General features: G+C 73.9%; 114 protein-coding genes (2 of these 114 running past the window's edge). 59 read left to right on the forward strand and 55 right to left on the reverse strand.

Annotated elements, in window-relative coordinates; genetic code table 11:
• From ACQZOG_RS12110 to ACQZOG_RS12120, 3 genes are all read left to right on the forward strand, one after another.
• Nucleotides 1-600, forward strand: partial view of a DNA alkylation repair protein gene (locus ACQZOG_RS12110; protein ID WP_359597570.1) — the 3' portion only. Its footprint begins 129 nt before the window's first position; the window shows 600 of its 729 coding nt (coding positions 130-729); its start codon lies beyond the left edge, outside the window; its stop codon occupies nucleotides 598-600.
• Between the two features lie 326 nt (nucleotides 601-926).
• A complete protein-coding gene (tuf, locus tag ACQZOG_RS12115; protein WP_037638438.1) occupies nucleotides 927-2,096 on the forward strand; it encodes an elongation factor Tu in 1,170 nt (389 codons plus the stop codon).
• A 52-nt stretch (nucleotides 2,097-2,148) separates the two neighbouring features.
• A complete protein-coding gene (locus tag ACQZOG_RS12120; protein ID WP_033276922.1) occupies nucleotides 2,149-2,994 on the forward strand; it encodes a spermidine synthase in 846 nt (281 codons plus the stop codon).
• Nucleotides 2,995-3,308: 314 nt separating this feature from the next.
• Here ACQZOG_RS12120 and ACQZOG_RS12125 read toward each other — a convergent pair whose 3' ends face one another.
• From ACQZOG_RS12125 to ACQZOG_RS12135, 3 genes are all read right to left on the reverse strand, one after another.
• Complete coding sequence (locus ACQZOG_RS12125; RefSeq protein ID WP_033276924.1) at nucleotides 3,309-4,595, reverse strand: MFS transporter; 1,287 nt, start codon at nucleotides 4,593-4,595, stop codon at nucleotides 3,309-3,311.
• A gap of 73 nt (nucleotides 4,596-4,668) precedes the next feature.
• A complete protein-coding gene (locus ACQZOG_RS12130; protein WP_430741493.1) occupies nucleotides 4,669-5,703 on the reverse strand; it encodes a hypothetical protein in 1,035 nt (344 codons plus the stop codon).
• Between the two features lie 159 nt (nucleotides 5,704-5,862).
• Complete coding sequence (locus tag ACQZOG_RS12135; protein WP_033276926.1) at nucleotides 5,863-6,327, reverse strand: cyclic nucleotide-binding domain-containing protein; 465 nt, start codon at nucleotides 6,325-6,327, stop codon at nucleotides 5,863-5,865.
• A gap of 229 nt (nucleotides 6,328-6,556) precedes the next feature.
• Here ACQZOG_RS12135 and ACQZOG_RS12140 point away from each other — a divergent pair, with 229 nt between their 5' ends.
• Entirely contained in the window at nucleotides 6,557-7,204 is a 648-nt protein-coding gene (locus tag ACQZOG_RS12140) for a DedA family protein (protein ID WP_033276927.1), read from the forward strand.
• Between the two features lie 405 nt (nucleotides 7,205-7,609).
• Here ACQZOG_RS12140 and ACQZOG_RS12145 read toward each other — a convergent pair whose 3' ends face one another.
• The gene (locus ACQZOG_RS12145; RefSeq protein WP_193456310.1) at nucleotides 7,610-8,140 is read right to left on the reverse strand and encodes a gamma carbonic anhydrase family protein; all 531 of its coding nucleotides are present in this window, start codon (nucleotides 8,138-8,140) and stop codon (nucleotides 7,610-7,612) included.
• A gap of 106 nt (nucleotides 8,141-8,246) precedes the next feature.
• On the opposite strand from ACQZOG_RS12145, the gene ACQZOG_RS12150 reads away from it, so the two are divergent.
• From ACQZOG_RS12150 to ACQZOG_RS12160, 3 genes are all read left to right on the forward strand, one after another.
• Nucleotides 8,247-9,059, forward strand: coding sequence for an acyltransferase (locus tag ACQZOG_RS12150; RefSeq protein ID WP_193456311.1), 813 nt, complete (start codon nucleotides 8,247-8,249; stop codon nucleotides 9,057-9,059).
• A gap of 85 nt (nucleotides 9,060-9,144) precedes the next feature.
• Complete coding sequence (locus ACQZOG_RS12155; protein ID WP_230227253.1) at nucleotides 9,145-9,717, forward strand: helix-turn-helix domain-containing protein; 573 nt, start codon at nucleotides 9,145-9,147, stop codon at nucleotides 9,715-9,717.
• A gap of 43 nt (nucleotides 9,718-9,760) precedes the next feature.
• Nucleotides 9,761-10,324, forward strand: a complete 564-nt coding sequence (locus tag ACQZOG_RS12160; RefSeq protein ID WP_033276931.1) for a YbaK/EbsC family protein — start codon at nucleotides 9,761-9,763, stop codon at nucleotides 10,322-10,324.
• A 26-nt stretch (nucleotides 10,325-10,350) separates the two neighbouring features.
• Here ACQZOG_RS12160 and ACQZOG_RS12165 read toward each other — a convergent pair whose 3' ends face one another.
• Nucleotides 10,351-11,571 (reverse strand): 4-hydroxybenzoate 3-monooxygenase, encoded by a 1,221-nt coding sequence (locus tag ACQZOG_RS12165; protein WP_337662893.1) that lies wholly within the window; start codon nucleotides 11,569-11,571, stop codon nucleotides 10,351-10,353.
• 49 nt (nucleotides 11,572-11,620) lie between these two features.
• A complete protein-coding gene (locus tag ACQZOG_RS12170; protein WP_193467315.1) occupies nucleotides 11,621-12,028 on the reverse strand; it encodes a CoA-binding protein in 408 nt (135 codons plus the stop codon).
• 142 nt (nucleotides 12,029-12,170) lie between these two features.
• Here ACQZOG_RS12170 and ACQZOG_RS12175 point away from each other — a divergent pair, with 142 nt between their 5' ends.
• Together ACQZOG_RS12175 and ACQZOG_RS12180 are read left to right on the forward strand one after the other, a co-directional pair.
• Nucleotides 12,171-12,893, forward strand: coding sequence for a hypothetical protein (locus tag ACQZOG_RS12175; RefSeq protein WP_261674701.1), 723 nt, complete (start codon nucleotides 12,171-12,173; stop codon nucleotides 12,891-12,893).
• A complete protein-coding gene (locus tag ACQZOG_RS12180) occupies nucleotides 12,890-13,429 on the forward strand; it encodes a SixA phosphatase family protein (RefSeq protein WP_230227251.1) in 540 nt (179 codons plus the stop codon). The genes ACQZOG_RS12175 and ACQZOG_RS12180 overlap by 4 nt, the downstream gene beginning before the upstream one ends.
• A 40-nt stretch (nucleotides 13,430-13,469) precedes the next feature.
• On the opposite strand, the gene ACQZOG_RS12185 is transcribed toward ACQZOG_RS12180, so the two are convergent.
• Nucleotides 13,470-13,781 carry a hypothetical protein gene (locus tag ACQZOG_RS12185; protein ID WP_037638419.1) on the reverse strand — a complete coding sequence of 104 codons (312 nt, stop codon included), beginning with the start codon at nucleotides 13,779-13,781 and terminating at the stop codon, nucleotides 13,470-13,472.
• A gap of 141 nt (nucleotides 13,782-13,922) precedes the next feature.
• On the opposite strand from ACQZOG_RS12185, the gene ACQZOG_RS12190 reads away from it, so the two are divergent.
• The 3 genes from ACQZOG_RS12190 (at nucleotide 13,923) to ACQZOG_RS12200 (ending at nucleotide 18,818) form a co-directional block, all read left to right on the forward strand.
• Nucleotides 13,923-14,549, forward strand: a complete 627-nt coding sequence (locus ACQZOG_RS12190; protein WP_037638418.1) for a YigZ family protein — start codon at nucleotides 13,923-13,925, stop codon at nucleotides 14,547-14,549.
• A gap of 118 nt (nucleotides 14,550-14,667) precedes the next feature.
• A complete protein-coding gene (locus ACQZOG_RS12195; RefSeq protein ID WP_261674699.1) occupies nucleotides 14,668-15,831 on the forward strand; it encodes an exonuclease SbcCD subunit D in 1,164 nt (387 codons plus the stop codon).
• Nucleotides 15,828-18,818, forward strand: a complete 2,991-nt coding sequence (locus ACQZOG_RS12200; protein ID WP_033276938.1) for an AAA family ATPase — start codon at nucleotides 15,828-15,830, stop codon at nucleotides 18,816-18,818. Before ACQZOG_RS12195 ends, ACQZOG_RS12200 begins: the two co-directional genes overlap by 4 nt.
• A gap of 12 nt (nucleotides 18,819-18,830) precedes the next feature.
• Here ACQZOG_RS12200 and ACQZOG_RS12205 read toward each other — a convergent pair whose 3' ends face one another.
• Complete coding sequence (locus ACQZOG_RS12205; RefSeq protein ID WP_006135268.1) at nucleotides 18,831-19,277, reverse strand: Lrp/AsnC family transcriptional regulator; 447 nt, start codon at nucleotides 19,275-19,277, stop codon at nucleotides 18,831-18,833.
• A 94-nt stretch (nucleotides 19,278-19,371) separates the two neighbouring features.
• Here ACQZOG_RS12205 and ACQZOG_RS12210 point away from each other — a divergent pair, with 94 nt between their 5' ends.
• From ACQZOG_RS12210 to ACQZOG_RS12220, 3 genes are read left to right on the forward strand one after another with little or no spacing between them, the layout of a single operon-like run.
• Nucleotides 19,372-19,848, forward strand: coding sequence for a rhodanese-like domain-containing protein (locus ACQZOG_RS12210; protein WP_033276939.1), 477 nt, complete (start codon nucleotides 19,372-19,374; stop codon nucleotides 19,846-19,848).
• Nucleotides 19,849-19,893: 45 nt separating this feature from the next.
• Nucleotides 19,894-20,406: an immunity 21 family protein gene (locus ACQZOG_RS12215; RefSeq protein WP_430741494.1), complete on the forward strand. Its 513-nt coding sequence runs from the start codon at nucleotides 19,894-19,896 to the stop codon at nucleotides 20,404-20,406.
• A 55-nt stretch (nucleotides 20,407-20,461) separates the two neighbouring features.
• Nucleotides 20,462-21,307, forward strand: a complete 846-nt coding sequence (locus ACQZOG_RS12220; RefSeq protein ID WP_191879643.1) for an SDR family oxidoreductase — start codon at nucleotides 20,462-20,464, stop codon at nucleotides 21,305-21,307.
• A gap of 15 nt (nucleotides 21,308-21,322) precedes the next feature.
• Here the strand turns inward: ACQZOG_RS12220 and ACQZOG_RS12225 are convergent, their stop codons facing one another.
• On the reverse strand, nucleotides 21,323-23,011 hold the full coding sequence (locus tag ACQZOG_RS12225) for a DUF885 domain-containing protein (RefSeq protein ID WP_033276941.1): 1,689 nt from the start codon (nucleotides 23,009-23,011) through the stop codon (nucleotides 21,323-21,325).
• A 32-nt stretch (nucleotides 23,012-23,043) separates the two neighbouring features.
• Nucleotides 23,044-23,535, reverse strand: a complete 492-nt coding sequence (locus ACQZOG_RS12230; protein WP_033276942.1) for an Lrp/AsnC family transcriptional regulator — start codon at nucleotides 23,533-23,535, stop codon at nucleotides 23,044-23,046.
• Between the two features lie 60 nt (nucleotides 23,536-23,595).
• On the opposite strand from ACQZOG_RS12230, the gene ACQZOG_RS12235 reads away from it, so the two are divergent.
• Complete coding sequence (locus tag ACQZOG_RS12235; RefSeq protein ID WP_401454067.1) at nucleotides 23,596-24,783, forward strand: trans-sulfuration enzyme family protein; 1,188 nt, start codon at nucleotides 23,596-23,598, stop codon at nucleotides 24,781-24,783.
• A gap of 80 nt (nucleotides 24,784-24,863) precedes the next feature.
• On the opposite strand, the gene ACQZOG_RS12240 is transcribed toward ACQZOG_RS12235, so the two are convergent.
• The 3 genes from ACQZOG_RS12240 to ACQZOG_RS12250 form a co-directional block, all read right to left on the reverse strand.
• Nucleotides 24,864-26,123: a GNAT family N-acetyltransferase gene (locus ACQZOG_RS12240; RefSeq protein WP_193456319.1), complete on the reverse strand. Its 1,260-nt coding sequence runs from the start codon at nucleotides 26,121-26,123 to the stop codon at nucleotides 24,864-24,866.
• Between the two features lie 97 nt (nucleotides 26,124-26,220).
• A complete protein-coding gene (locus tag ACQZOG_RS12245; RefSeq protein ID WP_401454070.1) occupies nucleotides 26,221-27,786 on the reverse strand; it encodes an alkaline phosphatase D family protein in 1,566 nt (521 codons plus the stop codon).
• A 137-nt stretch (nucleotides 27,787-27,923) separates the two neighbouring features.
• The gene (locus ACQZOG_RS12250) at nucleotides 27,924-28,754 is read right to left on the reverse strand and encodes an alpha/beta fold hydrolase (RefSeq protein WP_193467307.1); all 831 of its coding nucleotides are present in this window, start codon (nucleotides 28,752-28,754) and stop codon (nucleotides 27,924-27,926) included.
• A gap of 147 nt (nucleotides 28,755-28,901) precedes the next feature.
• Here ACQZOG_RS12250 and ACQZOG_RS12255 point away from each other — a divergent pair, with 147 nt between their 5' ends.
• Together ACQZOG_RS12255 and ACQZOG_RS12260 are read left to right on the forward strand one after the other, a co-directional pair.
• Nucleotides 28,902-29,789, forward strand: coding sequence for an RNA polymerase sigma-70 factor (locus ACQZOG_RS12255; RefSeq protein ID WP_193467306.1), 888 nt, complete (start codon nucleotides 28,902-28,904; stop codon nucleotides 29,787-29,789).
• A 179-nt stretch (nucleotides 29,790-29,968) separates the two neighbouring features.
• On the forward strand, nucleotides 29,969-30,730 hold the full coding sequence (locus ACQZOG_RS12260) for a GntR family transcriptional regulator (RefSeq protein ID WP_033276946.1): 762 nt from the start codon (nucleotides 29,969-29,971) through the stop codon (nucleotides 30,728-30,730).
• A gap of 60 nt (nucleotides 30,731-30,790) precedes the next feature.
• On the opposite strand, the gene ACQZOG_RS12265 is transcribed toward ACQZOG_RS12260, so the two are convergent.
• The 3 genes from ACQZOG_RS12265 to ACQZOG_RS12275 all read right to left on the reverse strand — a co-directional run bounded on the left by ACQZOG_RS12265 (nucleotide 30,791) and on the right by ACQZOG_RS12275 (nucleotide 33,888).
• Entirely contained in the window at nucleotides 30,791-31,948 is a 1,158-nt protein-coding gene (locus tag ACQZOG_RS12265; RefSeq protein ID WP_033276947.1) for an ROK family transcriptional regulator, read from the reverse strand.
• Nucleotides 31,949-32,056: 108 nt separating this feature from the next.
• On the reverse strand, nucleotides 32,057-32,719 hold the full coding sequence (locus ACQZOG_RS12270; RefSeq protein ID WP_033276948.1) for a response regulator transcription factor: 663 nt from the start codon (nucleotides 32,717-32,719) through the stop codon (nucleotides 32,057-32,059).
• A 14-nt stretch (nucleotides 32,720-32,733) separates the two neighbouring features.
• Entirely contained in the window at nucleotides 32,734-33,888 is a 1,155-nt protein-coding gene (locus ACQZOG_RS12275) for a sensor histidine kinase (RefSeq protein WP_033276949.1), read from the reverse strand.
• Nucleotides 33,889-33,995: 107 nt separating this feature from the next.
• On the opposite strand from ACQZOG_RS12275, the gene ACQZOG_RS12280 reads away from it, so the two are divergent.
• From ACQZOG_RS12280 to ACQZOG_RS12290, 3 genes are read left to right on the forward strand one after another with little or no spacing between them, the layout of a single operon-like run.
• Nucleotides 33,996-34,916: an ATP-binding cassette domain-containing protein gene (locus ACQZOG_RS12280; RefSeq protein WP_058915661.1), complete on the forward strand. Its 921-nt coding sequence runs from the start codon at nucleotides 33,996-33,998 to the stop codon at nucleotides 34,914-34,916.
• 2 nt (nucleotides 34,917-34,918) lie between these two features.
• Entirely contained in the window at nucleotides 34,919-35,644 is a 726-nt protein-coding gene (locus ACQZOG_RS12285) for an ABC transporter permease (RefSeq protein ID WP_261674691.1), read from the forward strand.
• 55 nt (nucleotides 35,645-35,699) lie between these two features.
• On the forward strand, nucleotides 35,700-36,137 hold the full coding sequence (locus ACQZOG_RS12290) for a hypothetical protein (RefSeq protein WP_387759738.1): 438 nt from the start codon (nucleotides 35,700-35,702) through the stop codon (nucleotides 36,135-36,137).
• A gap of 24 nt (nucleotides 36,138-36,161) precedes the next feature.
• Here ACQZOG_RS12290 and mug read toward each other — a convergent pair whose 3' ends face one another.
• The 7 genes from mug to ACQZOG_RS12325 all read right to left on the reverse strand — a co-directional run bounded on the left by mug (nucleotide 36,162) and on the right by ACQZOG_RS12325 (nucleotide 43,049).
• Nucleotides 36,162-36,662 (reverse strand): G/U mismatch-specific DNA glycosylase, encoded by a 501-nt coding sequence (mug, locus tag ACQZOG_RS12295; RefSeq protein WP_261674689.1) that lies wholly within the window; start codon nucleotides 36,660-36,662, stop codon nucleotides 36,162-36,164.
• A 44-nt stretch (nucleotides 36,663-36,706) separates the two neighbouring features.
• Nucleotides 36,707-38,149, reverse strand: coding sequence for an adenylosuccinate lyase (gene purB / locus ACQZOG_RS12300; RefSeq protein WP_230227228.1), 1,443 nt, complete (start codon nucleotides 38,147-38,149; stop codon nucleotides 36,707-36,709).
• 73 nt (nucleotides 38,150-38,222) lie between these two features.
• Complete coding sequence (locus tag ACQZOG_RS12305; RefSeq protein ID WP_033276955.1) at nucleotides 38,223-39,014, reverse strand: SGNH/GDSL hydrolase family protein; 792 nt, start codon at nucleotides 39,012-39,014, stop codon at nucleotides 38,223-38,225.
• Between the two features lie 70 nt (nucleotides 39,015-39,084).
• Nucleotides 39,085-40,098: a hemolysin family protein gene (locus ACQZOG_RS12310; protein WP_033276956.1), complete on the reverse strand. Its 1,014-nt coding sequence runs from the start codon at nucleotides 40,096-40,098 to the stop codon at nucleotides 39,085-39,087.
• Nucleotides 40,095-41,468, reverse strand: coding sequence for a hemolysin family protein (locus tag ACQZOG_RS12315; protein ID WP_033276957.1), 1,374 nt, complete (start codon nucleotides 41,466-41,468; stop codon nucleotides 40,095-40,097). Before ACQZOG_RS12315 ends, ACQZOG_RS12310 begins: the two co-directional genes overlap by 4 nt.
• A 157-nt stretch (nucleotides 41,469-41,625) precedes the next feature.
• Complete coding sequence (locus ACQZOG_RS12320; RefSeq protein WP_058915660.1) at nucleotides 41,626-42,063, reverse strand: GNAT family N-acetyltransferase; 438 nt, start codon at nucleotides 42,061-42,063, stop codon at nucleotides 41,626-41,628.
• Between the two features lie 167 nt (nucleotides 42,064-42,230).
• A complete protein-coding gene (locus ACQZOG_RS12325) occupies nucleotides 42,231-43,049 on the reverse strand; it encodes an ABC transporter ATP-binding protein (protein WP_230227221.1) in 819 nt (272 codons plus the stop codon).
• A gap of 174 nt (nucleotides 43,050-43,223) precedes the next feature.
• Between ACQZOG_RS12325 and ACQZOG_RS12330 the strand changes: the two genes are divergently transcribed.
• Both ACQZOG_RS12330 and ACQZOG_RS12335 read left to right on the forward strand, forming a co-directional pair.
• Complete coding sequence (locus ACQZOG_RS12330; protein ID WP_033276959.1) at nucleotides 43,224-43,463, forward strand: hypothetical protein; 240 nt, start codon at nucleotides 43,224-43,226, stop codon at nucleotides 43,461-43,463.
• Nucleotides 43,464-43,466: 3 nt separating this feature from the next.
• Complete coding sequence (locus ACQZOG_RS12335; RefSeq protein ID WP_163088078.1) at nucleotides 43,467-43,841, forward strand: fic family toxin-antitoxin system, toxin component; 375 nt, start codon at nucleotides 43,467-43,469, stop codon at nucleotides 43,839-43,841.
• Here the strand turns inward: ACQZOG_RS12335 and ACQZOG_RS12340 are convergent, their stop codons facing one another.
• From ACQZOG_RS12340 to bioB, 4 genes are read right to left on the reverse strand one after another with little or no spacing between them, the layout of a single operon-like run.
• Nucleotides 43,842-44,540: a class I SAM-dependent methyltransferase gene (locus tag ACQZOG_RS12340; protein ID WP_037638390.1), complete on the reverse strand. Its 699-nt coding sequence runs from the start codon at nucleotides 44,538-44,540 to the stop codon at nucleotides 43,842-43,844.
• A 56-nt stretch (nucleotides 44,541-44,596) separates the two neighbouring features.
• Nucleotides 44,597-45,325, reverse strand: a complete 729-nt coding sequence (gene bioD, locus ACQZOG_RS12345) for a dethiobiotin synthase (RefSeq protein ID WP_037638388.1) — start codon at nucleotides 45,323-45,325, stop codon at nucleotides 44,597-44,599.
• Between the two features lies 1 nt (nucleotide 45,326).
• Nucleotides 45,327-46,613 carry an adenosylmethionine--8-amino-7-oxononanoate transaminase gene (locus ACQZOG_RS12350; RefSeq protein ID WP_037638385.1) on the reverse strand — a complete coding sequence of 429 codons (1,287 nt, stop codon included), beginning with the start codon at nucleotides 46,611-46,613 and terminating at the stop codon, nucleotides 45,327-45,329.
• Nucleotides 46,606-47,841 (reverse strand): biotin synthase BioB, encoded by a 1,236-nt coding sequence (gene bioB / locus ACQZOG_RS12355; protein WP_037638384.1) that lies wholly within the window; start codon nucleotides 47,839-47,841, stop codon nucleotides 46,606-46,608. The genes ACQZOG_RS12350 and bioB overlap by 8 nt, the downstream gene beginning before the upstream one ends.
• 147 nt (nucleotides 47,842-47,988) lie before the next feature.
• Here bioB and ACQZOG_RS12360 point away from each other — a divergent pair, with 147 nt between their 5' ends.
• A complete protein-coding gene (locus ACQZOG_RS12360; protein WP_058915659.1) occupies nucleotides 47,989-49,116 on the forward strand; it encodes an 8-amino-7-oxononanoate synthase in 1,128 nt (375 codons plus the stop codon).
• Between the two features lie 88 nt (nucleotides 49,117-49,204).
• Here the strand turns inward: ACQZOG_RS12360 and ACQZOG_RS12365 are convergent, their stop codons facing one another.
• Complete coding sequence (locus ACQZOG_RS12365) at nucleotides 49,205-49,429, reverse strand: DUF397 domain-containing protein (RefSeq protein WP_058915658.1); 225 nt, start codon at nucleotides 49,427-49,429, stop codon at nucleotides 49,205-49,207.
• 9 nt (nucleotides 49,430-49,438) lie between these two features.
• Nucleotides 49,439-50,299, reverse strand: a complete 861-nt coding sequence (locus tag ACQZOG_RS12370; protein WP_058915657.1) for a helix-turn-helix domain-containing protein — start codon at nucleotides 50,297-50,299, stop codon at nucleotides 49,439-49,441.
• A gap of 212 nt (nucleotides 50,300-50,511) precedes the next feature.
• Here ACQZOG_RS12370 and ACQZOG_RS12375 point away from each other — a divergent pair, with 212 nt between their 5' ends.
• Entirely contained in the window at nucleotides 50,512-51,042 is a 531-nt protein-coding gene (locus ACQZOG_RS12375; RefSeq protein ID WP_078492757.1) for an ATP-binding protein, read from the forward strand.
• Between the two features lie 182 nt (nucleotides 51,043-51,224).
• On the opposite strand, the gene ACQZOG_RS12380 is transcribed toward ACQZOG_RS12375, so the two are convergent.
• The 3 genes from ACQZOG_RS12380 to ACQZOG_RS12390 form a co-directional block, all read right to left on the reverse strand.
• Entirely contained in the window at nucleotides 51,225-51,698 is a 474-nt protein-coding gene (locus ACQZOG_RS12380; protein WP_033276967.1) for a C40 family peptidase, read from the reverse strand.
• Between the two features lie 546 nt (nucleotides 51,699-52,244).
• Nucleotides 52,245-52,550 (reverse strand): hypothetical protein, encoded by a 306-nt coding sequence (locus ACQZOG_RS12385; protein ID WP_033276968.1) that lies wholly within the window; start codon nucleotides 52,548-52,550, stop codon nucleotides 52,245-52,247.
• Nucleotides 52,551-52,557: 7 nt separating this feature from the next.
• Nucleotides 52,558-53,163 carry an ATP-dependent Clp protease proteolytic subunit gene (locus tag ACQZOG_RS12390; protein WP_058915656.1) on the reverse strand — a complete coding sequence of 202 codons (606 nt, stop codon included), beginning with the start codon at nucleotides 53,161-53,163 and terminating at the stop codon, nucleotides 52,558-52,560.
• A gap of 64 nt (nucleotides 53,164-53,227) precedes the next feature.
• Here ACQZOG_RS12390 and ACQZOG_RS12395 point away from each other — a divergent pair, with 64 nt between their 5' ends.
• The gene (locus ACQZOG_RS12395; protein ID WP_033276970.1) at nucleotides 53,228-53,506 is read left to right on the forward strand and encodes a type II toxin-antitoxin system Phd/YefM family antitoxin; all 279 of its coding nucleotides are present in this window, start codon (nucleotides 53,228-53,230) and stop codon (nucleotides 53,504-53,506) included.
• 259 nt (nucleotides 53,507-53,765) lie between these two features.
• On the opposite strand, the gene ACQZOG_RS12400 is transcribed toward ACQZOG_RS12395, so the two are convergent.
• On the reverse strand, nucleotides 53,766-54,767 hold the full coding sequence (locus tag ACQZOG_RS12400; RefSeq protein ID WP_365164623.1) for an ABC transporter permease: 1,002 nt from the start codon (nucleotides 54,765-54,767) through the stop codon (nucleotides 53,766-53,768).
• Nucleotides 54,768-54,872: 105 nt separating this feature from the next.
• On the opposite strand from ACQZOG_RS12400, the gene ACQZOG_RS12405 reads away from it, so the two are divergent.
• From ACQZOG_RS12405 to ACQZOG_RS12440, 8 genes are all read left to right on the forward strand, one after another.
• A complete protein-coding gene (locus ACQZOG_RS12405; RefSeq protein ID WP_365164626.1) occupies nucleotides 54,873-55,493 on the forward strand; it encodes a TetR/AcrR family transcriptional regulator in 621 nt (206 codons plus the stop codon).
• Nucleotides 55,494-55,669: 176 nt separating this feature from the next.
• Complete coding sequence (locus ACQZOG_RS12410) at nucleotides 55,670-55,972, forward strand: urease subunit gamma (RefSeq protein ID WP_033276985.1); 303 nt, start codon at nucleotides 55,670-55,672, stop codon at nucleotides 55,970-55,972.
• 12 nt (nucleotides 55,973-55,984) lie between these two features.
• Complete coding sequence (locus tag ACQZOG_RS12415) at nucleotides 55,985-56,296, forward strand: urease subunit beta (RefSeq protein ID WP_033276973.1); 312 nt, start codon at nucleotides 55,985-55,987, stop codon at nucleotides 56,294-56,296.
• On the forward strand, nucleotides 56,289-58,010 hold the full coding sequence (locus ACQZOG_RS12420; protein WP_430741495.1) for an urease subunit alpha: 1,722 nt from the start codon (nucleotides 56,289-56,291) through the stop codon (nucleotides 58,008-58,010). Before ACQZOG_RS12415 ends, ACQZOG_RS12420 begins: the two co-directional genes overlap by 8 nt.
• Nucleotides 58,011-58,024: 14 nt before the next feature.
• On the forward strand, nucleotides 58,025-58,699 hold the full coding sequence (locus ACQZOG_RS12425; RefSeq protein ID WP_365164633.1) for an urease accessory protein UreF: 675 nt from the start codon (nucleotides 58,025-58,027) through the stop codon (nucleotides 58,697-58,699).
• 331 nt (nucleotides 58,700-59,030) lie between these two features.
• Entirely contained in the window at nucleotides 59,031-59,714 is a 684-nt protein-coding gene (gene ureG / locus ACQZOG_RS12430) for an urease accessory protein UreG (protein WP_037638365.1), read from the forward strand.
• Nucleotides 59,702-60,508 carry an urease accessory protein UreD gene (locus tag ACQZOG_RS12435; RefSeq protein WP_193456339.1) on the forward strand — a complete coding sequence of 269 codons (807 nt, stop codon included), beginning with the start codon at nucleotides 59,702-59,704 and terminating at the stop codon, nucleotides 60,506-60,508. The genes ureG and ACQZOG_RS12435 overlap by 13 nt, the downstream gene beginning before the upstream one ends.
• Before the next feature lie 121 nt (nucleotides 60,509-60,629).
• Entirely contained in the window at nucleotides 60,630-62,231 is a 1,602-nt protein-coding gene (locus tag ACQZOG_RS12440; protein ID WP_193467291.1) for an alpha/beta hydrolase, read from the forward strand.
• A 63-nt stretch (nucleotides 62,232-62,294) separates the two neighbouring features.
• On the opposite strand, the gene ACQZOG_RS12445 is transcribed toward ACQZOG_RS12440, so the two are convergent.
• Complete coding sequence (locus tag ACQZOG_RS12445; RefSeq protein ID WP_033277181.1) at nucleotides 62,295-63,020, reverse strand: lysophospholipid acyltransferase family protein; 726 nt, start codon at nucleotides 63,018-63,020, stop codon at nucleotides 62,295-62,297.
• A gap of 197 nt (nucleotides 63,021-63,217) precedes the next feature.
• On the opposite strand from ACQZOG_RS12445, the gene ACQZOG_RS12450 reads away from it, so the two are divergent.
• Complete coding sequence (locus tag ACQZOG_RS12450) at nucleotides 63,218-63,673, forward strand: RpiB/LacA/LacB family sugar-phosphate isomerase (RefSeq protein ID WP_033277182.1); 456 nt, start codon at nucleotides 63,218-63,220, stop codon at nucleotides 63,671-63,673.
• A gap of 133 nt (nucleotides 63,674-63,806) precedes the next feature.
• Here ACQZOG_RS12450 and ACQZOG_RS12455 read toward each other — a convergent pair whose 3' ends face one another.
• The 5 genes from ACQZOG_RS12455 to ACQZOG_RS12475 form a co-directional block, all read right to left on the reverse strand.
• The gene (locus ACQZOG_RS12455; protein WP_261674677.1) at nucleotides 63,807-65,036 is read right to left on the reverse strand and encodes a PP2C family protein-serine/threonine phosphatase; all 1,230 of its coding nucleotides are present in this window, start codon (nucleotides 65,034-65,036) and stop codon (nucleotides 63,807-63,809) included.
• A 9-nt stretch (nucleotides 65,037-65,045) separates the two neighbouring features.
• Complete coding sequence (locus ACQZOG_RS12460; protein ID WP_261674676.1) at nucleotides 65,046-67,517, reverse strand: SpoIIE family protein phosphatase; 2,472 nt, start codon at nucleotides 67,515-67,517, stop codon at nucleotides 65,046-65,048.
• A 188-nt stretch (nucleotides 67,518-67,705) separates the two neighbouring features.
• Nucleotides 67,706-68,932 (reverse strand): ornithine--oxo-acid transaminase, encoded by a 1,227-nt coding sequence (rocD, locus tag ACQZOG_RS12465; RefSeq protein WP_033277185.1) that lies wholly within the window; start codon nucleotides 68,930-68,932, stop codon nucleotides 67,706-67,708.
• Entirely contained in the window at nucleotides 68,929-69,741 is an 813-nt protein-coding gene (gene ddaH / locus ACQZOG_RS12470) for a dimethylargininase (RefSeq protein ID WP_033277186.1), read from the reverse strand. The genes rocD and ddaH overlap by 4 nt, the downstream gene beginning before the upstream one ends.
• Nucleotides 69,742-69,864: 123 nt before the next feature.
• Nucleotides 69,865-70,368, reverse strand: coding sequence for an Lrp/AsnC family transcriptional regulator (locus ACQZOG_RS12475; RefSeq protein ID WP_024884926.1), 504 nt, complete (start codon nucleotides 70,366-70,368; stop codon nucleotides 69,865-69,867).
• A gap of 134 nt (nucleotides 70,369-70,502) precedes the next feature.
• Here ACQZOG_RS12475 and ACQZOG_RS12480 point away from each other — a divergent pair, with 134 nt between their 5' ends.
• From ACQZOG_RS12480 to ACQZOG_RS12495, 4 genes are read left to right on the forward strand one after another with little or no spacing between them, the layout of a single operon-like run.
• The gene (locus tag ACQZOG_RS12480; RefSeq protein ID WP_033277187.1) at nucleotides 70,503-71,270 is read left to right on the forward strand and encodes a LytR/AlgR family response regulator transcription factor; all 768 of its coding nucleotides are present in this window, start codon (nucleotides 70,503-70,505) and stop codon (nucleotides 71,268-71,270) included.
• A gap of 18 nt (nucleotides 71,271-71,288) precedes the next feature.
• A complete protein-coding gene (locus tag ACQZOG_RS12485; protein WP_033277188.1) occupies nucleotides 71,289-71,648 on the forward strand; it encodes a hypothetical protein in 360 nt (119 codons plus the stop codon).
• A gap of 21 nt (nucleotides 71,649-71,669) precedes the next feature.
• Complete coding sequence (locus tag ACQZOG_RS12490; RefSeq protein ID WP_033277189.1) at nucleotides 71,670-73,382, forward strand: cation acetate symporter; 1,713 nt, start codon at nucleotides 71,670-71,672, stop codon at nucleotides 73,380-73,382.
• Nucleotides 73,379-74,584 (forward strand): sensor histidine kinase, encoded by a 1,206-nt coding sequence (locus ACQZOG_RS12495; RefSeq protein ID WP_033277190.1) that lies wholly within the window; start codon nucleotides 73,379-73,381, stop codon nucleotides 74,582-74,584. Before ACQZOG_RS12490 ends, ACQZOG_RS12495 begins: the two co-directional genes overlap by 4 nt.
• A gap of 18 nt (nucleotides 74,585-74,602) precedes the next feature.
• Here ACQZOG_RS12495 and ACQZOG_RS12500 read toward each other — a convergent pair whose 3' ends face one another.
• The 5 genes from ACQZOG_RS12500 to ACQZOG_RS12520 all read right to left on the reverse strand — a co-directional run bounded on the left by ACQZOG_RS12500 (nucleotide 74,603) and on the right by ACQZOG_RS12520 (nucleotide 79,163).
• Nucleotides 74,603-74,779 (reverse strand): hypothetical protein, encoded by a 177-nt coding sequence (locus tag ACQZOG_RS12500; RefSeq protein WP_033277191.1) that lies wholly within the window; start codon nucleotides 74,777-74,779, stop codon nucleotides 74,603-74,605.
• Nucleotides 74,780-74,863: 84 nt separating this feature from the next.
• On the reverse strand, nucleotides 74,864-75,817 hold the full coding sequence (locus ACQZOG_RS12505) for a cytochrome c oxidase assembly protein (RefSeq protein ID WP_203551222.1): 954 nt from the start codon (nucleotides 75,815-75,817) through the stop codon (nucleotides 74,864-74,866).
• Between the two features lie 129 nt (nucleotides 75,818-75,946).
• Nucleotides 75,947-76,972 (reverse strand): 6-phosphofructokinase, encoded by a 1,026-nt coding sequence (locus ACQZOG_RS12510; protein ID WP_033277193.1) that lies wholly within the window; start codon nucleotides 76,970-76,972, stop codon nucleotides 75,947-75,949.
• Between the two features lie 199 nt (nucleotides 76,973-77,171).
• Nucleotides 77,172-77,900, reverse strand: coding sequence for a type 1 glutamine amidotransferase (locus tag ACQZOG_RS12515; protein WP_033277194.1), 729 nt, complete (start codon nucleotides 77,898-77,900; stop codon nucleotides 77,172-77,174).
• 24 nt (nucleotides 77,901-77,924) lie between these two features.
• Nucleotides 77,925-79,163 (reverse strand): MurT ligase domain-containing protein, encoded by a 1,239-nt coding sequence (locus ACQZOG_RS12520; protein ID WP_430741496.1) that lies wholly within the window; start codon nucleotides 79,161-79,163, stop codon nucleotides 77,925-77,927.
• Nucleotides 79,164-79,310: 147 nt separating this feature from the next.
• Between ACQZOG_RS12520 and def the strand changes: the two genes are divergently transcribed.
• Nucleotides 79,311-79,856, forward strand: coding sequence for a peptide deformylase (def, locus tag ACQZOG_RS12525; RefSeq protein WP_191879692.1), 546 nt, complete (start codon nucleotides 79,311-79,313; stop codon nucleotides 79,854-79,856).
• Nucleotides 79,857-79,869: 13 nt separating this feature from the next.
• Here the strand turns inward: def and ACQZOG_RS12530 are convergent, their stop codons facing one another.
• Nucleotides 79,870-80,511 carry a TetR family transcriptional regulator gene (locus ACQZOG_RS12530; RefSeq protein ID WP_033277197.1) on the reverse strand — a complete coding sequence of 214 codons (642 nt, stop codon included), beginning with the start codon at nucleotides 80,509-80,511 and terminating at the stop codon, nucleotides 79,870-79,872.
• A 170-nt stretch (nucleotides 80,512-80,681) separates the two neighbouring features.
• Here ACQZOG_RS12530 and ACQZOG_RS12535 point away from each other — a divergent pair, with 170 nt between their 5' ends.
• Both ACQZOG_RS12535 and ACQZOG_RS12540 read left to right on the forward strand, forming a co-directional pair.
• Complete coding sequence (locus ACQZOG_RS12535) at nucleotides 80,682-81,908, forward strand: acyl-CoA dehydrogenase family protein (protein ID WP_033277198.1); 1,227 nt, start codon at nucleotides 80,682-80,684, stop codon at nucleotides 81,906-81,908.
• A gap of 90 nt (nucleotides 81,909-81,998) precedes the next feature.
• Nucleotides 81,999-82,661, forward strand: a complete 663-nt coding sequence (locus ACQZOG_RS12540) for a hypothetical protein (RefSeq protein ID WP_203551223.1) — start codon at nucleotides 81,999-82,001, stop codon at nucleotides 82,659-82,661.
• 10 nt (nucleotides 82,662-82,671) lie between these two features.
• On the opposite strand, the gene ACQZOG_RS12545 is transcribed toward ACQZOG_RS12540, so the two are convergent.
• From ACQZOG_RS12545 to ACQZOG_RS12565, 5 genes are all read right to left on the reverse strand, one after another.
• On the reverse strand, nucleotides 82,672-82,908 hold the full coding sequence (locus tag ACQZOG_RS12545; protein WP_026243794.1) for a DUF6213 family protein: 237 nt from the start codon (nucleotides 82,906-82,908) through the stop codon (nucleotides 82,672-82,674).
• A 25-nt stretch (nucleotides 82,909-82,933) separates the two neighbouring features.
• Nucleotides 82,934-84,319, reverse strand: coding sequence for an NADP-dependent succinic semialdehyde dehydrogenase (locus ACQZOG_RS12550; protein ID WP_033277199.1), 1,386 nt, complete (start codon nucleotides 84,317-84,319; stop codon nucleotides 82,934-82,936).
• Nucleotides 84,320-84,396: 77 nt separating this feature from the next.
• Complete coding sequence (locus ACQZOG_RS12555) at nucleotides 84,397-84,861, reverse strand: NUDIX domain-containing protein (protein WP_033277200.1); 465 nt, start codon at nucleotides 84,859-84,861, stop codon at nucleotides 84,397-84,399.
• Complete coding sequence (locus ACQZOG_RS12560; protein ID WP_387785999.1) at nucleotides 84,858-86,396, reverse strand: ATP-dependent DNA ligase; 1,539 nt, start codon at nucleotides 86,394-86,396, stop codon at nucleotides 84,858-84,860. The genes ACQZOG_RS12555 and ACQZOG_RS12560 overlap by 4 nt, the downstream gene beginning before the upstream one ends.
• 50 nt (nucleotides 86,397-86,446) lie before the next feature.
• Nucleotides 86,447-87,394 (reverse strand): NAD(P)/FAD-dependent oxidoreductase, encoded by a 948-nt coding sequence (locus ACQZOG_RS12565; RefSeq protein ID WP_387786001.1) that lies wholly within the window; start codon nucleotides 87,392-87,394, stop codon nucleotides 86,447-86,449.
• A gap of 78 nt (nucleotides 87,395-87,472) precedes the next feature.
• Between ACQZOG_RS12565 and ACQZOG_RS12570 the strand changes: the two genes are divergently transcribed.
• The 7 genes from ACQZOG_RS12570 (at nucleotide 87,473) to ACQZOG_RS12600 (ending at nucleotide 93,743) form a co-directional block, all read left to right on the forward strand.
• Complete coding sequence (locus ACQZOG_RS12570; RefSeq protein WP_387786004.1) at nucleotides 87,473-88,048, forward strand: helix-turn-helix domain-containing protein; 576 nt, start codon at nucleotides 87,473-87,475, stop codon at nucleotides 88,046-88,048.
• Between the two features lie 140 nt (nucleotides 88,049-88,188).
• Nucleotides 88,189-89,166 (forward strand): NADPH:quinone oxidoreductase family protein, encoded by a 978-nt coding sequence (locus tag ACQZOG_RS12575; RefSeq protein WP_191879697.1) that lies wholly within the window; start codon nucleotides 88,189-88,191, stop codon nucleotides 89,164-89,166.
• Nucleotides 89,163-90,344 carry an acyl-CoA dehydrogenase family protein gene (locus ACQZOG_RS12580; RefSeq protein WP_037638340.1) on the forward strand — a complete coding sequence of 394 codons (1,182 nt, stop codon included), beginning with the start codon at nucleotides 89,163-89,165 and terminating at the stop codon, nucleotides 90,342-90,344. The genes ACQZOG_RS12575 and ACQZOG_RS12580 overlap by 4 nt, the downstream gene beginning before the upstream one ends.
• On the forward strand, nucleotides 90,341-91,417 hold the full coding sequence (locus ACQZOG_RS12585; protein ID WP_037638338.1) for an acyl-CoA dehydrogenase family protein: 1,077 nt from the start codon (nucleotides 90,341-90,343) through the stop codon (nucleotides 91,415-91,417). Before ACQZOG_RS12580 ends, ACQZOG_RS12585 begins: the two co-directional genes overlap by 4 nt.
• Before the next feature lie 171 nt (nucleotides 91,418-91,588).
• Entirely contained in the window at nucleotides 91,589-92,452 is an 864-nt protein-coding gene (locus ACQZOG_RS12590; RefSeq protein WP_037638337.1) for a phosphatidylinositol-specific phospholipase C/glycerophosphodiester phosphodiesterase family protein, read from the forward strand.
• A gap of 102 nt (nucleotides 92,453-92,554) precedes the next feature.
• Nucleotides 92,555-92,749, forward strand: a complete 195-nt coding sequence (locus ACQZOG_RS12595) for a hypothetical protein (RefSeq protein WP_006135180.1) — start codon at nucleotides 92,555-92,557, stop codon at nucleotides 92,747-92,749.
• 187 nt (nucleotides 92,750-92,936) lie between these two features.
• Nucleotides 92,937-93,743 (forward strand): MBL fold metallo-hydrolase, encoded by an 807-nt coding sequence (locus ACQZOG_RS12600; RefSeq protein ID WP_037638335.1) that lies wholly within the window; start codon nucleotides 92,937-92,939, stop codon nucleotides 93,741-93,743.
• Nucleotides 93,744-93,770: 27 nt separating this feature from the next.
• Here ACQZOG_RS12600 and ACQZOG_RS12605 read toward each other — a convergent pair whose 3' ends face one another.
• Both ACQZOG_RS12605 and xylB read right to left on the reverse strand, forming a co-directional pair.
• Complete coding sequence (locus tag ACQZOG_RS12605; RefSeq protein WP_033277208.1) at nucleotides 93,771-94,979, reverse strand: ROK family transcriptional regulator; 1,209 nt, start codon at nucleotides 94,977-94,979, stop codon at nucleotides 93,771-93,773.
• 97 nt (nucleotides 94,980-95,076) lie between these two features.
• Complete coding sequence (xylB, locus tag ACQZOG_RS12610; RefSeq protein WP_037638334.1) at nucleotides 95,077-96,522, reverse strand: xylulokinase; 1,446 nt, start codon at nucleotides 96,520-96,522, stop codon at nucleotides 95,077-95,079.
• Between the two features lie 114 nt (nucleotides 96,523-96,636).
• Between xylB and xylA the strand changes: the two genes are divergently transcribed.
• From xylA to ACQZOG_RS12625, 3 genes are all read left to right on the forward strand, one after another.
• Nucleotides 96,637-97,803, forward strand: a complete 1,167-nt coding sequence (xylA, locus tag ACQZOG_RS12615) for a xylose isomerase (RefSeq protein ID WP_261674671.1) — start codon at nucleotides 96,637-96,639, stop codon at nucleotides 97,801-97,803.
• 711 nt (nucleotides 97,804-98,514) lie between these two features.
• Nucleotides 98,515-98,970, forward strand: a complete 456-nt coding sequence (locus ACQZOG_RS12620; protein WP_245657276.1) for a hypothetical protein — start codon at nucleotides 98,515-98,517, stop codon at nucleotides 98,968-98,970.
• A 188-nt stretch (nucleotides 98,971-99,158) separates the two neighbouring features.
• Nucleotides 99,159-99,341, forward strand: a complete 183-nt coding sequence (locus ACQZOG_RS12625; protein ID WP_037638333.1) for a hypothetical protein — start codon at nucleotides 99,159-99,161, stop codon at nucleotides 99,339-99,341.
• A 132-nt stretch (nucleotides 99,342-99,473) separates the two neighbouring features.
• On the opposite strand, the gene ACQZOG_RS12630 is transcribed toward ACQZOG_RS12625, so the two are convergent.
• Complete coding sequence (locus tag ACQZOG_RS12630) at nucleotides 99,474-100,313, reverse strand: hypothetical protein (RefSeq protein ID WP_033277212.1); 840 nt, start codon at nucleotides 100,311-100,313, stop codon at nucleotides 99,474-99,476.
• Nucleotides 100,314-100,491: 178 nt separating this feature from the next.
• Complete coding sequence (locus ACQZOG_RS12635; protein ID WP_365164670.1) at nucleotides 100,492-101,100, reverse strand: class I SAM-dependent methyltransferase; 609 nt, start codon at nucleotides 101,098-101,100, stop codon at nucleotides 100,492-100,494.
• Between the two features lie 140 nt (nucleotides 101,101-101,240).
• Between ACQZOG_RS12635 and ACQZOG_RS12640 the strand changes: the two genes are divergently transcribed.
• The 5 genes from ACQZOG_RS12640 (at nucleotide 101,241) to ACQZOG_RS12660 (ending at nucleotide 106,624) form a co-directional block, all read left to right on the forward strand.
• Nucleotides 101,241-102,014: an MHYT domain-containing protein gene (locus tag ACQZOG_RS12640; RefSeq protein ID WP_058915637.1), complete on the forward strand. Its 774-nt coding sequence runs from the start codon at nucleotides 101,241-101,243 to the stop codon at nucleotides 102,012-102,014.
• A 43-nt stretch (nucleotides 102,015-102,057) separates the two neighbouring features.
• Nucleotides 102,058-105,066, forward strand: coding sequence for a nitrate- and nitrite sensing domain-containing protein (locus ACQZOG_RS12645; RefSeq protein ID WP_430741497.1), 3,009 nt, complete (start codon nucleotides 102,058-102,060; stop codon nucleotides 105,064-105,066).
• The gene (locus ACQZOG_RS12650) at nucleotides 105,063-105,497 is read left to right on the forward strand and encodes a roadblock/LC7 domain-containing protein (RefSeq protein ID WP_230227183.1); all 435 of its coding nucleotides are present in this window, start codon (nucleotides 105,063-105,065) and stop codon (nucleotides 105,495-105,497) included. Before ACQZOG_RS12645 ends, ACQZOG_RS12650 begins: the two co-directional genes overlap by 4 nt.
• A gap of 22 nt (nucleotides 105,498-105,519) precedes the next feature.
• On the forward strand, nucleotides 105,520-105,933 hold the full coding sequence (locus ACQZOG_RS12655; protein ID WP_033277216.1) for a DUF742 domain-containing protein: 414 nt from the start codon (nucleotides 105,520-105,522) through the stop codon (nucleotides 105,931-105,933).
• An 85-nt stretch (nucleotides 105,934-106,018) separates the two neighbouring features.
• The gene (locus ACQZOG_RS12660) at nucleotides 106,019-106,624 is read left to right on the forward strand and encodes a GTP-binding protein (RefSeq protein WP_033277217.1); all 606 of its coding nucleotides are present in this window, start codon (nucleotides 106,019-106,021) and stop codon (nucleotides 106,622-106,624) included.
• Nucleotides 106,625-106,690: 66 nt separating this feature from the next.
• Here ACQZOG_RS12660 and ACQZOG_RS12665 read toward each other — a convergent pair whose 3' ends face one another.
• Nucleotides 106,691-107,119 (reverse strand): PPOX class F420-dependent oxidoreductase, encoded by a 429-nt coding sequence (locus ACQZOG_RS12665; RefSeq protein ID WP_033277218.1) that lies wholly within the window; start codon nucleotides 107,117-107,119, stop codon nucleotides 106,691-106,693.
• 114 nt (nucleotides 107,120-107,233) lie between these two features.
• Between ACQZOG_RS12665 and ACQZOG_RS12670 the strand changes: the two genes are divergently transcribed.
• Nucleotides 107,234-107,644, forward strand: coding sequence for a roadblock/LC7 domain-containing protein (locus ACQZOG_RS12670; RefSeq protein WP_033277219.1), 411 nt, complete (start codon nucleotides 107,234-107,236; stop codon nucleotides 107,642-107,644).
• A gap of 139 nt (nucleotides 107,645-107,783) precedes the next feature.
• Nucleotides 107,784-108,164 carry the 5' portion of a DUF6397 family protein gene (locus ACQZOG_RS12675; protein ID WP_058915632.1) on the forward strand. 642 nt of this gene lie beyond the right edge of the window, so 381 of the gene's 1,023 nt are visible here — the first part of the coding sequence; the start codon lies at nucleotides 107,784-107,786; its stop codon lies beyond the right edge, outside the window.

The raw sequence follows: 108,164 nt of genomic DNA on the forward strand, positions 1-108,164 counted from the left end.
GCGTACATGAAGGACGTCGCGCCCTTCCTGGGACTGAAGACTCCGGTGCGCCGCGCCCTGTCCCGCACCGTCGAGGCCGGACTGCCCCGCCCGTCCGAGGCCGACTGCGCCGCGATCGCGCTGCGCTGCTGGCAACTGCCCGAGCGCGAGTACCACTACTTCGCGGTCGACCACCTGCGCCGGCACGTGCGGCGGTGCTCCTCCGGCTTCCTGCCGGTGACCCGGTACCTCGTCACCACCGTGCCCTGGTGGGACACCGTCGACCTGCTCGCCGCGCACGTCGTCGGAGCACTCGTCGCCGCCGACCCCGCGCTCACCGCCGAGATGGACCGGTGGAGCGCCGACGACGACAAGTGGCTCGTCCGCACCGCCCTGCTCCACCAGCTCCGCCACAAGGAACGCACCGACGCCGAGCGGCTCTTCGGCTACTGCCTGCGCCAGTCGGGCCACCCCGACTTCTTCGTCCGCAAGGCCATCGGCTGGGCCCTGCGCGAGTACGCCAAGACCGACCCGGACGCGGTACGCGGCTTCGTCGCGCGCGAGGGCGACCGGTTCGCGCCGCTGTCGGTGCGGGAGGCGCTGAAGAACATCGGGGCGTGACCGGGGCGAGCCGCTGAAATGCAGGAGCGACTTCCGCTTCGCGGAAAAATGAGTCGACGCGGGGCGCGGCGTCGGCAAGGATCGACGTCATGTTCCGGTACGCCTTCCTCCTCGCAGCATCCGCCGTCGCGGATGCCCCGAAGGCTGCCGTCACCGTTCTCGTCGCCGCAGTCGACGGCGCCCGAAGCTGACCCTCCCCGGATCGCCCGGCGGACCCCGCAGGGGGAGGGTCGGGCAGGTACCCGGGGTCCCCGTCCCGGCCGCGCGCCGATCCGCCGCGCCCGGGGCCTGACGCGTCATCACCTGAGAGGCTTCCAGGTACCGCCATGTCCAAGACGGCGTACATCCGCACCAAACCGCACCTCAACATCGGCACGATGGGCCACGTCGACCACGGCAAGACCACCCTGACCGCCGCCATCACCAAGGTCCTCGCCGAGCGGGGCGCCGGCACCTTCGTGCCGTTCGACCGCATCGACCGGGCCCCGGAGGAGGCCGCCCGCGGCATCACCATCAACATCGCGCACGTCGAGTACGAGACCGGCACCCGGCACTACGCGCACGTCGACATGCCCGGCCACGCGGACTACGTGAAGAACATGGTCACCGGCGCCGCCCAGCTCGACGGGGCGATCCTCGTCGTCTCCGCGCTGGACGGGATCATGCCGCAGACCGCCGAGCACGTGCTGCTCGCCCGCCAGGTCGGCGTCGACCACATCGTCGTCGCCCTCAACAAGGCCGACGCGGGCGACGAGGAGCTGACCGACCTGGTCGAGCTGGAGGTCCGCGAGCTGCTCACCGCGCACGGCTACGGCGGTGACGCGGCGCCCGTCGTCCGGGTGTCCGGGCTCAAGGCGCTGGAGGGCGACCCGCGCTGGACCGCGTCGATCGAGGCGCTGCTCGACGCGGTCGACACCTATGTGCCCGTGCCGGAGCGGTATCTGGACGCGCCGTTCCTGCTGCCGGTGGAGAACGTCCTCACCATCACCGGGCGCGGCACCGTCGTCACCGGCGCGGTGGAGCGCGGCACGGTCCGGCTCGGCGACAAGGTGCAGGTCCTCGGCGCCGACACCGAGACCGTCGTGACCGGTCTGGAGACCTTCGGCAAGCCCATGGAGGAGGCGCAGGCCGGGGACAACGTGGCGCTGCTGCTGCGCGGGGTGCCGCGCGACGCGGTGCGGCGCGGGCACGTGGTGGCCGCGCCGGGCAGCGTGACGCCCAGCCGGCGGTTCACGGCGCGGCTGTACGTGCTGTCCGCCCGCGAGGGCGGCCGGACGACACCGCTGTCGACCGGCTACCGGCCGCAGTTCTACATCCGCACCGCGGACGTCGTCGGGAACGTCGACCTCGGCGAGGCGGCGGTGGCGCGGCCCGGGGACACGGTGACCGTCACCGTGGAGCTCGGGCGCGACGTGCCCCTCGAGCCGGGGCTCGGCTTCGCCGTCCGCGAGGGCGGGCGCACGGTCGGGGCCGGGACGGTGACGGAGGTCCTGTGAGCCTCTGACCCGGCCCGGCGGTGGCGCGGCGGCGCGGCGGCACAATGGGACGGTGAACGAGCCGATCCCCGTGTCCCGCGCCGTCGACCACGGCACCGCCAAGCTGATGCCCGACGTCGACCGGGAACGGGCCTGGCTGCTGACGGTCGACGGCGCCCCGCAGTCCTACGTCGACCTGGACGAGCCGACACACCTGGAGTTCGAGTACGCGCGGCGGCTGGGGCACGTGCTCGACGTGGCCGGCGAGCCCGGGGCTCCGCTGGACGCGGTGCATCTCGGGGGCGGGGCGATGACGTTGCCCCGGTACCTGGCCGCCACCCGGCCCGGGTCGCGTCAGGACGTGGTCGAGGCCGACGCGGGGCTGGCGGAGCTGGTCGCCGGGCATCTGCCGCTGCCGGCGGATGCCGATGTCGCCGTGCACACGGTCGACGCGCGTGCGTGGCTGGAGGCCGCCTCCGACGACAGCGCGGATGTTCTCGTCGCGGACGTCTACGGGGGGTCGCAGGTGCCGGCGCACCTGACCACCGTCGGGTACGTCGACGAGGTCGCGCGGGTGCTGCGGGGCGGCGGGGTGTACCTCGCCAATCTGGCGGACGCGGCGCCGTTCGCGTTCCTGCGGTCGCAGGTGGCGACGGTCGCCGTGCGGTTTGCGGAGGTGGTGCTGGTCGCCGAGCCGGCGGTGCTGCGGGGGCGGCGGTTCGGGAACGTGGTGGTCGCGGCGTCGGACCGTGCGCTGGACGTCGGGGCGTTGACCCGGGCGGTCGCGGGGGATCCGTTTCCGGCGCGGGTCGAACACGGGGCGGCTCTGCGTCGCTTCGTGGGCGACGCGGCTGTGGTCCACGACGGGACGGCGGTCCCGTCACCCTTGCCGCCTTCGGGGGCGTTCGCGATCGGTTGAGGGGCGGCTGCGGCGCCGTCGTGGTCGTTCGCGCAGTTCCCCGCGCCCCTTGGGGGTCGTGACCGGTGTGTGGTCGGCTGCGGCGCCGTCGTGGTCGTTCGCGCAGTTCCTCGCGCCCCTTGGGGGTGGCGGTGGTGCTGTGCCCTGGAGGGGCGCGGGGAACTGCGCGCTCGGCCCCCACTGGGCGGCAGTGTTGTCGACTGCGGGTCTGTCGTGGTTGCTCGCGCAGTTCCTCGCGCCCCTTGAGGGCGGTGGTGGTCCCGCGTCCTGCAGGGGCGCGGGGAACTGCGCGACCCGCCACCGCCGTGCCGCGGTCAGCCGACGGCCGTCCCGTCCCCGACCGCCTCCTGGGCGCCAGGCACCGCACCCGCAACCGCCTTCGTGCGGCGGCGCAGGTTCCGGACGTCCGGGACCGTCAGGACCGCCGCCGTCACGACGACGACCAACGCCGCGCACCCCCACAACGCCTCCGGCCGCCCGAACGCCGTCTCCGCCGGCCCCGCCAGGGCCATCGCCGCCGGGACGAGCGCGACCGACCCGAACCAGTCGTACGCGGACACCCGCGACAGCTTCTCCTCCGGTATCTCCTGGTGCAGCGCCGTCATCCAGGAGACGCCGAACACCTCCACCGACAGTCCCGTCACGAACATCACCGCGCACAGGACCACCACCGGCACGGGCACCGCGAGCGCCGCGGACGGCAGGGCCAGCGGGAACACGCACAGGGTGCCCACCAGCAGCAGACGGCGCGGCTGCCAGCGCGTCATCAGCAGCGCGCCCGCCACCGTGCCGCCGCCGAAGAACGCCAGCGCGACACCCCACGGGGCCGGCCCGCCCAGGTGGTCGCGGGCGACGAGCGGACCGTAGACCGCGTCGGCCGCGCCGACGACCGCGTTGGCGATGGAGAACTGCACGACGATGCCCCACAGCCACGGCCGGCCGGTGAACTCCCGCCAGCCGTCCCGCAGGTCGGCGAGCATCCCGCCGCCCGGCTCGCGCGGCGGGATGTGCTTCACGTCGAGGAACGCCCGCAGCACCGCCGCCACCGCGAAGGCCGCCGCGTCCACCGCCAGCACCCAGCCGGGCCCGATCACGGCGACCATCGCCCCGCCGAGCGCGGCGCCGCCCAGGGTCGCCCCGTGCATCGCCATGCGGAACACGGCGAACGCGCGGCCGGCCTGTTCGCCGTGCACGGAGGACAGCAGCATGCCCTCGGCGGCGGGGTTGAAGAACGCCTGCCCGGCGCCGCCCAGCCCGCTGAGCAGCATCATCTGCCACAGCCGCGGCTCACCCACGAGGACCAGTGCGGCGAACGCGGCCTGCGAGGCGCAGTTCAGGGCGTTGGCCGCGACCATCACCCGGTGCCGCGGCAGCCGGTCGGCGACGGCGCCGCCGATCAGCAGGAACAGCACGAGCGGCAGGGTGCGGGCGGCGGCGACCAGGCCCACGTCCCCGCCGTCGCCGCCCGCTTCCAGCACGGCGAAGGCGGCGGCGATCAGCGCGCCGTGGCTGCCCAGGTTGGTCACCACGGCGGAGGCGGTCAGCAGCGTGTAGTTGCGGCCGGCCCAGGCGGGGCGGCGGCGGACGGCGGAGGTCGGCACCCGGTGACTATCGCCGGGAGGGGGCCGACTTGCCAAATGGGTTCCGGACCCGCACACGCGCGGGTCCGGACCGTCACGACTCCGTCGGCGGTTCCTCGGTCAGCCGGACCGTGCTGAGGATCTTCCGCACGGTCGCCTCGGGGATCTCTTCCTTCACACCCGCCGCGCCGTACAGGTTCCAGGTGACGAAGTCGCCCGCGCCGTTCTTGAACCCGAACGTGATCGCCTTGCCCTCGCTGTCGCACTTGCCCTTCTGCGGCGTGCCCTCCGAGTGCGCCGTGGCCACGTGCCCGGTGATCCCGGACTTCGTGGTGTACGGCTTCGGCGCGTCGAACTTCACGCTCTTCTTGTCGGGCTGCGTGTACCCGCCGAAGATCCACCACGGCACGCGGGTCTCGGCCGCCTGCTTGGTGTCCTTCGCGCCGTTCTCCCCACGGGTGCCCGCGGTGGCGAGCGCGGTGTCCTCGGTGCGGCCGTCCTTGTTCTCGTCCTCGGTGCACCACTTGGACTTCAGGTAGGCGGGAGCGGTGACGGTGGTGCGGCCCATCTCACCGTCCTTCTCCTCCCATTCGAAGCCCACGGAGGTGCCCGGCGACTCGATCTCCCAGTCGCCCGGGACGTCGAACTTCGTGCCGAAGCGGGTGTTCACGACGACCTGCCAGCCGGGGATCGTCGCCTTCTCGCCCTCGCCGCCGCGCGGGTTGCCGCCCGACGTCGAGGGGGTCGGGTCGGCGGAGGGGTCCTCGGACGCGGTCGCGCTCGGCTTGGTCGGCTTCTTGCCGTCCGCCTCGTCGTCCTTGTCGCCGCCGAGCACCAGGAAACCGGTCACACCCGCGGCCACGACCACCGCCGTCGCCGCGATGATCGCCACCAGCTTCGTACGGTTCCCGCCACCGCCACCGCCACCGCCACCGCCACCGCCGCCGTCACCCGGCTGCGGCATGCCCACGGTGGACGGCTCGCCCCACTGCGGCTGCTGCTGGTACGGGTTCGGCTGCTGGTAGCCGGGTTGCTGGTACGGATTCGGCTGCTGGTACCCCGGCTGCTGGTACGGATTGTTCGACTGCGGGTTCTGCTCGCCCCCGGGCGGCTGCTGTCCTGGCCACATGGGCAGCCACCCTAGCCGCGCCCTGACACGATTCGGTCACTGCCCTTTGACGGGGACGTAGCAAGCGCGGGTCCACCTGCCGCGGGCCCGTACGGGAGGAAGGGGCTCACAGGTCCCACGGGCTGACCGGTGAGCCCCCTGCGGCGCGGGCGGCCTCCCTCACACGGCCGCGCCGGCGCCGTACGGGCCGAACAGGTCGAGCAGCCGGATGCGGGCCGCGTGCAGCCGGTGGGCCACCACCTCGCCGACCCAGCGGGTCACCTCACGGCCCAGCTCCGGGTCCTCGTCGCACAGGGCGAGGACGGACGCGGCGTCGAACTCGTACGCCCGCACCGGGGTGGCCGCCTCGGCGCCCAGCTGCCAGACGTGCGGACGGAACAGCCACGACCAGCCGACCAGTTCGTTGTGCCCGAGCCGCTCGATGACGACGGGACGGCGGCCCGGCACCCGCATGTCCAGCTCCACGGTGCCGGTCCTGATCACCCAGAACCGGTCCGCGCGGCCGCCCTCCTCCATCAGCCGGAGCCCTTGCGGGAAGGACACCTCGCGCGCGGTGGCCATGAGCCGCTCCCGGTGCCCCGCGGGCAGGGCGTGCGGCAGGCTGGGGGACGGGGGAGCGAACATGGCAGGCCTCCCGGGGCGAAGTGTGGGCCGTCGTCGGCATCTCCAGTGGCTGCTTCCAGGGTCCTCCCGTCCGCCGGTGCCCGCATGGGCCGACCGGCCCCGGTCGCACGGCATACGGCCCCGACCGGACGGCTTCGCCCGAACCGGTAGGCTTCCCGACCGTGCCCCCCTTGCCGGGCGGCACGCACACGCACGGACACACGGCATCGGCGGACCGGAGGAAGAGGCGTTGCACGTCCAGGAATGGCTCGAGACCGTACCCGCGGTCGCCGTGTACGCGCTGGTGGGGATCGTCATCGGGCTGGAGAGTCTGGGCATCCCGCTGCCCGGCGAGATCATCCTGGTCTCCTCGGCGCTGCTGGCCTCCCAGCACGGCGACATCGACCCGGTGATCCTCGGCGCCTGCGCCACCGCCGGCGCGATCATCGGCGACTCGATCGGCTACGCCATCGGCCGCAAGGGCGGGCGGCCGCTGCTGGCCTGGCTGGGCGGGAAGTTCCCCCGCCACTTCAGCGAGGCGCACATCGCGACCGCCGAGCGGTCCTTCCAGAAGTGGGGCATGTGGGCGGTCTTCTTCGGCCGCTTCGTCGCCCTCCTGCGGATCTTCGCGGGCCCGCTCGCGGGTGTGCTGCGCATGCCGTACTGGAAGTTCCTGACCGCCAACGTCCTCGGCGGCATCCTGTGGGCGGGCGGCACGACGGCGGTCATCTACTACGTGGGGATCGTCGCGGAGTCCTGGCTGAAGCGGTTCTCCTGGCTGGGGCTGGTGGCGGCCGTGCTGATCGGGGTGACGTCGATGCTGGTGCTGAAGCGCAAGGCGAAGAAGACGGCGTCCGCGGCGGAAGCCACGCCCACTCCGGCGCCGGTCGGCGACTGACCCACCCGGGCGGTGCGGGCCGGTGGGGGTTTGGCGCGCAGTTCCCCGCGCCCCTGAGGGTGTCTGTCACCTGGGTGGCCTTGAGTGCGCCGGTTCAGCTCACGCTCCGGGTGCGGGTCTGTGGGGGTTTGGCGCGCAGTTCCCCGCGCCCCTGGGGGTGTCCGTCGCCTAGGTGGCTTTGAGGGTGCCGGTGAGGGCAGCCGACCCAGGGGCGCGGGGAACTGCGCGAGCGGCCACGACAAGCCCGCGGGTGCTCGTTCACCTCACGCCACGGGTGCGGGCCGGTGGGGGCTGTTCGCGCAGTTCCCCGCGCCCCTATGTGTACTGCCCGACCGGCACCCTCAGGGGCGCGGGGAACTGCGCGAGGAACCCGCACCGGCCCGCATGCCGCAATGCGACCGCGTCTCAGCCCCCGTGCTGATCCCGATGCGTCTTCGCCAGCTCCGCGTACATCGTCCCGTTGAGGGTCAGCCCCTCCCGTTCCTCCCGCGTCAGCTCCCGCCGCACCTTCGCCGGGACGCCCGCGACCAGGGAACCCGGCGGCACCCGCATCCCCTGCGGCACCAGCGCCTGCGCGGCGACCAGCGACCCCGCGCCGATCACCGCGCCGTTGAGGACCGTCGCGCCCATGCCGACGAGGCAGTCGTCCTCCACCGTCGCCCCGTGGACCACCGCGTTGTGCCCGACGGACACCCGCTCGCCCACGCGCACCGGGAACCCCGGGTCGGCGTGCAGCGTGCAGTTGTCCTGCACGTTGCTGCTCGCGCCCACGGTGATCGACTCCACGTCGCCGCGCAGCACCGCGCCGTACCAGACGCTCGCCCCCGCGTGCAGCGTCACGTCGCCGATCACGCTCGCCGTGGGCGCCACGAACGCCTCCTCGTCGATCCGCGGCTCCCTGCCGCCAATGCCGGTGATCAGAGCCTGGTGCGTCATCGTCGCCTCCTAGTCGAACGTCGGGGGAACGGTACGCCACCCGGTGGGGTGAAGATCACAGGGGCGTCGGCCCGTACCCGTCGCGCCCGCGGACTACGGTGAGCGGGTGCCGATGCGCAAGAACACGTTCTCGTCCTGGCCGCGCCGCCTCGCCCAGCGCGCGGTCCACGCGGGCTGGGCCTGGGTGCAGCGCACGGGCTCGGTGACCGCCGAACACCCCGGCCGCTTCCGCTTCGGCGCGATGGGAACAGGTACCAGACTCGCCTTCCCGCTCGGCACCGTCTTCGGCGAGCCCTGGATCCGCATCGGCTCCCACTGCATCGTCGGCGAGCAGGTCACCCTCACCGCGGGACTGATGCCCGGCCTCGACCTCGGCCCCGAGCCGATCCTGCGCATCGGCGACGGCGTCGTCCTCGGCCGCGGCAGCCACGTCATCGCCGACACCACCGTGACCATCGGCAGCGACTGCTACTTCGGCCCGTACGTCTACGTCACCTCCACCAACCACTCCTACGACGACCCGCACGAGCCCATCGGCAAGCAGTGGCCGCGGATGGAGCCGGTGGAGATCGGCCCCGGCTGCTGGATCGGCACCGGCGCGGTGATCCTGCCGGGCGCCCGCGTCGGACGGAACGTGGTGGTGGCCGCGGGCGCGGTCGTCCGGGGCGAGGTGCCGGACCACTGCGTGGTCGCGGGCGCGCCCGCCCGGGTCGTACGCCGCTGGACACCCGACGAGGGCTGGCAGCCGCCGCTGCGCACCCCGCCGCCCGTGCCGCTCCCCGACGACGTCACGCCGGACCAGCTCCGGGCGCTGTCACGGCTCGACGAGGAGAGCGTGGCCCGCCTCGCGGAGCTGGACGAGGCGGAACCGCACGCCCGCGGTGCCGCGCGGCTGGCCGAGATGGAGCCCGGCGCCTGACGGCCACGCCGTACCCGCACCGGCCTCGCAGTACAGTGCGGTGCACCACCGGGTGCATCATCCGGACAGTCGAAACGGACGGAACGTGGCGGACCTCGACCTGCTGACCCGGTCCCTGGCGCGCAACGTCAAGCGCTGGCGCACCGAGCGCGGCTTCACCCTGGACATGCTCGCGGCCCGTGCGGGCGTCAGCCGCGGCATGCTCATCCAGATCGAGCAGGCCCGCACCAACCCCAGCATCGGCACGATCGTCAAGATCGGCGACGCACTCGGCGTCAGCGTCCCCACGCTGCTCGACTACGAGCGGGGCCCGAACGTCCGCGTCGTCCCCGCCGACCGCACGGTCCGCCTGTGGCGCACCGAACGCGGCAGCTACAGCCGGCTGCTGACCGGCACCGAGGCGCTCGGCCCGCTGGAGATGTGGGAGTGGCGGCTGATGCCGGGGGAGAGCAGCGACTCCGACCCGCACCCCGAGGGCACGGTCGAACTCGTCCACGTCACCGCCGGGGAGCTGACCCTCACCGTCGACGGGGAGGAGCACCGGGTACCGGCCGGCGCCAGCGCCTCCTTCGAGGCCAACGCGCCCCACGCGTACGGCAACGCGGGCGACGAGCCGGTCCGGATGATCATGACGGTGTCGGTGCCGCCCGCGCAGTGAGACGCGCTCCTGGCACCGCCCCGCCCGCTGTTACGGTGCCGCCATGCGCGCACCCATCGGAAACTTCGACCAGGCCGTTCCCGCACCCGACTGCCTCGACGAGCTGACCGCCCCCGTCGCCGCCGCGGTCCGCGCCTGGAGCGGCAGCGTCCCCGCCGACCAGATCCTCTACGTCGAGACCGACCCGCGGTGGGCCGACACCGCCGTCTTCGTCGAGCACTACGGCAGCGACCTGCTGGAACGGTCGGCGAACTGCGTGGTGGTGGCGGGCAGGCGCGGCGGTGAGTCCACGCTCGCCGCGTGCGTCGTGCTGTCCACCACGCGGGCCGACGTGAACGGGGTGGTGCGCCGCCACCTCGGCGTCCGCAAGGCGTCGTTCGCGCCGATGGACACGGCGACGGGGGAGACCGGCATGGAGTACGGCGGCATCACGCCCGTCGGGCTGCCCGAGTCCTGGCCCGTGCTGGTGGACGCGGCCGTCGTCGACCTGCCGTACGTGCTGGTCGGCAGCGGGCGGCGGCGCGGGAAGCTGCTGGTGCCGGGCAAGGCGTTCGCGGAACTGCCGGGCGCGGTCGTCCTGGAGGGGCTGGGCAGGCCCGCCGCCTGAACCGGCCGGGGCGGGCCGCGCGGGCGTCAGTACCGCGCGGCCGTGCCCAGGTACCGCTCCGCGAAGGCCGCCGCGGTGGCCGGCGAGCTGAACAGACGGCGCAGCCGGGCGAGCGCGGTGCCCGCGCGGAAGGGGTCGCCCGACGCACCTCCGTGGTACAGCTCGGACAGCCACTGGGAGAACTCCTGGTAGTCCCACACCTGCCGCAGCCGCGACGCCGAGTAGCCGGCCAGCCCGGCCCCGTCGCCCCTCAGCAGCCGGTCGACGAACGCGTCGCCCAGCGCGAACGCGTCGTGCACCGCCAGGTTGAGCCCCTTGGCGGCGATCGGCGCGACCAGGTGCGCCGCGTCCCCCGCCAGATGGAGGCGTCCGAAGGACATCGGCTCGGTGACGTAGTCGTGCATGTCCAGTACACGCTTCTCGATCAGCGGCCCCTCGGTGAGCGGTTCCGCGCCGGCCGCGCCCAGTCGGCGGTGCAGTTCCGCCCACACCCGGTCGTGCGGCCAGTTCCCCGGGTCGTCGCCGGGCGGACACTGGAGGTAGTAGCGGGTCACCTCGGGACTGCGGGGCATCTGCCCGGCGAACCCGTCCGGATGGCAGCCGAACAGCACGCGGTCGGCGGACGGCGGCGCCTCGGCGAGGAGGGCGAGCCAGCCGATGCCGTAGTCGTGCCGCGACACCCGGGCCCGCCCGGCGACGGCCGCCCTGGTCACCCCGCGCGCGCCGTCGCAGCCCGCGACGAAGTCGCACGCGACGGCCTCCCGGCGGCCGCTCTCCGGGCAGACGTACGACACCGACGGCCGGTCCCCGTCCAGGTCGTGCAGCCGCACGTCCCGCACCCCGAACCGCACGGCCCCGCCGCGCACGTCCGCGTACTCCCGCACCAGGTCGGTCACCAGGAACTGCTGCGGATACACCCAGTGGTGGTGGCCCGTCAGCTCGTGGTACCCGAACGGATGGCGCCCGCCGTCGAAGCGGAACTCGCAGGCGGTGTCCCGCCGGGCCCGCTCCAGCAGGGTCCCGGCGAGACCCCGCCGCTCCAGGCCGCGCACCACCGGTTCCTCGATCACCCCGGCCCGGGGCCGCCGCTCGACGAACTCCCGTGTCCCGGTCTCCAGCACCAGGCAGTCCACCCCGGCCGCCCGCAGCACGCACCCCACGGTGAGCCCGGCGGGTCCAGCGCCCACCACGACGACCGGAAACCGTTGTGTGGCACGGGAGTTGTGAGAAGCGGGCGTCTCGGTCACCGCGCCATTATGGCGTCACCCCGCCGTCCGGGACCGGCGCGCGCTCCTCTCAGGCGAGCCGCGGGATCTCGATCGCGGGGCAGCGGTCCATCACCATGTCCACACCCGCCGCACGCGTACGCGCGTACGCGTCCTCGTCGACCACTCCGAGCTGGAACCACACGGCCTTGGCGCCCTTGGCCACCGCCTCGTCCGCGACCCCGCCCGCCAGGTCGCTGTTGACGAACACGTCCACCACGTCCACGTCGAAGGGGATGTCGGCGAGCAAGGCGTACCCCTGCTCGCCGTGCACCGTCTCCGCCTTGGGGTGCACCGGCACCACGCGCTTGCCGAACCGCTGGAGCACCTGTGCGACCCCGTACGCGGCGCGCTGCCGGTTGGAGGACAGGCCGACCACGGCCCAGGTGTCACCGGACTCGGTGAGGATTTTGCGGACCGTTGCGTCGTCGCCGTACACCGTCGGCCTCCCGTGGTTCTGAAGTGAGATTGAGCTGGCGTCCCCGTCAACCAGGGGCACGGCGCGGTGATTCCCGCAAGCGACGGCGCGAAAAGCGTGCGAGATACCTGCGTGCGCCCGCTCGCGCGCCTACGCTCGCCTCGTGCTGCGCATCACCGACGCCCGAACCGGCGAGCTCGTGGACGCCGCCCCCGCCCGCCGGGGCCTGACCCGCGTCGAGGCCCACCCACGGGCCCTCGACCCCACCGGCCTGCGCGTGCTGCTGGCCGCCGACCTGCTCGTGCGCGCGCTGGAACTCGGCGGCACCCCGGTGTGGGCGCTGCTCGCCGCCGAAGGGCGGCACGCGGAGCTGCGCGCGGCGGCCGACGCGCTCGGGATCCGGCCCTTCGAGGACGGCGACGGCGCCGCCGGACTGGGCGAGGCCCAGGTGCTGCACGTCGTCGACGAGGGCGGCGCCGAACCCGACGGCGTCCGGGTCGCCGTCGCGCCCGCGACCTGGGCGGCCCCCGGCGCCCCGGAGGAGGCCGACCAGGCCGCCCTGCGCCTCGCGCTGCTCACCCACCCGAGGAACGCGCCCGCGGTGATCGACGCGGACGCGCTGGAGCGGGCCGGCGACACCCTCCGCCGCTGGCGCGGCGCGGTCGCCGACTGGGCGCGGCGGCCCTCACGCCCCGTGCCCGACGAGGTGCGCGCCGAGCTGCGCGACGCGTGGGAGGACGACCTGGACACCGCCGCCGTGCTCGGCGCGCTCCGCGCGGTGGAGACCGACCCGGACCTTCCGGACGGCGCCCGCTTCGAGACGTACGCCTACGCCGACCGGCTGCTCGGCCTCGACCTCGCACGCGACCTCGGACACCCCGCGTGATCGAGCGCGCGGCGGCCGGCCCCCTGCGCCGGCTGGTGGTGCTGCGGCACGCCAAGTCCGCCCGCCCCGAGGGCGTCGCCGACCACGAACGTCCGCTCGCCGCACGCGGCCGCCGGGACGCGCCCGCCGCGGGACGGGCCCTCGCCGACATGGACTGCCTGCCCGGACTCGCCCTCTGCTCCACCGCCGTCCGCGCCCGCCGCACCTGGGAGCTGGCCGCCGGCCAGTGGGGCACGCCCCCGCCGGTCCGGCTCGACCCACGCCTCTACCACGCGGACGTCCCCGGCCTGCTGGACGTGATCCGAGAGACGCCCGCCGAGGTCGAGACCCTGCTGCTCGTCGGCCACAACCCGGGTCTCGAGGACCTCGTCCTGACCCTCGCCGACGACGGCCTGGACAACCTCCTGGACCGGGTGCGCGCCAAGTTCCCCACCTCCGCGATCGCCCTGCTCGACTGGCGCGGCCCCGCCTGGCGCGACCTGCTCCCCGGCGGCGCCCTGCTCACCTCGCTCACGATCCCCCGCGGCAAGCGCTGAGCGGGGCGGCATACATACGTTCCAGTCGAACGGGCGGTGGTCAGATGCGGGCGAAGGCGGACAGGAGAGTGTCCGTGCGGAGCCGGAGCTCCAGCGTCTCGGCGCCTGTGACGCTGACGGACACTTCCTCGCCGCAGACGGCCCGGGCGAGGGCCACGCTCAAGGTGGCGCTGGTGCCGACCAGGGGATACGAGTACCAGCGGTCGGAGGCTTCGTCGTCAGTCCCCTGAACGCCGGCTTCGACGGTTCCCCAGTCGGTGTCGTCAAAGTCGTATCCGGCGTAATGGGACAGCAGCAGAAGGAAGGCATGCAGGTTGCGGCCCCAGATCCATCCGGCGATCGGCTCGGTCATGCGTCCTCCGTCCCGTGAAGAGGAGAGCATGGCAGACGTGCTCCGTCGCCGGCGGCGGCGAGCTGAAAGCGGAATGCGGCGGGTTCGTCGAACAGCATCCGCGCTGCCGGAACGCTGTCAGGCTCGGATTAGGCTGGCCGGATGCAGGACGAGTACCGCACCGTGGCCCGCGCGGGTGTGCACGAGACCGAGATCAACCGCTCCCGCTTCCTGTGCGCCCTCGCCCCGGCGGCCACCGAGCGGGAGGCGCAGGAATTCATCGCCGCCGTCCGCAAGGAGCACGTCGACGCCACCCACAACTGCTGGGCGTACGTCATCGGCGCGGACGCCTCCGTCCAGAGGGCCAGCGACGACGGGGAGCCCGGCGGCACCGCCGGCGTCCCCATGCTGCAGATGCTGCTGCGTCGCGACATGCGCTACGTCGTCGCGGTCGTCACCCGCTACTTCGGCGGTGTGAAGCTCGGCGCGGGCGGCCTCATCCGCGCCTACGGCGGCTCGGTCGGCGAGGCCCTGGACGCGCTCGGCACGATCACCCGACGCCGCTTCCGGCTGGCCACCGTGACCGTCGACCACCAGCGGGCCGGGAAGGTGCAGAACGACCTGCGCTCCACCGGCCGCGAGGTGCGCGACGTGCGCTACGGCGAGGAGGTCACCATCGAGATCGGTCTCCCCGACGCCGACGTGGACGCCTTCCGCGCCTGGCTCGCCGACGCCACCTCCGGCACCGCACGCCTCGAACTGGGCGGGGAGGCCTACGGGGACGCCTGACACCCCGCCCGTTTCGCCGCGATCGGGTCGATAACGGGCGATATGGCGCCGGGACGTGACGGGTGATACGGGAGCAACCGCCCGCGCTGTCGGAGGCGCCCGATACGCTGCCGGGACCATGAGATTCCTGCACACGTCCGACTGGCACCTCGGCCGGTCCTTCCACCGGGTCGGCATGCTCGGCGCCCAGGCCGAGTTCATCGGCCACCTCGTCTCCACCGTGCGCGAGCGCGAGGTGGACGCGGTGGTGGTGTCGGGGGACGTGTACGACAGGGCGGTGCCGCCGCTCTCCGCGGTCGAGCTGTTCGACGACGCGCTGCACCGGCTCGCCGACCTCGGCGTGCCCACGGTGATGATCTCCGGGAACCACGACTCGGCCCGCCGCCTCGGCGTCGGCGCGGGCCTCATGGGCCGCGCCGGCATCCACCTGCGCACCGAACCCTCCGCGTGCGGCACCCCCGTCCTGCTGCCCGACGCGCACGGCGACGTCGCCTTCTACGGCCTGCCCTACCTGGAGCCCGCCCTCGTGCGGGACGAGTTCGGGGTGGAGCGGGCCGGGCACGAGACGGTGCTCGCCGCCGCCATGGACCGGGTGCGCGCCGACCTCGCCGCCCGCCCGGCCGGCACCCGCTCCGTCGTCCTCGCCCACGCCTTCGTCACCGGCGGCGAACCGAGCGACAGCGAACGGGACATCGCGGTCGGCGGTGTCGCGTCCGTGCCCGCCGCCGTGTTCGACGGCGTCGACTACGCGGCGCTCGGCCACCTGCACGGCTGCCAGACCCTCACCGACCGCGTCCGCTACTCCGGCTCCCCGCTGCCGTACTCCTTCTCCGAGGCCGGGCACCGCAAGTCCATGTGGCTGGTCGACCTGGCCGCAGACGGGAGCGTCACCGCCGAGCGCGTCGACTGCCCCGTGCCCCGCCCCCTCGCCCGCATCCGCGGCACCCTCGAGGAGCTGCTCGCCGACCCCGCGCTCGCGCCGCACGAGGAGGCGTGGGTCGAGGCGACCCTCACCGACCCGGTCCGCCCCGCCGACCCCATGGCCCGGCTCGCCAAGCGCTTCCCGCACGCCCTCGCCCTCGTCTTCGACCCGGACCGGCCGCCGGACGACCCCGACGTGTCCTACGCCCGCCGCCTCGCCGGCCGCGACGACCAGCAGATCGCCGAGGACTTCGTCGCCCATGTGCGCGGCGCAGGACCCGACGCGCACGAGCGCACCGTGCTGCGGGACGCCTTCGACGCCGTCCGCGCCGACGAGGCCGTGCGGGAGGTGGCCCGATGAGGCTGCACCGCCTGGACATCACCGCCTTCGGGCCGTTCGGCACCACCCAGAGCGTGGACTTCGACGCCCTGTCCGCCGCCGGTCTCTTCCTGTTGCACGGCCCCACCGGAGCCGGCAAGACCTCCGTCCTGGACGCCGTCTGCTACGCCCTCTACGGCTCCGTCCCCGGCGCCCGCCAGGGCGGCCAGGGCATCACCCTGCGCAGCGACCACGCCGCGCCCGCCACCCGCACCTCCGTCACCCTTGAACTCACCGTCGCCGGACGCCGCCTGGAGATCACCCGGCAGCCCCCGTGGGAGCGCCCCAAGAAGCGCGGCAGCGGCACCACCACCGACAAGGCGCAGACCTGGCTGCGGGAGCGCGACGCCGCCACCGGGGCCTGGAAGGACCTCAGCCGCTCCCACCAGGAGATCGGCGAGGAGATCACCCAGCTGCTCGGCATGAGCCGCGAGCAGTTCTGCCAGGTGGTACTGCTCCCGCAGGGTGACTTCGCGCGGTTCCTGCGCGCCGACGCCGAGGCCCGCGGCAAGCTGCTGGGCCGCCTCTTCGACACCCACCGCTTCGCCGAGGTGGAGAAGCGCCTCGCCGACCGCCGCCGCGCCACCGAGGCCCGTGTGCGTGAGGGCGACGCCGAGCTGCTCGCCGACGCCCACCGCATGCAGCAGGCCGCGGACGGCGCCATGGAGCTGCCCGAGCTGTCGCCGGGGGAGCCCGGCCTCGCCGACGCCGTGCTGACCGCGGCCGCCGTGGCCCGCAGCACCGCCCGCGAACAGCTCACCGCCGCCCACTGCCGCCTCACCACCGCGGAGTCCGTCCGCGCCGAGGCGGGCCGTGCCCTGGACGAGGCGCGCGAACGGCACCGGCTGCAGAGGCGGTTCACCGAGGCGCGGGAGCGTGCCGAACGGCTGCGGGAGCGGTCCGGCGACCACGACGAGGACCAGGCCCGCATGGACCGGGCCCGCAAGGCCGGGACCGTCGCCCCCGCACTGGAGCTGCGGGACTCCGCCGACGCCGAGCACCGCCGCGCTGCCGCCGCCGAGCAGCGCGCCCGCGCCCTCCTCCCCGCCTCCCTCGCGGACGCCGGACCCGAGGGGCTCGCCGCGGCGGCCCGCCGCGCCGCCGAGGAACTGGGCGGCCTGGAGTCGGCCCGCCGCGCGGAACGCCGCCTCACCGAGCTCCTCGACGAGCGTGCCGGACTCGACCGCCAGGAGCGCGCCGACGAGGAGGTCCGCGAGGACGCCGAGGCGTGGCTCGCCGACTGGGAGACCACCCGCACCGCCCTCCAGGAGCGCATCGCGCACGCCCAGCAGGCCGCGACCCGCGCCGGGGAACTCGCGGCGCGGCGCGACACCGCCCGCGCCCGCCTGGAGGCCGCCCGCACCCGCGACCGGCTCACCCGGGACGCGGAGGCCGCCGCCGAGCAGGCAGGCGCCGCCCGCGAAGAGGCCCTAGCCGCCCGGCAGCACTGGCTCGACCTCAAGGAACAGCGGCTGGGCGGCATCGCCGCCGAACTCGCCGCCGGCCTCACCGACGGCGCCCCCTGCGCGGTCTGCGGGGCCACCGAACACCCCGCCCCCGCCCGCAGGGTCGCGGGACACGTCGACCGCGGGACCGAGGAGCGCGCCCTCGCCGACGTCCAGCACGCCGAGGACCGGCGCGCCGAGGCGGACCGCCGGCTCGCCGCCGTACGGGAGGAGCTGGCCGCCGCCGGCGCGGGCGCCGGGGACGCCCCGGCCGAGCAGCTGGCCCGTGAACTCGACGAGGCGGAGCGGGAGTACGCCCGCGCACGCGAGGCGGCCTCCGCGCTGCACGCCGCCCAGGAGGAACTGCGCGCCGCCGAACGCGAACACGAGCTGCGCACCGCCGCCCAGCGCGACGCGGCCGTCCGCGCCGCCGCCCGCGTCGGCCACCGCGAACGACTGGAACTCGAACGGGCCTCACTGGAGCAGGAGTTGGCACACGCGCGGGGAGACGCCCCCAGCGTCGCCGAGCGCGCCCGGCAACTCGAACGCGAGGCGGCGCTGCTCACCGACGCCGCCGACGCCGCCCGCACCGCCGAGGAGGCCGCCCGGCGGCTCAAGGACGCCGACGCACGCCTCGCCGACGCCGCCTTCCGCGCCGGATTCGCCACCCCGAGGGCCGCCGCCGAGGCCCTCCTCGACGACGACGCCCACCGGCGGCTGCAGCGCCGGCTGGACGCCTGGCAGGACGAGGAGGCCGCCGTACGCGCCGTCCTCGCCGAACCGGAGACCGCGGCCGCCGCACAGCAGCCCGCCACCGACCTCGCCGCCGCCCAGCAGGCCGCCGAGGCCGCCGACCGCGCCGTCCGCGAGGCCGCCTCCGCGCGGGACGCCGCCGCCCGCCGCTGCGCCGAGCTCGACCGGCTCTCCGCCCGCGCCGCCGCCTCCGTGCGCCGGCTCGGACCGCTGCGCCAGGAATACGACCGGGTGGCGCGCATGGCCGCCCTCACCGCCGGCACCTCGGCGGAGAACGAACGCCGGATGCGCCTGGAGTCGTACGTGCTCGCCGCGCGCCTGGAGCAGGTCGCCGCCGCCGCGACCGTCCGGCTGCGCCGCATGTCGTCCGGCCGCTACACCCTCGTCCACTCCGACGACCGCGCGGGCCGCGGCCGCAGCGGCCTCGGGCTGCACGTCGTGGACGCCTGGACCGGCCGGGAGCGCGACACCGCCACCCTCTCCGGCGGCGAGACCTTCTTCGCGTCCCTCGCCCTCGCGCTCGGCCTCGCCGACGTGGTGACCGACGAGGCGGGCGGGGTGCGGCTGGACACGCTCTTCATCGACGAGGGCTTCGGCAGCCTCGACGACCAGACCCTCGACGAGGTGCTCGACGTCCTCGACTCGCTGCGCGAACGCGACCGCAGCGTCGGCATCGTCAGTCACGTCCCGGACCTGCGCCGCCGCATACACGCCCAGCTGGAGGTCCAGAAGGACCGCACCGGCTCCCGGCTGCGGCAGCGCGGGACCTGACGGGGCGCCGGGTCACCGCCCCACGGGACGGCGCGGCAGCGGCGAGGAGTACACCACGCTGGTGGTCACCGAGCCGAGCGCGCCGATCCGTCCCGACACCTCCTCCAGGTGCCGCATCGACCGCGCGGCCACCTTCAGGACGAAGCAGTCGTCGCCCGTGACGTGGTGCGCCTCCAGGATCTCCGGCGTGGCCGCGACCAGGTCGTGGAACGGCTTGTAGTTGCCGGTCGGGTAGCGCAGCCGGACGAACGCCAGCACCGGCAGCCCGATCCGCTCCGGGTCCACCACCGCCGCGTAGCCCTGGATGATCCCGGCCTCCTCCAGCCGCCGCACCCGCTCGGTGACCGCGCTCGCGGACATCGACACGGCGCGGGCGAGGTCGGCGTAACTGGCGCGTCCGTCCCGCTGGAGGACGTCGAGGATGCGCCAGTCGGTGGCGTCCGGGGAATACTCGGTCATCGCCGAGAAGTAGCAGGGGAATCCCCGGCGGAGCAAGACCCGCGCCGGGATTCGTCCCTTCAGGACGGCCGTCCGCGCCCGTAGTTTTCCTGCCATGACGACGACCACCGTGAACCCCGTCCTGCGGGTCGCCCCCGCCTCCCCTTCCGTGGCCGCCGCGCATTTCCGCGCGAGCCTCGCCCTGTACACCGACGTCTCCGACGTGGCCGCCGCGCTCGCCTCCGGCGACGGTCCCGGCTTCGTCCTGGTGGACTCCCGGTCGGCGCAGGCCTGGGAGCAGGGCCATGTGCCCGGCGCCCTGCACCTGCCCACCGCGCACATCGCCGAGCGTGCCGCGGACCTCCTCGACCCGGCCGTCCCGGTCGTGACGTACTGCTGGGGACCCGGCTGCGACGGGGCCGCCCGCGCCGCGCTCGCCCTCGCCCAACTCGGGTACCGCGTCAAGGAGATGCTCGGCGGCTTCGAGTACTGGGTCCGCGAGGGCTTCGCGTACGGGACACCGCGGGGCCGTGAGCGCCGGGCCGCCGACCCGCTGACCACCGTCGTGGAGTCCGAGGCGTGCGGATGCTGAACCCGCCGCTCCGGTAAGGGAGTAGAGCCGGTAGGTTTCTCCGCCATGGAGCGATACGCGGAGCCGGGCACGGTCGAGTGGGTGGAGTCGGGCGGCGGGCCGCTCGTCGCGGTGCCGGAGACGGTGCTGCCGTTCTGGACGGGAGCCGACGGCGAGGAGTTCGCCTCGGACTACGACCGGGCGTGCGAGGTCGACGGACTCGTCGGGCTCCTCCCGGTCGGTGACGCCGCCGCCCTCGTCCTGGCCGACGAACCCGCCGCGACCGCCTACCTCCCCGGGCACTCCCTGCTCGTCCGCTGGGTCGCCGGAGAGGCCGAGGAGGAGCTGCTGGCGAGCGTCCCCGCCGCGCTCGCCACCGCGCAGTGGCAGCAGGAGACGCAGTGGAAGGTGCCCGGCCCGGTCGTCCTGTTCGACGCGGCCTGGCCCGGCACCCACGCCGCCGGCACCGACCACGCGCGCCTCGCGCTCGGCCCGGGCCGCTACGCCGTGCGCGCCGCGCAGGTCAGCCCCGGCCCGGAGACCTGGCTGGTCCTGGTGCAGCTCCGGCCGCTGAACTGACCCGGGGGCCGTTATTCGCGTGATCCCGTAGCCGGCCCGGCCCATCATGGGGATCATGCCGAAGCTTCCCCCGCCCCCGCCCGAGGAACTCCGCCGCGACCCCCTGCCCCTGCGGGGCCGCACCGCCCTGGTCACCGGGGCCAGCCGGCGCGGCGGCATCGGCCACGCCGTGGCCCGCCGGCTCGCCGCGTACGGCGCGAGCGTCTACCTGCACCACCATGTGCCGCACGACGCCGCCATGCCCTGGGGCGCCGACCGGATCGAGGACGTCACCGCCTCCGTGCGCGAGGCACTCGGCGACCCGGACGCACGGGTGCTCGCGGGCCCCGGAGACCTGAGCGACCCGGCGGAACCGGCCGCCCTGCACGCCCGCGCCGTCGAGGCACTCGGCGGACGCCTCGACGTCCTCGTCGCCAACCACGCCCTCAGCGGCTCCGACGGCGACCTCGACACGATCGACGCGGCCATGCTCGACGCCCACTGGGCCGTCGACGCCCGCTCCGTGCTGCTGCTCGTCCAGGCCCACGCCCGGCACCGCGCCGCGCTCCCGCCGGACACGCCGGGCGGACGCGTGCTGATGATGACCTCCGGGCAGGACATCGCCGGCGGCATGCCCGGCGAGATCGCCTACGCCCTCCAGAAGGGCGCCCTGGCCTCGATCACCCGCTCCCTGGCGACCACGCTGGCCGACCACGCGGTCACCGTGAACACCGTCAACCCCGGCCCTGTCGACACCGACTACCTGACCGGCGAGGTCTACGACGCGATCGCCGCGCGCTTCCCCGCCGGACGCTGGGGCATGCCCGACGACCCGGCCCGCCTCCTCGCGTGGCTGGCCACCGACGAGGCGGGCTGGATCACCGGTCAGGTCATCGACTCCGAGGGCGGGTTCCGGCGCTGAACCGCTGAACCGGCTCTACAGCGCCGCCAGTTCGTCCACCAGGTCGTCCAGGCCCAGCGAGCCCTGGGACAGCGCGGCCATGTGCCACGCCTTGAGGTCGAAGGCGTCGCCGTGCCGCTCGCGGGCCTTCTCCCGGCCCAGCAGCCAGGCCCGCTCGCCCAGCTTGTAGCCGATGGCCTGGCCCGGGATGGTCAGGTACCGGGTCAGCTCGCTCTCCACGAAGTCCGCCGGGCGGCTGCTGTGCGCGCCGAAGAACTCCTGCGCCAGCTCCGGCGTCCACCGCTCGCCCGGGTGGAACGGCGAGTCCGCGGGGATCTCCAGCTCCAGGTGCATGCCGATGTCGACGATCACCCGGGTCGCCCGCATCATCTGCGCGTCCAGGTAACCGAGCCGCTGCTCGGCGTCCGTGAGGAAGCCCAGCTCGTCCATCAGCCGCTCCGCGTACAGCGCCCAGCCCTCGCAGTTGGCGCTCACCATGCCGACGGTGGCCTGATAGCGGGAGAGGCTCTCCGCCACGTGCACCCACTGCGCCAGCTGGAGGTGATGCCCGGGGACGCCCTCGTGGTACCAGGTCGACACCAGGTCGTACACCGGGAAACGGGTCAGGCCCATCGTGGGCAGCCAGGTGCAGCCCGGCCGGGAGAAGTCCTCCGACGGCTGCGTGTAGTACGGCGCCGCCGCGCTGCCCGCCGGGGCGATCCGCGACTCCACCTTCCGCACCCGCTCGGCCAGGTCGAAGTGGGTGCCGTCCAGGGCGTCGATCGCCTGGTCCATCAGACCCTGCAGCCAGTCGCGGACCTCGTCCACGCCCTCGATGTGCCGGCCGTGCTCGTCGAGGTGGGCCAGCGCCACCCACGGGGTCTCCGCCCCCGGAAGGATCTTCTCGGCCTCCTTCCTCATCTCGCCCAGCAGCCGGAAGTACTCGGACCAGCCGTACGCGTACGCCTCGTCCAGGTCCAGGTCGGTGCCGTTGTAGTAGCGCGACCAGCGGGCGTAGCGCTCCCGGCCCACGGTGTTCGGCGCACCCTCGACCGCCGGGGCGTACACGTCCCGCAGCCAGTCCCGCAGCTCCGCGACCGCCGCGGTCGCCGCGCCGGCGGCCTCGTCCAGCTCGGCGCGCAGCGCGTCCGGGCCGGCGGCGGCGAAGTCCTCGAACCAGCCGCGGCCCTCACCGGTGTCCGCCCACTCGCCGAGCTGCCCGACGAACGTCTCCGTGGGGCGCGGCGCCGCGTACAGCTCGCGCTCCAGGCCCAGCGCCAGCGACTCCCGGTACCCGGCCAGCGCGGCCGGGACCGCGCGCAGCCGCTCCACGATCGCCCGCCAGTCCTCCTCGGTCTCCGCCGGGGTCACCGTGAAGACCTCGCGCACCGAGTGCGCGACCGTGCCCAGGTTGCCGACCGCGCGCAGGTGCTCGTCGGCCTCGTGCACGGCGAGTTCCGCGGTCAGCCGCTCCCGCAGCAGCCGGGCGCAGCGCCGCTCGGCGTCGCTGTCCGCGCCGGGCAGCCGCTCGGCCTCGTCGAGCCGCGCGAGGGTCGTCCTGAGCAGCTCGGCGACCCTTTCCTGACCGGCGGGCGAGAGATCGGGCAGCCGGGAGGAGCTCTCCTTGACGCCGAGGTACGTCCCGGTGATCGGATCGAGGGCGATGAGCTCGTCGACGTAGGCGTCGGCGACCTGACGGGGAAGCGCGCTGTTGGTTGGTGACATGCGGACCATCCTGGTACGACGTCCGCCGCACGTCACCCGGATTGAGCCGAGGGCGAAGGCGGCAGCACGGGACCGCAGTCCCACCGCTGGAAGATCAGCCGGGTCTCCACCCGTGCCACCTCCCGCTGCGAGGTGAACTCGTCGAGCACCAGCCGCTGCAGATCCGACATGTCGGCGACCGCGACATGCACCAGGTAGTCGTCCGGGCCGGTCAGGTGGAACACGGTCAGCGACTCGGGCAGCGCCCGGATCCGCTCCACGAACGGTCCCACCAACTCCCGCCGGTGCGGCCGCACCTGGACCGACAGCAGCGCCTGGAGACCCCGGCCGAGCTTCGCCGGGTCGAGTTCCAGCCGGTGCCCGAGGATCACGCCGGAGCGGCGCAGCCGGGTCACCCGGTCCAGGCAGGTCGACGGCGCGACCCCGACCTGCGCGGCGAGGTCCCGGTATGTCATCCGGGCGTCGTTCTGCAGCAACCGCAGCAGATGGAGATCCACCGGATCCAGTACGACAGATTCGGCCACCGGCCGAACGTAGCACGGGTTCCCACCGCACAGAACCGTTCGGTGTTCACCCTGAGCGCCATGGACAACGGCATGGACACGCGACTCACCACCAGAGCACTCGCCACCGAGGCCGTGCACGCCGGCCGGGACGACCTCGCCGGACTCGGACTGCACGCCCCGCCGATCGACCTGTCCACCACCTACCCCTCCTACGACAGCCGGGCCGAGGCCGCCCGCATCGACGCCTTCGCCACCGCCGGCGCCGAGCCCGACGGCCCGCCGGTCTACGGACGGCTCGGCAACCCCACCGTCGCCCGTTTCGAGACCGCCCTCGCCCGTCTGGAGGGCACCGAGGCGGCCGTCGCGTTCGCCAGCGGCATGGCCGCGCTCAGCGCCGTCCTGCTGGTGCGCGCCTCCATGGGCCTGCGGCACGTCGTCGCCGTACGCCCGCTGTACGGGTGCAGCGACCACCTGCTGACCGCCGGGCTGCTCGGCTCCGAGGTCACCTGGACCGACCCGGCCGGCGTCGCCGACGCGCTCCGCCCGGACACCGGGCTGGTACTGGTGGAGTCGCCCGCCAACCCGACGCTCGCCGAGATCGACCTGCGGGCCGTCGCCCACGCCTGCGGCTCCGTGCCGCTGCTCGTCGACAACACCTTCGCCACGCCGGTGCTCCAGCGTCCGGTCGAGCAGGGGGCGCGGCTGGTGCTGCACAGCGCCACCAAGTACCTCGGCGGGCACGGCGACGTGCTGGCGGGCGTGGTCGCCTGCGACGAGGAGTTCGCCGGGCGGCTGCGGCAGGTGCGGTTCGCCACCGGCGGGGTGCTGCACCCGCTGGCCGGCTACCTGTTGCTGCGGGGCCTGTCCACTCTCCCGGTCCGGGTACGGGCCGCGTCGGCGAACGCCGCCGAACTCGCGGCCCGGCTCGCCGCGGATCCGCGTGTGTCCCGGGTGCACTACCCGAGCATCGGCGGCGCGATGGTCGCCTTCGAGGTCCACGGCGACCCGCACGAGGTGATCGCGGGCGTCCGGCTGATCACCCCGGCGGTGAGCCTCGGCAGTGTGGACTCGCTCATCCAGCACCCGGCGTCCATCAGCCACCGCATCGTCGACGCCGACGACCGCAGGGACGCGGGCGTCTCCGACCGCCTGCTGCGCCTCTCGGTCGGCCTGGAGGACGTCGAGGACCTGTGGTCCGACCTCGACCAGGCCCTGGGCACGCCGTCCACGCGCCCGGCCCGGTCGGAGGCCATGGCCCAGGGCTGACGGACCCGCCCATGAACGGGGGGACGGCCCGGCACACCTCGGTGTGCCGGGCCGTTTTCCGTAGCCGTGCCGCGGGTCGGTCAGTGACGGAAGACCCGCTGATCCGGCGTCGGCGTGCCGGCGGCCGAGGCGGCGTCCAGGCGGGCGGTGATGACGAGGGTGCCCTCCTCGATCTGGTAGTCGAGGGGGAGGCCCAGGCCGCGCATCGCGGCGACCATGCCCGTGTTGGACGCCTGCGTCACGGCGTACACGTGGGCGCAGCCCGCCTCGACCGCCATGCCCACCAGCCGGGACAGCAACTCCGCGCCGATGCCCCGCCGCTGCCAGGCGTCCTCGACGATCAGCGCCACCTCGGTCTCGTCGCCGTCCCACAGCAGGTGGCCGAGGGCGACGATGTCGCCGGACGCGGTCTGCGCGGCGAGCGTGCGGCCGAAGCGCGGGCTGAGCAGGTGGTTCAGGTAGCGGCTCGCGTCACCGACCGGCCCGTGGTAGCGGCGTCGCAGGGTCTCGGCGGAGCACCGCTCGTGCATGTCCCGCGCGGCGTCCAGGTCGGCGGTGTCCGCGCGGCGCACGGAGACATGACCGCCCTCGGACAGGGTCAGCACGTCGCGGCCGCCCGGCATCCGCGGACCGAGCCGGGCGTCCAGCTCGACGAGCGCCCGCGCGCGGGCGAACTCCGTGGGGGTGAACGGCAGATACGGCCGCTCGACCGTGAGGACACCGCCCTCCGGGTCGCGCAGCCGGATCACGGTGTCCTCCAGGATGCCCTCCGGAGGCACGGCCGAGGGCCCGGCGCCGAACGCCGTGGCGGGCTGGGAGCGGATCGTGCAGCGACCCAGCAGCTGGCGCAACGCCAGCGGGAGTTCGGCAGCGTCCGTCGCGGTGCGGGCGGCCAGCGCCAGCATCCGGGTCGGGCCGTCCACCAGGTCGTGGGCGTCGGCCCGCTCGGCCCAGGTGTCCGTGCCGCCGCCCGCCGCGACCGCCGCGGTGAGGTCCGTGCCGGCCGGGACGCGCAGCAGGAACTCGTCGACGGTGTGCGCGCCCAGCGGGTGCGTCTGCAGGCTCAGGATGTCGACCCGCCGCTCGGCCAGCGCCGTGCACAGGGCGGCCAGCGCGCCCGGCTCGTCCCGCACCGTCGTCCGCATCCGCCACAGCACGCTCTCGACCGCCGCCGGTTCGGGCGACGGCGGAGCGCCGCCGGTATCGTGCGCCGGCGGCGCGTGGCCGTGGCGGCGTGTCCGCCATGCGTGCAGCGCCTCGCCGCAGCGGGCGGCACGGGCGAGCGGGTTCCAGCGGCGGGGCGTGCGCCCTCCGTCACGGTCGTTCGTCACGTCAAACATGTCTCGACTCATACAGTCACTGTGAAGGAATCGTGTTTCGTGATCACGAACGTACTGTGACTGACGAGTAAAGCCCGCTTCTGTCCGAAATGCAGTGTTACTGACCAACGAGGCCCGGCCGAAGTGTCTTCCTGAACAGCACCGCGCCGTCCATCTCCCGCAGCCGCACGGTGAGTTCACCACTGCTGCCGTCGATGGCCACCTCGCCGAAGAACTGGTACCCGCCGAGGGGGGAGACGTTCGCGGTGGCGGGCGCCTTCACGAACACCCGCTCCGGACCGAACGTCCCGTCCAGCTCCGTGGCCGGGAACGCGCCCGCGTTGAGCGGCCCGGAGACGAACTCCCAGAACGGCTCGAAATCGCCGAACGCGGCCCGCTCGGGGTGGTAGTGCTGCGCGGAGGTGTGGTGCACGTCGGTCGTCAGCCACACCGTCCCGGTGATCCTCCGGTGCTTGACGAACCGCAACAGCTCCGCGATCTGCAGCTCCCGCCCCAGCGGCGCCCCGGGGTCGCCCTGCGCCACCGCCTCGACGTGCGGACGCCCTTCGGTGGTGTCGGGCACGACCAGCCCTACCGGCATGTCGGCCGCGATCACCTTCCACACCGCCCGCGACCGCGCCAGCTCCCGCTTCAGCCACTCCAGTTGCTCCCGGCCGAGGATGCCCTGCGGGTCGACGGTCTGGTCACCGGGCGAGTTGGCGTTCCGGTACGTCCGCATGTCCAGCACGAACACGTCGAGCAGCGGGCCCTGCCGCACCACCCGGTGGATACGCCCCTCCCGGGTGCCGGGCCGCAGCGTCGACACGGGGAAGTACTCGCCGAACGCCCGCCGGGCGCGGGCCGCCAGCACGTCGACGCTCTTCTCGGTGTACCGGGTGTCGGTGTGGGCGATCTGCTGCCCCGGGTACCAGTTGTTGCGCACCTCGTGGTCGTCCCACTGGACGATCGACGGCACCCGGGCGTTGAACCGGCGCAGATGCTCGTCCAGCAGGTTGTAGCGGAAGTTGCCGCGGAACTCCGCGAGGGTCTCCGCGACCTTGGACTTCTCCTCGGTGGTGATGTTCCGCCAGAGACCGCCGTCCGGCAGTTCGGCGGTCGCGGCGATCGGCCCGTCGGCGTAGACGGTGTCCCCGCTGAACAGGAAGAAGTCCGGGTCGAGCCGGGCCATGGCGTCGAAGATGCGGTAGCCGCCGAACGCCGGGTTGATGCCCCAGCCCTGCCCGGCCAGGTCGCCCGACCACACGAACCGCACCCCGTCCCGCCGCCGGTCCGGCACCGTACGGAAGGTTCCGGCGACGGGTGCGCTCGTACGGCGCGGATCGTCGGGGTCGGCGAGCAGCACCCGGTAGTGGATCTGCTCGCCGGGCGGCAGTCCGCGAAGCCGTGTGGTGCCGGTGAAGTCGGTGCCGGGACCGAGCAACGGCCCCGGGACCCTGCGGGCGTTGCGGAACGACTCCGTCGCGGAGGTCTCGACGATCATCCGCGCCGGCCGGTCCGAGCGCACCCACACCAGCGCGGAGTCACGGCTGACGTCGCCGGCCTGCACGCCCCACTCGGCGGAGGGCCGCCCCGACCGGGTGAACGCGGGCAGGGCCAGCCCCGCCGGGAGAGCAAGGGACCCCTTCAACAGGGAGCGACGGCCGGGCAGCGGACGGATCACCATGAGTACGCCTCCGTGGGGTGGGGTCGGGTGCACACCCACACCTACGCCGACCATGGAAACGCCGGATGAACAACACGCTGAGAGGGGCGCGGGGAACCGCGCGACAAGCCCTCACCGGCCCGCAGTGCACGTACGGCCTAACGACTCCCGTCCAGCAGAACCCGCGCCACCAACGCCGGATCATCGTTCATCGGCACATGCCCACACCCCGGCAGCCGCACCAGCCGCGCCCGCGGAATGATCTGCTTCGCCCGCACCCCCTGCCGGGGGATCAGCAACCGGTCCCGCGTCCCCCACGCGACCGTCACCGGAACACCCCGCACGTCCTCCGTGAACTGCACGGACCCGCCCGCGCGCAACGTCCGCGCGAAGCCCGTCGCCTCGGCCAGCGCGCGGGTCTCGGCGACCACCGCCTCCGGTGCCCGCCGTCCGGGACGGGCGTAGATCGTGCTGGTCAGCGCGGTCCGCCCGACCGCCGACCGGGCCAGCCCCTCCACCATCCGCTCCGGCATCCGCCCCGCGATCCCCCGCATGGCGGACAGCACGGTGAACGCGTACCGCCGCTCGGCCGGCGTCCAGAAGCCGGCGGGGGACAGCGCCGTCACCGACCGGACCAGCCGCGCCCGGCCCATCTCCAGGGCGAGCAGCCCGCCCAGGGAGTTGCCCGCGACGTGCGGGCGGTCCAGCTCCAGCGCCTCGCACAGTCCGCCGAGCGCGGTGGTCATGGTGGGCAGGTCGTGGTCGAGGCCGTCGGGCAGGGCGGGGGAGGCGCCGAAGCCGGGCAGGTCCACGGCGATCACCTCGCGCTCGGTGGCCAGGATGTCCACGACCGGGTCCCAGGCCTGCCGGTGGTGCCCGATGCCGTGCAGCAGAAGCAGCGGTTCACCGCGCCCCACGCGCGCGTAGGACAGGGTGACGGACTGCGGGCCCCGCGGAGAGGGGACCTGATAGGTGACGGTCGCGGACATGAGGTGCTCCTCGTTCGGACTCGCGGATGGCGGACGGGGGCCTGCGGAGGCCTTGCCCCAACGTCGTAGACAGCTTGTCAGCAATTGCTACCGGCGGGTAGCCCGTCACGCCTGGACACCGCGGGGCACGTCCGCTGGGATGGCCGGGTGACCGCCGACACCGCGACCACCCTCTTCGAGGCACACCGCCCCGCCCTCATGGGCGTCGCCTACCGCATGCTGGGCCGTGCGGCCGACGCCGAGGACGTCGTCCAGGACGCCTGGCTGCGCTGGTCCGGCGCCGACCGGGCCGAGGTCCGCGACCCACGCGGCTTCCTCGTGCGGATCACCACCCGCCTCGCCGTCGACCGGCTGCGGCAGATCAAGGCGCGCGGCGAGACCTACGTCGGCCCCTGGCTGCCCGAGCCCTACGTCACCGACTTCGGCGGCACCGTGACGGACTCCGCGGAGCGCGCCGTGCTCGCCGACTCCGTGTCCCTCGCGGTACTCGTCGTCCTGGAGACGCTTTCCCCGCTGGAACGCGCGGTGTTCGTGCTGAGGGAGGCGTTCGGCCACCCGTACGCCGACATCGCGGCCATGCTCGACCGCGGCGAGGCGGCCGTACGCCAGCTCGGTACCCGCGCCCGCCGCCATGTCGACGAACGGCGCCCCCGCTACGACGTCGACCCCGCCCGCCGCCGCGACCTCACCGAACGCTTCCTGGACGCGGCGGCCGGGGGAGACCTGGCGGGCCTGATGGAGCTGCTCGCCCCGGACGTCCGGCTCGTCGGCGACAGCGGCGGCAAGGCACGCGCCCCGCTGCGGGTCCTGGAGGGCGCCGACCACGTGGCCCGCTTCTTCGCCGGGGTGGCCGCCAAGGGGGTGCCGGACGTGTCCGTGCGCATGGTCGAGCTCAACGGCGGTCCCGCCGTGCTCGTGCTGTCCGGCGGGAAGCCCGACGCGGTCGTGCAGATCGACGCCGACGGCGACCGGATCCGCACGGTCTACGTGGTCCGCAACCCCGACAAGCTGGCCGCCCTCACCGCGCTCCCGTAGGCCCCTCGCGCCCCTCCCGCACGAGCCCCCGGCGCACCGCGCGCCGGGGGCGATCCGGCGCGCCGCCGATTGGTATTGACCAAGTCCTGCGGCCCCCCTATCGTCGCGTAGAAGTGAAACAACCTTTAATAAACAAGGGCGCTAAAACGCCGCCGGACACGGCGATCGTGGAGGACAGGGTGGGGACCACGCAGCTGGAATCGGTGCCGGAACCGAAGTACTGGCATCTGAAGACCGTGCTCACCGAGGCGCTGGACTCGGAGTTCTCCGTGGGCGAGATCCTGCCCAACGAGCGCGACCTCGCCGCCCGCTTCGGCGTCGCGCGCGCCACGCTCCGGCAGGCCCTGGAGCAGCTCGAACTGGAAGGCCGGCTCCAGCGCCGCCGCGGGGTGGGCACCACCGTCGCCCCGCCGCGCATGGGCGTCTCCGTCGGCAGCGAGCAGCACGCCTGGCCGGGCGGCCCGGACGACGCGTGGCACGCCGTGGACTGCCGGCTCGAGGTGCCGCCCGCCGCGCTCGCCGAGTCCCTGGTGACCGGCAGCGACGAGGCCGTGCACGTCGTGCGCCGCTCCCGCGTCTCGCGCGGCCAGCCCGTCGCGTCCGAGCTGCTGTACATCCCGGCCGCCTCGGTGCCCGACCTGTCCGGCATCGACGCCCCGTCCGGTGCGGCGCGCGCCCGCGCGGTGCTGCGGGAACTGCAGCGCCTGGAGCTGGAGCGTCAGGAGAACGCGGTGGAGCTCGGCTCGGCCGGCGCGGACGAGGCGAGGGAACTGGACCGCCTGCCCGGCGCCCCCGTCCTCGTCGTCACCACCCGCTACATCGCCCGCGGCCGCACCGCCGCCCTCTCGGCGGCCACCTACCGCGCGGACACCTGCCGCCTGACCTTCGGCGACTCCGGCGGCGTCGAGATACATCACGGCCCGGAGCGCCAGGCCTCCTGAGCCACGCTCTTTCTGACGCACGGTCGACGCGCCGTGGGCTCGTTCCACGGCGCGCGCACGTCAGCGGCGCGCCGTGACCGTGCCCTCCACGGCGAACAGCTGCTCCTCGACATGGTCGAGTGCCAGCCGCACCGCGCCCGTCGCCACCGCCGCCTCGCCCAGCAGGGACAGGGTGACCTCCGGCGGGCGCAGGCAGTAGCGGGCCAGCTCGCGGCGCAGCGGCTCCAGCACCCCGTCGAGACCGGCCGCCCAGCCCCCGATCACGACCAGCTCCGGGTCGAGCGCCAGCACCAGCGCCGCCACGTCGTGCACCAGCCGCTGGATGAAGCGGTCCATCGCCGCCAGCGCCCGCTGGTCGCCCCGACGCGCCTGCGCGAACACCTGCGCCACGGCCTGCTCGTCCAGCGGGTGCAGCGGCTCGTCCGTGGTCGACAGCAGCGTCTCCGGCGTCGCCTCACGCCCCAGCAGATGCAGCGCCCCGATCTCGCCGGCCGCGCCGCCGTACCCCCGGTGCAGCCGCCCGCCGATGAGCGAACCGGCCCCCGGGCTCAGTCCCGCCAGCACGAACACCACGTCGTCGCGGCCCTTCGCCGAGCCCTTCCAGTGCTCCGCGACCACCGCCGCATTGGCGTCGTTCTCCACCAGCACCGGGCACGCGAAGGAACGGCTCAGCCGCTCACCGAGACTCAGCCCCGTCCAGCCGGGCAGCGCCGTGCCCAGCCGCACCGTGCCGTCCGCGTCGACGATGCCGGGGGTGCCCACACCGACCGCCCGCAGCGAGCCGCGCGGCACACCGGCCCGCCGCAGCAGCTCCGCGACGGCCGCCCGCAGCCGGTCCAGACGCTCGTCGGCGTCGACCGTCTCGTCCACGTCGCGCACCTGCGCGCCGATCACCCGGCCGTCCAGGTCGGCCAGCAGCGCGGCCACCCGGTGCACGCCGATCTCCAGGCCCAGCAGATGCCCCGCCTCCGCCCGGAAGCGGAACCGCCGCGCCGGGCGGCCCTGACGGCGTGCGGCGCCCTCGTCGGCCGCCGCCTCCACGACCAGACCCGCCTCGATCAGACCCTCCACGACGCCCTCGACGGTCGGCCGGGACAGCCCCGTCACCCGGGTCACCTCGGTCAGCGTCGCGCAGTCCGTCGCCCGCAACGCGTGCAGCACCACCGCGGAGTTGATCCTCCGCAGCAGCGAGGGATCCCCGCCGGTCAGCCGACCCACCGTCCGTCCTCCCAGCTCGTGCGCGTGTTGGGCGGATCGTACTCGGCGCCGCGCACCCCGGCGACCACCGGGCGGACACCCCCGCGACCCCGCCCCCGCACGGCCCGCTCAGCCCGGCGCCACGAACCCCGACTCGTACGCCGTGATCACCGCCTGCGTCCGGTCCCGCGCGCCCAGCTTCGCCAGCACGGCGCTCACATGCGACTTCACCGTCTCCGTGCCGACCACGAGACGCGCGGCGATCTCCGCGTTCGACAGCCCACGCGCCATCAGCCGGAGCACCTCGCCCTCCCGTTCGGTGAGCCGGGCCCGCTCCAGCGCGGCGCGGGCCGCGCGGTTCCCGCCGCCCTCGCCGTACTCGGCCGCCAGCTGCCGTACCGACGCGGGGAACAGCAGCGACTCGCCCTCGGCGATCAGCCGCACGGCGTGCACGATCTCCGCCGGCCGGGCCCGCTTCAGCAGGAACCCGTCCGCCCCGGCGCGCAGCGCCTCGTACACGTACTCGTCGTTCTCGAACGTCGTCACCACGAGGATCTTCGGCGGGTCGGGCACCGTCCGCAGCAGCGCGCGCGTGGCCTCGATGCCGTCCAGCAGCGGCATCCGTACGTCCATGGCGACCACGTCGGGGCGCAGCTGCCGCACCAGCGGGATCACCGCCGCGCCGTCGGCCGCCTCCCCGGCGACCTCGATGTCCGGCTGCGCCTCCAGCACGGCCCGCAGCCCCGCGCGCACCAGGGGCTCGTCGTCGACGAGGAGCACTGTGACCGGCATCCGGCCAGCGTAGATCAGCCCAGGGGCAGTTCGACCCGCACCCGCCAGTCGCCGTCGCCGTCCGGTCCGGTGTGCGCCCGCCCGCCGAGCAGCGCCGCCCGCTCGCGTATCCCGCGCAGACCGCTGCCACGGCCCGGAGCGGGCCGGTCGTCCGGCAGCCGATTGCGCACGTCGAGGGTGAGCAGACCGTCCGCCGCCGCCACGCGGACCCGGGCGGGCACCGCGCCCGCGTGCCGCAGCACGTTGGTCAGCGCCTCCTGGAGGATGCGGTAGCCCTCGCGGGAGACGGGGCCCGGCAAGGTCTCCACCGGCCCGGTGACCTCGGCGTCGACCTCCGCGCCCGACGCGCGCGCGGACTCCAGCAGCCGGTCGGCGTCGGTGAGCGTCGGCCGGGCGCTCGCGGGCCGCTCCGACTCGCGGAGCACGCCGAGCACCCGCTCCAGGTCCTCCAGGGCGGCCCGGCCCGTCTCCTCGATGGCCGCGAGGGCGCGTTCGGTGAACTCCGGGCTGTTCGCCGCGCGGGCGGCGCCCGCCTGCACGACCGCCACGGTCAGCGCGTGACCGATGGAGTCGTGCAGCTCGCGCGCGATCCGGGTGCGTTCGAGGAGCTGCTCGGTGCGCTCCTCCACGGCCGCGAGACGCTCGGCGACCGACGGGCCCAGCAACCGCCGCGCGACGGTGGTGAGGACCGCGCCGCCGCCGGCCACGAGCGCGTACAGCGCGACGAGCGGCAGCGGCGCCAGCAGGCCGAACGCCCAGTTCGGCGGGCCCGCGACCTGCGGCAGGTCCTCGGTCCTGTGCCCCGCCGTCCGCGCGGCCAGCGCGTACGCCACGACCGGCAGCCAGAGCATCGCGTACGCGACGACCCCGCCGAGCAGCGTGCGGAACTCCAGCCACAGCACGGTCCGCCAGCGGTCCCGCCAGGCCGTGGCCGGACGCGTGGCGAAGTCCGGGTCCGCCTCGTCAGGGGTGAGCAGCAGCCTCGCCTGCATCACCTCGGCCTCCCGCACCCGCGGCAGCAGCCCCAGCGGCACCAGCACCAGCAGCGGGACCCACGGCAACGCCGGCTGGATCCACAGCCACACGCTGACCCCGGCCATCGGCACCCACATGTGCAACAGCCGGGTGTACGTCCTCCCGCGGACCAGCGGGCGCAGCAGCCGAACCATTCCGTCATCCTGACACCTGGCGCCGACAACGGGTTCCCCCGCACGGGGGAGACGATCTCCACCCACGGGGGAGGCCCCGCACGGGGCCGGTCCACCACGCTGATGCCATGACCAGCATCGACGTCCGCGACCTCACCAAGGAGTACGGCACCCGACGAGCCGTCGACGACCTGACCTTCACCGTGCCGCCCGGCCGCGTCACCGGCTTCCTCGGCCCCAACGGCGCCGGCAAGTCCACCACCCTGCGCCTGGTGCTCGGCCTGGACCACCCCACCTCCGGCTCGGCCGGCCTCGGCGGACGGCCGTACGCGTCCCTGCGCGAACCCCTGCGCACCGTGGGCGCGTTGCTCGATCCCGGCGCCGCGCTCGGCTCCCGCACCGGCCGCGACCATCTGCGCATCCTGGCGGCCACGCACCGCATCCCGGACCGCCGGGTGGACGAGGTGCTGGAGGAGACCGGGCTGGCTCCCGCGGCCCGCCGCCGGGTGCGGACGTACTCGCTCGGCATGCGGCAACGGCTCGGCATCGCCGCAGCGCTGCTCGGCGACCCGGAGGTGGTGATGCTCGACGAGCCGTCCAACGGCCTCGACCCCGAGGGCATCGTGTGGATCCGCGGCCTGCTGCGGCGGCTCGCGGACGAGGGGCGGACCGTGCTGGTGTCCAGTCATCTGATGAACGAGACCGCCTCGTTCGCCGACCACCTGGTCGTCCTCGGCCGCGGCCGGCTGCTGGCCGACACCCCGCTGCGGGAGTTCATCGACGCGCGCGTACGGCCCGCCGTCCGGGTGCGCACCTCCGACCCGGGCGCGCTGGAGAACGCCCTGGCCCGGCACGGCCACCAGGCGGTACGTCATCCCGACGGCCACTGGACCGTGCCCGACGCGCGCGTGGACGACGTCGGGCGCCTCGCCTCCGCCGCGGGGGTGCCGCTCCTCGAACTCACCGCGGACGAGGGCACCCTGGAGCAGGCCTACCTGGACCTGACCGCCGCGGAGACCGAGTTCGCCACCCAGCCCCAGGAGGTCTGACCGTGCCGTTCGCCCCCGTGTTCCGCTCCGAGTGGCTGAAGATCCGCACCGTCCGCTCGCTGCTCGCCACCCTGCTCGTGCTGTTCGCGGTGACCACCGCGTTCTCCGCGCTCGCCACCCAGGACCCCGAGGACCAGGGCGCCGACCCGCTATTCGCGGCCCTGTCCGGCACCGCGCTCGGCCAGATCGCCGCCATCACCTTCGGCTCCCTGGCCGTGTCCGCCGAGTACCGCGAGGGCGCCGCCGTACGGCTGTCGCTGACGGCGGTCCCGCGTCGCGGGCTGTGGTTCGCAGCCAAGGCGGCCGCGATCGCCGCCGTCGTGTCCGTCGTGGCCCTGGTGACGTCCCTGGCGGCACTCCTCGCCGGGCTGGCCGGGCTCGGCGACGCGGCGGACGGCCTGACCACCGCCGACCAGGTCCGCGGTGTGGCCGGCGGAGCCGTCTACCTCACGCTCATGGCGCTGTTCGCGGCCGGGCTGGCGACGCTGCTGCGCAGCGGGGTGGCCACCCTGTCGGTGCTGATCCCGTTCGTCCTGATCGTGTCGTTCGTCATCGGTGACGCGCTCGGGGCGGTCGCCGACTTCCTCCCGGACCGCGCGGGGCAGGCGGTGCTGCGCAGCGAGCCCGAGGGAACCCTCGGCCCGTGGACGGGACTTGCCGTCACCGCGTGCTGGACGGCCGCGGCCCTGCTGGCCGGTGCGTGGCGGCTGCGCCGTCAGGACGCCTGAGGAGTGGCCGGTTGACCCGCCGCCAACTGTCAGTGGCGGCGGCTTTACTGGAGCCATGAACCTCGCCCGGCACATCGCCCTCATCGACGAGCTGTGCTTCCGGCCCTTCCCGGCGGAGCACGGTCCGTCGGACGTCGGCTTCTCGGGACCGGGCCACCATGTCGCCGTGCTGGAGACCGGCGACCGCCCGGACCTCGACCCGGCGGGCCGGGCGGTGACGGTGGACCAGTTCGAGAAGGACCGCGACGCGGTGTACGAACTGCTCGCCTCCCGCTGGGGCGACACCGACCCGTACAACCTGCGGACGGTGCAGCTGCGCACGGAGCGGGAGGACATACCCGAGCTGTGGGGCCGGCTGAGTCACCACGCGGGCGTGGCCTGGCTGTGGGAGGTGCGGGGGACCGGCCGCTGGGTCGCCGTAGCGCTGGCCGACCGGGACCCGAGCGGCCCCGTGCAGCTCCTGGCCGTGGTCACGGAGACGGCGCCGCCCTAGAAGGCACCGCCCCTCAGGGACGCGTCACTCCTGCTCCGCCGCCTCCCGCAGCCGCGCGAACTCCTCGGCGAGCGCCGCCGGCGTCCAGTGCGCGTTCAACCCGCTGGGATTGGGCAGCACCCACACCCGTGACTCGCCGATCGTCCTCACCTGCGGCCCCACCTTGGCCGCACGGTCGTCGAACGCCGCGCGGTAGGCGGTCACGCCGAGCACGGCCAGCCAGCGCGGACGCAGCCGGCCCACCTTCACGGCGAGCTCCCGCCCGCCCTCCCGGTACTCCTCGGCGCTCAGCTCGTCGGCCCGCGCGGTCGCCCGCGCCACCACGTTGGTGATGCCCAGCCCGTACGTCAGCAGCTCCCGCTGCTCCGACGGCGGCAGCAGCCGCGGGGTGAAACCGGAGCGGTGCAGCGCGGGCCAGAAGCGGTTCCCCGGGCGGGCGAAGTGATGGCCGGTCGCGGCCGTCATCAACCCCGGGTTGATGCCGCAGAACAGCACCCGCAGACCGTCCGCGACCACGTCCGGCACCAGACGGTCGCGGGCGGCCTCGAGTTCCTCCTGGGTGAAGCGCCTCAGAGGATCGCCCCAGGGGTGTAACCGGCGGCCTCCGGGTGCTGCTTCACGATGGCGTCGATCCGGGCGACCACGGTGGCGACCTGGTCGCTCGCGGCGCCGGTGAAGGACAGCTTGTCCGCCATCAGCGCCTCCAGCTCGCCGCGGTCCAGCGGCAGCCGCTCGTCGTCGGCGAGCTTGTCGAGCAGGTCGTTGCGCTCGGCACCCTGCTCGCGCATCGCCAGGGCCGTGGCTACGGCGTTCTCCTTGATCGCCTCGTGCGCGACCTCACGGCCGACGCCCGCGCGGACCGCGCCCATCAGCACCTTGGTGGTGGCGAGGAACGGCAGGTAGCGGTCCAGCTCCCGGGCCACGACGGCCGGGAAGGCGCCGAACTCGTCGAGCACGGTCAGGAACGTCTCCAGCAGGCCGTCGAGCGCGAAGAACGCGTCCGGCAGCGCGACCCGGCGTACCACCGAGCAGGACACGTCGCCCTCGTTCCACTGGTCGCCGGCCAGCTCGCCGGTCATCGAGGCGTAGCCGCGCAGGATCACCATCAGGCCGTTGACGCGCTCGCAGGAGCGGGTGTTCATCTTGTGCGGCATCGCGGACGAGCCGACCTGGCCCGGCTTGAAGCCCTCGGTGACCAGCTCGTGCCCGGCCATCAGCCGGATCGTCTTCGCCAGCGACGACGGCGCGGCGGCGAGCTGCACCAGCGCGGTGACGACCTCGTAGTCCAGGGAGCGCGGGTAGACCTGGCCGACGGAGGTGAACGCCTGGGAGAAGCCCAGGTGGCCGGCGATCCGGTTCTCCAGCTCGGCCAGCTTGGCGGCGTCCCCGCCGAGCAGGTCGAGCATGTCCTGCGCGGTGCCGACCGGGCCCTTGATGCCGCGCAGCGGGTAACGGCCCAGCAGCTCCTCCAGCCGCCCGTGGGCCACCAGCAGCTCGTCGGCGGCGGTCGCGAAGCGCTTGCCCAGGGTGGTGGCCTGCGCGGCCACGTTGTGCGAGCGGCCGGCCATGACCAGCTCGCCGTACTCCCCGGCCAGCTTGCCGAGGCGGGCCAGCACGGCCACGGAGCGGTCGCGCATCAGCTCCAGCGAGAGCCGGATCTGCAGCTGCTCGACGTTCTCGGTGAGGTCGCGGGAGGTCATGCCCTTGTGCACGTGCTCGTGCCCGGCGAGGTCGTTGAACTCCTCGATCCGCGCCTTCACGTCGTGGCGGGTGACCTTCTCACGCTCGGCGATCGAGGCGAGGTCGACGGTGTCGAGGACCCGCTCGTAGTCGGCGATCGCCGACTCGGGCACCTCGATCCCGAGGTCCTTCTGGGCCTTCAGCACGGCGAGCCAGAGCTGCCGCTCGAGCCTCACCTTCTGCTCGGGCGACCAGAGCGTGGCGAGCTCGGCGGAGGCGTAGCGTCCGGCGAGGACGTTCGGGATACGGGGCTTGGCGGGCGCAGCAGTCACGTACAGGGAGTCTACTGGCGATTCGTGCAGGCCCGCGCCACGGGGTGACCTGGAGGAACGTACGAAAGGGCCACTACGCCGTCTCGTACGGCAGCAGCTCGGGGCGCTTGGGCGGCAGGCCGTCCCCGGACGAGCGGCCGGTGAGCCGGCGGCCGATCCACGGCAGCAGGTGCCGGCGCGCGAACCGCACGTCCTCGACCCGGCGCGCCACCCAGTGCGGCGGCAGCGTCGCATCCGGGGGCAGGTGCCACTCCGGGTCCTCCGCCGGGTAGCCGAGCGTCTGCCACACCGCCTCCGCGACCCTGCGGTGCCCCTCGCCGGTGAGGTGCAGCCGGTCCACGTCCCACAGCCGCGGGTCGCCGAGCGCGGGCGCCCCGTACAGGTCGACCACCACCGCGCCGTGCCGGTCGGCGAGCTCGTCGACGACCTCGAACAGCGCCTCCATGCGGGGGCGGAAGCGCTCCAGCACGGGTCCCTGGCGGCCCGGGCTGCGCATCAGCACGAGCTGCTCGCAGTGCGGGGACAGCCGCTCCACGGCCTCGGTGAGCAGGTCCCGCACCCGGACCATGTCGCACTTGGGGCGCAACGTGTCGTTGAGACCGCCGACCAGGGTGATCACGTCGGCGCCCATGGCCGCCGCGCGGTCGACCTGCTCGTCGACGATCTGCTGGATCAGCTTGCCGCGCACCGCGAGGTTGGCGTACCGGAAGCCGGGCGTGACCGCGGCCATCCGGGCCGCGAGCAGGTCGGCCCAGCCGCGGTAGGTGCCGTCGGGCAGCAGGTCCGACATGCCTTCGGTGAAGGAGTCGCCCAGGGCCACGAGGCTGGCGTGGGCGGGGGTGCTGGGAGCGGGGTTCGTCTGCATGGCGACAGAAATGGTAGCCCCTGGCACATACCCGCCGGTCGGTCACCTTCCCCCGGGCGGCCGGAGCCGGTCAGGCGCGCTGCCCGAACAGCTCCCGCAGCACGTCCTCCATCGTCACCAGCCCCGCCATCCGTCCGTCCGCGCCGAGCACGGCCGCCAGATGCGTGCGGCTGCGCCGCATCGCGGTGAGCACGTCGTCCAGCGGCGTGCTCTCCCTCACCCGCGCGATCGACCGCATGTCCCGCAGCCGGAACGGCATGTCCCGCGGCGAGGCGTCCAGGGCGTCCTTGACGTGCAGATAGCCGACGATCCGCCGCTGCTCGTCCACCACGGGGAACCGCGAGAAGCCGGACGCCGCAGACAGCCCCTCCAGCTCCTCCGGCGTGACGCCCACGCGCGCGTAGACCACCCGTTCCAGCGGCAGCACCACGTCCCGCACCGGACGCCGGCCCAGCTCCAGCGCGTCGTTCAGCCGCTCGCGGGCCCGCTCGTCGATCAGGCCCGCCTCACCGGAGTCCTTCACGATCTGCGCCAGCTCGGCGTCCGAGAACGACGCGGCCACCTCGTCGCGCGTCTCCACCCGCAGCAGCTTCAGCAGCGTGTTCGCGAAGGCGTTGACGGTGAAGATCACCGGGCGCAGCGCACGGGACAGCGCCACCAGCGGCGGACCCAGCAGCAGCGCGCTGCGCACCGGCTCGGCGAGCGCGATGTTCTTCGGCACCATCTCGCCCAGCAGCATGTGCAGATACGTGGCCAGGGTCAGCGCGATCACGAAGGACACCGCGTGCCCGGCGCCCTCCGGGACGCCCACCGCGTGGAACACCGGTTCCAGCAGATGCGCGATGGCCGGCTCGGCGACGATGCCGAGGATCAGGGTGCACAGCGTGATCCCCAGCTGTGCCGCCGCCAGCAGCGCCGACACGTGCTCGAGCCCCCACAGCACCCGCTTCGCGCGCCGGTCGCCCTCGTCCGCGTACGGCTCGATCTGGCTGCGGCGCACCGAGATCAGGGCGAACTCCGCGCCGACGAAGAAGGCGTTGGCGACCAGGGTGGCCAGGCCGATCAGCAGCTGTACGGCGATCATCGGCGGGCCCCCGGGTCGTCATGGGTGTCTGCGGACGCGGTCCGGTCGTCGTCCGGCTTCTCGTCGTCGAGGGGCGCCCGCATCAGCACGCGTGCCGCGCGGCGGCCCGAGGCGTCGGCGACCTCCAGATGCCAGCCCGCGACCTCGACGGAGTCCCCGTTCTCCGGTATGCGGCCCAGCTCGGCGGCCACCAGCCCGGCCAGCGTCTCGTACGGGCCCTCCGGGGCGCGCAGCCCCACCCGGGCCAGCTGGTCCAGGCGCGCGGAGCCGTCGGCGGAGAAGAGCTCGTGGCCCGCCTCGTCGGTGCCGGCCCGCGCCAGGTCGGGCGTCTCGTGCGGGTCGTGCTCGTCGCGGACCTCGCCGACGACCTCCTCCACGATGTCCTCCAGGGTGGCCACGCCCGCCGTGCCGCCGTACTCGTCGATGACCACGGCCATGGTGCGGCGGCCGGACAGCCGGTCGAGCAGCCGGTCCACGGTGAGCGAGCCGGGCACCAGAAGCGGTTCGCGCATCAGCTCCGACACGGGCACCTCGGTACGGCGTTCGGCGGGCAGCGCGAGCACGTCCTTCACGTGCGCCGTGCCGACGACCCGGTCCAGCGTCTCGCGGTACACGGGGAACCGGGACAGCCCGGTCGCCCGGGTCACGTTGGCCACGTCCTCGCAGGTCGCGCTCTCCTCCAGGGCGATGACCTGCACGCGGGGCGTCATCACGTTCTCCGCCGTGAGGTCGGCGAGGTTCAGCGTGCGGACGAACAGCTCGGCGGTGTCCGGCTCCAGGGCGCCCTTCTTGGCGGAGTGCCGGGCCAGCGCGGCCAGCTCCTGGGGGCTGCGCGCGGACTCCAGCTCCTCGGCCGGCTCCAGCCCGATCCGGCGCACCATCCGGTTGGCCGAGTTGTTCAGATGGGTGATGAACGGGCGGAACGCGGCGCTGAACCAGCGCTGCGCGTTGCCCACCCGCTTCGCGACCGCGAGCGGCGAGGAGATCGCCCAGTTCTTCGGCACCAGCTCGCCGACCACCATCAGGAACACCGTCGACAGGCCGGTGCCGATCACCAGCGCCAGCGAGCGGGCCAGCGACTCGGAGGCGCCGAGGTCCCGCAGCGGGCCTCCGATCAGCGCGGCGATCGACGGCTCGGACAGCATGCCGACCACCAGATTGGTGACGGTGATGCCGAGCTGGGCCCCGGAGAGCTGGAAGGTCAGGCTGCGGACGGCCTTGAGCGCGCCGGCGGCGCCCCGCTCGCCGCGCTCCACCGCCCGCTCCAGCTCGGCCCGCTCGACCGTGGTGAGGGAGAACTCGGCCGCCACGAACGCCCCGCACAGGAGCGACAGCGCGATCGCCGCCAGCAGCAGGAGCACTTCGGTCATCGGGTCACCTCCGTCCCATCGTCGGACAGGACGGAGTCGGACGCGCGGTGTCGGCGGCAACCGGAGGCGGGCCCACGAGCGGTGACACGACCTTTCACGGAGGACCGGACGGCCCTCACCGGGAGGAGGAGGGACAGGGAGACCGGCGGGCCGTGGATCACCCGGTGAGGGGCTTCACCCAGCGCCGCCAGCGTTCCTCCGGCGCATACCCCGCCGCGCCCCACGCATGATGGGCGGTCTCGTTGCGCTGCAGCACCATCGCGTCGGCCCGGCGCCCGCCGAGCGCCGCGAACCGCTCCTCCGCGGCGGCCAGCAGCGCCGTGGCGATGCCCTGGCGGCGGTGGTCCGGGTGCACCGCCAGCCGGTACAGATGGCACCGCCAGCCGTCGAAGCCCGCGATCACCGTGCCGACCAGCTCCCCGTCCCGCTCGGCGAGGATCAGGGCCTCCGGGTCGCGTGCGACCAGCCGCTCCACGCCGCTGCGGTCGTCGCTGATGCTGGTGCCCTCGGCGGCCGTCTTCCAGAAGGCCAGCACGGCGTCGAGGTCGTCGGGGCCGGCGGCCCGGATCCGCGGTGCGCTCGTAGGTTCACTCATGCGGCCGATCCCAGCACGGTCGCGGCGGGATGATCACGGAATTCCACCATGCGGACCGGTGGTGGGACGGCCGGCTCACTCGTGCCGTACGACCAGCCCCACGCCCTCGGTGTCCCGCACCCGGTCGGTGACCTCCGGCGGGAACGGCACGAAGGTGGCGTTCTGGATCACGAAGCGCCCGGCGGCACCGCACCGTCCGAGACCGTCGCGCCCCGCACGACGTCGAACCGCTTCATCCGCTCCAGGACCGACTCCGCCGTAGGGCGGTGCGTCGCGTCCACGATGCGGCCGTCCGCCAGGAACAGGACCAGGTCCGAGTGGGCGGCGGCGCCGGGGTCGTGGGTGACCATGACCACCGTCTGGCCCAGCTGATCCACCGCATCCCGCAGGAAGCCCAGCACTTCGAGGCCGGCCCGGGAGTCGAGGTTGCCGGTCGGTTCGTCGGCGAAGATCAGCTCGGGCCGTGAGGCCAGCGCCCGCGCGCAGGCCACCCGCTGCTGCTGGCCGCCCGACAGCTGTGCGGGCCGGTGCTTCAGGCGGTCCCGCAGGCCCAGCGTGTCGATGACTCGGTCCAGCCACGCCTCGTCGGGCTTCCGCCCGGCGATGTCCATGGGCAGGGTGATGTTCTCGCGTGCGTTCAGCGTGGGGATCAGGTTGAACGACTGGAACATGAACCCCACGCGGTCACGCCGCAGCCGGGTCAGCTCACGGTCCTTCAGCCCCGTGATCTCCGTGTCGCCGAGCCACACCTGACCGGCCGAGACGGTGTCGAGCCCGGCCAGGCAGTGCATCAGCGTGGACTTGCCTGAGCCCGACGGCCCCATCACCGCGGTGAAGCGGCCCCGCACGACGTCCACGTCCACCGAGTCCAGGGCGATCACCGCCGTCTCACCCGAGCCGTACGCCTTGGTCAGTCCGCGGGCGCGGGCCGCGGTGCCGTCGGGCGACGCGGGGCCGGGGGTGTGCTCCTCAGCGGGTGTGGACAAGGCCGCCTCCTCCGGTGAACAGCCGGGTCGAGCATGTCGCGCCGAGGGTAAGGCGGCCCGGTCCGCGCGAAACATCCCCCGCGAGTGCCGGATCCGGACACCGATGTAAGGGACACATGAAGTCACGCGCCTGTTTCCTTGCCCCCGCTAGCAATACGGCGCTAGCTTCGAGGTATGGCGAAGACTCAGCTGAACGTGCGCGTGGACGAGGGCACCGCCCGCGCGGCCCGGGAGCGTGCCCTGGCGCGGGGCATCAGCGTCAACCGCTACATCGAGGAACTCGTCCGGCAGGACACCGGCGAGGCCGGACGCGCCTTCGTCGAGGCCGCCTCCGACTTCATGAAGCAGTACGAGAGCGTCTTCGCCGAGGAGTTCGGCCGGGACCGCGAGGGCACGCGAGAAGGCCGCCGCTGACCCTTGGACCACGTACGCATCGACCTCGCCTGGCTGCTCATGCTCGCCGAGCAGCAGACCCCCGGAGACCCCCAGGTCACCGACTGGGGCGCCCTGATCGCCGCCGTCGCCCGGCACGACGCCGAGATATTCGACGTCCCCGTCTACGACACCCCGCACGGCCGTGCCGCCGCGCTGCTCCAGCTGCTGATCCACGTCCCCGCGCTGGAGCGCTCCAACGCGCTGTTCGCCTCCGCCGTCGCGTACGCCTACCTGGTCGCCAGCGGCCTGAAGGTCGTCACCTCGCCCGAGCAGGTGCGCGACCTGGCCCGCCTGGTCAAGACGGGCGACGCGGACGTCGACGCCATCGCGGCCGAACTGCGCCGCTGGTGCGCCTGATCACCCGCCGCCGGCCCCCGCGTCCGACGAGGGCCGCCACGCGGTGCCGATGACGCAGAACGACTGCGGCAGCGCGGGCCCGTTCTCGGGGATCGTCATGCGCCGGTAGGGGCCCAGTTCGAAGCCGGCCTCGCGTAGCGCCGCGACCGCGTCCCGGGACAGATGGCAGCCGCCCGCGAGCGGCGGCCACAGCGTCCGGTCCAGCGCCCGCTGGGTGGCGTGCATGACCCGCCCGCCGCCCGCGCCGTGCTCGAAGAACCGCACCTCGCCGCCGGGCCGCAGCACCCGCCGCACCTCGGCGAGCGCCCGCGGCACGTCCCGCACGCTGCACAGCACCAGCGACAGCACCGCCGCGTCGAACGCCTCGCTCTTCACGGGCAGCGCCTCCGCCACCCCGGGCGCCACGTCCACCGGCATCTCCGCCCGCAGCGCCGCCTCCACGGCCAGCGCGCGCAGCGCACGCTCCGGCTCCATCGCGACGACCTCGGAGACCGCGCCCGGATAGTGGGCGAAGTTCAGGCCGTTGCCCGCGCCGATCTCGATCACCCGCCCGGACAGACCGCCGAGCAGCCTGCGCCGTACGTCCGCCATCCCGCGGCTCTCGGCCGCGGCGCTGCAGCGGGCGTACCAGCGGGCGAAGACCGGATGGTGCACAGGATCCCGCACCGCCTGCGCGGAGCGGGAGGACCGCACCTGCATGGGGGCCTCCCCGGGTCGGGCCTACGGCGATTCTCCCCGTCGGCCCGCCCGCCGAATCACCGTGCGCGGGAAGGCGCCTCCCGCGCGTGGAAGGCCTCCGCGTCCCAGACGCCCTCCAGCCGGGGCGCCAGCCAGTGCGGGGCCGCGGCCCGGAAGGCGGTCGGGTCCAGGTGTCCCGCGCCCTCGGGGACGGCGCCCAGCAGCGGCACGCCGGTGACGTCCGGCAGGTCCAGCAGGTTGCAGCGTTCGGCGAGCCCCGGGTCCACGGGCCAGCTCCCGATCACCACGCCCACCGGGTCCAGACCGCGCCCGCGCAGCTCCCGGACCGTCAGCTCCGCGGCGTTGAGGGTGCCGAGCCCGGCCGACGCGACCACCAGCACCGGCGCGCGCAGCAGCCCCGCCGTGTCCGCGAGCGTCCCGCCGGCCGCGTCGAACCGCACCAGCAGGCCGCCCGCGCCCTCCACCAGCACCATGTCGTGCTCGGTGGCCAGCTTGGCGGCCCGCTCGGCGATCTCGTGCGGATGCACGGGCGCACGCCCGGCCCGGCGGGCCGCCGTGGCCGGGGCCAGCGGCTCCGGGTAGCGGGCCAGCTCGTCCGACGTGACCGCACCGGCGAGCCGCACGACCTCCGCCGCGTCTCCCGGCTCGTCCGGGCCGACCCCCGTCTGCGCGGCCTTCAGCACCGCCACCGAACGGCCGCCCGCCAGCGCCGTCGCGGCGAGCGCGGCCGTCACCACCGTCTTGCCGACCTCGGTGTTCGTGCCCGTCACCACCAGCACCGGCATGTCATCCCTCCTTCGCCGCCGCGCACACCGCGCGGGTGATCCGCGCGACGTCCGCGTCGGCCGTGACGTACGGCGGCATCGTGTACACCAGGTCGCGGAACGGGCGCAGCCACACGCCCTCCCGCACGGCCGCCCGGGTGGCCGCGGCCATGTCGACGTCGTGGTCGAGCTGGACGACTCCGATCGCGCCCAGCACCCGCACGTCCCGCACCCCGGGCAGTCCGGCCGCCTCGGCCAGCCCGTCGCGCAGCCCGGACTCGATCCGCTTGACCTCCGCGCGCCAGTCCTGCCCCAGCAGCAGCTCCACGGAGGCGCACGCCACGGCCGCCGCCAGGGGGTTGCCCATGAACGTCGGGCCGTGCGCCAGCACCGGCACCTCGCCGCGCGAGATGCCCTCGGCCACCCGCGAGGTGCACAGCGTCGCCGCCATGGTGAGGTAACCGCCGGTCAGCGCCTTGCCGACGCACATCACGTCCGGCGACACCGCCGCGTGCTCCGCCGCGAACAGCGCGCCCGTGCGGCCGAACCCGGTCGCGATCTCGTCGAAGACCAGCAGCACGTCGTGCGCGTCGCACGCCTCCCGCAGCACCCGCAGATACGCGGGGGAGTGGAACCGCATGCCGCCCGCGCCCTGGACCACCGGTTCCACGATCACCGCGGCCAGCTCAGGGGCGTGCCGCCCGATCAGCTCCCGCAGATGCTCGGCGTACTCCTCCTCGTACGGACGGGGCGGGGCGTCCGCGAACACCTGGCGGGGCAGCACTCCGGACCACAGGTCGTGCATCCCGCCCTCGGGGTCGCACACCGACATCGGATGCCAGGTGTCGCCGTGGTAGCCGCCCCGCCAGGTCAGCAGCCGCGACTTCTCCGGACGGCCCAGCGAACGCCAGTACTGCAGGCACATCTTGACCGCGACCTCGACCGACACCGACCCGGAGTCGGCCAGGAACACGTGCTCCAGACCCTCCGGCGACATGTCGACAAGGAGCTTCGCCAGCCGTACGGCGGGCTCGTGCGTGAGCCCGCCGAACATCACGTGACTCATCCGGCCCAGCTGGTCGCGCACGGCCTCGTTGAGCACCGGGTGGTTGTAGCCGTGGATCGCCGACCACCAGGACGACATGCCGTCGACCAGCTCGCCCGACCCGTCGGCGAGGGTCAGCCGGACCCCGCTCGCCGAGGCGACGACGAGCGGTTCCTGACGCCCCGGCATGGGCCCGTACGGATGCCACACGTGCCGCCGGTCGAGCTCCAGCAGGGCGGCGACGGACGCGTCGGGCTCAGGCATTGGGCGCGAGGTCCGTTCCGGCGCCCCGGCGGCGCACGGCCACCAGGTCGGGACGCGGCTCGTCGGCGGAGGCGGCGGGCGCGGGCGCGGAGGCGGGCGCCGTCCCGCAGACGCCGCCGCCCTCGTGCGAACCGCAGCCGCCGCCCTCGTGGGACCCGCAGTCGGCTTCGGCGCCGTCGTGCGACCCGCACGCCCCGCCGCCCGCGTGGGACCCGCAGCCGCCCGCCCGGTGCTCGGGCAGGGTGACCTCCCCGGCGCCCTCCACCTCGAAGCCGGCGTCCGCGATCATCTCCAGGTCCGCCTTGCCGGCCTGGCCCTCGCTGGTGAGGTAGTCGCCCAGGAAGATGGAGTTGGCCAGGTGCAGCGCGAGCGGTTGCATCGTGCGCAGGTGCACCTCACGGCCGCCGGCGATCCGCACCTCGACGTCCGGGCAGACGAACCGCACCATCGCCAGGATGCGCAGGCAGCGCTGCGGCGTCAGGTTCCACTCCTTGGCGAGCGGGGTGCCCTCGAACGGGATCAGGAAGTTGACCGGCACCGAGTCCGGGTCCAGCTCACGCAGCGAGAACACCACGTCGACCAGGTCCTCGTCGGTCTCGCCCATGCCCGCGATCAGCCCGGAACAGGCGGAAAGCCCGGCCGCGTGCGCCTTGCGCACCGTGTCGACCCGGTCGGCGTAGGTGTGCGTGGTCGTGATCTCGCCGTACGTCGACTCGGACGTGTTGAGGTTGTGGTTGTAGGCGTCCGCGCCGGCCTCACGCAGCCGCTCCGCCTGGCCGTCGGAGAGCAGGCCCAGACAGGCGCACACCTCGACGTCCTCGTTCTGCTCCTTGATGGCCTTGATGGTGTCCGACACCCGGTCCACGTCCCGGTCCGTGGGGCCGCGGCCGCTCGCCACCAGGCACACGCGCTTCGCGCCCCCGGCGAGCCCCGCGGCGGCGGCCTGGGACGCCTCGTCCGGCTTCAGCCAGGTGTACTTGAGGATGTCGGCCTTCGAGCCGAGCCGCTGGGAGCAGTAGGAGCAGTCCTCCGGGCACAGCCCGGACTTGAGGTTCACCAGATAGTTGAGTTTCACCCGGCGGCCGAACCAGTGCCTGCGCACCTTCCCGGCCGCGGCCACCACGTCGAGCAGCTCGTCGTCGGTCGTCGCGAGGACGGCCAGCGCCTCGGCCCGTGTCGGCGTCTCGCGCCGAAGCCCCTTGTCCACCAGCGTGTTCAGCAGGTCCATGGGAGCCGATCCTGTCCTACGGGACCCGTCCGGGCCAAGGAGACTTCGGACAACAGAGCCGTCCGGCGGTGTGGGTATCACCACACCGTGTGCCGGGCGGTCTGCCGCTAATGTCTGTGCACTGCCTACAAATCCCGCGGAGGACCGATGGCGTTCGGCTGGATCGACGAGCAGGCGGCACTGCGCCGCACGGCCGGGCTCGTCCGCACGCTGCGGCCCCGACCGGCCGACACGCAGCTCCTCGACCTGGCGAGCAACGACTACCTGGGCCTCGCCCGCCACCCCGAGGTGACCGAGGGGGCCGCGCGGGCGGCCCGCACCTGGGGCGGCGGCGCGACCGGCTCCCGGCTGGTCACCGGCACCACGGAGCTGCACACCGAACTCGAGCGTGAACTGGCCGAGTTCTGCGGCTTCGAGGCCGCCTTGGTCTTCTCCTCCGGCTACGCGGCCAATCTCGCCGCCGTCACCGCCCTCGCCCCGCACGGCTCGCTGGTCGTCTCCGACGCGGGCAACCACGCCTCGCTGATCGACGGCTGCCGGCTGGCCCGGGGCGCGACCCAGGTGGTGGCGCACCGCGACCCGGACGCCGTGCGCAAGGCGCTGGACGGCCACGAGGGACCCGCGGTGGCGGTGTCGGACACGGTGTTCTCGGTGGACGGCGACGCGGCCCCGCTGCCCGCGCTGGCCGAGGCGTGCCGGGAGCACGGCGCGGGCCTGGTGCTCGACGACGCGCACGGGCTCGGCGTGCTGGGCGACGGCGGCCGGGGCGCCCCGCACGCGGCGGGCATCGCGGGCGACGAGGACGTCGTGGTGACGGTGACCCTGTCCAAGTCGCTCGGCGGCCAGGGCGGTGCGGTGCTGGGTCCTGCGCGGGTGATCGGCCATCTGGTCAACGCGGCGCGGACGTTCATCTTCGACACCGGTCTGGCCCCCGCCGCGGCGGGCGCGGCGCTGGCGGCGCTGCGGCTGCTGCGGCGCGAACCCGGGCGTGCGGCGCGCGCGGCCGAGGTCGCGCGCGACCTGCACGCCCGGCTGACGGCCGCGGGTCTGGAAGCCGTGCGTCCCGACGCCGCGGTCGTCTCCGTGCGCGCTCCGTCCCCGGAGCAGGCCGTGCGTTGGGCGGCCGACTGCCGGACGGCCGGTCTGTCCGTGGGCTGCTTCCGTCCTCCTTCCGTGCCCGACGGCATCTCACGGCTCAGACTGACCGCCCGGGCGGACCTGTCCGGGGCGGAGATCGAACGCGCTGTACGGGTGATCGGCGAAACGCGGCCATGAGTCGGCGGGGCACGGCCGTGCGTCGCGCGAGGGACGGATGGTCGGTGGGACGACGGGACTCGTCCCGTTCACGGAGCGGGACGCCGGATCAGTGGACCGCCGTCACGAAGCGGGCCCAGGCGTCGGGCGAGAAGAGCAGCGCGGGCCCGTCCGGGGCCTTGCTGTCGCGCACGGCGAGCAGTCCGGCCGACGGGCCGGCGGCCGGCCGGGCCGTCTCCACGCAGTTGTTCGCCCCCGTGCTGTAGCTGCTGCGCAGCCACCGCACCTCGCGCAGGGCGAGGCTGGAAGGGATGGTCCGAGGCGGTGCAGGCATCGTGCCTCCTTACGCGCCGGCCGCTGCGCCGGCGATGAATTCCGACGATTCCTCGGGTGAGAGGGCGTGGCTCGCCAGTGCCTCGAAGGCCTCCGAGTACGCCCGGAGGTCTTCTTTCCGTTCCAGGTAGTGACTAGTCGTCAAGTGGTCGTGCACCACCACATCCAGGTCAGATGTGCGCGGAAATGAAAAGATGACGAAGGGACCCGTCACACCGATGTGCGCGCCCGCGCTGAACGGCAGGACCTGCAACCGCACCTGCGGCAGCCGCGACGCCTCGACCAGCCGGTCCAGCTGACGCGCCATCACCTCGGGGCCGCCCACCTCCCGGCGCAGCACGGCCTCGTCCAGCACCGCCCACAGTTCCAGCGGCGGCTCGGCGCGCAGCACGTCCTGCCGGGCCAGCCGCACCTCCACCAGGGCGTCCAGGCGCTCCTCCGGAGTGCCCTCCAGAGCGGCCTGCGTCACCGCACGCGCGTACTCGGGCGTCTGCAGCAGCCCCGGGACCACGGTGGTCTCCAGGGTGCGCATCGCGCTCGCCTGCGACTCCAGACTGATGAAATCCCGGTACGTCGGGGGCAGTACACCCCGGTACGCGTGCCACCAGTGGTGGCGTCCGTCGCCGTCGCCGGTGCCCGACAGCACCAGCAGCAACTCCCGCAACTGCGGGTCGTTCACGCCGTAGACGTCGAGGAGTAACCGTACGTCGGCCGGTTTCGTCCCGCTCGTACCCGTCTCGATCCGGCTCACCTTCGACTGGTGCCAGCCCGCCAGCCGGGCCGCGTCGCCGCTCGTGAGTCCGGCCGCCGTGCGCAGCGCGCGCAGTTCGGCGCCCAGTTTTCTGCGGCGCACCGCGGGACCGTGCTGCATGGGCTTCTCCTTACTCCTTCCGGGCCGACCGGATACGGTCTCCCGTCGCAGAGTTCACCGCTTCGAGCGACAGATATATGCATATCTTGGTGGATCGCCGCGCGGCACCCTGCGTTGATGGCACTCTGGCGACGAAGCACCAGTGCGGGACCGTACTCGAACCAACCGCTCCGTGTCGGACTGCGGTCCCGTGGGAAAGGGACGACGTCGCCATGGCAGACCATCTGGAAGCATCCGTCACTCTGCCGAGCGATCCCGCCTCGGTCTCCGCCGCGCGGGCCCATGTGGCGAGTGCGCTGGCGGAATGGGGGCTGCCACCGGACGCCGAACTCTGCGACACCGTGCGGCTGATCGTCTCCGAGCTGGCGACCAACGCGGTGCAGCACACCTTCGGCCAGTCGCCCACGTTCACGGTTGACGTCGTCCTGGTCCGCGACGAGCGGGTGCACATCGGGGTGACGGACAGCCACCCCCGGTTCCCCAAGCGGCTTCCCGCGGCGGTCCAGCAGGACAACGGGCGGGGCCTGGTCATCATCCGCTGGCTCACCGCGGAGTGCGGGGGCCGGCTGAGAATCCGGCCCACCCGCGAGGGAGGCAAGACGGTCGCCGTCGAACTCCCGTGGCCCGCCGCCACCGTTCAGCCCGCCACGGTGCAGCCCGCCACCGTGCAGGCCCCTACCGTTCAGCCCGTCACCGTCCAGCCGCCCGAGACGGTCATCGCGGCGGTGCAGCAGGAGCCGTGACGTCGCGTCACCATCCATGCGGGCCCGAATGAAGCCGTGACGGACGGCGTGCGGGGCCCGGGGTGGTCGTCGCCCTGAGGGCGGCCCCGCCGGGCCCCTGCGGGACGCCACGCGGGCGCGGGCCCGCGTGGCCGGTCGCGGCCCGGCGGCGGCGCTCCCGCGGGCGCCGCCGCCTCCGCCCGTCACTTCACACGGCCGTACCAGACGCTGTTGGTCCAGATCTTCTGCAGCCGCACCACGTCCCCGGTCTTCGGGGCGTGCCAGATCTTGTTCTTACCGGCGTAGATACCGACGTGGTACACGTAGCTGCCGGAGTGGAAGAACACCAGGTCCCCGGCCTTACGGCTGCTCTTGGAGATGTGGCGCGTCTTGTTGTACTGCTGGGCGGCCGTGCGGGGGAGCTTCTTCCCCGCCTTCTTGAACGAGTACAGCGTCAGGCCCGAGCAGTCGAACCGGTTCGGTCCGGTCGCCCCCCACGCGTACGGCGCCCCCTTCTTGGACGCCGCGACCTTCAGGGCCTTGCTGCCCACGGTCGCCGCGGCGGCCTCCCCGGCCGCTCCCGGTACCACGATCGAGCCGCCCACGGCGGCGAGGGTGAGGGCCGAGGCCGTGCCGGCCCGGGCCATGAGAGACGGGACACGATTGAGCGCACTCATGCGCAACCCTTCGTCAGCCGCCTGTGAAGGATGACCTGTCGGATTCGGGCTGGCGAAGTAGCCCGGCCGCTGACGCGGCTTCACCCCAAGGGCTGCTCGGGACGCGCACTGCGCGCGTACCGGCGACCCGTCGTGCTTGGGTCCTCCACTCCTGCCGATCCACTCCTGTCGACCGGTCATCCGGGCGGCGGCAGGACTCGGCGTCCGCCCGGATCGCCCCGCCGCGGCGGCGGGGTCTTGTCGTCAGTCAGGGATCTTGGCCCATGGCGCGAGCGATTTCCCAACGGAACGGGGGGTTTGTGTTGTTACTCACCACTCACCCGTTCGGGTGGACAGCTGTTCGTTCGACTCGCCGTCAAGAGGGCGTGTGAGGCCAGGACCAGGGGTGGAATGGTCAATTCCGCCCTTCGGTGAGGGTGGGCGTGCAAGTTCGACGGCCTCAAAAAAGGAGGTTCGTCTACGCCGGACGGGGGTAAGCCGTTCGGTCCGTTTCAACTCGTCGTGGGGTGTGCCGTCGAGCGGGCCCGTCGCTCCGGGCCCGCTCCGTCAACGCCCCGTCCGCGGCGGCAGCGTGACCCTGGCCGTGCGCCGCTCGCCGTCCAGCACCCGCAGGGCGCGCGCCAGGGTCTCGGCGCACAGCTCGCTCTCGCCGCGCCGGTGCATCAGGGTCAGCGCGTCACGCAGCGCGACCGCCTTGCCGACCAGCGCCTGGGCGGCCCGCAGGCTCCGGTAGGTGTCGCCGCCCTGGGCCGGGTTGACCCGGCCGAGCAGGTCGACGACCTCCAGGTAACGGTCGATCAGCTCGGCCTCCGCCCGGGTCAGCGCGGGTAGCGGCGGCAGTTCGGGCAGCATCGTCGGCTCACCTCGCGCCGGTCGCGGTACGGGCAGCGCGGTGGTGCGGCACGATCCGGTCGGCGAGGCCGTGATCCACGGCGGCCTGCGCGTCCAGGACGAGGTCCCGCTCCAGGTCGGCCCGCACCCGGTCCACGGGCCGGCCGGTGTGCCTCGCCAGCATCTCCTCCGTGCGGGCCCTGATCCGGGCCAGCTCCTCGGCCCGGATCGCCAGATCGCTCGCGCTGCCCTGCACCGGCTCCGTGAGGGCGGGCTGACGGAGCACCAGCCGGGAGCCGGGCAGGACGTACCGCTTACCCGGCGTGCCGGCGGCCAGCAGCAGCGCTGCCGTCCCCTCCGCGCGGCCCAGGCAGACCGTCTCGACGTCGCAGGTGACGTACGTCAGGGCGTCGTGCAGGGCGGACATGGCGTGGAAGGGGCCGCCGGGGGAGTTCAGGTACAGCGAGATGTCGCGGTCCGGGGCGTGGTGCTCGAGGTACATGAGCTGGGCCGTCACGTCGTTCACCGCGGTCTCGTCGATCCGCGTGCCCAGGACGACGATCCGCTCCTCCAGCAGCCGGTCGTACGGGTCGGAGGTCCGGTGCCCCGAGGGGCGGACGGGCGGTCGCGTCATGGTGCCCTCCTGTCTCGTTGTCTGTAAAAAATGTACAGGACGTACGTGACGTTATGATGGCCGTATGGCTTACGAGATTCCGGTGACCCAGGCCAGGGCCGAGCTCGCCGACCTGATCAACCGCGTGGTGTACGGCGGTGAGCGGGTCGTCGTGACCCGTCACGGGAAGCCGCTCGTCGCCCTCGTCTCAGCGGACGACCTGCGACGACTGGAGGAAGCCGAGGGTGCCGGCGAGACGCCGGTGATCAGCACGGTGGCGGGCGTACGCGAGGTCGCGTCCGCCCCCCGCGAACACGGCCGCTTCGGCATCGCGGCGGAGCACAGGGGGGTGGCGGGTTCCTGACCGCCGGCACCCCGCCTGCACGCCCTGGCTGCGGCCATGCGTGCGGCCCGTCGGGCCGTCGCTCCCCGGTCACGCCCACCTGGGCCGGCCCGGCGGCACGACTGCCCGCGACCGCGCGGGGCGGGGCCCATGTCGCCCCGGGCCCGGCGGAGGGGCCCGTGACCGGCCGACGTTTCCTCGATGCGGGGCGCCCGCGGATGTCGAACCGCGCACCCCCGTCCGCTACAGCGGGGGTGCGCGGTCGTACAGGGGCGGTTCGTCAGCCCGCCAAGGCCGGTTCGCGGTCCGCCGTGTCGGGGGCAGGCGCCGTACGGCCGCGTACCGCGTGGCCGACCAGCACCGCCCCCAGCCCCAGCACCGCCCACCACGTCAGCGTGAGCGCGGGTCCCGCCGCCGACGCCCCGTCGAAGAAGGCGACCGAGCGCAGGAGCGACACTCCCGCCCCCGGCGGCAGCCGCTGGCCGATCACTCCGGCCGGCTCGGGCAGCATCTCCGGGGCGGACGCCGCCCCCGCGAACGGGTTGCCGATCAGCATCATCAGCAGGGCGCCGAGCCCGAGACCAGGTCGACCCAGCAGGGCCGCGAGGCCCGCGACCGCCCCGCTCACCGCCAGCGTGGCCAGCGCGAACGACCCCGCCACGGCCCACCAGTCGCCCGGCAGGGCGTCCAGCCAGCTGTGCGACAGGGCGGCGGCGACCCCGCCGACCAGCGCCGCCGACCCGGCCAGCGCGCCCACCGCGACAGGGCCCCGCAGTCCGAGCAGCGTCACCGCCACCCCCGCGCCGATCCCGGCCAGCGCCAGCGGCAGCACGCTCGTGCTCAGCACCGCCCCGCGTGGATCGCTCGCCGGGGCCGGCACCACGTCCTCCGTGGCGATCTCCTGGCCGGAGGCAGCAGCCTGATGCGCGACCGCCTGCTGGAGCAGCTGCGCCACCGCCGGGCCCGCCGCGGACGCGGTCAGCAGCTTCGGGCCCTCCGGCGTCACCACGACCGCCCCGTACACCTCCCGGTCCTCGATCGCGTCCCGCGCCCCGGCCTCGTCGGCGTACCGATGGAGGTCGAACGCGCCCTCCCGCTGCTCCAGCCGCTCCGCGACCGGTGCCGTGGCGGTCGGCGGGCCGGCCACGCCGAGCGGCAGGTCGCGCGGTGCCGTGCGCGCCGCGGGCCAGGCGAAGGCCCACAGGGCCAACGCCACCAGCGTCGGGATCAGCACCAGGACGGCTGCGATCCGCCGGTGCGTCGGCAGGGACGTGGGAGACATGAGGGGCTCCTCTAAAAAGAAGGATCGTTCGTTTTTGGCTCGCCCACACCGTCCCGCCATCTCCCTCCCTTGTCAAGAAGGAATGTTCGTTTTAAGTTGGCGACCATGGCTCGCGTATCCCAGCAACACCTCGACGCCCGCCGTCGGCAGATCCTCGACGGCGCCGCGGTCTGCTTCGCCCGCAACGGCTTCCACGCCACGTCGATGCAGGACGTGCTGAAGGAGGTGGACCTCTCCGCCGGCGCCGTCTACCGGTACTTCAGCGGCAAGGAGGAGTTGATCGCGGCCATCGCCTCCGAGGTGCTCGAGACGGTGCGCGGCACCCTGGAGCAGGCGGCCGGGGAGAGCCCGCCGCCCACCCCCGACGTGCTGGTGCCGCGCGCCCTGGCGACGATGCGTGAACTGCGGCCGGCGACCCTGGACACGGGGGAGTGGCTGTTCCCGCGGCTGATGATCCAGGTGTGGACCGAGTCCACCCGCAATCCGCAGCTGACGGCCGTGCTGGGCGACGGCTACGCCAAGATCCGCACGGCGTGGAGCGGCATGGCGCAGAGCTACAAGGACGCCGGACTCCTGCCCGAGGACGCCGACGTGGACGCGATGGCCCGCGCGATGATCGCGCTCGTGCAGGGATTCGCCGCCCAGATGGCCCTGTTCGGCGACATCCCGCCGCAGACGCTCGCCGACGGCACCCGCGCCCTGATGGCCATCGACCGCGCCACGTGAGGCGCCTGGGCCGGGCCGGCCGCGGCCGACACGGACGGCCGAACCGGGCGCCGCGCGTTTAACGTCCTCGAAACGCCGCCCGGCTAGCCTCCGGGTCCACGCCACCGGGGATCCTTCCCGTGGCCGCGGCCACCGGGCCCCGCACGGCCCGGAGCGAGGACGGTGAGGTGGATGCCGTGCAACTGACCCCGCACGAGCAGGAGAGGCTGCTCATCCATGTGGCGGCCGACGTGGCGGCGAAGCGCCGCGACCGCGGTCTGAAGCTCAACCACCCGGAGGCGGTCGCCCTCATCACCTCGCACCTCCTCGAGGGCGCCCGCGACGGCCGCACCGTCGCCGAGCTGATGGCGTCCGGGCGGAAGGTGCTCACCAGGGACGACGTCATGGAAGGCGTCCCCGAGATGATCCCCGACGTGCAGGTGGAGGCCACCTTCCCGGACGGCACCAAGCTCGTCACCGTCCACGACCCCATCGTCTGACGGAGGAGCGCCGTGACACCCGGAGAGATCCTGTTCGCCGAGGGCCCGATCGTCTACAACGAGGGCCGCGGGACCACCCGCCTGACCGTCCTCAACGCGGCCGACCGGCCCGTGCAGGTCGGCTCGCACTACCACTTCGCCGAGGCCAACCCGGGCCTGGAGTTCGACCGTGCCGCGGCCCGCGGCAAGCGGCTCGACGTCCCCGCGGGCACCGCCGTACGGTTCGAGCCCGGTATCCCCGTCGAGGTCGCGCTGGTGCCGCTGGCCGGGACGCGGACCGTGCCCGGGCTGCGCGGGGAGACGGGGGGCGCGCTCGATGCCTGAGATCTCCCGCGAGGCGTACGCCGACCTGTTCGGGCCGACCACCGGCGACCGGATCCGGCTCGCCGACACCGATCTGCTCATCGAGATCGAGGAGGACCGCTCGGGCGGCCCCGGACGCGCGGGCGACGAGGCGGTGTTCGGCGGCGGCAAGGTCATCCGCGAGTCGATGGGCCAGGCCACCGCCACCCGCGCCGACGGCGCCCCCGACACCGTGATCACCGGCGCGGTCGTCGTCGACCACTGGGGCGTCGTCAAGGCCGACGTCGGCATCCGCGACGGACGGATCACCGGCATCGGGAAGGCCGGCAACCCCGACACCATGGACGGGGCCCACCCCGATCTGGTGATCGGCCCCGAGACCGAGATCGTCGCGGGCAACGGGAAGATCCTGACCGCCGGGGCGATCGACGCGCACGTCCACTTCATCTGCCCGCAGATCGCCGACGAGGCGCTGGCCTCCGGCATCACCACGCTGGTCGGCGGCGGCACCGGACCCGCCGAGGGCTCCAAGGCGACCACCGTCACGCCCGGCCCCTGGCACCTCGCCCGGATGCTGGAGGCGATGGAGGCGTACCCGCTGAACATCGGGCTGCTCGGCAAGGGCAACACCGTGTCGCAGGACGCCCTGTTGTCACAGATCCGGGGCGGGGCCGTCGGACTGAAGCTGCACGAGGACTGGGGGTCCACCCCGGCCGTCATCGACGCCGCGCTCGCCGCGGCCGACCGGACCGGCGTGCAGGTCGCCATCCACACCGACACCCTCAACGAGGCCGGTTTCGTGGGCGACACGCTCGCCGCGATCGCCGGGCGCGGCATCCACGCGTACCACACCGAGGGTGCGGGCGGCGGGCACGCGCCGGACATCATGACCGTCGTCTCCCAGCCGCACGTCCTGCCCAGCTCCACCAACCCGACGCGTCCGTTCACGGTCAACACCGTCGAGGAGCACCTCGACATGCTGATGGTCTGCCACCACCTGAACCCGGCCGTCCCCGAGGACCTGGCCTTCGCCGAGTCGCGGATCCGGCCGTCCACCATCGGCGCGGAGGACGTGCTCCACGACCTCGGCGCCATCTCCGTGATCTCCTCCGACTCCCAGGCGATGGGACGCGTCGGCGAGGTGATCATGCGGACCTGGCAGACGGCCCATGTGATGAAGCGCAGGCGCGGCGCGCTGCCCGGCGACGGGCGGGCCGACAACCACCGGGTCCGTCGCTATGTCGCCAAATACACGATCAACCCGGCGGTGGCGCAGGGCATGGCCGGGGAGATCGGCTCCGTGGAGAGCGGCAAGCTGGCCGATCTCGTGCTGTGGGAACCGAAGTTCTTCGGGGTCAAGCCCCAACTCGTCCTCAAGGGCGGGCAGATCGCCTACGCGCAGATGGGGGACGCCAACGCGTCCATCCCGACCCCGCAGCCGGTGCTGCCCCGGCCCATGTTCGGCGCGACCGGACGGGCGCCCGCCGCCAACTCGGTCAACTTCGTCGCTCAGGCCGCCCTCGACGCCGGGCTGCCCGACCGGCTCGGGCTGGGCAAACGGTGGGCGGTCATCGACTCCACACGCGGGGTGACCAAGGCGGACATGCGGGAGAACGACGCCCTGCCGGACGTGCGGATCGACCCCGACAGCTTCGCCGTGCGCATCGACGGGGAGCTGGTCGAGGCGACGCCGGCCGAGGAACTTCCGCTCGCCCAGCGCTACTTCCTCTTCTGATGTCCAGGGTTCCGATGTCCAGGGCAGCGCTGCTCGTCCTGGCCGACGGACGGTTCCCCGCGGGCGGGCACGCCCACTCCGGCGGGGCGGAGGCCGCGGTGCACGCCGGGCGGATCACCGGCGCGGAAAGCCTGGAGGAGTTCTGCCGGGGGCGGCTCCACACCACGGGGCTGGTGTCGGCCGCGGTCGCCGCGTCCGCCGCGTTGGGCGTGGACCCGGGGGAGTTGGACGCGGCTGCCGACGCCCGTACGCCGTCGCCCGCACTGCGTGCGGCGGCCCGCAAGCTGGGACGCCAGTTGCTGCGCGCCGCCCGTGCGGCCTGGGCGAGTCCGGAACTGGACGCCCTGGCGCGGCGGTGTCCCAAAGGGGCGCACCAGCCGGTGGTGTTGGGGGTGGCCGCGCGGGCGGCCGGACTCGGCGCGGAGGACGCGGCGCACTGCGCGCTGTACGAGAGCGTGGGTGGGCCGGCGACGGCGACGGTACGGCTGCTCAGCCTGCACCCGTTCGACGCGACGGGCGTTCTCGCGCGTCTGGCGCCGGAGGTGGATCGCGTGGCGGAGACGGCGGTGCGGGCGGGGCGGCGGGTCGCCGAGGTGGGCACCGACGCGTTGCCGGTGGCGTCGGCGCCTCTGCTGGAGATTTTTGCCGAGGCGCATGCGAGGCGTGCGGGACGGTTGTTCGCGTCATGAGGTTCGTCGTCGGGTGCGGGTCTGTGGGGGGTGTTCGCGCAGTTCCCCGCGCCCCTGAGGGGGCCGGTGCGGGGGCTCGCTCTGATCGCCGGACCCGCCCCGGCGCCCCGTCCGCCCACCGGGAGTGTGGGGTCGGTTCGTGGGCGGGTGCGGGGCTGTGGGGGTTGTTCGCGCAGTTCCCCGCGCCCCTTGGGGAGACCCGCCCCCGCGTCCGCCCATCCACCCGGGTTCGCCCCCGGCGTCCGTCCACCGGCCCCGCCCTCGACCCCGACCACACCGACCGTCCGTCCCCTCGTCGACCCGGACGTGACGCCAACCGCGGAGGTGCCCCATGCATCGTGATCACATCGACCCCCACCCAGGGCCCGCCGGCATGGGTGCCGACGCCCGGCGGCCGGACGGAGGGCGTCGTGCCCTGCGCATAGGGCTCGGCGGGCCCGTCGGGTCCGGGAAGACTGCGACCGTCGCCGCGCTCTGCAGGGCGCTGCGGGACGAAGTGTCCCTGGCCGTCGTGACCAACGACATCTACACCCGCGAGGACGCCGAGTACCTGCTCAGGGAGGCAGTCCTGCCTCCCGAGCGGATCACCGCTGTGGAGACCGGCGCCTGCCCGCACACCGCAATCCGTGACGACATCTCCGCCAACCTCGAGGCGGTGGAGGACCTGGAGGACTCCGTCGGCCCGCTGGACCTCGTGCTCGTCGAGTCCGGCGGGGACAACCTCACGGCGACCTTCTCCAAGGGGCTGGTCGACGCGCAGATCTTCGTGATCGACGTGGCCGGCGGGGACGACATCCCGCGCAAGGGCGGCCCCGGCGTGACCACCGCCGACCTGCTGGTCGTGAACAAGACCGACCTCGCCCCGTACGTCGGTTCGGACCTCGGCCGGATGGCGGTCGACGCCAAGGCGCAACGCGCCGACCTGCCCGTGGTGTTCCAGTCGCTGCGCGAGGACGAGGGGGTCGCCGCGGTGGCGGCCTGGGTGCGGCAGCGGCTCGCCGCATGGGCGGCGTGAACACCGCGGGCGTCCGGGCCGAGGCGGAGATCCGCGCCCGTGCGGACGGCCGGGGCGGCACGGCCCTGCCCGTGCTGGAGAGCCGGGGCCCCCTCGCCCTGCGGCGCACGCGGGGGAGCGGCGCCACCGCGCACGTCATGCTGGTCGGTGCGATGAGCGGCCCGCACGGCGGGGACCACTTCACCGTCCGCGCCGGCGTCGGCGCGGACGCCCGGCTGCGGGTCGGCTCGGCCGCGGCCACGCTCGCCCTGCCGGGCCAGCACGGGGGCCAGGCTCGTCAGGACGTGCGGATCACCGTCGCTGCCGGAGGCGAACTGCACTGGCTGCCCGAGCCGTTGATCTCCGTCACGGGCAGCGAGCTGGCCGTGCACACCCACGTCGACCTGGAGCCCGGCGCCCGGCTGGTGCTCCGTGAGGAACTGGTGCTGGGGCGGACCGGCGAGGATCCCGGACGGCTCACCTCCCGGCTCACCGTGCGCGTCGACGGGCGCCCCGTCCTCGACCAGGAACTCGAGCTTGACCCCGGCGCCCCCAACGGCTGGGACGGCCCCGCCGTACTGGGCGGCCACCGTGCCGTCGGACAACTCGTCGTCGTCGATCCGGAGTTCACGGACAAGCCGGTCGCGCCCAACGTGCCCGCCGACGGCCTCGCCGTCCTCCCGCTGGCCGGGCCCGCCGTCCTGGTCAGCGCCGTGGCGCCGGACGCCCTGACGCTGCGCCGACTGCTGGACCGGGCGCCCGCCTCCTTCACCCCCGCCTCCCCGGCCACCCCCGCCTCCCCGGCGTCCGCATGACACCACCGCCATGTCCGCTTATCGGATTGGCAAAGAAGGCGCATCCCCTCTGTCGCCCATGTCCTCCGGGAGACGAGGATCCAACCCCGTACGCATCGAAACCACGTACGGGGAGGCCCCCTTGAGGGACAGCAGAGCGAAGAGGCGGGTGGCGGCGCTCGGTTCGGCCGGCGTGCTCGTCACGTCCGCACTCATAGCCGGCGCCGTCGCGGCGCCCACCGCGAGCGCGACGGCGGACACCCGTCACGGCAAGGACCGTGAGGCCCAGGGCGTGGCCGTCGCCGCGGCCCGAGCCGCCAAGACCGGCATCGACTGGCAGGACTGCCCCGCCGACTGGAACCTGCCCCGGCCCATCCAGTGCGGCTGGGTCTCCGTGCCGCTGGACTACGCCAAGCCGAACGGCAAGCAGATCAAGCTCGCCGTCGACCGCGTCGCGAACACCGGCACGCCGGCCGAACGGCAGGGCGCGCTGCTGTACAACCCGGGCGGCCCCGGCGGCTCCGGCCTGCGCTTCCCGGCCCGGGTCACCTCGAAGAACGCCGTCTGGGCCAACACCGCCAAGGCGTACGACTTCGTCGGCTTCGACCCGCGCGGCGTGGGGAAGTCCGCGCCCATCTCCTGCGGCGACCCGCAGGAGTTCGTGAAGGCGCCCAAGGCCGACCCGGTTCCGCGCACCGAGGCCGACAAGCGCGCACAGCGCAAGCTCGCCCGCGAGTACGCCGAGGGCTGCCTCGAGCGCAGCGGCACCGTGCTGCCGCACATGACCACCCCGAACACCGCCCGCGACCTCGACGTCATCCGTGCGGCACTCGGCGAGAAGAAGCTCAACTACCTGGGCGTTTCCTACGGCACCTACCTCGGCGCCGTCTACGCCACCCTGTTCCCCGGCCACGTGCGCCGCATGGTCGTGGACAGCGTGGTCAACCCGTCCCGCCAGAAGATCTGGTACCAGGCCAACCTGGACCAGAACGTCGCCTTCGAGACCCGCTGGCAGGACTGGCAGGACTGGGTGGCGAAGAACGACGCCGTCTACCACCTCGGCACCACCCGGGCCGCCGTCCAGCAGCAGTGGCTGAAGCTGCGCGCCGCCGCCGCGAAGCAGCCGTTCGGCGGAGTCGTCGGCCCCGCCGAGCTGATCGGCTTCTTCCAGAGCGCCCCGTACTACGACTCCGCGTGGGCCCCGGTCGCCGAGGTGTTCAGCCAGGCCGCCGCGGGGAACACCCAGGCGGTGGTCGACGCCGCCGCCCCGGACCTGTCCGACACGGCGGGCAACGCGGCCGCGGAGAACGGCAACGCCGTCTACAACGCGGTCGAGTGCACCGACGCCAAGTGGCCCACCGACTGGCGCACCTGGGACCGGGACACCACCCGGCTGCACCGTGACCACCCGTTCCTGACCTGGGCCAACACGTGGATGAACCTGCCCTGCGCCACCTGGCCGGTTCCCCAGCGCACCCCCGTCGACGTGAAGACCGGCAAGGGCCTGCCGCCCGTGCTGATCGTCCAGTCCGAGCGGGACGCGGCCACCCCGTACGGCGGCGCCGTCGAACTGCACAAGCGGCTCAAGGGCTCCCGCCTGATCACCGAGCGGGACGCCGGCTCCCACGGCGTCACCGGGCTGGTCAACCCGTGCGTCAACGACCGGGTCGACACCTACCTGCTCACCGGGAAGCTCGACCGCTCCGACGTGACCTGCGCCCCGCACGCCACGCCGAAGCCGTAAGCGCACGACCGTGAGGGGCGGCCGGGAACACCCCGGCCGCCCCTCACCCGTGTCCGGCGAGGCTCACCGCGACGGCGTGCGCGACGCCCGCCGCTTCTCCTCCGCCTTGCGTTCGGCCTCCGCGGCCTTCACGTCGGCCGCGTACCGGTCGACGTACTCCTGCTCGGAGAGGGAGAGGATGGCGTACATGATCTCGTCGGTGACGGCCCGCAGGACCGCCTTCTCGTTCTCCATGCCCTGGTAGCGCGAGAAGTCCAGCGGCTCGCCGAAGCGGATCACCACCGGGTGGATGCGGGGGATCTTCCGGCCGGGCGGCTGCGCCTCGAACGTGCCGATCATCGCGCAGGGCACCACCGGGACGCCCGCCTTGAGGGCCATCACCGCCACGCCGACCTTGCCCTTGTAGAGACGGCCGTCGTGCGAGCGGGTGCCCTCCGGGTAGATGCCGAGCAGTTCCCCCTTGCTCAGCACCCCGAGCCCTTCGCGGATCGCCGCCTGCCCGGCGTCCTTGCCGGAGCGGTCGACGGGGATCTGTCCGGCGCTGTGGAAGAAGAACGCCGTCAGCCGCCCCTTGAGGCCCGGCCCGGTGAAGTACTCGGCCTTGGCGAGGAAGGTGATGCGGCGCTTCAGCACGGCCGGCATCAGGAAGTGGTCCGAGAACGACAGGTGGTTCCCCGCCACGATCGCGGCGCCGGAGGACGGGACATGCGCCAGGCCCTCGATCCGCGGCCGGAAGACCAGTCTGAGCAGCGGGCCCAACAACACGTATTTGAGCAGGTAGTAGAACAAAAGCACGCTCCTCGACTCTGGGAAACGACGGGATCGCCGCGTTCCAGCAGGTCATCCGGCACGTCGTGAACTGCCAGTCTAGGACCGGGTGACGGGCCGGGCACCAGGTTCGACGGGAACCGGAACCCATCGCCCCGGACAGCCGCCCGCACATCACCGCGGCCCCCGCCCGCGCACCGGCCGGTACGCTCGACGGCATGCGGATCTCCGTCTCCTCCGACATGGACGAACCGGTCGCCCGCGCGCTGGTCGACGCCCTGCGCGAGCGCGGCCACGAGGTGCGCGCGCACGGCGCGCTGAGCCCCGGGGACGACCCGCGGTGGGCCGTCTGCTCCGCGGCCGCCGCCCGCGACGTCGCCGAAGGAAGGGCCGACCAGGCGGTGGTGTGCTGCTGGACCGGGACCGGGGCGTCGATCGCCGCCAACAAGGTGCCCGGCGCCCGGGCCGCCCTGTGCACCGACGCGTACACCGCCGACGGCGCCCGCCGCTGGAACGACGCCAACGTGCTGGCGCTGAGCCTGCGGCTCACCTCGGTCCCGCTGCTCCACGAGATCCTCGACGCCTGGTTCGCCGGCCGGCCCAGCGCCGACCCCGAGGACCGGGCCAACGTGGAGCACACCACCCGGCTGGACGGCGGGCGCACCGGAGCCTGACGGAAGGCGGCGCGCCTTCACCCGTCCCGACGGCGGGCACACCGCAGCCTGACGTCCGGGCCCCTCACTGTCTGACGTCCGGGCCCTTCACAGCCTGACGACCGGGCCTGTCACAGCCTGACGCCCGGGCCCGTCACAGCCGTACGACGACCAGCGCCGTGTCGTCCGTGGCGCCGCCCGGCGGCAGCAGTTCCCGCAGCACCGTGTCCGCCAGCGGCTCCGGGTCCAGCGCGCGGTGGTGGCGCAGGGACTCCGCCAGCCGCCGCAGCCCGACGTCGATGTCCTCCCGCCGCCGCTCGATCAGCCCGTCGGTGTAGAGCGCGAGGATCGCCCCCGGCTCGAAGACCGTGGACGCCTGCGGCCGCGGCCGCGGCTCCGGACGGGCGTCCAGCGGCGGGTCCGTCGCCCGGTCGAGGAACTCCACCCGCCCGTCGCCGTGCAGCAGCACCGGAGGCGGATGGCCGGCGCTGCTGTAGGTGATGACGTGCCGGTCGAAGTCGATGAACGTGGTCACGACCGTCGCGGACTCGGCGCCGTCCACCACGTTCGCGTACCGGCCGAGCACGTTCAGCGCCTGGGCCGGCCCGTCCGCCACCCGGGACGCCGCGCTCAGCGCGCTGCGCAGCTGGCCCATGACCCCGGCCGCCTCCAGACCGTGCCCCACCACGTCGCCCACCGACACGCCGATGCGGTGGCCGCCCACCAGATCGACCAGGTCGTACCAGTCACCGCACACGTTCAGCGCGCCCACCGCCGGCCGGTAGCGCACCGCCGCCCTGCGGTGGCCGACCTGCCGGTGCGCCGGCAGCATCGCCTTCTGCAGCACCAGGGCCACCTCACGCTCCCGGGCGTGCGCCTCGCGCAGCCGGTTGTTGAGCTCCTGCAGCTCACGGGCGCGCGTGTACAGCTCCGCCTCCAGCACCCGTCCCGCCGTGTCGCCGTCGAGCCCCCGGGCCCGCACGAACTCGGTGACCTCCTCGACCCGGTGCACGATCAGCCGCACCCGGCCGTCCGGTCCGAGGACCGGGCTGTTCACCGGCGACCAGTAGTGCTCGTGCCAGTTCCCCGAGTTCTCGGGGGACTCGACGTCGTAGCGCTGCAGGGCCATCGCGTCCCGTTCGCCGGTGGCCAGCACCCGCAGCAGCGAGGCCCGCAGATGGTGCGAGTGGCTCGAGGCGGGGGAGTTCAGCGACTCCGGGAACACGTCGAACACGTGACGGCCCAGCAGGGATGCGCGGGGACGCCCGGTGCCGCGCACGTACGCGTCGTTGACGTCGGCGAACACCAGGTCCGGGGTCAGCAGCGCCACCATGCCCGGGAGCGCCCGGTACACCGCCTCGAAGTCGATCGTCGTGTCTGCCATGGCCCCGCCTCACTCCGGGGACGCGGTCAGCGGCTGCTCCGCCCAGATGATCTTCCCGTCGGGCACGAACCGCGTGCCCCAGCGCTCCGCGAGCTGCGACACCAGCAGCAGCCCCCGGCCGCCCTCGTCCATCGCGCGCGGATGCCGCAGATGGGGGGCGCTCGCTCCGCCGTCGAGCACCTCGCACACCAGCGTCCGCTCCCGGATCAGCCGCAACCGCACCCGCCCGGAGGCGTGCCGGATCGCGTTCGTCACCAGCTCGCTCACCAGCAGCTCCGTGGTGAACTTCAGCTCCTCGTCGAGGCCCCAGCGGGAGAGCTGGTCCTGGGCGGTCCTGCGGGCGTCCGCCACCACCGCCGGGTCCGGCGGCAGGTCCCACGCCGCGATCTGCTCCGGCGCGAGGCGCCTGGTCCGCGCCATCAGCAGCGCCACGTCGTCCTCCGGACGGGACGGGACCAACGTGTCGACCACCGCCTGGCAGCTGGGCCGCAGTTCGCGCTCCGTGTCCTCCAGGGCCCGCCGCAGCCGCTCCCGTCCCGCCTCCTCCGTGCCGCCGTCGCCGTGCGCCAGCAGCCCGTCCGTGTGCAGCACCAGCGTGCTGCCCTCGTCCAGCGACAGCTCCACCGCCTCGAACGGCGGACCGCCCACCCCGAGGGCGGGCCCCTGCGGCAGGTCCACGAAGCCGACCGTGCCGTCCGGCGCCACCACCGCGGGCGCCGGATGCCCCGCGGCGGCCATCGTGCACCGCCCGTCCGCCGGGTCGTACACCACGTACACGCAGGCGGAGCCGACCGAGTTGCCCTGCCTGACCCCGCCCTCCCCGTCGTCGTCCCCCTCCCCGTCGCCGTCGTCCCGGGCCGAGCGGAGGGCCAGGTCGTCCAGGTGCGCCAGTACCTCCTCGGGCGGCAGGTCGATCGCGGCGAGCGTTCGGACCGCCGTGCGCAGCCGCCCCATGGCCGCGGCGGCGTCGATGCCGTGCCCCGGCACCTCCCCGACCACCAGCGCGACCCGGGCGCCGGACAGCGGGATCAGGTCGTACCAGTCGCCGCCCAGGCCGGTCAGCTCGTCGGCGGGCCGGTAGCAGACGGCCACCTCGACGGCGTCCTGGTCGGGCAGGCGGCGGGGCAGCAGACTGCGCTGGAGCACCAGCGTGGCGTCCCGTTCGCGGGTGTAGCGGCGGGCGTTGTCCACGCAGACGGCGGCGCGCGAGACCAGGTCCTCGGCCAGGTGCAGGTCGTCCGCGTCGAAGGGGCTCTGACGGCGGCGGAAGAACGTGGTGAGGCCCAGGGTGACACCGCGCGCCCGGATCGGGACGATCATCACGCTCTGCAGACCCAGCTCCAGGAAGGTGGACTCCCGGCCCTCCGGCGCGTCCGCGGCCCATTCCACCGCCAGCGGGTCGAGCTGCTCCTGCCGCCAGGACCGCCCCGTGGTCAGGCACCGTACGGGAGGGGAGTCCGCCAGGTAGGCGACGACCGAGCCGCTGTCCACGGACGTCCGCGGCAGATCCTCGTACAGGGACCGGTGGCCGGCCCGGCGCAGGGGCACGCGCCCGGATCCGGCGGGCGGCGGGACCGGCTCGGCGCCCCGCAGCACCGTCTCCATCAGGTCCACGGTGACGAAGTCGGCGAGGCCGGGCACGGCGATGTCCGCCAGCTCCTGCGCGGTGGTCGTCACGTCGAGGGTGCGGCCGATGTACCGGCCTGCCCGGTCGAGCAGGGCGAGGCGCTGCCGGGCGCGGTGCCGGTCGGTGACGTCCACGACGGTGTAGTACACGCCCGTCGGCTCGCCCCGGTCGTCCTCGAGGCGGGTGAACGACAGCATGTGCGCGGTCTCCCGCAGCGGCGCCGAGCGCACCTGGCCGACGTACTCGTAGCCGACCACCTGCTCGCCGGTCCGCAGCACGTGCCGCATCCGCTCCTCGACGGCCTCGCTGTCCATGCCCGGCTGGACGTCGGCGACCCGCAGCCCCACACGGCTCCGGCCCGGGCCGCCGCCCCACTGCTCCAGGGCGGCGTTGGACCACACGTAGCGCAGATCCGTGTCCAGGATGGCGATGCCGATGGGATTGCCGACGACGATCTGCTCCAGCACGCCGCGGCTCATGTCCCAGCCCCGCGCGCCGTCCCCCAGCTCCGACAGCAGCACCAGCACCGCCGAGCGCCCCTGCGGCGCGGTGGTCGGGGAGACCCGCACCGACACCGGCACCGGCCGGCCGTCCCGGTGGAGGGCCGTCATCAGTCCCGTCCAGTCGCCGCCGGTGCGGCACCGGTCGAGCAGGTCCTCCATCCGCTCGGCGTCCTCGGCCTCCAGCAGGTCGGCGAACTTCCGCCCCACCGCCTCTTCCGCGCGGTGGCCCAGCAGCCGCTCCGCGTGCACCGTCCAGCTCGACACCAGACCGTGCGGGTCCAGCAGCAGCGGCGCGGCGTCGGCCACGTCGAACCCCTGCCGGGCTCCTCCCTGCTCCTTGTGTCCGCCCACGGACGGCCTCTCTGTCGCTGAGAGTGTTCTGTCACCTTTGTCCCCGCTAGACCCCATCTTCACCCCGATGACCGGCCCGGGGCTTCCCGGAGGTGGGCCACCGGTGCACCGCACCCGTCGTCCGGCCCGCGCCCGGACACGCCGACGCCCCCGCCGGGGGAGGACCGGCGGGGGCGTCGGGCGGACGGTCAGACCTGGCGGCTGAGCACCTTCTCCAGGGTGCGCAGCGCCTCGCGCAGCTCGTCCGCGGTGACGGTCAGCGGCGGCGCAAGCCGGACGGTCGAGCCGTGCGTGTCCTTCACGAGGATGCCCTCGCGCATCAGACGCTCGCTGACCTCCCGCCCGGTGCCGAGCGCCGGGTCGACGTCGACGCCCGCCCACAGGCCGCGGCTGCGGAACCCGGTGACGCCCTTGCCGACCAGCGCCTCCAGGCCCTCCCGCAGCACCACGCCCAGTTCGGCCGCGCGCCGCTGGAACTCGCCCGTCTCCAGCAGCTCCACCACGGCCGTGCCCACGGCGGCCGCCAGCGGGTTCCCGCCGAACGTCGACCCGTGTTCACCCGGGTGGAGCACCTGGAGCACCTCGCGCCGGGCCGCCACCGCCGACACCGGGACGATCCCGCCGCCCAGCGCCTTGCCGAGCAGCACCACGTCCGGCACCACCGACTCGTGCTCCACAGCCAGGGTGCGCCCGGTGCGGCCGAGCCCCGACTGGATCTCGTCCGCGACGAACAGGCACCCGGCGCGCCGGGTCAGCTCCCGCACCCCGGCCAGATAACCGTCGTCCGGGATCACCACGCCCGCCTCGCCCTGGATCGGCTCGATCAGCACCGCCGCCGTCGTCTCGTCGACCGCCTCCTCCAGAGCCGCGAGGTCGTTGTACGGCACCACCCGGAACCCCGGCGTGAAGGGGCCGAACCCGGCGCGGGCCGTATCGTCCGTGGAGAAGCTGACGATCGTCGTCGTCCGGCCGTGGAAGTTGTCCGCCGCCACCACGATCGTCGCGCGGTCCGCGGGGACGCCCTTCACGTCGTAGGCCCACTTGCGGGCCACCTTGATGCCGCTCTCCACCGCCTCCGCGCCGGTGTTCATGGGCAGCACCATGTCCAGGCCGGTCAGCGCGGCCAGCCGCTCCGCGAACTCGGCCAGCCGGTCGTTGTGGAAGGCGCGCGAGGTCAGGGTGAGCCGGTCCAGCTGGCGGTGCGCCGCCTCGATCAGCGCGGGGTGCCGGTGGCCGAAGTTGAGCGCCGAGTAGCCGGCCAGCATGTCCAGGTACTTCCGGCCCTCCACGTCCTCCACCCAGGCGCCCTCCGCGCGGGCGACGACCACGGGCAGCGGATGGTAGTTGTGCGCGAGGACCGGCTCCTCCGCCGCGATCAGCTCGGCGGACGAACGCGTACGGGGGGCAGAGGTCATGAGCGGATCTCCTGAGTGCAGCACTTGATGCCCCCGCCGGCCTTGCGGAACTCGGACAGGTCGACGGGGACGGGGACGTAACCGCGGTCGGCGAGCCGGTCGGCGAGGGCCGTCGCCTCCGGCGGGATGAACACGTGACGGCCGTCCGAGACGGAGTTCAGGCCGAACGCCATGGCGTCCTCCCGGGTGGCGAGGACCGCGTCCGGGTACAGCCGCTCCAGCACCTCACGGCTGCCCGGCGAGAACGCCTCCGGGTAGTACGCGACGTTCTCCTCGTCCAGCACGAACAGCGCCGTGTCCAGGTGGTAGAAGTACGGGTCCACCAGGGTCAGGCCGATCACCGGCACCCCGAAGAACTCCTGCGCCTCCCGGTGCGCCTCCGGCGTGGTGCGGAAGCCGGTCCCGGCGAGGATCCAGCGACCGGCCGGCACCAGGTCGCCCTCGCCCTCGCACACCGACTCCGGGTGCTGGACGTCGAACCCGTGCGCCTTGAACCAGGCCGCGTACGGCACCGACTCCGGGCGCCGCTCCGGAGCGTGGAACTGCGAGCCGAACACGCGCCCGTCCACGACGACCGCCGCGTTCGCGGCGAACACCATGTCGGGCAGACCGGGCAGCGGTTTCACGGTCTCCACGGTATGGCCGTGGCGGCGGTAGGCGTCGACCAGCGACAGCCACTGCCGCCGGGCGAGTGAGACGTCGACGGGACGGTCCGGACGCATCCAGGGATTGATCGCGTACCGCACGGCGAAGAATCTGGGTTCGCAGACGAGAAAGCGCCGTGGGCGCGCCACACGTGATTCGGGCACGAAGGGGTTCCTCCGCTTCACACGGTGTCGACTAGGGGTGACTCCACGGTAGGAACGCCGCCCGGCGGGCGACAAGCGACGGATCCTGCGTGTCCACGCAGGATCGCTGCGTCTTTCCCGGCGTCAGCGCACGTCCGGTGCGTCGTCCGGGGCGGGCTGCGTCACTCCCGCCTCAGGACTGTCGGGCAGCAGGTGCGACAGCACCATCACGCTGATTGTCTTCCGGATGAACGGCTCCTGGCGGATCCGCTCCAGCACCTCCTCGAAGTGCTCCACGTCCCGCGCCCGCACGTGCAGCAGCGCGTCCGCGCCGCCGGTCACCGTCATCGCCGCCGCGATCTCCGGATGGTTGCGCACCACCTCCGCCAGCCGCCGGGGCGGCGCCGCGCCCTCGCAGTACACCTCCACGTACGCCTCGGTGCGCCAGCCCAGCGCGGACGGCCGCACGGTCGCGGTGAACCCGGTGATCACCCCGGTCTCCCGCAGCCGGTCCACCCGGCGCTTGACCGCCGTCGCCGACAGCCCGACGGAGGCGCCGATCTCCGCGAAGGACGTCCTGGCGTTCGCCATCAGAGCGGTGACGATCTTCCGGTCGAGTTCGTCGAACGGCGTGGGCCTGCTGTTCATGCGGGCACTGTATCCACGGCGGCCCCACGGCCACCCCGGGTGCGTCCTGACCGGCGGACCGGTGCCGAACCGGGTGAACCGCCCTTGTCCGGCACGTAGTCCGGAGCCGGAGATCCCCCCTACACTCCACCTTCATGCTGCGCGCCCTCGCCGTCGACGACGAACGCCCCTCGCTGGAGGAGCTGCTGTACCTGCTGAACGCCGACCCGCGCGTCGGGAGCGCGGAAGGCGCCGGCGACGCCACCGAGGCCCTGCGCCGCATCAACCGCGCCCTGGAGTCGGGACCCGACGGGCCCGACGCCATCGACGTGGTCTTCCTCGACATCCAGATGCCCGGCCTCGACGGACTCGACCTCGCCCGGCTGCTCACCGGCTTCGCCCGGCCTCCGCTCGTCGTGTTCGTCACCGCCCACGAGGACTTCGCCGTCCAGGCGTTCGACCTCAAGGCCGTCGACTACGTGCTGAAACCCGTCCGCAAGGAACGCCTCGCCGAGGCCGTACGGCGGGCCGCCGCCCAGCGCGGGACCACCCCGGAGCCCGCCCCGCGCATCCCCGTGCACGAGCCCGACCCCGACCACATAGCCGTCGAGCTGGGCGGCGTCACCCGGTTCGTCGCCGTCGACGACATCACCCACGTCGAGGCCCAGGGCGACTACGCCCGCCTGCACACCGACCGCGGCAGCCACCTCGTGCGCATCCCGCTGTCCACCCTGGAGGAGCGCTGGCGCTCCCGCGGCTTCGTCCGCATCCACCGCCGTCACCTGGTGGCCCTGCGCCACATCGGCGAGCTGCGCCTCGACGCGGGCACCGTCAGCGTCCTGATCGGCTCCGAGGAACTCCAGGTCAGCAGGCGCCACGCCCGCGAACTGCGGGACCTGCTGATGCGCCGGACCACCGGTTAGGCGGGGGGAGGACCGCACATGCCCCAGGAACCCGCGGAGCGCCGCGTGGTCGTCACCGGCCCGCCCCGCCGCGCGCGCCGCACCTCCGGCTACTACCGCCCGCGCACCGAGATCGACGAGCAGACCACCCTCGGCCACACCTACGTGCGCTCCCTGATGCGCATCCAGCTGCGCACCGGACTCACCGTGTTCGCCGTCCTCGCCCTGCTCATCGGCCCGCTGCCGCTGGTCTTCGCCGCCGCCCCGGACGCCCGCCGGCTGGAGTGGGCGGTCCTCGGCTTCGGGCTCTACCCCCCGCTGGTCCTGCTCGCCCGCTGGTACGTCCGCCGCGCCGAACGCAACGAACGCGACTTCGTGCGGCTCGTCGAGGACCGCTGAGACCCCGGGAACCGCACCGCCGTGAACTCCGCCTACGCCGTCACCGCCGTCGCGCTCGTCGCCGTCGCGACCGTCCTCGTCGGCGCCTTCGGCCTGCGCATATCCCGCACCACCTCCGACTTCTACGTCGCCTCCCGCACCGTCGGACCCCGCCTCAACGCGGCCGCCATCAGCGGCGAGTACCTCTCCGCCGCCTCCTTCCTCGGCATCGCGGGACTCGTCCTCGTCCAGGGCCCGGACATGCTCTGGTACCCGGTCGGCTACACCGCCGGCTATCTGGTGCTGCTGCTCTTCGTCGCCGCGCCGCTGCGCCGCTCCGGCGCCTACACGCTGCCCGACTTCGCCGAGGCCCGGCTCTCCTCGCACGTGGTACGACGGCTCGCCGGCACCCTCGTCGTCGGCGTCGGCTGGCTCTACCTGCTGCCCCAGCTCCAGGGCGCCGGACTCACCCTCACCGTGCTCACCGGCGCGCCCGACTGGCTCGGCGCGGTGATCGTCGCCGTCGTCGTCACGGTGATAGTGGCCGCCGGCGGCATGCGCTCCATCACCTTCGTCCAGGCGTTCCAGTACTGGCTCAAGCTCACCGCCCTGCTGGTGCCCGCCCTCTTCCTGGTGATCGCCTGGCAGAGCGACGGCGCGCCCAGCCACGCCTTCGACGAGCCCGCCGAGTTCCGCGAACAGCGCGTCGTACGCGTCGACGACACCGTCGACCTGCGCCTGACCGCACCGCTCACCGTCACCGTGGACGGCGCCGTCGACGGCAGGGAACACGCGGACGCGGAGGTCAGCCTCCCCGCCGGCACGCACCGCATCGACGGCGGCACCCGCCTCACCTTCGCCGAGGGCGCCGAGGTCCCCGCCGCCGGGCAGGGCGCCGACGACGCCCTGTCGCCCTCCCGCGCCGAGAGCCGTGCGGAACGCCCGCTGTACGCCACGTACGGGCTGATCCTCGCCACCTTCTTCGGCACCATGGGCCTGCCGCACGTGGTGGTGCGCTTCTACACCAGTCCGCACGGCGTGGCCGCCCGCCGCACCACCGTCGCCGTCCTCGGCCTGATCGGCGCCTTCTACCTGCTGCCCCCCGTCTACGGCGCCCTCGGCCGCCTCTACGCCCCCGACCTCACCCTCACCGGGGACGCGGACGCCGCCGTGCTGCTGCTGCCCGGACGGATGATCGGCGGCACCGGGGGCGACCTGCTGGGGGCGCTGGTCGCCGGGGGAGCGTTCGCCGCGTTCCTGTCCACCGCGTCCGGACTCACCATGGCCGTCGCCGGGGTGCTCACCCAGGACGTGCTGCCCTCCCGCGGCGTGCGCCACTTCCGCCTCGGCACCGTGCTCGCCATGGCCGTCCCGCTGGCGGCGAGCATCCTGGTCGGCGGGCTGCCGGTGGCCGACGCCGTGGGCCTCGCCTTCGCCGTGTCCGCGTCCTCGTTCTGCCCGCTGCTGGTCCTGGGCATCTGGTGGCGGCGGCTCACCCCGCCAGGGGCGGCCGCCGGGATGCTCGTCGGCGGCGGCTCCGCGTTCCTCGCCGTGGCCGCCACCATGGCCGGCTATCCGGGGGCCGGGCCGTGGCACGCCCTGCTCGCCTGGCCCGCCCTCTGGTCGGTGCCCCTCGGCTTCCTCACCATGGTGCTGGTCTCCCTCGCCACACCCGGCCGGGTACCGCCCGGAACGGCCGCGGTCCTGGCCCGCTTCCACCTGCCGGAAGAGCTGCGTACGGAGGTGTCCGCATGAGCGGTTTCCTCGCCGGACTGCTCGTCGCCGTGCTGCCCCTGCTGGCCGCCGGCTTCTGGCTGGGCCGGCGCACGGCACGGCCCGCGAGCCTCGCCGGACTGGGCACCCCCGTCGAGCACGCCACCTTCGAGACCCTGCACACCGCCTCGCTGGCCACGCCCCCGCTGCGGGCCGGGCTCACCGAGGAGACCGCCCGCAAGTCGGCCCGCAAGCTGCGCTCCCTCCTCGGCACGGACGCCCTGTGCCTCACCGACCGCGAGCAGGTCCTCGTCTGGGACGGCGTCGGCGCCCACCACCGCACCGAGATCATGGAACGCCTCACCGGACCCCTGGACACCGGCCGCGGCGAGGCCTTCCCGCTGACCTGCGACACCCCCGACTGCGCGGTCCGCTGGGCGGTGGTCGCCCCGCTCACCGTCGACGACCGGGTGCACGGCGCGCTGGTCGCCTGCGCGCCCCGCGAGTCGGCGGTGCTGGTCAGGGCCGCGGGGGAGGTGGCCCGCTGGGTCTCCGTGCAGCTGGAACTGGCCGACCTGGACCAGTCCCGCACCCGGCTGATCGAGGCCGAGATCCGCGCCCTGCGCGCGCAGATCTCCCCGCACTTCATCTTCAACTCGCTCGCGGTGATCGCGTCCTTCGTGCGCACCGACCCCGAGCGCGCCCGTGAGCTGCTGCTGGAGTTCGCCGACTTCACCCGGTACTCGTTCCGCCGGCACGGCGACTTCACCACCCTCGCCGACGAGCTGCACGCCATCGACCACTACCTGGCGCTGGTGCGGGCGCGCTTCGGCGACCGGCTCTCCGTCACCCTCCAGATCGCCCCCGAGGTGCTGCCCGTCGCGCTGCCCTTCCTGTGCCTCCAACCGCTGGTGGAGAACGCCGTGAAGCACGGCCTGGAGGGCAAGGCCGACAAGTGCCACATCCAGATCACCGCGCAGGACGCGGGCGCCGAGGCGCTCGTCGTCATCGAGGACGACGGCGCCGGCATGGACCCCGGCCTGCTGCGCCGCATCCTCGCCCGCGAGGTCAGCCCCACCGGCGGCATCGGCCTGTCCAACGTCGACGACCGGCTCCGCCAGGTCTACGGCGACGACCACGGGCTGGTCATCGAGACGGCCGCGGGCGCGGGCATGAAGATCACCGTCCGGCTGCCGAAGTACCAGCCGGGCGTCCACCTGGCGGGGCGGCTCACCCCGCGGTGAGCCGCCCCGGCCCGCCGGTCAGCCTGTGCTGGTCGCGACCATCCCGAGCGTGAGCAGCCCCAGGACGACCCAGATGAACCACAGCCAGCCGTTGCTGCCGAGCGCCACCGTGTAGGCCGTCACGGCGACCAGGCCGCCGACGGTGAGCACGCCCATGGTCTTCGTCGAGGTGGAACCGTTCGTGATACCGGGCATCGCGACACCCTCCTCAGGTCCGTTCCCTCCATGGTGCCCCGGTTTCGGGAAAGCAGGGCGGTACGGGACGGAACCCGGGGCGCGCTAGCTGCCGCGCGCGTTCAGGGAGGCCAGGTAGGCGTTGTACGCCTCCAGCTCCTTGTCGCCGTCCCGGTCGGCGGCGCGGTCCTTGCGGCGGGCCTGCCGCTGGTCCGAGGCGTACCACTGGAACAGCAGCGCGATCAGCACCAGCACCGACGGGACCTCGCTGAACGCCCAGGCGATGCCGCCGGCCGCGTTCTGGTCGGACAGGGGGTCGACGCCCAGGGACGCGGGCGGGTTCAGGAAGGTGTCGACCATGGGCGTGGAGGCCATCATCAGCGCGATGCCGAAGAACGCGTGGAACGGCATGCCCGCGAACAGCTCCAGCATCCGCATCAGGTGACCCGGCCGGTGCGGACCCGGGTCCACCCCCATGATCGGCCAGAAGAACACCAGGCCCACGGCGAGGAAGTGCACCATCATCGCCGCGTGCCCGACCGCCGACCCCATCAGGAAGTCGAACAGCGGGGTGAAGTACAGGGCGTACAGGCTCGCGATGAACATCGGGATGGTGAACAGCGGGTGCGTCACGACCCGCATGTAGCGGCTGTGCAGCAGCATCAGCAGCAGCTCACGCGGCCCCTTGGTGCCGCGCACGGACGCCGGGGGCAGCGCCCGCAGCGCCAGGGTGATCGGGGCGCCGAGCAGGATCAGGATCGGCGACACCATGCTGATGACCATGTGCTGCACCATGTGCACGCTGAACATCACCATGCCGTAGTCGTTCAGCGCGGTGCACATCACCAGCCCGATGCTCAGCACACCGGCGACGAACGCGACCGTCCGCCCCACCGGCCACGTGTCACCGCGCCGGACCAGCCGGACCACGCCCCAGCCGTACAGCGCGAGCGCCAGCAGACAGGCGACGAGGAAGAACGGGTCCGCCGACCAGGCGAGCCCTCGGCCCAGCGTGAACGGCGGCAGATCCATGGTCATGCCGTGCCCGCTGTGATCCATCCGCCGGCTCCATTTTCGTCCAGGTTGTACGCAATCGGTCCGCACCAGACTAGAACCGCCCCCGGCGACGTCCGTCACCGGGGGCGGTCCTGTGAAGCCGGTCTCAGAGGACGGGCGGCGGCGGGGAGGTCAGAGCACGCACTCCGCCTCGGCGTACCGGTCCTCGGGCACCGTCTTCAGCGTCTCGACGGCCTCCGCCAGCGACACCATCACGATGTCGGTGCCGCGCAGCGCCGTCATCTGCCCGAAGTCGCCGCGGTGCACGGCCTCCACCGCGTGCCAGCCGAACCGGGTGGCCAGCACCCGGTCGTACGCGGTGGGCGTGCCGCCGCGCTGCACATGGCCGAGGATCACCGGGCGGGCCTCCTTGCCGAGCCGCTCCTCCAGCTCCAGGGAGAGCTGCCGGGCGATGCCGGCGAACCGCTCGTGGCCGTAGACGTCCTTGCCGCCCTCGTCGAAGTCCATGGTGCCGGCCTTCGGCTTGGCGCCCTCCGCCGCGACGACGATGGCGAACCGCTTCCCGGCCGAGAACCGCTCGCCGACCTTCGCGGTCAGCTCGTCGATGTCGAAGGGCCGCTCGGGCACCACGATGGCGTGCGCGCCGGCCGCCATGCCGGAGTGCAGCGCGATCCAGCCGGTGTGGCGGCCCATGACCTCCACGATCAGCACGCGCTGGTGCGACTCGGCGGTGGTCTTCAGCCGGTCCAGCGCCTCGGTGGCCACGCCGACGGCCGTGTCGAACCCGAAGGTGACGTCCGTGACGGCGATGTCGTTGTCGATGGTCTTCGGCACGCCGACTATCGGCAGACCGTTGTCGGACAGCAGCCGGGCCGCCTTGAGGGTGCCCTCACCGCCGATGGGGATGATCGCGTCGAGACCGAGCTCCTCGACATGGCCCCGGGCCCGCTCCACACCGTCCCGCAGATGCTCGGGACGCACCCGGGAGGAGCCGAGGATGGTGCCGCCGCGGGCGAGGATGCCGCCCACCGCGTCGAGGTCGAGCTTGAGGTAGTCGCACTCCAGGAGGCCCTTCCACCCGTCGCGGAAGCCGATGACCTCGTCGCCGTGGTCGACGACGGCACGGTGCACGACGGACCGGATGACGGCGTTCAGGCCGGGGCAGTCGCCGCCGGACGTGAGGACACCAATGCGCATAGCCCGAAACAACCTTCTCGAAGTGGGCCGGGACCGGACCGCGCTGTCCGGCTCGATCCCCGCCACCCTAGCCGTTTCGGGGGGAGGTGCCGCATCCCGCGTCCGCCTGCTGGACGACGCCGCTCACCTGTGCGGAGGAGGCGTCAGACGGGCCGTCCCGGGCCCCTCCGACGCCTCCTCCGCGGTGCTGTTCCAGCGCCTACGCGGGCTGCTGGGCGGCGGCGATGCGCTCGTTGCGCAGGGCCTCGTACCAGCGGTCGTCGGTCGGCGGCAGCGCGTTGACGTCCAGCGCCAGCTTCAGCAGCAGGTCCGCGATCTGCGGGTTGCGCGCCAGCACCGGACCGTGCATGTACGTGCCGAACACGGTGTCGTTGTACGCGCCCTCGGTGCCGTCCCCGGTGCCGTTGCCGTTGCCGAAGCGCACCTGCGCGAACGGGCGGGCGGAGGGGCCCAGGTGGGTGATGCCCTGGTGGTTCTCGAACCCGGTCAGCGGGGGGAGGCCCAGCTGCGGGTTGATGTCCGCGAGGACGTCGCCCACGCAGCGCGCGCCCTCGCCGCGCACCGACACCACGTCGAGCAGGCCGAGGCCGGGCTCACGCTGACCGAGGTCGTTGATGAACTCGTGGCCGAGGATCTGGTAGCCGGCGCAGACCGAGAAGACGATCGCGCCGTTCTCCACGGCCCGGTGCAGCCCGCCGTCGCGGCGCAGCCGCTCGGCGGCCAGCCGCTGCGGGCGGTCCTCGCCGCCGCCGATCAGGTAGATGTCGCCGGAGGTCGGGATCGGCTGGTCGCTGCGCACGTCGAGCCGCGCCACGTCCAGGCCGCGCTGCCGCGCCCGGCGCTCGACGACGAGGACGTTGCCCTGGTCGCCGTAGGTGCTGAGCAGGTCCGGGTAGATCCAGACGACCCGCAGCTGGTTGTCGCTCACTTCAAGTCCCCTGAGGTGTCGTGGTCAGTTGCCGACGCGGCGGCGCAGGTCCTGGAACGCGGTGTAGTTGGCGATGACCTCGATCCGGCCCGGCGGCGACATCTGGACCGCCTGGTCGAGGTTCTCGCACACCTGGAACTGCTGGTTGGCGACCTCGAGGCGTACCGCCAGGTCCAGCTTCCGGTCGCCGATGACGCAGATCGGGTGGCCGGTGAGCCGGGTGTAGTCGACGTCCCACAGCCAGGAGGTGTCGGTGCCGTCGGCGGAGCGCGCGTTCACCGACAGGATCACCGGGGTCGGCGGCGGGTCGATCAGCGAGAACGTCTCCAGCCAGCCCGCGGGGTTCTTCGCGAGCAGCAGCCGCAGGTCACGGCCCTGGAACTGGACGACGTCGTAGCGGCCGGCGACGGCCTGCACCTGGTACATGCGCTCCAGGGCCACCTGCGGCGGCACCCCGAAGACGGCGGCGACGGCCGCGGAGGACGCGGCGTTGGCCTTGTTGGCGCGGCCCGGCAGCTGGAGGTGGATCGGCCAGGCGGAGCCGTGCGGGTCGAGCACGTGGTCGCCGGAGAGCGCCCAGCTCGGGGTGGGGCGGCGGAAGCCGCACTCGCCGCAGAACCAGTCGTCGCCGGGGCGCTGCATCACGCCGCCGCACGACGGGCAGGACCAGGCGTCGTCCTTCCACATCTGGCCGGCGGCCACCCAGAACACGTTGGGGGAGGACGACGCGGCCCACACCACCAGCGGATCGTCGGCGTTGGCCACGATCACGGCCTTGGAGCCGGCCAGGCCCTCGCGCCAGGCCTCCGCGAGCATGCGGGTCTCCGCGGCGCGGTCGAGCTGGTCGCGGGAGAGGTTGAGCAGGGCGATGCACTTGGGCTCGGTGGCCTGTGCGACGCCGACCAGGTACTTCTCGTCGACCTCGATCACGCCGTAGCGGGCGTCCTCGCCGGCCGCGAGGGCCGAGGTGATGCCGGCCGGCATGTTGGCGCCGAGGGCGTTGGAGACGACCGGGCCGGCCGCCTTGAGCGCCTCGGCGATGAGCCGGGTGGTGGTGGTCTTGCCGTTGGTCGCCGAGACGAGGGTCACGTCCAGGTGCGCGGCGAGCCGGTGGAGAAGGTCGGGGTCGAGTTTCAGGGCCACCCGGCCGCCGATCACCGAACCGCTGCCGCGCCCTGCGGCGCGGGATGCCGCCGCGACCGCCTTGCCCGCGGTCACGGCCAGCTTGGCCCGCGGCGTGAGCGGGTCCGAGTTGCCTGCCATCAGTTCTCGATCCTCCTTGCGTACGCGCCGCGTCTGTGCCTGACGGCCACGTGGTGTGGGCTCAGCCTATCGAGATCCATTCGCCCTCCAGTACCGCGGCTCCGTCGTGGGACGGGGCGGGGATGCCAGGACCGTACCCTTGCGGCCATGCGACACGGCTCTCTGCCCGGCGTCCACGGACGCGTACGGCCCCTCACCCTGCTCTCGGACCCCGTCCTGCACACGCCGTGCGGGGAGGTCACCGACTTCGGTCCGGAACTGGCGGATCTGGTGGAGGACTTGTTCGCGACCATGTACGCGGCCGAGGGAGTGGGCCTGGCCGCGAACCAGATCGGCGTGCCGCTGCGGGTGTTCGTCTTCGACTGCCCCGACGACGAGGACGTACGGCACCTCGGGCACGTGGTGAACCCGCGGCCGGTGGTGACGGACGGGGTGGTGGTGCGCGGACCCGAGGGCTGTCTGTCGCTGCCCGGCCTGGAGGCGGGGACGGAGCGGTACGACCACGCGGTGGTCGAGGGCTTCACGGTGACCGGGGAGCCGGTCACCGTGCACGGCACCGGGTTCTTCGCCCGCTGCCTCCAGCACGAGAGCGACCACCTGGACGGCACGGTCTACGCCGACCGCCTCGACGGCCGCCGGCACCGCAAGCTGATGCGCCAGGTCGCGCGCGCCTCCTGGCACCGCCCTGCCTGAGCCAGGTGGCGGGTCAGAAGCCAGGGCCGCCCACCTTGTCGCCGGCCGCGGCCAGCCGGCCCCACAGCAGGTCGGCCAGGCTGCGGACCAACTCGGCGCGGTCACAGGGGCGTTCGCCGAGCCACCAGTCGCCGGCGGCGTGCATCATGCCGACGATGCCGTGGCCCCACACGCGCGCCAGCCGGTGGCTGCCGGGGCCGAGGTCGAGGCGGTCCTCGATCACCTGGGCCAGTTCCTCGCCCATCCGGCGCAGCAGCGGCGCCGAGTGCTTGCCCACGTCGAAGCCCTGCTCGCTCGGCGCGCCCTCCGCCGGGTGCATCAGGAAGCGGTAGACCTGGGGCCGCGCCTCGATCGCCGCCAGGTAGGTGTCCAGCGTGGCCTCGACCCGCTCCCGCCGTTCCGCGGGCGCGTCCAGCGCGGCCCGCAGCGAGTCCAGCAGGGCGTCGGTGTGGCGCTTGGCGAGGGCGGCGTAGAGTCCTCCCTTGTCGCCGAAGTGCCGGTAGAGGATGGGCTTGGTGATGCCGGCCTCGGCGGCGATGGCGTTCATCGAGGCCCCGGGACCGTCGCGCAGCACCACTCGGTCGGCGGCCTCCAGCAGCTCGCGCCGGCGTCGGTCGGCGGACCGCTGCTGCTCGGTCCGCTGTGTGGTGTCCATGAGCTCTCCCCACCCGTGCTGAATCGGTGACGCCTGCGCAAACTAACACTGATCACGGTCCCGACATCGAACGGGATGCCGGGCTGCCTGGGGAGTTGACTTTTCCTACTTGCCGGTAACAGACTGGGGTTACCGCAAGTAACATGCACGTGCGCCGCGCTGGAGGGGTCATGGCCGAGTTCACCATGGAGCTCAACGACGAGCAGAAGGAGGTGCGGGACTGGCTGCACGGCTTCGCCGCCGACGTCATCCGCCCCGCCGCCGCCGAATGGGACGAGCGTGAGGAGACTCCCTGGCCGGTGATCCAGGAGGCGGCCAAGGTCGGCATCTACTCCCTGGACTTCTACGCCCAGCAGTACTTCGACGCAACCGGTCTCGGCATCCCCATGGCGATGGAGGAGCTGTTCTGGGGCGACGCGGGCATCGCCCTGTCGATCGTCGGCACCGGCCTCGCCGCCGTCGGCGTCCTCGCCAACGGCACCGAGGAGCAGATCGGCACCTGGATCCCCCAGATGTACGGCGACGTGAACGACGTGAAGGTCGCGGCGTTCTGCTCCTCCGAGCCCGACGCCGGCTCCGACGTGGCGTCGATGCGCACCCGCGCGGTGTACGACGAGGCCAAGGACGAGTGGGTCCTCAACGGCACCAAGACCTGGGCGACCAACGGCGGCATCGCCAACGTCCACGTGGTGGTCGCGGTCGTCGACCCCGAGCTCGGCTCCAAGGGCCACGCGTCCTTCATCATCCCGCCGAACACCCCCGGTCTGTCCCAGGGCCAGAAGTTCCAGAAGCACGGCATCCGCGCCTCGCACACCGCCGAGGTCGTCCTCGAGGACGTGCGCGTCCCCGGTTCCTGCCTGCTCGGCGGCAAGGAGAAGCTCGACGAGCGTCTCGCCCGCGCCCGTGAGAAGGCCAAGAAGGGCGGCGAGCGCGTGAAGAACGCCGCCATGGCCACCTTCGAGGCCTCCCGCCCGGCCGTCGGCGCCATGGCCGTGGGCACCGCCCGCGCCGCGTACGAGGTCGCCCTGGACTACGCCAAGACGCGTGAGCAGTTCGGCCGCCCGATCATCGACAACCAGGGCGTCGCCTTCCAGCTCGCCGACATGCGCACCCAGATCGACGCCGCCCGCCTGCTGGTGTGGCGCGCCTCCTGGATGGGGGTCAACGGCAAGCCGTTCACGGCGGCCGAGGGCTCGATGTCGAAGCTGTTCGCCAGCGAGACCGCCAAGAAGGTCACCGCCCAGGCCATCCAGATCCTCGGCGGCAACGGCTACACCCGCGAGTACCCGGTCGAGCGGATGCACAGGGATGCCGCTATCTACACCATTTTCGAGGGCACCAGCGAGATCCAGCGCCTCGTGATCGCCCGCACCCTCTCGGGCATGCCCATCCGCTGACCCACCCGTGCGGGGGCGGTCCGGTCCGCCGGGTTGCCCCCGCACGGCGTCCGGGCCAACCTCGGGGTGACCGACGCCTCGGAGGACGCGATGACACGCACGGCCCGGGACCTGCTGCGGACGATCACCGCTGAGCTCGCCCCCGACCCACGCTCCAACCCCCTGGTGCCGCGGATCGCGGCGGGAAAGGCGGACCGCGAGGTGCTGGCGGCCCTCGCGCTGGAACAGACGCGGATCATCCCCGCGGACCGCCGCGCCTTCCTCCAGCTGGCCGTGCGGTCCACGGCCGAACCGGAGGCCGACGCGTACTTCACCGCCCTGGCCGAGGGCGAGGCGCTGGCCCAGCAGCGGCTGCCCGCCTTCGCCGCGGCCTGCGGCGTCGACGAGGACCGCGCCGCCGCGTACCTCCCACTGCCGGGCTGCCAGGCCTACCCGGCCTACGTCGCCTGGCTGGCCCTCAACGCCGCCCCGGCCGACGCCGTCCTCGCCGTCACCGCCAACTTCTCCGCCTGGGGCGGCTACTGCGCCACCATCGCCGCCGCATTGCGCACCCACTACGGCTTCGACGACGAGGCCTGCGCCTTCTTCGACTTCTTCGCCGAGCCGGCCGGGGAACCGGACCGCGCGGCGGAGCGGGCCGTCCAGGCGGCCCTGGACGCCGGCCGCCTCGACGAGCGGCGCGCCCGCGCCTACGGACACCTGTTGCAGAGTTACGAAGCGCTGTTCTGGCGCACCCTCGAACGACCGGCCTGACGGCTCGCCGTCACGGCGTGGTGCCGCTGCTGTGCGCGATGCACGCCACGTCGATGCGGTCGGCGAGCTTCGCGAGCTCGATCGTCAGCGCGGCGACCGTGTCCTCGTCGAGCCCGCCCTCGCCGGACTCGACGAGCCGGACCCACCGGCCGCCGACCGTGCGCAGCAGCTTGCTGACGTCGGCGGCCGCCACCTGAAGGGTGCCGCGGTCGTCGACGATCAGAGGCAGTGTCACTTCGCGGTTCACAGTCGGGATCGTAGCCGTGCGGGCGTCACGCGCCGTGCCAAACAGTGGTGATGTTGCAGAACTCCCGGATTCCGTGCCCGGACAGCTCACGCCCGTAACCCGACCGCTTGACCCCGCCGAAGGGGAACGCGGGATGGGACGCCGTCATGCCGTTGACGTACACGCCACCCGCCTCGAGATCCCGGACGAACCGGTCGATCTCCGCCTCGTCACGCGTCCACACGTTCGAACTCAGCCCGAACGGGGTGTCGTTGGCGATGAGTACCGCCTCGTCCAGATCGTCCGCCCGGTACAGCGTGGCGACCGGGCCGAACGCCTCCTCCCGGTGGATGCGCATCTCGCGGTCGATGCCGGCCAGCACGGTCGGCGGGTAGAACCAGCCCGGTCCGTCCGGGCGTTCGCCACCGCACAGCACCGTGGCGCCGGCCCGCACGGCGTCGTCGACCAGCTCCTCCAGGTCCGTGCGGCCCTGCTCGCTGGAGAGCGGGCCGACGTCGGTGTCCTCGTCCATCGGGTCGCCGACCTTCAGCGCCTTCATGCCGGCGACGAACCGCTCGGTGAAGGCGTCGTAGACGTCGGTGTGCACGATGAACCGCTTGGCGGCGATGCAGGACTGGCCCGCGTTCTGCACCCGGGCCGTCACCGCGACCTCGGCGGCCCGGTCCAGGTCGGCCGAGGGCATCACCACGAACGGGTCGCTGCCGCCCAGCTCCAGCACCGTCTTCTTGATCATCTCGCCGCACGTCGAGGCCACCGCCCGCCCGGCCGGCTCGCTGCCGGTGAGGGTGGCCGCCTTGATCCGCTCGTCGCGCAGCAGGTCGTCGACGGTGGCGGAGCCGATCAGCAGGGTCTGGAAACAGCCCTCGGTGAAGCCCGCCCGGTGGAACAGGTCCTCCAGGTACAGGGCGGTCTGCGGCACGTTCGACGCGTGCTTCAGCAGCCCGACGTTGCCCGCCATCAGGGCGGGGGCGGCGAACCGCACCACCTGCCACAGCGGGAAGTTCCACGGCATCACCGCGAGCACCGGGCCCAGCGGCCGGTACCGCACCAGGGCGCGGGAGGCGCCGGAGTCCTTCACGTCGGACGCGGCGGGCTCCTCGTCGGCGAGCAGCTCGGCCGCGTGGTCGGCGTACCAGTGCATCGCCTTCGCGCACTTCGCGGCCTCCGCGCGGGCCTGCGCGACCGGCTTGCCCATCTCCGTGGTGATCACCTTGCCGATGGCGTCCCGGTCCTCGTCGAGGATCTCGGCGGCGTGGTGCAGCAGACGGGACCGCTCCTCGAAGGTCGTCGTCCGGTACGTGCGGAAGGTGGCCTCCGCGAGCTGGAGCCGGCGTTCCAGCTCGTCCTCGTCCATGGGGTGGTACGTCTTGACGGTCTCGCCGTTCGCCGGATTCACCGTGGCGATGTGCATCACTGACCTCCATGGGACGGGCTGTGCTCCGACGACCTTCCCGCGCGCCGAAGGGCGCCGCAACGCGGGAGGGTCTCTCAGAGCGAGTGCTCCGTGAGGCGGTCCAGAAACGCGGCCTGTGCCGACACGATCAGCTCGCGGGCCCGCTCCAGCGGGAACCAGGCGACGCGGTCCAGCTCCGGGAACTCCCGCGTCCGCCCCGACCTGGGCGGCCACTCCATGGTGAACGTGCCGGGCACGACGGACGCCGGGTCCAGGTCGCCCTCCACGGCCCATGCCGTGACCACCTTGCCGCCCGACTGGCGGACCTCCCCGAGCGGCACCGCCTCACCCTCCGGCGGGGGCAGTCCCAGCTCCTCCTCGAACTCGCGGCGCGCCGCCTCCCAGGCGGGCTCGTCGGGGCCGTACTCGCCCTTCGGCACGGTCCACGCCCCGGCGTCCCGGCGCGCGAAGAACGGGCCGCCCATGTGGCCCAGCAGCACCTCGACGCCTTCCCCGGTGCGCCGGAACAGCAGCAGGCCCGCGCTCCGGGCCGTCGTCACGGCCGTACCTCCGGGTGGGCGGCGAGCACGGACTCGACCGTGTCCGCCTCCTCCGGCCGCTTGTCCTCGCGGTAGCGGACGACCCGGGCGAAGCGCAGGGTGACGCCGGCCGGGTAGCGGCTGGAGCGCTGCAGGCCGTCGTAGGCGATCTCCACGACGAGTTCGGGACGCACGGTCACCGTGTAGCCGCTCTCGTCGACGGCGATCTCCCGCAGCCGTCCGGTCTGCCACTCCAGCATCGCGTCGGTCATGCCCTTGAAGGTCTTGCCGAGCATCGCGAACCCGCCGTCGGCGGTGCGGGCGCCCAGGTGCAGGTTGGACAGCTTGCCGGTGCGCCGGCCGTGACCCCACTCGGCGGCCAGCACCACCAGGTCCAGCGTGTGCACGGGCTTGACCTTCAGCCAGGACGCGCCGCGCCGCCCCGCGCTGTACGCGGCCTGAAGGCCCTTCACCACGACGCCCTCGTGGCCGCGCTCGAGCGTCTCGGCGAGGAACCGTTCCGCCGCCTCCAGGTCGTCGGGGCCGCCCACCAGCGTGCGCCGTACCCGCATCGGCTCCGGCACCAGGCGCGCCAGCTCGGCGTGCCGCTCGGAGAACGGCAGGTCCAGCAGGTCCCGGCCGTCCACCGACAGTGCGTCGAAGAACACGGGGGAGACCGGTGTCTCCCGGGCGGCCGTCGCCACGTCCACCCGGGACCCGACCCGCCCGGCCGTCTCCTGGAAGGAGCGCGGGCGCCCCGTGCCGTCGAAGGAGATCACCTCGCCGTCGAGGATGAACCGCTCCACCTCCAGCCCCCGCGCCGCCTCGGTCACCTCGGGCAGCCGGTCCGTGATGTCGTCCAGGGTGCGGGTGTGCACCCGCACGGTGTCGCCGTCGCGGTGCACCTGGACGCGGATGCCGTCGAGCTTCTCCTCGACCACGCACTCACCCAGTTTCCCGACCGCCTCCGCGACCGAGGAGGCGCTGTGCGCCAGCATGGGCTGCACCGGACGCCCGACGGTCAGCCGGAACCGCTCCAGCGCCTGGGGCCCGTCCGCCAGCAGCGCCCCGGCGACCGGCTGGAGCGACCCGGCGAGCATCACCGCCCGCCGTACGTCCGCCGAGGCGGCGCCGGTCGCCTGGGCCAGTCCCTCCACCGCCACCGCGTCCAGGGCGCCCTGACGCACCTCGCCGGTCAGCAGCCCCCGCAGGAAGCGCTGCTCCGCCTCCGTGGACGCGCCGAGCAGCTCGCCGACCAGGCGTGCCCGCTCGGCCTGCGAGCCCGGCCCGGACACCTTCGCGAGCCGGGTGAGCAGCGCGTCCACCTCGCGCACGGTCAGGGACGGCTCGGCGGCGGGCGGCACCGGATCGCCCAGCACCTTCCAGCCCACCCCGATCCGCCCCTGCGGCAGCCGCCCCGCCAGGTACGGGATGACGACCGGGACGTCGTCCGGCTCGGCCTCCCGGAACAGCTCGGCGAGCAGGGCGGTCTTCCGCGACCGCGCCGAGGTGGCGGCCACCTCCTGGGACACCTGGGCCAGCCGGGACAGCAACATGCAGTCATCGTGCTACGAAGGTGTGCCTTCTACACCTCCGGATCCGGTGATCAGGCGCCGAGCGCCGCGTCCAGGTCCGTCATCCGCAGGTCGCCGACGATCGCCGTCGCCGCGCGGTAGCCGCCGCTCGCCGCGTGCACCACCTGCTCGGTGAACCCGATCGCGTTGCCCGCCGCCCACACGCCCGGCACGCTGGTCAGTCCGTTCCCGTCGACCACCGGGTACGTCCCGAACGGGGTCTCGTCCATCTCCGCGCCCAGCTGCTCCAGCAGGCCCGTCTGCGGCACCGGACGCGGCGCGGCGAACACCACCGACCGGGAGTGCACCGTTCCGTCGGCCATCCGTACGCCGGTCAGCCGGTCGTCCTCCACCACCAGGCCGGCGACCTCGCCCGGCACCACGTCCACGCCCGCCGCGGCCAGCCGGCGCAGGTCCAGGTCGGACAGCTCCTCCTCGGCGACCTGGTGCAGGAAGAACGTGACGTCCTTCGACCACCGGGACACCATCAGCGCCTGGTGGACGCCCGCAGGGCTCGACGCCAGCACCCCGAACGGCTCGTCCCGCACCTCCCAGCCGTGGCAGAACGGGCAGTGCAGCACGTCCCGCCCGAACCGCTCGGCGACCCCGGGGACGTCCGGCATCTCGTCCTTCAGCCCCGTCGCCACGACGATCCGCCGGGCGCGCACGCTGCCGCCCCGCTCCAGCGCCACCGTGAAGTCCCCGTCCCGGGCCACGTCCGTCACCCGGTCCCGGACCAGCTCCACGCCGTAGCGTGCGATCTCCTCCCGGCCGAGCGCCAGGAACTCCGCCGGCGGCATCCCGTCCCGGCTCAGATAGCCCTGCATGTGCGCCGACGGCGCGTTGCGCGGCTCGCCCGCGTCGACCACCAGCGTGCGGTGCCGGGCCCGCCCCAGCACCAGCGCGGCGGACAGCCCCGCCGCTCCACCACCCACCACGACCACGTCGTAACGGCTGTCGTCCATGTCCCGCTCGGTCATCGTGACCACCTCCACCGCCAACGGTCGCTCCGGCAGACGCGTATTGACAAACAAGTTTGCCGAACCTGCAATGTCCGCATGGTGACGGACGACGTTCTCGCGGAAGTGGGCCCCCGGCTGCGCCGGATCAGGAAGAAGCGGGAGGTGACGCTCGCGGCGCTGGCGGAGGCGACCGGCATCTCCGTGAGCACCCTGTCCCGGCTGGAGTCCGGTCAGCGCAAACCCGGCCTGGACCTGCTGCTGCCCATCGCACAGGCTCACCAGGTGTCGCTGGACGAGCTGGTCGGCGCGCCCCCGGTGGGCGACCCGCGGGTGCGGTCCCGGCCGATCGTGCACGGCGGGCGCACCCACTGGCCGCTCACCCGGCAGCCCGGCGGCCTCCAGGCGTACAAGGTGCTCGAACCGAAGCGGCGGCTGGAGCCGGAACCGCGCACGCACGAGGGCTACGAGTGGCTGTACGTCCTCTCCGGCAGACTGCGGCTGGTGCTGGGCGACCACGACGTGGTGCTGACGGCCGGCGAGGCGGCCGAGTTCGACACGCGCGTGCCCCACTGGTTCGGGTCGACGGGGGAGGGCCCGGTGGAGTTCCTCAGCCTCTTCGGGCCGCAGGGGGAGCGGATGCACGTCCGGGCGCGGCCGAAGGGCAAGGAGTGAGGCGTTCACCGCGTGGCGCGGTGGAGGGGGCTCGTTCGCCGGTGGGAGGGCGCGGGACGGTTCCCTTCAGGCAAGCGACCGCTTAGTATGCGGGGACCCGGTCAGCGAAGACGACGTTCACCGTCCCGTGGAGGCCCCGCATGCAGGCATGGCAAGTGCACGAACTCGGCGAGCCGGGCGAGGTGATGCGCCTCGCGGACGTCGAGCGGCCGACCCCCGGCGAGGGGCAGGTGCTGCTCCGGGTGCGCGCCGCGGCCGTCAACTTCCCGGACGCCCTGATGTGCCGGGGTCAGTACCAGACGCGGCCGCCGCTGCCCTTCACGCCGGGCGTGGAGATCTGCGGCGAGACCGACGACGGCCGCCGCGTGATCGCCAACCCGGCCCTGCCCCACGGCGGTTTCGCCGAGTACGCCCTCGCGGACGCCGCGGCTCTGCTGCCCGCGCCGGACGCGCTGGACGACGCCGAGGCCGCCGCCCTGCACATCGGCTACCAGACGGCCTGGTTCGCCCTGCACCGGCGGGCCCGCCTGGAGGCCGGCGAGACGCTGCTCGTGCACGCCGCCGCGGGCGGGGTGGGCAGCGCCGCCGTGCAGCTCGGCAAGGCGGCCGGCGCCACCGTCATCGGCGTGGCGGGCGGCGCCGACAAGGCCGCCGTCGCCCGCGACCTGGGCTGCGACGTGGTGATCGACCGCCGCGAACAGGACGTCGTCGCCGCCGTCAAGGAGGCCACCGGCGGACGCGGCGCCGACGTGATCTTCGACCCGGTCGGCGGGGACGCGTACACCCAGTCCGCCAAGACCGTCGCCTTCGAGGGCCGCATCGTGATCGTGGGCTTCGCGAGCGGCACCATCCCGAGCCCCGGCCTCAACCACGCCCTGATCAAGAACTACGCGATCCTCGGCCTGCACTGGGGCCTGTACAACACCAGGAACCCCGAGCTGGTCCGGCACTGTCACGAACAGCTCACCGACCTCGCCGCCAAGGGCGCGATCAAGCCGCTGGTGAGCCGGCGCGTGCCGCTCGCCGGGGCCGCCGACGCCGTGCAGCGGGTCGCCGACGGCGTCACCACGGGCCGCGTCACCGTGCTGCCGTCCCTGGAGAACGGAGCCGCCGCATGACCGACGCCGACGAACTGCGCCGCCGCACCCGGGAGTTGCTGGCCGCGCACCCGCCCGCCGACACCGAGCGCCTGGACTTCCTGCGCGCCCGCTTCGACGCCGGACTCGCCTGGGTGCACTTCCCCGAAGGGCTCGGCGGACTCGGCCTGCCGCGCTCCCTCCAGGCCGTCGTCGACGCCGAACTGGCCGCCGCGGGCGCCCCCGACAACAACCCGCGCCGCATCGGCATCGGCCTGGGCATGGCCGCCCCGACGATCCTCCAGTACGGCACCGAGGAGCAGAAGGCGCGCTTCCTGCGGCCGCTGTGGACCGGGGAGGAGGTCTGGTGCCAGCTCTTCAGCGAGCCCGGCGCCGGCTCCGACCTGGCCGCGCTCGGCACGCGCGCCGTCCGTGAGGGCGACGACTGGGTGGTCAACGGACAGAAGGTGTGGACGTCCAGCGCCCACGTCGCCCGCTGGGCCATCCTCATCGCCCGCACCGACCCGGACGTGCCCAAGCACCGGGGCATCACCTACTTCGTGTGCGACATGACCGACCCCGGCGTCGAGGTGCGGCCGCTGCGCCAGATCACCGGCGAGGCCGAGTTCAACGAGGTGTTCCTCACCGACGTCCGCATCCCCGACGACCGCCGCCTCGGCGAGGTCGGCGACGGCTGGCGGGTCGCCCAGACCACCCTGAACAACGAGCGCGTCGCCATCGGCGGCAGGCGGCTGCCCCGAGAGGGCGGCATGATCGGCCCGGTCGCCAGGACCTGGCGCGAACGCCCCGAACTGCGCACCCACGACCTGCACCAGCGGCTGCTGAAGCTGTGGGTCGAGGCGGAGGTCGCCCGGCTCACCGGCGAACGCCTGAGCCAGCAGCTCGTCGCCGGACAGCCCGGACCCGAGGGCGCCGGAATGAAGCTCGCCTTCGCCCGCCTCAACCAGGAGATCAGCGGCCTGGAGGTGGAACTGCGCGGCGAGGAAGGGCTGTTGTACGACGACTGGACCATGCGCCGCCCGGAGCTGGTCGACTTCACCGGCCGTGACGCCGGCTACCGCTATCTGCGCTCCAAGGGCAACAGCATCGAGGGCGGGACCAGCGAGGTCCTGCTGAACATCGTCGCCGAGCGCGTCCTGGGCCTGCCCGCCGAGCCGCGCACCGACAAGGACGTCGCCTGGAAGGACCTGGCCCGATGAGCGATCTGCTGTACTCGGAGGAGGAAGAGGCACTCCGGGCCGCCGTCCGGGACCTGCTCACCGACCACTGCGACACGACGTCCGTGCTCACCCGCGTCGAGTCGGACGCGCCGCACGACCTGGCCGCCTGGAAGGCGCTCGCCGACGGCATGGGCCTCGCCGGGCTGCTAATCCCCGAGAGCCGGGGCGGGCAGGGCGCGACGCACCGTGAGGCCGCCGTCGTCCTGGAGGAGCTGGGGCGTGCGGTCGCCCCCGTGCCGTACCTGACCAGTGCCGTCGTGGCCACGGAGGCGCTGCTGGCGTGCGCGGACGGCGACGGTCCGCTCGCGGACCTGGCGTCCGGACGCGTGATCGGCGCGCTCGCCGTCGGCCTGCACACCGCCCCCGGCGCCGGGTACGCGACCGTCCGCGCGGACGGCGGCGCCCTGCACGGCGAGCTGACCGGCATCGCGGACGCCGCCGTCGCCGACGTCCTGCTCGTGCCGGCGGACGACGGCGGGCTGTACGCGGTGACGGCCGACGCGGTCACCGTCACCCCGCAGACGTCCCTCGACCTCACCCGGCCCCTCGCCCGCGTCACCTTCGACGCCGCCCCGGGTCACCGCGTCGGCGACGCCGAGCCCGCCGTACGCCGCGCCCTGCGCGCCGGGGCGGGACTGCTCGCCTCGGAGCAACTCGGCGTCGCGGAATGGGCGTTGACCGAAACCGTGCGGTACCTGAAGGACCGCAAGCAGTTCAACCGTCCCGTCGGCGGGTTCCAGGCGCTCAAGCACCGGCTCGCCCAGCTGTGGCTGGAGGTCGTCCACCTGCGCGCCGCCGCACGGGCCGCCGCCGACGCGCTCGCGACCGGCGAGGACGCGGACGTGTCGGTCACCGTCGCCCAGGCCTACGCGGCCCCCGTCGCCGTCCGCGCCGCCGAGGAGGCCCTGCAACTGCACGCGGGCATCGGCATGACGTGGGAACACCCGGTCCATCTGCGCCTCAAGCGCGCCAAGGCCGACTCGATCGCCTACGGCACGGCGGGCGCCCACCGGGAGGCGCTCGCGGAACTGGTGGATCTCCGGGCGCCCTGACACGCCCTCAGCAGGCGGCCCGTCCCCCCTCCTCCGGGGTGGGCGGGCCGCGGTGCGCGTGGATGAACGGCCGACGGCGAACCGGCCAACTCCTCGCACAACCCTGCTCTCCCCATGCCACGGGACCCCATACTCGCGGGGACCCCGTACGGCACATCAGGGAGGCAGAGCATGGCCCTCACCACCCGTCGCGGAGCCCTCACCGCCCTCGGCGTCGCCCTCGCGAGCCCCCTCGCCCTCCCCGCAGGGCAGGCCCTCGCCGGCCACCACCCGCACCGCCCGCGCCCGTTGTGGCGCGCGCACGCCCACAACGACTACGAGCACCCCCGCCCCCTTTTCGACGCGCTCGACCACCGCTTCGGCAGCGTCGAGGCGGACGTCCACCTCGTCGGCGGTCAACTCCTCGTCGCCCACGACCCCGAGGACCTCGACCCCGCCCGCACCCTGGAGTCGCTGTACCTGGACCCGCTCGCCGCCCGCGTCCGCGCCAACCGCGGCACGGTGTACCGCGGCGACCGCGGCTCGCTCCAGCTGCTGATCGACCTCAAGACGGAGGGCGCGTCCACGTACGCGGAACTCGACCGCCGACTCCGCCGCTACAAGGGCCTGTTCACCACGTACGCCCACGGCAGGGTGCTCCCCGGACCGGTCACCGCCGTCGTCTCCGGCGACCGCGCCGCCCGCGCGCCCATGGAGGCCCAGCGCGTCCGGCACGCCTTCTACGACGGCCGCCTCACCGACCTGGGCGGCCCGGCACCGGCCTCCTTCGCCCCGCTCGTCAGCGACAACTGGACGCTGCACTTCACCTGGCAGGGCGTCGGCGCGTTCCCCGGGGCGGAACGCCGGAAACTGCGCACGCTGGTGGGCACCGCCCACGCCCGTGGGCAGCGGGTGCGGTTCTGGGCCACCCCGGACGTACCAGGACCCGCACGGGACGCGCTGTGGGCCGAGCTGGTCGCGGCGGACGTCGACCACCTCAACACCGACGACCTCGCGGGCCTGGAGGCGTTCCTCGACGCCCACCGGAAGGTGTGACACCACACGATCGGCGGACAGGTCAGCCGCCCGGACGAACCCTCCGCTACGCCACACTTGCGGCCGAACGCCGCGAAACGGGTGCGGCGGAGGAGGTTGACGATGGCCATTTCCATCTCTGTGGTGCTGCTGCTCTCGGTCCTGGCGGTGATCTTCCTGCGCAACGGCGGGCTGAAGATCTCCCACGCCCTGGTCTGCCTGCTGCTGGGCTTCTACCTGGCCAGCACGAGCATCGCCCCCACGATCCACAGCGGCCTGACGGCCACGGCGGACATCGTCAGCAGCCTGCGGCCGTGAGGGCGTCCGCCCTCACGGCCGGGACGAGGGCGGACGGACGTGCTACCGGCACCGTCTTCGGTGTTGATGTGCCTCAGGCGCTCTGGCAGGGTGACGCTGCGAACCGGGCAAGGAGTTCGGTCCCGAGCGGGACCGACGACCCGGTGCCGGTTCACGACGCGGCCGCGGTCCTCGAACGGAGTTGTTCATGCTGGAGCAGGTCGCCGAGGGCGTGCAGGTCCACCGGAGCGAGTTGCTGGAGAACAACACCGTTGTCGTGCACGGCAGGGACGGCGTGCTCGTCGTGGACGCCGGAATCACCGGCGCCGAGATGAGCTGCCTGGCCGGCGGCCTCCGTGAGCTGGGCCGGCCCGTGGTGGCGGGCTTCTCGACGCATCCCGACTGGGACCACGTGCTCTGGCACGCCGAACTCGGCGAAGCGCCGCGTCACGGCACGGCCCGCTGCGCGGCCTCCCTCCGGGAGGTGTTGTCGGAGCCGGACTGGAAGGCCCGCGTCGCCGAGGGGCTGCCGCCGGAGATCGCCGAGGACACACCGCTGGCCCTGTACGGCCTCGTCACCGGTCTGCCCGCGGGCACCACGCGGCTTCCCTGGGACGGTCCCGAGGTGCGGATCATCGAGCACACGGCGCACGCCCCGGGCCACGCGGCGCTGTTGATCGAGGAACGCCGAGTTCTCGTCGCCGGCGACATGCTCTCCGACGTCTTCGTCCCCATGTTCGACGACACCGGCGATCCGGTCGAGGGCTACCTCGCCGGGCTGGCGGCGCTCGAGGGCGTGGCGGACGACGTCGACGTCCTCGTCCCCGGACACGGCTCCGTCGCCCGGGGCGAGGAGGTACGCGCGAGGATGGCACTGGACCGCGCGTACGTGGAGGACCTGCGTGACGGCCGGGAGTGCGGCGACCCCCGGGTCGTGTCGCCCAAGCCCGGCTGGGAGTGGGCGGGCGCCATCCACGAAGGGCAGGTCCGGCGCCTCGCCGGACGGGACGCCTGAGGTTGCTCGCGGGGGACTCCGTCGGCCTCAGCCCCGTTCCGCCACCGCCGCCGGGTCGTCCAGGACGCCCCGCACCACCCAGTGGGCCGCGCCCAACAGCGGTCCTTCCGGGCCCAGGGCGGAGACGGACACCGGGCAGGACGGGCCCGCCGTGCGGCGGGCCAGTTCCGAGCGGAGCGACGGAAGCAGCCAGGGCGACAGCCCCGACAGCGCGCCGCCCAGTACCACGTTCTCGGGATCCAGGAGGTTGACCGCCCCCGTCAGGGCGATGCCCAGCGCCGTGCCCGCGTCGTGCAGGGCGCGTCGTACCGCGGCGTCACCCTGTTCGGCGCGGCCCGCGAGCAGGCCCACCCGGTCCTCGCCGGGCTCCAGGCCGGCCGTGCGCAGCACCGCCTCCTCACCCGCGTACTGCTCCAGGCACCCCCGGCCGCCGCAGGCGCACGACGGGCCGTCGGGCCACACCGGGACGTGGCCCAGCTCGCCCGCGAACCCCCGGTTGCCGTGCAGCACCCGCCCGTCCACGACGACCGCCGCACCGATGCCGATCTCGGCCGAGACGTGCAGGAAGTCGCGCGGGGTGTCCTCGCCGAGCCACAGTTCGGCGAGCGCGCCGAAGTTGGCCTCGTTGGCCACCGTCAGCGGCAGCTTCTCGGGGAGCAGCGGGCCGAGGTCCGTGTCCAGCCAGCCCAGGTTCGGGGCGCGGACGACGGTGCGGGCGTCGCGGGCCACCAGACCGGGCACGGCGACCGCGAGCCCGGCCGGCCACAGTCCCTCGCCCTCCGCCTCGGCCACCACCCGCCGGATCAGCTCGGTGAGTTCGCCGAGCACCGGCTCGGGGGAGCGGTCCCGGTTCGCCACCTGCCGCACCGCCCGCGCCCGTACCTCTCCGCGCAGGTCGACCGCGCACACGGCGAGGTGGTCGACCCCCACCTCCGCGCCGATCCCGGCCGGGCCCCGTCCGCTGACCGCGAGGGCGGAACCGGGCCGGCCGACCCGCCCGGGCCGCTCCGGGCCCAGCTCCTCCAGCAGCCCCGTGCGGATGAGTTCGTCGACCAGCGTGGACACCGCCGCGCGGGTCAGCCCGATGCGGGAGGCGACGGCCGCCCGGGACAGCGGCCCTTCGTCCCGGACGGTGTGCATCACCCGCGACAGGTTGCGGCGGCGCATGCCCTGCTGGGTGTCGGGCAGGACGCGGCCCTGACCTGCCGGGCGGGCCTTGTGCAGCGGTGCGCTCATTCCTCCGTCAATCCTCGGTCGGGGGCCGTCCGCGCCCGGCGGACGTCCACGGCGGCCTTCACGGGGCCGCCGTGGGGCGACGCCCGCCGGGGCGTCGTCAGCCGTTCTCCGGAGCGCGCTCCAGCAGCGGGGCCGCGTCGGAGAGTACCCCGGCCAGCCGGGACAGGGTCTCCTCGTCGCGCTCGACCGCGTCCAGCACCGGACCCCCCGCCGTGCCCCAGCGACGGGCCACCGCGGCCGGGTCCTCCCCGGTGAGCAGCCCGGCCGCCTGGGCCGCCGCGCCCAGCGCGACCAGCTCCTTGGCCTGCGGCACCTGGACGGGACGCCCGGACAGCCGCCGTACGGTCTGCTGCCAGGCCGTGCCGCGCGCGCCGCCGCCGATCAGCAGCAGCGGGGCCGAGGGGTCGGCGTCCTCGTCGAGGACGAGGTCGAGGGCGGCCAGCAGGGAGTACACGGCGCCGTCGTAGGCGGCCTGGAGCAGCTGGCCGCCGGTGGTGTCGTGCCGCAGACCGTGCAACAGGCCGGAGCTGTGCGGGAGGTTGGGGGTGCGCTCGCCGTCCAGGAAGGGCAGCAGCGTCACGCCACGGCCCGGCTCGACGGCCTCGCGGTCCAGGCCCAGCAGGGCGGCGACCCGGTCCACGGCGAGCGTGCAGTTGAGGGTGCAGGCCAGCGGCAGCCAGTCGCCGCGCGCGTCGGCGAAGCCGGCCACCGTGCCGGTCGGGTCGGCGGGCCGGTGCTCCGACACCGCGTACACGGTGCCCGAGGTGCCGAGGCTCATCACCGGCGTGCCGGGACGCACCCCGAGGCCCAGCGCGGCGGCGGCGTTGTCACCCGTGCCGCACGCCACCAGCGTCCCCTTGGAGAACGGCAGGTCGTGCCCGTCGCGCACGGTGCCCGCCACCTCGCCCGGCCGCACCACACGCGGCAGCAGCGCCGGGTCCAGACCCACGTGCGCGAGGATCTCCTCGTCGTACGCCTCCGTCGCGGACGCCCACCAGCCGGTGCCCGAGACGTCGCCGCGGTCGGTGGTGCCCTGGCCGGTGAGCCGCTCGGTCAGGTAGTCGTGGGGGAGGCGCACCGCCTTCGTGGCGCGCACCGCGTCCGGCTCGTGCTCCGCCAGCCAGGCCCACTTGGTGACCGTGAAGGACGCGGTGGGCAGGCTGCCGGTCCGGTCGGCCCACGCCTTGGCGCCACCCAGCTCCTCCACCAGGCGGCTCGCCTGCGGGGCGGACCGCACGTCGTTCCACAGCAGCGCCGGGCGGACCGGCTCGCCGTGCTCGTCCAGCGTCACCAGACCGTGCTGCTGGCCGCCGATCGACACGGCCGCGGCCTCGTGCGCCGCCTCGCCGCACTGCCGCAGCGCCTCGGTCAGGGCGTCCCACCACTGACGCGGATCGCTCTCCCGTCCCGCGCCCGAGGTCACCGTGTGCGGCGCCTGGCCGCTCGCGACGACCCTGCCGGTCGCCACGTCGACGACCAGGGCCTTGGTGGACTGGGTGGATGTGTCCACGCCGACGACGAGCGGACCCTCGGCTGCTGACATCGGTCTCTCCCTCTTCCGCGCCCCGGCGGGGTGTGTCTCTTCCCAGAAATGTTCCTGCATACTAATTTGTAAACCGCCATGACGAAATAGTCTCAGCGAGCAAGGAGCCGCGGCATGAGCTACCAGCCCACCCCCGAGGACAAGTTCACGTTCGGCCTGTGGACCGTCGGCTGGCAGGGACGGGACCCCTTCGGCGACGCCACCCGCGGCGCCCTCGACCCGGCCGAGTCCGTCCGCCGCCTCGCCGAGCTCGGCGCCCACGGTGTGACGTTCCACGACGACGACCTCATCCCGTTCGGCGCGAGCGACAGCGAGCGCGCCGAGCACATCAAGCGGTTCCGCCAGGCGCTGGACGAGACCGGCATGAAGGTCCCGATGGCGACCACCAACCTGTTCACCCACCCGGTGTTCAAGGACGGCGGCTTCACCGCGAACGACCGTGACGTGCGTCGTTACGCGCTGCGCAAGACCATCCGCAACATCGACCTCGCGGTCGAGCTCGGCGCCCAGACGTACGTCGCCTGGGGCGGCCGTGAGGGCGCCGAGTCCGGCGCCGCCAAGGACGTCCGCGTCGCCCTCGACCGCATGAAGGAGGCCTTCGACCTCCTTGGCGAGTACGTCACCTCCCAGGGCTACGACCTCCGCTTCGCCATCGAGCCGAAGCCGAATGAGCCCCGCGGCGACATCCTCCTCCCGACCATCGGCCACGCCCTCGCCTTCATCGAGCGCCTCGAGCGCCCGGAGCTGTACGGCGTGAACCCGGAGGTCGGCCACGAGCAGATGGCCGGGCTCAACTTCCCGCACGGCATCGCCCAGGCGCTGTGGGCGGGCAAGCTGTTCCACATCGACCTCAACGGCCAGTCCGGCATCAAGTACGACCAGGACCTCCGCTTCGGCGCGGGCGACCTGCGCGCCGCGTTCTGGCTGGTGGACCTGCTGGAGTCGGCCGGGTACGAGGGCCCGCGCCACTTCGACTTCAAGCCGCCGCGGACCGAGGACTTCGACGGCGTGTGGGCCTCCGCGGCCGGCTGCATGCGCAACTACCTGATCCTCAAGGAGCGCGCGGCCGCCTTCCGCGCGGACCCGGAGGTGCAGGAGGCGCTGCGCGCGGCCCGGCTGGACGAGCTCGCCCAGCCGACGGCGGGCGACGGCCTCCAGGCCCTGCTCGCCGACCGCTCCGCCTTCGAGGACTTCGACCCGGAGGCCGCCGCAGCCCGCGGCATGGCCTTCGAGCGCCTCGACCAGCTGGCGATGGACCACCTGCTGGGCGCGCGGGGCTGAGCCCCTCGGGGCCCGCTCGTCTGAGCGGGCCCCGCTGTCGTCGCGGACGGGAAGGGTCCGGCGGTCATGCCGTCCGCGGCGCGGTGAAGGCTTGGCGCGCAGTTCCGCGCGCGCCTGAGGGCGCTGCGGTGGCGGCGCCCCGGAGGGGCGCGGGGAACTGCGCGAGCAGCCGACGACGAGCCGCACCCGGCCTGGATCACAGGCACCCGCGCGCCTGGTGTGTGCCCGCGTGCCGCGACCGGCGGGCGCTTTCGCCGCCGTCTTCTCGCGCGGCCGCGCGCCGTTCGACCGTGGCACGAACGAGTTGCGACGCTCTCCGGGCCGTGACGGCGAGTGTAGGGTCGCTCGGCTCGCTCGGCTCGCTCGGCTCGCTCAGCTCGCTCAGCGCTCCCGCTCTTCCGCCCGGCGATCGCCGCCGATGCCGGGGACCGACGGAGAGCGACGGCAACCACAACCGCTTGCCCCGGACACTTCCAGGCTCTCCACGTCCACCGCCGGCCTTCGTGCCGCCCGCGGCGAGGTGCGGGCTCGGCGCACAGTCCGTCCCGGCGCGATCAAGGGCGCGGAACCGCGCGAGCGACCCGCGACGAGCCGCACCCGACCCGAGTCACAAGCACCCGCGCGCCTGGTGTGCGCCCGCGTGCCACGACTGGCGGGCGGTTTCGCCGCCGTCTTCTCGCGCGGCCGCGCACCCGCGGCGACCATGTGTTCATGGCCACGCCACCCGAACCGCCCCAGCAGCCGCCCGGCCCGCCCTCCTACGGCGACGAGTCCTCGTCCGGCCCGCCCGGCGACGGCGGAGGCGGACCGGGAGGCGGCCCCGGGCGGCGCCGCGTGGTGATCCTGGTGCTCGCCGTGATCGTCGCGGCCCTGGTCGTCTCCATCGCCGTCCTCGTCACCTCGGACGAGGACGGTCCCGACACGGAGCCTGCCGAGACCGCCACCGGCGGCCCGTCGCTGGACCTTCCGTCGGAGTTCCCGACCGGGTTGCTGCCCTCGGACTTCCCCACGGAACTGCCCTCCGGCTTCCCGACCGCGCTGCCCAGCGGCTTCCCGAGCGGACTGCCCACCGCGCTGCCCTCCGACTTCCCGAGCGGACTGCCCACCGCGCTGCCCAGCGGACTGGAGTCGCTGCTGCCGGGGCTGGAGGGCGTGGACGCCCCGTGACGCCCGCCGCGTCCCGTGGGTACCCCTGCGCTGTGAGGTGGGTCACCATGGTGGGAGGAGGTCCGAGCCGCCCGAGACCTTAGGGGCCGTATCTCAGGGACGTCTCAGGGTGGCGGCCAGGAACCGCCGCCGACGCGGACCCGTTTTCACGTCAGAGAGCGGCAGTGGCCGCGAAGGAGGCGACGCACATGTCGAAGAACGCGAAGATCGCCGCGGGGGGCGTGGCGGTCGGGCTCATCCTGCTGATATGGCTGCCCTGGTGGGCCGCGCTCCTGATCATCCTGGGAGTCCCGGCGGCCGCCTACCTCGCCCTGGACCCGTCCCAGAGGCGACGCCTGCGGCGGGCCACCCGCAAGGAGCTGGGCCGCTGAGGCGAGGCAGAGGCTGACGCGTCCCAGAGGGAGGGGCGGGCGTCCGAGGAGCTGGACGTGTCAGGGAGGGGTGCGGCCGGCAGACCCGGGCCCGGCGGGTGAGGTGGGGCGTCCAACCCCGCACCCTCCGCCTCACAGCGGCCGTACGGCCATCTCGTCCAGCGCCTTCAACAGCCCCGGCAGCTCCGGCCCCCGCCCCACCGGGAGCACCTCGCCGGGTTCGTCGTCGAGCAGGACGAAGGCGATGTCGTCCGTCCGCGCGACCAGCGACCACCCGGGCCCGTCCGCCCGCAGCGTCCGCGCGCCGCCCGGTGCGAACGAGGACCGCACCCGCCCCAGCGGCGGCGGCGAGTCGACGTAGGCACGCGCCTCGGCCAGCACCCGGCGGATCCCGCTGTGCCCGCCCGTCGCCGTTCCCTCGGCCGCGTCGCCCTCACCGGCGTCCGACGCCGCCGGGTCCGGCGTGGGGAACGCCGAGTCGTCCACCTGCTCCCGCCACGTCGCCCACTGCAGCGCGATCTCGTCGGCCCCCAGACGCCGCTGGGCCGGCCCCCACACCTCTCCGTCCGGGGGCGTCAGCGGCGGCATGTCCGCCGCGTCGGGGGAGGGGTCGTGCGGCGCGGGTACGTTCGGCGCCGCCACGGCCACGGCGAGGGGCCAGCCGGGCAGCGCGGCGACGACCGTGCGCTCGTCCGGCGACAGGTCGTGCTCCATACCGCAGTCCCACGACGCGATCGCGACCGCGACCAGCGAGACGTCGTCGACGACCACGGTCCACCGGGCGCCTTCCCCGTCCTGGCCGAGCACCAGCCCGTAGCCGTCGGCCACGGGCGGAAGGCCGAGCGCCGCACACGCCTCGGGGTAGTCGTCGCCCAGCACGCTGGGGAACTTCGCGGGCGTCAGCAGCGCCGCCGTCAGCACGTAGAGCGCGTCGTCGTCGGCGGCGACGGCTTCCTGGTCCGTCCCGGCCATCCCAGCCTCCCCATCGGTTCGTCCGTCGGCGCGCACCATATGCCGACCCCGCACCCGTTGTCACGACCCCGCACCCGCGCCCGGAGCTGCAGGTTTCCGGTCGGACGGGGCGAATCGCCCCTGCGTGCGGATGCGTTCGCGGACCCTCCACGAAAGCCCCGCGGACGCGAAACCCGCCTCAGGCGTCCCGCACCGCCAGTGCGAGGAACCGCGTGTCCTCGTCGACGTACGACGTCATGCGCCAGCCCGCGCCGGTGAGCAGCGCCCTCAGGTTCGGCTCGGCGCGGAGGTCGTCCGGGGTGAGTTCCCGCCCCTGGCGTGCGGCGAGAGCGGCCCGTCCGATCGGGTGGAACAAGGCGAGCACCCCGCCCGGCCGCACCACGCGCCGGATCTCCCGCAGGTCCTCGGCCGGCTGCGGCAGATGCGCGATCAGCCCGGCCGCGAACACGGCGTCGAGCGACGACGGGCGCAACGGCAGCGCGGCCACGTCCGTCAGCAGCAGCGTCGCGTCGCGGTCGCGGCCGGCCCGCGCGGCCTCACGCAGCATCTCCGGCGTCAGATCCGCGCCCAGCACCACCCCGGACGGTCCCACCGCGGCACGCAGCGCGGGGAGCGCCCGCCCCGTGCCGCAGCCCGCGTCCAGCACCCGGCCGCCCTCGCGCAGCCCGAGCTCGGCGACCGCGGCGGCGTAGGCGGGTCCGTCGTCGGGGAACCGCCGGTCCCAGCCGGCGGCGCGGGCGCCGAAGAACTCCTGCACATGTGTGTGGTCGTCGCTCATGCACCGCATGATCCCTCACCGGAACCGGCGGCATCGGGTGCGCATGTTCGAGCGCGATGCGGTCGTACCACGCCATCGGTGCGTCAACTTCGCGCTGCTTTCGAAACGCGCCCCTTCCATGCGCCCGCGCCCCCTAGCGTCCCCGGGTCATGGGACACCTGGACCACGCCACCCTCGGGTGGCTCACCCCCGTGCTGTCGTACGCGATGGCCTGCACCGGCGCCGCCCTCGGGCTGCGCTGCACCGTCCGCGCGCTCGCCGCCACCGGCCGCGTGCGGCGCAACTGGCTGCTCACCGCGGCCTCGGCGATCGCCACCGGCATCTGGACCATGCACTTCACGGCCATGCTCGGCTTCGGCGTGAGCGGCACCGACATCCGCTACGACGTGCCGCTCACCCTGCTGAGCCTGCTGGTCGCCATGCTGTTCGTCTGCGCCGGGGTGTTCGCCGTCGGCCGTCACCCCGACCGGCTCCAGGCCCTTCTGCTCGGCGGGCTCACCACCGGGCTCGGTGTCGCCGGCATGCACTACCTGGGCATGGCGGCGGTCCGGCTGCACGGCGAGGTGAGCTACGACCCGCTGCGTGTCGCGCTGTCCGTCCTCATCGCCGTCGTCGCCGCCACGGCCGCGCTGTGGGCGGCCCTCGCCATCCGTTCCCCGGCCGCCGTCACCGCCGCCTCCCTGATCATGGGCGCGGCCGTCAGCAGCATGCACTACACGGGCATGTACGCGGTCGGTGTGCGGGTCACGCCGTCCGGTGAGCCGCTGCCCGGCGCGAGCGCGATGTCGTTCGTCTTCCCGCTCGCCGTCGGTCTCGGTGCCTACCTCTTCATCACGTCCGCCTTCGTCGCGCTGTCCCCGGCGGCCGGGGAACGCCACGCGCCCGCCTCCGCCCGCCGGCCGGCCGGGCACCCCGCCCACTGACAACCGCCGCCCGTCCGCACGCCACCCCACGAGCGAGGAGTCCATGCGCACACCCCGGAGGACCCCGAGCACCCGCGCCCAGGCACCGTCCCCGCCTCCCGTCCGCGGCCGGCGCGCCCACGCGGGACCGCCCGCCGACGAGGGACCGATGCCCCCGACGGGCCAGGCGGGGACGGGCGCACCGCGGCTGCGCGGCCCGTCCGGTCCCCGGACCGTCCGCGCCAAGATCATCTGCCTGCTGATGGTGCCGGTCGTGTCCCTGCTCGCCCTGTGGGGGTACGCCACCGTCACGACCGCCCAGGACGTCTCCCGGCTGCGCCAGGTGCAGCGCGCCGACGCCGCCGTCCGCACCCCGGTCGCCGAGGCCGTCACCGCCCTGCAGGCCGAGCGGGCCGCCGCCGTGCGCCGCGCGTCCGACACGGCGGCCGTCGGGGACCCGGAGTTCACCCGTCTCGCCCAGCGCACCGACCGGGCCGTCGCCCGTCTCCGGCTCGGCGACGACCGCACCGTCGCCGACGGGGAGGCGCTGCCCCGCGCGGTGGCCGAGCGGCTCGACGCCTTCGTCACCGCCGCCGAACGCCTGCGTCCGCTGCGCGCGGAGGTCCGCGAAGGCCGCGCGGGCTGGGCCCGGACGTACGAGCGGTACACCGCCGCCATCGACGGGGCCTTCCGTGTGGGCGGCGCCCTGACCGGCGTCCAGGACGCCGAACTCGGCTCCGACGCGCGCGTACTGCTCGAGTTCGCCCGCGCGGGCGAGGCCCTCGCCCGGGAGGACGCGATCCTCGCCGCGGCCCGGCTGCACGGCAGCCTCGGCGGGGAACGCCTGCGCCTGTTCACCGGGGCGGTCGAACTGCGCCGCACCCTCACCGCCTCCGCCGCGCCCGACCTGCCCGGAGCGGCCCGCACCGCCTGGGACACGCTCGCCGACGGCCGCCCCTACGCCGTCCTCTACACGGCTGAGGACAAGATCCTCGCCGCCGGCCCCGGGGCACGGGCCGCCGAAGCCGTCCCCCGCGCCACCTGGGACGCCGCGCACACACGCGTGAGGGACGAGTTGCGGACCGTCGAGCGGCACGCGGCGGCGTCGGTCGCCGGACGCGCCGACCCCGTGGAGCGTGGACTGTTCGGACCGGCCGGGGCCGCCGTACTGTTCGGCCTCCTCGCCGCCGCGGCCTCCCTCGTCATCTCCGTCCGCATCGGACGCGGCCTGGTGATCGAACTGGTCGGCCTGCGCGACGACGCCCTCGACATCGCCCACCGCAAACTCCCCGAGGCCATGCGGAAACTGCGCGGAGGCGGGGAGATCGACATCCGGGCGGAAGCCCCGCACGGACCGCCCGCCCAGGACGAGACCGGTCAGGTCGCCCAGGCCCTCGGCACCGTCCACCGGGCCGCCCTGCGCGCCGCCGTGGAACGCGCCGAACTGGCCGGCGGGATCAGCGGCGTCTTCGTCAACCTCGCCCGCCGCAGCCAGGTCCTGGTGCACCGCCAGCTCAGCCTGCTCGACAGCATGGAGCGCCGCTCCGACGACCCGGACGAGCTGAGCGACCTCTTCCGCCTCGACCACCTCACCACCCGCATGCGCCGCCACGCGGAGAGTCTCATCATCCTCTCCGGCGCGGCGCCCGGCCGCGCCTGGCGCAAGCCCGTGCCGCTGACCGACGTGGTGCGCGCGGCCGTCTCCGAGGTGGAGGACTACGCGCGCGTGGAGGTGCGGCAACTCGCCGAGACGTCCGTCGCGGGCGCGGCCGTCGCCGACCTCACCCACCTGCTCGCTGAGATCATCGAGAACGCGGCGCAGTTCTCCCCGCCCCACACCCGGGTGCGCGTCACCGGCGAACCCGTCGGCAAGGGCTACGCCGTCGAGGTCGAGGACCGAGGCCTCGGCATGGGCAAGGAGGCCCTCGCCGAGGCCAACCGCCGCATCGCCGAGTCGGAGGCGCTCGACCTGTTCGACAGCGACCGGCTCGGCCTCTTCGTGGTCAGCCGGCTCGCCGCCCGCCACGCCGTCAAGGTGCACCTCAAGACCTCGCCCTACGGCGGCACCACCGCGGTCGTCCTCCTCCCCACCGCGCTGCTCGACGAACGCGCCGAGCAGGAACGTCCCGGTACACAGACCGAGGCCCCCGCCGAAGGACGTCCGGAGCCCCGCGAACCCGCCCGCGCCCGGAGCGGCGGCCACGCCCCGCGGCCCAGGGCGGTCGCCGCCCCCGACAGCCGGCGCGCCCTGGTGGCCCCCGTCGCCGACGCGACCCCGGAACCCCGTCCCGTGGCGCATCCCGCGCCGAGCGTCGTGCCACGCGGTGACGGAAGCGCGCCGACGGAGTCCCGGCCGGCAGCGCGCCCGGTGCCGCGCGTTGCGCCGGGTGCCGACGTGGACGCGCCGCCGGCATCCCGGCCGGCAGCGCGCTCGGTGCCGCGCGTTGTGCCGGGTGCCGACGTGGACGCGCCGCCGGAATCCCGGTCGGCGCCGCGCTCGGTGCCGCGCGTTGTGCCGGGTGCCGACGTGGACGGGCCGCCGGAAACCCGTCACGCACCGCGCCCGGTGCCGCACGTCGTGCCGGGTGCCGACGTGGAAGCGCCGCCGGAATCCCGGTCGGCGCCGCGCTCGGTGCCGCGCGTTGTGCCGGGCGCCGACGTGGACGGGCCGCCGGAATCGCGGTCAGCGCCGCGCCCGGTGCCGCACGCCGACAGGAGCGCGCCGCAGGCGCCCCGCCCCGCACCGCACGCCGTGCCGCGCTCCGACGCGGGCGTCGAGTCCGAGAGCCCTCAGGGAGCCGCCACCTTGCGCCTGCACCGCACGGAGGAGCCGGCCGGCTCCGACGACCTGCCCCGCCGGGTACGCCAGGCGAGCCTGGCGCCCCAGCTCCGCGACGGCCGGCCGGACGCACCCGGCCCCACCCCGGGCGTCGGCCGCGCCGACGACCGCACCCCCGAACTCGTACGGGACCGCATGGCGGCCTACCGCGACGGCTGGACACGCGGCGGCGGCCGTCCGCCCGGCGCCGCCCGCGGCACGGCGCGGCCCAGCACCGAAGGAGACCCCGCATGATCCAGGACCCTCGCACCGGCACAGGCCGGCACTCCGGCGCACTCGACTGGCTGCTCGACGACCTGGTGCTCCGCGTCACCGACGTACGGCACGCCGTGGTGCTGTCCGGCGACGGACTCGCCATGGGCGCCTCAGGAGGCCTCGGCCGCGAGGACGCCGAGCACCTCGCCGCCGTCGCCTCCGGCTTCCACAGCCTCGCCAAGGGCGCCGGACGGCACTTTGGGGCCGGCGGCGTACGCCAGACCATGGTCGAGATGGACGACGGCTTCCTGTTCGTCGCCGCGGCGGGGGAGGGCTCCTGCCTCGCCGTGCTCACCTCCGTCACCGCCGACATCGGCCTCGTGGCCTACGAGATGGCACGCCTCGTCCGGCGCGTGGGCGAGCACCTGGACACCGCGCCGCGCGTCGCCGCACGGCCGCCGGCCGGATGAGACGAGGAAGCGGTCCGAGCAGATGACCGACGACACGACCGGCGCCACGCGCGAACCGGGCAGCCAGTGGTACGACCACGAGGCCGGCCCGCTGGTACGGCCCTACGCCGTGACCGGCGGACGCACCGCACCCGGCCCCTCCGGCGTGCGCTTCGACCTGATCGCCCTGGTCACCCTGGACCCCGCCGCGCCTGCCGGCGACGACGACCCGGCACTCGGCCCCGAGCACCGTGCGCTGATCGACCTGTGCCGGCCGGAGACCCAGTCCGTCGCCGAACTCGCGGCAGGCGCCGATCTGCCCGTCGGCGTCGTCCGGGTCCTCCTCGGCGACCTGCTGGAACGCGGCCGGGTCACCGTCAGCAGGCCCGTGCCGCCCGCCCAGCTGCCCGACGAGCGGGTGCTCCGCGAGGTCATCGCGGGGCTGCGGGCGCTGTAGCGGGCGCCCGTCCCGACCGGCGGGCGGCGTGTCGCCCCACCCACACGGAAGAGCGTCTGAAAAACCCTCACGAAAAGAGCGAACGATGGCCCCCGAACACCCCGACGCCCCCGCCGGCGAGACGACGGCTCTGGCGCTGAAGATCCTGGTCGCCGGCGGTTTCGGCGTGGGGAAGACCACGCTGGTGGGCGCGGTCAGCGAGATCCGGCCGCTGCGCACCGAGGAGATGCTCAGCGAGGCCGGCCGGACGGTGGACGACACCGACGGCGTCGACCACAAGGTCACCACGACCGTCGCCATGGACTTCGGCCGCATCACCATCCGCTCCGGGCTCTCCCTGTACCTCTTCGGCACCCCGGGACAGGACCGCTTCTGGTTCCTGTGGGACGAACTCGCTCAGGGCGCGCTCGGCGCGGTCGTGCTCGCGGACACCCGGCGGCTGGAGGACTGCTTCCCGGCGGTCGACTACTTCGAGCACCGGAAGATCCCGTTCGTCGTCGCCGTCAACTGCTTCTCCGGCGCCCGGCGGCACGACGCGCGCGACGTGTGCCGCGCGCTCGACCTCGACCCGGGCACGCCCGTGGTGCTGTGCGACGCCCGCGAGCGCTCCTCGGGCAAGGAGGTGCTCATCCAGCTCGTCGAGTACGCCGGGCGCATGCACACCGCCCGGCTGCTCGACTCGGTGGGATGACCGCGATGGCATCCGCCGGCCCGCCGGCCCACCGGGCGTCCTGCTCCGAGCGAGCCCGGCGCGGTGTCAGTCCGCCACGCCCTTTTCGGCCAGCACCTTGTCGACACTCACCCGGACCAGCAGCTCGCCCGGCACTCCGTTGCGGGCGCCGAACTCCTCCGCGCGGTCCTCGCCCATGTACCGCGCGCCGATCCGGGCCGCCCAGTGCCGCAGCTCCTCGACGTCCTCCGACAGACGCGCCCGGCCCTCCAGGATCACGTAGGCGAAGGGCGGCCGGTCGTCGTCCACACAGAGGGCGATCCGCCCGTCACGGGCCAGGTTGCGCCCCTTCACCGTCGCCGCGCCGGTGTTGAACACCACGTCGCCACCGTCGAGCACGAACCAGACCGGCGCCAGATGCGGACGCCCGTCGGCCCGGACGGTGGCCAGTTTGCCGGTGCGGGTGCCGTGCGAGACGAACGCCCGCCACTCTTCCTCGGTCATCTTCTGTCCCATGGCTCTCATCTTCCTTGCCCGCCGCCCGGTCGTGGGGAAGGCTGGCGCAGGGACCCTCCCGACCGGAGGGACGACACACGGGGCACACGGGGACAACAGGGGGAGACACACGACATGGGGCAGAACCAGGGACTCGACTGGCTGCTGGACGACCTGACCCAGCGCGTCGAGCACGTACGGCACGCGCTGATCCTCTCGAACGACGGCCTGGTGACGGGGGCGAGCACGGGCCTGCGCCGTGAGGACGCCGAGCATCTCGCCGCCGTCTCGTCCGGGCTGCACAGCCTCGCCAAGGGCTCGGGGCGGCACTTCGGCGCGGGCGGGGTGCGCCAGACGATGGTGGAGTTCGACGAGGCGGTGCTCTTCGTGACCGCCGCCGGCTCCGGGAGCTGTCTGTGCGTGCTCAGCGGCGCCGAGGCCGACATCGGCCACATCGCCTACGAGATGACACTGCTCGTCAACCGGGTCGGCGAGCATCTCGACGTCGACACCCGACGCCCACCGGAGCCGGGCACGGACGTCTGACCTGCGGATGCATTGGCCCTGTGGAGGAGGCGGCGGAGGTTTTCCACAGGGTGGACACGGAGGGTGACGGAACGGCTACTGTCTTTCCCGGAGCGGGCGCAACCGGCGCCGGCTCTCCATACGCACGGGGGAGACGAGCATGGCCCGACAGCGGACCACCATCACGCAGCGCACGGTCACGGCTTTCGACACGGGTGTCGGCCAGGTCGCGGCGGCCAAGGACGATTCCTGGGTCACGACCGGCCGCGCCGCCCGGGAACTGGGGCTGAGGCGCACCGAGTTCGACCTGGGCGTGCGACTCGGGCGCATCCGCGCGGAGGCCGGAAGGGCTTCGGGGGAGCGTCGGGTCGCCCGGGCCGAGATCGAGCGGCTGCGGGCCGGCCCCGGCTTCCCCGAGGCGCTGCGCCGCAGCGTGCACGCCGTGGGCACCGCGGAAGGCGCCGACCTGCTGGGGGTGGCGAAGACCCGCTTCACCCGGCTGGCGAGGCTCGGCCTCCTGGTGCCGGTGGCGTTCCACCTG

It is taken from the genome of Streptomyces sp. P13-3-3, from assembly GCF_050571355.1.
Lineage (GTDB): Bacteria > Actinomycetota > Actinomycetes > Streptomycetales > Streptomycetaceae > Streptomyces > Streptomyces althioticus.

Bases quoted from the DNA above. Each gene is read 5' to 3' on its own strand.
- ACQZOG_RS12605 (WP_033277208.1), bottom strand. From the start codon at position 94,979: ATGAGCGCACCGCTGCACAAGGCCCGCCCGGCAGGTCAGGGCCGCGTC.
- ACQZOG_RS12225 (WP_033276941.1), bottom strand. From the start codon at position 23,011: ATGTCACCAACCAACAGCGCGCTTCCCCGTCAGGTCGCCGACGCCTAC.
- ACQZOG_RS12455 (WP_261674677.1), bottom strand. From the start codon at position 65,036: ATGGCAGACACGACGATCGACTTCGAGGCGGTGTACCGGGCGCTCCCG.
- ACQZOG_RS12635 (WP_365164670.1), bottom strand. From the start codon at position 101,100: ATGCGGTGCATGAGCGACGACCACACACATGTGCAGGAGTTCTTCGGC.
- ACQZOG_RS12425 (WP_365164633.1), top strand. From the start codon at position 58,025: ATGTCCAGGGCAGCGCTGCTCGTCCTGGCCGACGGACGGTTCCCCGCG.
- ACQZOG_RS12395 (WP_033276970.1), top strand. From the start codon at position 53,228: ATGGCTTACGAGATTCCGGTGACCCAGGCCAGGGCCGAGCTCGCCGAC.
- tuf (WP_037638438.1), top strand. From the start codon at position 927: ATGTCCAAGACGGCGTACATCCGCACCAAACCGCACCTCAACATCGGC.
- ACQZOG_RS12210 (WP_033276939.1), top strand. From the start codon at position 19,372: ATGACGACGACCACCGTGAACCCCGTCCTGCGGGTCGCCCCCGCCTCC.
- ACQZOG_RS12160 (WP_033276931.1), top strand. From the start codon at position 9,761: ATGCGCGCACCCATCGGAAACTTCGACCAGGCCGTTCCCGCACCCGAC.
- ACQZOG_RS12200 (WP_033276938.1), top strand. From the start codon at position 15,828: ATGAGGCTGCACCGCCTGGACATCACCGCCTTCGGGCCGTTCGGCACC.
- ACQZOG_RS12275 (WP_033276949.1), bottom strand. From the start codon at position 33,888: ATGGTTCGGCTGCTGCGCCCGCTGGTCCGCGGGAGGACGTACACCCGG.
- ACQZOG_RS12565 (WP_387786001.1), bottom strand. From the start codon at position 87,394: ATGACCGAGCGGGACATGGACGACAGCCGTTACGACGTGGTCGTGGTG.
- bioD (WP_037638388.1), bottom strand. From the start codon at position 45,325: ATGCCGGTGCTGGTGGTGACGGGCACGAACACCGAGGTCGGCAAGACG.
- ACQZOG_RS12530 (WP_033277197.1), bottom strand. From the start codon at position 80,511: ATGGACACCACACAGCGGACCGAGCAGCAGCGGTCCGCCGACCGACGC.
- ACQZOG_RS12480 (WP_033277187.1), top strand. From the start codon at position 70,503: ATGCTGCGCGCCCTCGCCGTCGACGACGAACGCCCCTCGCTGGAGGAG.
- ACQZOG_RS12535 (WP_033277198.1), top strand. From the start codon at position 80,682: ATGGCCGAGTTCACCATGGAGCTCAACGACGAGCAGAAGGAGGTGCGG.
- ACQZOG_RS12405 (WP_365164626.1), top strand. From the start codon at position 54,873: ATGGCTCGCGTATCCCAGCAACACCTCGACGCCCGCCGTCGGCAGATC.
- ACQZOG_RS12570 (WP_387786004.1), top strand. From the start codon at position 87,473: ATGGTGACGGACGACGTTCTCGCGGAAGTGGGCCCCCGGCTGCGCCGG.
- ACQZOG_RS12375 (WP_078492757.1), top strand. From the start codon at position 50,512: ATGGCAGACCATCTGGAAGCATCCGTCACTCTGCCGAGCGATCCCGCC.
- ACQZOG_RS12365 (WP_058915658.1), bottom strand. From the start codon at position 49,429: ATGCCTGCACCGCCTCGGACCATCCCTTCCAGCCTCGCCCTGCGCGAG.
- ACQZOG_RS12500 (WP_033277191.1), bottom strand. From the start codon at position 74,779: ATGCCCGGTATCACGAACGGTTCCACCTCGACGAAGACCATGGGCGTG.
- ACQZOG_RS12280 (WP_058915661.1), top strand. From the start codon at position 33,996: ATGACCAGCATCGACGTCCGCGACCTCACCAAGGAGTACGGCACCCGA.
- ACQZOG_RS12485 (WP_033277188.1), top strand. From the start codon at position 71,289: ATGCCCCAGGAACCCGCGGAGCGCCGCGTGGTCGTCACCGGCCCGCCC.
- ureG (WP_037638365.1), top strand. From the start codon at position 59,031: ATGCATCGTGATCACATCGACCCCCACCCAGGGCCCGCCGGCATGGGT.
- ACQZOG_RS12235 (WP_401454067.1), top strand. From the start codon at position 23,596: ATGGACAACGGCATGGACACGCGACTCACCACCAGAGCACTCGCCACC.
- ACQZOG_RS12315 (WP_033276957.1), bottom strand. From the start codon at position 41,468: ATGACCGAAGTGCTCCTGCTGCTGGCGGCGATCGCGCTGTCGCTCCTG.
- ACQZOG_RS12580 (WP_037638340.1), top strand. From the start codon at position 89,163: ATGACCGACGCCGACGAACTGCGCCGCCGCACCCGGGAGTTGCTGGCC.
- ACQZOG_RS12600 (WP_037638335.1), top strand. From the start codon at position 92,937: ATGCTGGAGCAGGTCGCCGAGGGCGTGCAGGTCCACCGGAGCGAGTTG.
- ACQZOG_RS12510 (WP_033277193.1), bottom strand. From the start codon at position 76,972: ATGCGCATTGGTGTCCTCACGTCCGGCGGCGACTGCCCCGGCCTGAAC.
- ACQZOG_RS12650 (WP_230227183.1), top strand. From the start codon at position 105,063: ATGATCCAGGACCCTCGCACCGGCACAGGCCGGCACTCCGGCGCACTC.
- ACQZOG_RS12625 (WP_037638333.1), top strand. From the start codon at position 99,159: ATGTCGAAGAACGCGAAGATCGCCGCGGGGGGCGTGGCGGTCGGGCTC.
- ACQZOG_RS12215 (WP_430741494.1), top strand. From the start codon at position 19,894: ATGGAGCGATACGCGGAGCCGGGCACGGTCGAGTGGGTGGAGTCGGGC.
- ACQZOG_RS12590 (WP_037638337.1), top strand. From the start codon at position 91,589: ATGGCCCTCACCACCCGTCGCGGAGCCCTCACCGCCCTCGGCGTCGCC.
- ACQZOG_RS12520 (WP_430741496.1), bottom strand. From the start codon at position 79,163: ATGGCAGGCAACTCGGACCCGCTCACGCCGCGGGCCAAGCTGGCCGTG.
- ACQZOG_RS12505 (WP_203551222.1), bottom strand. From the start codon at position 75,817: ATGGATCACAGCGGGCACGGCATGACCATGGATCTGCCGCCGTTCACG.
- ACQZOG_RS12340 (WP_037638390.1), bottom strand. From the start codon at position 44,540: ATGCAGGTGCGGTCCTCCCGCTCCGCGCAGGCGGTGCGGGATCCTGTG.
- ACQZOG_RS12400 (WP_365164623.1), bottom strand. From the start codon at position 54,767: ATGTCTCCCACGTCCCTGCCGACGCACCGGCGGATCGCAGCCGTCCTG.
- ACQZOG_RS12620 (WP_245657276.1), top strand. From the start codon at position 98,515: ATGGCCACGCCACCCGAACCGCCCCAGCAGCCGCCCGGCCCGCCCTCC.
- ACQZOG_RS12420 (WP_430741495.1), top strand. From the start codon at position 56,289: ATGCCTGAGATCTCCCGCGAGGCGTACGCCGACCTGTTCGGGCCGACC.
- rocD (WP_033277185.1), bottom strand. From the start codon at position 68,932: ATGACCTCTGCCCCCCGTACGCGTTCGTCCGCCGAGCTGATCGCGGCG.
- ACQZOG_RS12245 (WP_401454070.1), bottom strand. From the start codon at position 27,786: ATGGTGATCCGTCCGCTGCCCGGCCGTCGCTCCCTGTTGAAGGGGTCC.
- ACQZOG_RS12540 (WP_203551223.1), top strand. From the start codon at position 81,999: ATGACACGCACGGCCCGGGACCTGCTGCGGACGATCACCGCTGAGCTC.
- ACQZOG_RS12370 (WP_058915657.1), bottom strand. From the start codon at position 50,299: ATGCAGCACGGTCCCGCGGTGCGCCGCAGAAAACTGGGCGCCGAACTG.
- ACQZOG_RS12350 (WP_037638385.1), bottom strand. From the start codon at position 46,613: ATGCCTGAGCCCGACGCGTCCGTCGCCGCCCTGCTGGAGCTCGACCGG.
- ACQZOG_RS12135 (WP_033276926.1), bottom strand. From the start codon at position 6,327: ATGTTCGCTCCCCCGTCCCCCAGCCTGCCGCACGCCCTGCCCGCGGGG.
- ACQZOG_RS12450 (WP_033277182.1), top strand. From the start codon at position 63,218: ATGCGGATCTCCGTCTCCTCCGACATGGACGAACCGGTCGCCCGCGCG.
- xylB (WP_037638334.1), bottom strand. From the start codon at position 96,522: ATGTCAGCAGCCGAGGGTCCGCTCGTCGTCGGCGTGGACACATCCACC.
- ACQZOG_RS12385 (WP_033276968.1), bottom strand. From the start codon at position 52,550: ATGCTGCCCGAACTGCCGCCGCTACCCGCGCTGACCCGGGCGGAGGCC.
- ACQZOG_RS12290 (WP_387759738.1), top strand. From the start codon at position 35,700: ATGAACCTCGCCCGGCACATCGCCCTCATCGACGAGCTGTGCTTCCGG.
- ACQZOG_RS12320 (WP_058915660.1), bottom strand. From the start codon at position 42,063: ATGAGTGAACCTACGAGCGCACCGCGGATCCGGGCCGCCGGCCCCGAC.
- ACQZOG_RS12630 (WP_033277212.1), bottom strand. From the start codon at position 100,313: ATGGCCGGGACGGACCAGGAAGCCGTCGCCGCCGACGACGACGCGCTC.
- ACQZOG_RS12380 (WP_033276967.1), bottom strand. From the start codon at position 51,698: ATGAGTGCGCTCAATCGTGTCCCGTCTCTCATGGCCCGGGCCGGCACG.
- ACQZOG_RS12330 (WP_033276959.1), top strand. From the start codon at position 43,224: ATGGCGAAGACTCAGCTGAACGTGCGCGTGGACGAGGGCACCGCCCGC.
- ACQZOG_RS12495 (WP_033277190.1), top strand. From the start codon at position 73,379: ATGAGCGGTTTCCTCGCCGGACTGCTCGTCGCCGTGCTGCCCCTGCTG.
- ACQZOG_RS12220 (WP_191879643.1), top strand. From the start codon at position 20,462: ATGCCGAAGCTTCCCCCGCCCCCGCCCGAGGAACTCCGCCGCGACCCC.
- ACQZOG_RS12250 (WP_193467307.1), bottom strand. From the start codon at position 28,754: ATGTCCGCGACCGTCACCTATCAGGTCCCCTCTCCGCGGGGCCCGCAG.
- ACQZOG_RS12190 (WP_037638418.1), top strand. From the start codon at position 13,923: ATGCAGGACGAGTACCGCACCGTGGCCCGCGCGGGTGTGCACGAGACC.
- ACQZOG_RS12390 (WP_058915656.1), bottom strand. From the start codon at position 53,163: ATGACGCGACCGCCCGTCCGCCCCTCGGGGCACCGGACCTCCGACCCG.
- ACQZOG_RS12585 (WP_037638338.1), top strand. From the start codon at position 90,341: ATGAGCGATCTGCTGTACTCGGAGGAGGAAGAGGCACTCCGGGCCGCC.
- ACQZOG_RS12655 (WP_033277216.1), top strand. From the start codon at position 105,520: ATGACCGACGACACGACCGGCGCCACGCGCGAACCGGGCAGCCAGTGG.
- ACQZOG_RS12560 (WP_387785999.1), bottom strand. From the start codon at position 86,396: ATGTTGCTGTCCCGGCTGGCCCAGGTGTCCCAGGAGGTGGCCGCCACC.
- ACQZOG_RS12130 (WP_430741493.1), bottom strand. From the start codon at position 5,703: ATGTGGCCAGGACAGCAGCCGCCCGGGGGCGAGCAGAACCCGCAGTCG.
- ACQZOG_RS12185 (WP_037638419.1), bottom strand. From the start codon at position 13,781: ATGACCGAGCCGATCGCCGGATGGATCTGGGGCCGCAACCTGCATGCC.
- ACQZOG_RS12360 (WP_058915659.1), top strand. From the start codon at position 47,989: ATGGCGTTCGGCTGGATCGACGAGCAGGCGGCACTGCGCCGCACGGCC.
- xylA (WP_261674671.1), top strand. From the start codon at position 96,637: ATGAGCTACCAGCCCACCCCCGAGGACAAGTTCACGTTCGGCCTGTGG.
- def (WP_191879692.1), top strand. From the start codon at position 79,311: ATGCGACACGGCTCTCTGCCCGGCGTCCACGGACGCGTACGGCCCCTC.
- ACQZOG_RS12550 (WP_033277199.1), bottom strand. From the start codon at position 84,319: ATGCACATCGCCACGGTGAATCCGGCGAACGGCGAGACCGTCAAGACG.
- ACQZOG_RS12595 (WP_006135180.1), top strand. From the start codon at position 92,555: ATGGCCATTTCCATCTCTGTGGTGCTGCTGCTCTCGGTCCTGGCGGTG.
- ACQZOG_RS12665 (WP_033277218.1), bottom strand. From the start codon at position 107,119: ATGGGACAGAAGATGACCGAGGAAGAGTGGCGGGCGTTCGTCTCGCAC.
- ACQZOG_RS12310 (WP_033276956.1), bottom strand. From the start codon at position 40,098: ATGATCGCCGTACAGCTGCTGATCGGCCTGGCCACCCTGGTCGCCAAC.
- ACQZOG_RS12305 (WP_033276955.1), bottom strand. From the start codon at position 39,014: ATGCAGACGAACCCCGCTCCCAGCACCCCCGCCCACGCCAGCCTCGTG.
- ACQZOG_RS12660 (WP_033277217.1), top strand. From the start codon at position 106,019: ATGGCCCCCGAACACCCCGACGCCCCCGCCGGCGAGACGACGGCTCTG.
- ACQZOG_RS12435 (WP_193456339.1), top strand. From the start codon at position 59,702: ATGGGCGGCGTGAACACCGCGGGCGTCCGGGCCGAGGCGGAGATCCGC.
- ACQZOG_RS12145 (WP_193456310.1), bottom strand. From the start codon at position 8,140: ATGACGCACCAGGCTCTGATCACCGGCATTGGCGGCAGGGAGCCGCGG.
- ACQZOG_RS12670 (WP_033277219.1), top strand. From the start codon at position 107,234: ATGGGGCAGAACCAGGGACTCGACTGGCTGCTGGACGACCTGACCCAG.
- ACQZOG_RS12640 (WP_058915637.1), top strand. From the start codon at position 101,241: ATGGGACACCTGGACCACGCCACCCTCGGGTGGCTCACCCCCGTGCTG.
- ACQZOG_RS12475 (WP_024884926.1), bottom strand. From the start codon at position 70,368: ATGAACAGCAGGCCCACGCCGTTCGACGAACTCGACCGGAAGATCGTC.
- ACQZOG_RS12195 (WP_261674699.1), top strand. From the start codon at position 14,668: ATGAGATTCCTGCACACGTCCGACTGGCACCTCGGCCGGTCCTTCCAC.
- ACQZOG_RS12205 (WP_006135268.1), bottom strand. From the start codon at position 19,277: ATGACCGAGTATTCCCCGGACGCCACCGACTGGCGCATCCTCGACGTC.
- bioB (WP_037638384.1), bottom strand. From the start codon at position 47,841: ATGGACCTGCTGAACACGCTGGTGGACAAGGGGCTTCGGCGCGAGACG.
- ACQZOG_RS12270 (WP_033276948.1), bottom strand. From the start codon at position 32,719: ATGCCGGTCACAGTGCTCCTCGTCGACGACGAGCCCCTGGTGCGCGCG.
- ACQZOG_RS12575 (WP_191879697.1), top strand. From the start codon at position 88,189: ATGCAGGCATGGCAAGTGCACGAACTCGGCGAGCCGGGCGAGGTGATG.
- ACQZOG_RS12645 (WP_430741497.1), top strand. From the start codon at position 102,058: ATGCGCACACCCCGGAGGACCCCGAGCACCCGCGCCCAGGCACCGTCC.
- ACQZOG_RS12240 (WP_193456319.1), bottom strand. From the start codon at position 26,123: ATGTTTGACGTGACGAACGACCGTGACGGAGGGCGCACGCCCCGCCGC.